This is a genomic window from Cupriavidus sp. C3SS-1, assembly GCF_057073755.1.
Genome location: NZ_CP172700.1, coordinates 168,978 through 281,343, shown reverse-complemented (window position 1 = coordinate 281,343; position 112,366 = coordinate 168,978). Strand labels below are relative to the sequence as shown.

Here is a 112,366-nt window from a genome sequence, read left to right as displayed (position 1 = left end):
CAAGCGCACACTGGCCACGGCAGCGCCGGACGGCACGCGGTACTGCGCCACGCAGCCGGCCGCCATGACGGCGCCGGCCAGCATGGCCAGGATCGGTACTGCCGTCGGCCCGTGGTGTCGCATGGTGTCTCGAAGAAAGGGGGATGGCATGCCGGGGCGCCGAACGGCAAGCGGCAGGCCGGGGCGGATCGCTCAGCATACCCGCTGGCCGGGAGGCGCGTCGATGGTAGAAACCCATGTTGAAATCCGGCGAGGATATCCACAGAATCTGTGGATATCCTCGCGCGTCTCCCCCGAAACGCCCAGTCTGTGCGCCAACGCACCGGACCGCCCAATTTTTAGGCATTCGGTTGCACCGTAGCGTAACCCGTCATGCCGGGCGCTCCCAAGGCGGGTTTTCGCCGAAGTGTTCGGCCAGGAAATCCACAAACGCCCGCACCCTTGGCGGCACCAGCCGGCGCTGCGGCATGACTGCGTAGATCCCGGATTCCGCCACCGGATAGTCGGCCAGCACCGGCACCAGCTGTCCGGTGCGCAGGGCGGCGCTGACATGCCAAGTCGAATGCAAGGCAATGCCGAGCCCGGCCAGCGCGGCATCTGACAGTAATTCGCCGGAGTTGGCGTCGATTGGCCCGCGTACCCGCACGGCAATCTCCCCGCCCGCCCCGTCACCGAGGCGCCAGACATCCTGCCGACCCTGGCTGCCCACGAGCAGCAGGCAATCATGGCTGGCCAGGTCCTGCGGCGTGCGCGGCGTGCCGCGGCGGCGCAGGTATTCCGGCGATGCGCACAGCAGCCGCCGGTTGGTCGCCAGCTTGCGCGCGACCATCGCCGAATCGTCGAGCGCGCCGATACGGATCGCCAGGTCGAAGCCGGCGCTGACCAGGTCCAGCACGTTGTCCGTCATGGTGAAGCTGAGCTTCAAGCCAGGATGCCGCGCCATGAATTCCGGCAGCAGCGGCGAGATATAGAGGCGACCGAACGACGAGGAAGCGGTCACGCGCAGCGTTCCCGAAATACCGGTGCCCGCCTGTCGCAGAGAACTGCCCAGCGCATCGAGATCGTCAACCAGCGCACGTCCTTGCTCGGCAAGGATCACGCCCTCAGGCGTCGCATGCAGGCGTCGCGTAGTGCGATGCAACAGACGAACGCCGAGTTCGCGTTCCAGCCGCTGCAGGCGCTGGCTGGCCACCGCCACCGACAAATCCAGGCTGCGCGCGCCGGCACTGATCGAGCCCAGGTCCAGCACGCGCAGAAACAAGCCGATATCGCCAATGCGGTCCATGATTTTCAATATTTTCTTGAAACTGATTATGAATAATGCCCATTTATGAAGAAGATGAAAACACCGACACTTCAGCCTTCCTGCCATCCCTCCCGCCATCCGCAAGCGCTCACCATGTCGAACCCAGCCTCACGTACCCGCCGCATGCCGGCTGCCCTCTACGCGCTGACCGCCGGCTCCTTCGGCATTGGCTGCGCCGAATTCGTCATCATGGGCCTGCTGCTGCAAGTGGCCACTGACTTGCATGTCAGCATTGCCGCCGCCGGCATGCTGGTTTCCGGCTATGCGCTCGGCGTGTTCGCCGGCGCGCCGGTGCTGACGCTGCTGACCCGGCGCATGCCGCGCAAGGCCGTACTGCTCGCGCTGATGGGGATCTACACCGTCGGCAACGCGGCCTGCGCGCTGGCGCCCGACTACACCACGCTGATGATCGCGCGCGTCCTCACCTCGCTGACGCACGGCACTTTCTTTGGCGTGGGCGCCGTGGTGGCGACCGGCCTGGTGCCGGCCGAGCGCCGTGCCTCGGCGATTTCGGTCATGTTCTCGGGCCTGACGCTGGCCACGCTGCTCGGCATGCCCGCCGGCGCCTGGCTGGGCCTGCACCTTGGCTGGCGCTCGACGTTCTGGGCCATGGCGCTGATCGGCCTGGTCTCGATCGTCGTGATTGCCGCGCTGGTGCAAAAGAGCCGCGACGACAGCGCGCCGGTCGCGCTGCGCGAGGAACTCGCCACCATCGTGCGGCCGCAGGTGCTGCTCGGCCTGCTGATGACCGTGCTGCAGTCTGCCGGCACCTTCGCGGTGATCACCTATGTACAGCCGCTGCTGACGCGCGTGACCGGCTTCAGCGAGGGGGCGGTGTCGCCGATCCTGCTGCTGTTCGGCGGCGGCATGATCGTCGGCAACATCCTGGGCGGCCGCTTCGCCGACCGCCAGCCCACGGCCGCGCTGCTGGGCTCGCTGAGCGCGCTCATCGCCGTGCTCGCGGCCATGACCTTGGCCGTCCACAGCCAGATCGCCATGGCCGGGTTCGTCGGCATCCTGGGCGTCGCCGCGTTCGCGACCGTGTCGCCACTGCAGCTGCGCGTGCTGCACCACGCCAGCGGTGCGGGCCGGAACCTGGCATCGAGCTTCAACATCGCCGCGTTCAATCTCGGCAACGGCATCGGCGCGTGGCTGGGCGGCATGGTGGTCGCCCATGGCCCGGGCCTGGATGCCCTGCCCTGGGTGGCCGCCCTGGCGCCATTGGCCGCACTGCTTGTGGCATGGGCCAGTGTGCGGAAGGAGCGCGGCAACGATCGCTTGGCCGTGGTGGCCGGGATGGGCTGATACAGGGCCTGCGCCAGCCGCCGGCAGGGCGGAATTCCCAACGCCGTTTAGTGAATTGGCCCGGCTCGGGTCCGAAGGGCGCGAGCCAGAGGGGCCTTGGGCAGGCCTCAGCCAGCCTTTCCGTCGATCCGGGGCCGCGCCAGCCGCGGCGCGTAGACCACCGCGTAGACCGCGAATGCTGCTACCCAGCAAGCGGCGGCGCCGTAGACCCAATGCAGGTATCCCGCCGGCCAAAGCAACGGCCCGATGACACGCAGCACCGCGGCCGCCGCCACCAGCCAGTAGGCAGCGGTCTCCGCGCGCCCGGCAGCCAGCGTCCGGCCCGTGTGCCCGAGCGCCGTGCGCGTGACCATGGCGATGATGGCGCCACCGAGCACGCCAACCGTGAACGCATGCGTGGCAATGCCCGGCATCACCAGCCCGAGCACCGCGGCGGCCTGCAGCAGCAAGGCCAGCGGCAGCCACCCATAGGCCAGGTGCAGCGACCACAGCAGCGGGCGGTTGCCCACCGCATAGCCGCGCCAGCCGACCACGCGGATGCCGAGCACCACGGCCGCCAGCAGCGACAACAGGGCCGCCAGCCACCCGGGCAGCGGAACCAGCCCGGCCAGCAGGCCCAGGACTGCCGCAGGCACGGCCACGCGGTCGACCTTCGGATACTGGCGCAGGCGAAAACCTGGAACGGCATTGGTCGTGAACATCGGAATCACGCGTCCGCCGATCACGATGACGAACAGCGTGATCAGCGCCACGCCGGCCTGGCAGGCGCGCAGCGCCGCATCGGCGTAGCCACCGGCATGCAGCGCAAGGCTAGACACATTGGCCAGGGCCAGCAGCCAGAGCGCAAACGCCAGCGGATAGTTGCGGCGACTGCCGCCTTTGACCAACGTGCGCGTGAACGCTAGCGCGGCCAGCGGCAGGAACGCGCCGTCGATCCACGCGGCCGGCACGCCAGGGCCGAACCACATGGCGCCACGCCCGGCCAGCCACAGCACGAACAGGCAAGCAAGCGGCGCGCCGGTCGGCGTGGGTTGCCCGGTCCACGCGCGCCCGGCCGTAAACAGGAAGCCGACCACGATCGCGGCGGCAAAGCCGAACACCATCTCATGGGCGTGCCACAGCATCGGCGGCAAGGTGCTTGCAGGCGCCATGCCCCCCGCACCGCCGAACACAGCCGCCCATGCGGCCACGGCGATCGCTGCAAAGAGCGCGCCGCCCAGGTAGAAAGGGCGGAAGCCGAGCGCGAACAGCGCAAAGCCACGGGGCGGCGGACCCGCCTCCGGCGACTTGCGCGGACCGCGTGCAGGCAGGATTGGGATGGTTTCCATGATGGGCGCGTGCGAGAAATTTGATCCGTGTCACGGGTTGATACCGTGTCCAGACGGGGTGCAACCACGATAGCACCCTGATGCCGCCGTCGTCCTCCGCCGATGGAACTAGCTCCACCAGCAGGTTCCGGGACGTGGCGGCTTGTGCTCCCGGCGAATGGTCAGCCGTAACCCGCGTGCCTACTCTGGCGTCATCCCGTCATAGTTGACACAGGAGTATGGCCATGGCCACCCCAACACACGCGGCGCGAATGCCGGAGCCCGTCCCTTCCGGGGCATGGACGACGCTGGCATCCAGCACCTTTGCCTTCACCATCTGCTTCGCCGTCTGGATGCTGTTCGCCGTCCTCGGCATCCCGCTCAAGAAGGAACTCGGGCTCAATGAGACCGAGTTCGGCCTGCTGGCCGCCACGCCGGTGCTGAGCGGCTCGCTGATCCGAGTGCCGCTCGGCATCTGGACCGACCGCTACGGCGGCCGCGTCGTGTTCTTCGTGCTGATGCTGGCCACGGTCATCCCGATCTGGCTGATCTCGTATGCGCATACGCTGTGGCAACTGCTCGTGCTGGGCCTGTTCGTCGGCCTGGCCGGCGGCTCGTTCTCGGTCGGCACCCCATACGTCGCGCGCTGGTTCCCGCGTTCGCGCCAGGGGCTGGCCATGGGTATCTTCGGCGCCGGCAACTCGGGCGCCGCGCTGACCAAGTTTGTCGCGCCGGCGCTCATCCTGGCCGCTGGCACCTGGGAAGTCGTGCCCCGGGTGTACTCGGTCGCGATGCTGGTGACGGCCGTCGTGTTCTGGCTCGGCTCGCGCAGCAACCCCGCGCACCGGGTGACGTCCAGCACCGGCTTTCGCGAGCAGCTGGCCATGTTGCGCGACCCGCGCGTGTGGCGCTACTCGCAGTACTACTCGGTGGTGTTCGGCGGCTACGTCGGCCTGTCGCTGTGGATGACCAAGTACTACATCGGCGAATACGGCTTCGACATGAAGGTGGCCGCGTTCCTCGCCGCATGCTTCTCGCTGCCGGGCGGCGTGCTGCGCGCGATCGGCGGCTGGATCTCCGACCGCTACGGCGCGCAGCGCACCACGTGGTGGGTGATGTGGGTGAGCTGGGTCGGCTTCTTCCTGCTGAGCTACCCGCAGACCGACTTCGTGATCCACACCACCACGGGTCCGCAGAGCTTCCGCATTGCGCTGACGCCGGCGGTATTCACGTTCCTGCTGTTCGTGGTCGGCATCGCCTTCGCCATCGGCAAGGCCTCGGTCTTCAAGTTCATCTCGAACGATTTCACGCACAACATCGGCGCCGTTTCCGGCGTGGTGGGCCTGGCGGGGGGCCTCGGCGGCTTTGTGCTGCCGATCCTGTTCGGCGCACTGGCCGACCTGACCGGCGTGCGCAGCAGCTGCTTCATGCTGATGTACGGCACCGTGTGCGTGAGCCTGGTCTGGATGCACTACAGCCACCGCGCCGAACGCCGGCGCAAGGAACAGGCCGTCGGCCTCACCCAGACGGCGTGACGCCGCCCCTGATCCCTCTTTCCACTCAAGCACACTGTCATGTCCACCTCTGTACTAACGCGCTGGGAGCCCGAGAACGCGGCGTTCTGGCAAAACACGGGCGAACGCATCGCCTACCGCAACCTGTGGATCTCGATTCCCGCGCTGATGCTGGCCTTCGTGATCTGGATGCTGTGGAGCGTGGTTGCCGTCAACCTCGACCGCGCCGGCTTCCAGTTCACCAAGAACCAGCTGTTCTGGCTGACCGCGCTGCCCGCGCTGTCCGGCGCCACGCTGCGCATCTTCTATTCGTTCCTGGTGCCGGTGTTCGGCGGGCGCCGCTTCACCGCCATCTCCACCGCGCTGCTGCTGATCCCGGCGCTCGGCATGGGCTTCGCGCTGCGCGACCCGACCACCAGCTACCCGACGCTGCTGGCGCTCGCGCTGCTGTGCGGCTTCGGCGGCGCCAACTTCAGCTCGTCGATGGCCAACATCAGCTTCTTCTTCCCGAAGGCGAAGAAGGGCCTGGCCACCGGACTGAACGCCGGCATCGGCAACCTCGGCGTGTCGGTGGTGCAGTTCGTCACCCCGCTGGTGGTATCGCTGGCGGTGTTCGGCACGCTCGGCGGCGATGCCCAGCAATACCAGGCCGGCGACGTCACCAGGAGCCTGTGGCTGCAGAACGCGGGCTTTATCTGGGTACCGTTCATCGTGGTGTCGTCGCTGGCGGCGTGGTTCGGCATGCATGACATCGCCGACGCCAAGGCTTCGTTCGCCGACCAGGCCATCATCTTCAAGCGCAAGCACAACTGGCTGATGTGCTGGCTGTACGTGGGCACGTTCGGTTCGTTCATCGGCTTCTCCGCCGGCCTGGCGCTGCTGACCAAGTCGCAGTTCCCGGGCGTGAATCCCACAGCTTATGCCTTCCTGGGGCCGCTGGTCGGCGCACTCACGCGTCCTGTGGGCGGCTGGATCTCCGACAAGCTAGGCGGCGCGCGCGTGACGCTGTGGACCTTCATCGGCATGATCATCGCCGTGTTCGGCGTGCTGGCCGCGTTGCCGCATGACGGCGCTGCGGGCAGCTTCCCGGCCTTCCTGGCAGCCTTCGTCGCGCTGTTCGCGCTGACCGGCATCGGCAACGGCTCGACCTTCCGCATGATTCCGGTCATCTTCCTCACGGAGCGCCAGCGCGCCGCTGCCGGCAAGGGCGACGTCGCGCAACGCCAGGCGCTGCAGGAAGCCGGCAAGGAATCGGCTGCCGTGCTCGGCTTCTCCGGCGCGATCGGCGCCTATGGCGGCTTCTTCATCCCCAAGAGCTTCGGCACCTCGCTGGAGCTGACCGGCTCGGCCGACGCCGCACTGTATTGCTTCATCGCCTTCTACGTGAGCTGCGTGCTCGTGACGTGGTGGTGCTACGCGCGCCGCAACGCCGACATGCCCTGCTGAGGCTGCCGGCCGGCCTAGTTCGACCGAACTAGGCCGGCCCCTGCCGACTAGCCCGAACGCACCGCGCGGCCTGTTCCACCAGCGAATTGGCGCGCACATTCCCTCCCAATAAGCTACGAGTGTCCCTGCAACGGCCGCGTGCCGCCAGCAGCTAGCATTCGCGGAGAACAAGAGATGAGTCACTTTCTGGATCGACTGAAGTTCATGTCGCGCGTCAAGTCCACCTATGCGGACGGGCACGGCGCGGTGGTGAACGAAGACCGCAAGTGGGAAGACGGCTACCGCAGCCGCTGGCAGCACGACAAGATCGTGCGCTCCACACACGGCGTGAACTGCACGGGCTCCTGCTCGTGGAAGGTGTATGTGAAGAACGGCCTGATCACCTGGGAAACCCAGCAGACCGATTACCCGCGCACCCGTCCCGACCTGCCCAACCATGAGCCGCGCGGCTGCCCTCGCGGCGCCTCCTACAGCTGGTACGTCTATTCCGCCCAGCGCGTGAAGTACCCGATGATCCGTGGCCGCCTGATGGAGATGTGGCGGGAGGCCCGCAAGACCATGGACCCGATCTCCGCGTGGGAATCGATCAGCCAGAACCCCGACAAGGCCGCGCGCTACAAGAGCGTGCGTGGCCTGGGCGGCTTCGTACGCGCCGACTGGAACACCGCGACCGAGATCATCGCGGCCGCCAATGCCTTCACCGTCAAGAAGTTCGGCCCCGACCGCGTGGTCGGCTTCTCGCCGATTCCCGCCATGTCGATGGTGTCCTACGCCGCGGGCGCGCGCTACCTGAGCCTGATCGGGGGCGCCTGCCTGTCGTTCTACGACTGGTACTGCGACCTGCCGCCGGCCAGCCCGCAGATCTGGGGCGAGCAGACCGACGTGCCCGAGTCCGCCGACTGGTACAACTCCACCTACCTGATGGTCTGGGGTTCCAACGTGCCGCAGACGCGCACGCCGGACGCCCACTTCTACACCGAGGTGCGCTACAAGGGCACCAAGACCGTGGCCGTGTCCTCGGACTTCGGCGAGATGGTCAAGTTCGGCGACATCTGGCTGGCCCCGAAGCAAGGCACCGATGCCGCGCTGGCCATGGCGATGGGCCACGTCGTGCTCAAGGAATTCCACGTCAGCCGCAAGTCCGCGTACTTCCGCGACTACATCAAACAGTACACCGACATGCCGATGCTGGTGCTGCTGCGCGACAACGACGGCACGCTGGTCCCCGACCACTTCCTGCGCGCCTCGCACCTGGCCGACAACCTCGGCGAAGCCAACCATCCGGACTGGAAGACCCTGGTGGTCGACGACATGACCGGCGACATCGTCGCGCCCAACGGCTCCATCGGCTTCCGCTGGGGCGAGGGCGCGCACAACGGCGGCGAGAAGGTCGGCCGCTGGAACCTGGAAATGAAGGACGGCGGCAGCAGCCGCAATATCGATCCGCGCCTGTCGCTGCTGGGCAGCCACGATGAAGTGGCCGAAGTCGGCTTCGCCTATTTCGGCGGCGAGCATGACGCGCTGCTGCGCCGCCGCGTGCCGGCCCGCCGCGTGACGCTGGCCGACGGCACCACCGCGCTGGTCGCCACGGTGTATGACCTGCAGCTCGCCAACTACGGCGTCGACCAGGGCCTGGGCGGACCGAACGTGGCCACGTCCTATGACGACGACGTGCCCTACACCCCGGCCTGGCAGGAGAAGCACACCTCGGTGCCGCCGAAGCTCGTGATCCAGGTGGCGCGCGAGTTCGCCGACAACGCGGACCGCACCCAGGGCAAGAGCATGGTCATCGTCGGCGCGGCGCTGAACCACTGGTACCACAACGACATGATCTATCGCGGCATCATCAACCTGCTGATGATGTGCGGCTGTATCGGCAAGAGCGGCGGCGGCTGGGCCCACTACGTCGGCCAGGAAAAGCTGCGCCCGCAGTTCGGCTGGGCGCCGCTGGCCTTCGGCCTGGACTGGTCGCGCCCGCCGCGCCAGATGAACGGCACCTCGTTCTTCTACAACCACACCAGCCAGTGGCGCCATGAAAAGCTTGGCGTCGACGAGATCCTGTCGCCGACCGCCGACAAGAACAAGTACGGCAAGATGACGCTGCTGGACCTGAACGCCAAGTCCGAGCGCATGGGCTGGCTGCCCTCCGCACCGCAACTCGGCTCCAACCCGCTCGACGTCGTCGACGCGGCCGAGCGCGCCGGCAAGGATCCAGTCGCCTACACCGTCGAGCAACTGAAGTCGGGCAACCTGGAGTTCGCCTGCGACGACCCTGACAACCCCGCCAACTTCCCGCGCAATATGTTCGTCTGGCGATCGAACATCCTGGGCAGCTCGGGCAAGGGACACGAGTACTTCCTGAAGTACCTGCTCGGCACGCAGAACGCCGTGTTCGGCGACGAGGACGATGCAATCAAGCCAAGCGAGGTCAAGGTGCGCCCGGCCGCCGAAGGCAAGCTCGACCTGCTGACCGTGCTCGATTTCCGCATGAGCACCACCTGCCTGTACGGCGACATCGTGCTGCCCACGGCCACGTGGTACGAGAAGGACGACCTCAACACGTCCGACATGCACCCGTTCATCCACCCGCTGTCCGAAGCCGTGCAGCCGCTGTGGGAAAGCAAGACCGACTGGGAAATCTACAAGGCCATCGCGAAGACATTCAGCGAGATCGCCGGCCCGTATCTGGGCACCCGAAAGGATCTCGTCTGCACGCCGCTGCTGCATGACACCCCGGGAGAACTCGGCCAGCCCTTCGAGCCGAAGGACTGGAAGCATGGCGAGTGCGACCTGATCCCGGGCAAGACCGCGCCGTCGATGGTCGTGGTCGAGCGCAACTACGCCGACATCTACAAGAAGTTCACTTCGATCGGCCCGCTGCTCGACAAGATGGGCAACGGCGGCAAGGGCATCAACTGGGATACGAAGCACGAGGTCAAGGAGATTGGCGAACTCAGCAAGACCGTGGCCGACCATGGCGTGAGCCACGGCCGCCCGAAGCTGGAAAGCGCGATCGACGCGGCCGAGATGATCCTGACCTTCGCGCCCGAGACCAACGGCCATGTTGCCGTGAAGGCCTGGGACGCGCTTTCCAAGATCACCGGCCGCGACCACACCCACCTGGCCGAAGGCCGCGAGCACGACAAGATCCGTTTCCGGGATGTGCAAGCACAGCCGCGCAAGATCATCTCCGCGCCCACGTGGTCGGGGCTGGAGTCCGAGGAAGTCAGCTACAACGCCGGCTACACCAACGTGCATGAACTGATTCCCTGGCGCACGCTGACCGGCCGCCAGCAGTTCTGGCAGGACCACCGCTGGATGCTCGACTTTGGCGAAGGCTCGGCCGTGTACAAGCCGGCCATCGACACCAAGACGGTCGGCCCGATGCTCGGCAAGAAGCCGAACGGCAATCCCGAGCTGGTGCTGAACTGGATCACGCCGCACCAGAAGTGGGGCATCCACTCCACCTACTCGGACAACCTGCGCATGCTGACGCTGTCGCGCGGCGGCCCGCACGTGTGGATCTCGGAAGCCGAGGCCAAGGCCAACGGCATCCGCGACAACGACTGGGTCGAAGTGTTCAACGTCAACGGCACGCTGACCGCGCGCGTGGTGGTGTCGCAGCGCGTGCCGCAAGGCATGTGTTTGATGTACCACGCCCAGGAAAAGATCGTGAACGTGCCGGGTGCCGAAACCAGCCGCATGCGCGGCGGCATCCATAACTCGGTGACGCGTGCGGTTACCAAGCCCACGCACATGATCGGCGGCTACGCGCAGCTCGCCTACGGCTTCAACTACTACGGCACCGTGGGCAGCAACCGCGACGAGTTCGTGATCCTGCGCAAGATGAAGAAGGTCGACTGGCTGGAAGGGCCGCTCGTGGAAAAGAACGTGAAGGAAGGAGCCTGAGAATGAAGATCCGTGCCCAGGTAGCCATGGTACTGAACCTCGACAAGTGCATCGGCTGCCATACCTGCTCCGTCACCTGCAAGAACGTGTGGACCAGCCGTGACGGCATCGAGTACGCGTGGTTCAACAATGTCGAAACCAAGCCCGGCATCGGCTACCCGAAAGAATGGGAGAACCAGGACAAATGGCAAGGCGGCTGGAAGCGCAATGCCAACGGCAACCTGGAGCCGCGCCAGGGCGGCAAGCTCAAGATCCTGGCGAACCTGTTCGCCAACCCGAACCTGCCGCAGATCGACGACTACTACGAGCCGTTCACCTACGACTACGAGCACCTGCAGAAGGCACCGCTCGTGCAGACCGCGCCGACCGCGCGCCCGGTGTCCGTGCTGACCGGCCGCAAGATGGAAAAGATCGAATGGGGTCCGAACTGGGAAGACGACCTCGGCGGCGAATTCGCCTCGCGTGGCCGCGACAAGCTGTTCGACGACGTGCAGAAGGAGATGTACTCGACCTTCGAGAACACCTTCATGATGTACCTGCCGCGCCTGTGCGAGCACTGCCTGAACCCGACCTGCGTGGCGTCTTGCCCGTCGGGCTCGATCTACAAGCGCGAGGACGACGGCATCGTGCTGGTCGACCAGGACAAGTGCCGCGGCTGGCGCATGTGCATCTCGGGCTGCCCGTACAAGAAGATCTACTTCAACTGGCAGAGCGGCAAGGCCGAGAAGTGCCTGTTCTGCTATCCGCGCATCGAGGCCGGCCAGCCCACGGTGTGCTCGGAAACCTGCGTCGGCCGCATCCGCTATCTGGGCGTGATGCTCTATGACGCGGACCGTATCGAACAAGCGGCGTCGGTGGCGGACGAGCGCGACCTGTACCAGTCGCAGCTAGACGTGTTTCTGGACCCGCACGACCCGACCGTGCAGGCCGAGGCGCGCCGCCAGGGCATTCCGCAGAGCTGGCTCGATGCCGCGCGCAAGTCGCCGGTCTACAAGATGGCGTGCGAATGGAAGGTCGCCTTCCCGCTGCACCCCGAGTACCGCACGCTGCCGATGGTCTGGTACATCCCGCCGCTGTCGCCGATCCAGTCCGCCGCCGAGGCGGGCCACATGGGCATGAACGGCGTGATCCCGGACGTGAAGAGCCTGCGCATCCCGGTGAAGTACCTGGCCAACCTGCTGACCGCGGGCGACGTCATGCCGGTGCTGTCCGCACTCGACCGCATGCTGGCGATGCGCGCCTACAAGCGCTCGCAGGTCGTCGACGGCGAACAGGACCTGGCCGTGCTGGAGCAGGTCGGACTGACGCCGGCGCAGGTCGAGGACATGTACCAGACCATGGCCATCGCGAACTATGAAGACCGCTTCGTCATCCCGTCGTCGCACAAGGAAATGGTCGAGGACAGCTTCAGCGACAAGGCCAGCTGCGGCTTTACCTTCGGCAACGGCTGCTCCGGCGGCACCTCGGAAGGCACGCTGTTCGGCAAGAAGCCGAAGCCGGCCATCGCCTACGCCGCCCTGCCGCGTTCGCGCAAGGCCTTCGCCGGCTGAACCGGCAGAACAGACAGGAGAACCCACATGCCCCTCTACCCGATCCTTAGCGCACTGCTCTGCTACCCGGAGGAGGCCTTGCTCGAAAGCCTGCCCGAGATCGACCAGGCCCTGGCGGAATGGCCGCAGGCGCACGAGATGCTTGCGCCGCTGATGCACATGCTGCGCGGCGAAACACTGATCGCGCTGCAGGAAAACTATGTCGCCACGTTCGACCGCAATCCGGCGCATTCGCTGCACCTGTTCGAGCACGTCCACGGCGAAAGCCGCGACCGCGGCCAGGCCATGGTCGACCTGATCGAGGAATACCGGCGCGACGGCTTCGAGCCGACCGCGTCGGAACTGCCGGACTACGTGCCGCTGTTCCTCGAGTACCTGGGCGCGCTCGTCGCGGACAACAAGGAAGCACGCGCCGAGCAACTGCTTGGCGATGCCATCCATGTGCTGGCCGCCGTGGGCGACCGGCTCGCACGCAACGAAAGCCCGTATGGCGGCGTCTTCACCGTGCTGCGCACGCTGACCGACGTGCAGCCCGAGCCGCAGCAGGAGCCGCCTGTGCGCGACATGGATGAAGCGCTCGAAACCTTCGGCCCCGGCGCCGACGGCGTCGAGCCGCTGCTCGGGCCCGCTACCGGCGCGCACGCCGTGAAGTTCTACCCGCGTGGCACCGCGCAGCGCGCGCCGGTGGCATCCGTCTGCTGAGAACGCCAAGGTGACCACCATGAACCTGATCCATCAATTCCTTTTCGGCATCTACCCCTACATCGCGCTGGCCATCTTCCTGTTCGGCAGCCTGGCGCGCTTCGAGCGCGAGCAGTACACCTGGAAGACCGACAGCTCCCAGGTGCTCTACCGCGGCAACCTGCGCACGGGCAACATCCTGTTCCACGTCGGCATCCTGGGGCTGTTCTTCGGCCACCTGGTCGGGCTGCTCACGCCGGTCGCGGTGTGGGACACGCTGGGCGTCTCGCACGGCCTCAAGCAGGCCGTGGCCATGACCGCCGGCGGCGTGATGGGCACCATGTGCCTGGCCGGCCTGCTGATCCTGCTGCATCGCCGCCTGACCAATGCCCGCGTCTCGGCCGTGACCCGCGCCGGCGACAAGGTGCTGCTGCTGTGGCTGCTGGTCACGCTGCTGCTGGGCCTGTCCACCATCTTCGAATCCGCCAGCCATATGGACGGGCACATGATGGTGCTGCTGATGACCTGGGCCCAGCACATCGTCACGCTGCGCGGCGATGCCGCGAGCTTCGTGGCCGATGCTCCGCTGCTGTTCAAGGTGCACCTGTTCATGGGGATGTCGCTGTTCGTGATCTTCCCGTTCACGCGGCTGGTTCACGTCTGGAGCGGCTTCGCCTCGGTGGGCTATCTCGGCCGCGCCTGGCAACTCGTGCGCAGCCGCTGAGCCGCGCGCATCGAAACCGGAGAACACCATGCCAGTTACCGTCAACGGCGTAGAACTGACCGACGCCGACATCGAACGCGAATTGGACCACCACCACGACGCGGGCAATCCGGCGCACATGGCAACGGTATCCGCCATCCTGCGCCGCCTGATGCGCACCGAGGCCGAACGCCTCGGTATCGCCCGCGGCGACATGGACGACGACGCCGTGGCGCAAGCCCTTCTCATGCAGGAGGCACCCGTGCCCGATCCTGACGAGAGCAGCTGCCGCCGCCATTACGACAGCCGTCCCGACCGCTTCCGCGAAGGCGAGTGGGTCGACCTCGAGCACATCCTGTTCCAGGTCACGCCGCGCGTGCCGCTCGACGCGCTGCGCGAGATCGCGCAGCAGACGCTCGCGCTGATCAAGGGCGACCCGTCGACCTTTGCCAGCCACGCCAGCGCCTTGTCCAACTGCCCGAGCGGCGCCGGCGGCGGCCGCCTCGGCCGTGTGTTCCGCGGCGAGACGGCACCGGAGGTCGAACGCGCGGTCTTCGCCGCGCAGGCGCAGGGCTTGATGCCGCAGCTCGTCGAATCGCGGTTCGGCCTGCACATCGTTCGCGTGCTGGACCGCTGCGACGGCACGCGCCTGCCCTTCGACATGGTGCGCGCGGACATCGCCCGTGCGCTGTCGGATGCCGCCCGCGACCGCGCCTGGAAGCAGTACGCCAGCCTGCTGATCGGCCGCGCCAGCATCACCGGCATCGAACTCGACGGCGCCGACAGTCCGTTGGTCCAATAGCGCCATCTGGCGCCATCATTTCCGGGAGCCCGCTGGCATGCACGAGATTGAACGTCTGCTGAAAGGCTTCGAACGCTTCCAGCAGCATTACTTCGAGGACAAGCCCGAGCTGTTCGACACGCTGCGCGACGGGCAGCGTCCGCCGACACTGCTGATCGGCTGCAGCGATTCACGCGTCGACCCGGCCCTGCTGCTGGGATGCGACCCCGGCGAACTGTTCACCGTGCGCAATATCGGCAACCTGGTGCCACCGTGCACCGGTAGCCAGGAAGGCAGCCTTCACGGGGTATCCGCCGCGATCCAGTTTGCTGTCGAGCAACTGCGCGTTGCCCGCATCATCGTGATGGGCCATGCCGGCTGCGGCGGTATCCGCGCCTTGCTGGCGCAGCCGGCCGATGCCGGCCACGATGAGGCACCAGCCGGCAAGGACTTCATCGGCCCGTGGGTGCGAATTGCCAGCCCCGCGCGCCGGCACGTCGATGAGACCCTCGCCAGCGCCGGCGCCGCGCAACGCCAGCGCGCCTGCGAGCAGGCCGCCATCCTGGTGTCGCTGCGCAACCTTGAAACCTTTCCATTCGTGCGGCGCGAGCTGGAACGCGGCCAGCTCACGCTGCATGGCTGGTACTTCGACCTGGAAGCTGGCGCGCTGCTCGCGTACTCGCAGCGCGCCGACGGCTTCCTGCCACTCGTCTGCCCGCTCGGGCGCGAAAACTCACCTGCGAAGAACTAAGGATCATGCAAGGATTCGTTATCGGCATTGCCGGCTCATCGGGCAGCGGCAAGACCACGCTCATCACCGCCATGCTGCCCTGGTTCCGTTCTCACGGCCTGAGCGTCAACGTGGTCAAGCACAGCCACCATCCGCTCGAACTGGAGCCGCCCACCAAGGACAGCGCGCGCTTTCGCGCGGCGGGCGCGAACGAGGTCATGGTGGCCTCGCCCTACCGCTACGCCATCGTGCGCGAACTGCATGGAGAACAAGAGCCCACGCTGGCGGAACAGCTCGCGCGGCTGTCGCCAGCCGACCTGACGCTGGTCGAGGGCTTCCGCGGCGACGCCATACCACGCATCGAAGTCTTCCGTCCCGCCCACGGGCGCGAACCTTACTACCCGCGCGACCCGTCCATCATCGCGCTGGCCACCGATGCACCCACCGATGCCACGCTGCCCTGCCTGCCGCTGAATGATCCGACGGCGGTAGTGCTGTACATCCTCGCGCTGCGCGCAAGCCGCGGCGTCCGTCGCGAACCGCGCCAGACAGCTCAGCTTGTCAGCGTCGCAGCGTGACTGCGTAAACCGTCCTGCCCCACCATGTCCCACTCCACACCGGCCAGCCTGCCGCTGGTCTATGCCTGCTCGGGCTGCTCCAGCGTCGCGCAGCTCGCCAATGCCTTCGCCATCCGCCTGGACCGCAGTGGCCGCGCGGAGATGTCCTGCATCAGCGGCGTGGGCGGCGGTGTCCCTGCGCTGACGCGGGTGGCGCGCTCTGGCCGACCGATCCTCGCATTGGACGGCTGCCCGCTCGCATGCGTGAAGGCTTGCCTTGCCAGCGTCGATGTCGTGCCCGCAAGGCATCTCGTACTGAACCGGCTCGGTGCCACCAAGCGGCAGCATGGCGAATGCACCGCAGCCGAAGAGAGCGCCACGTGGGAGGTTGTCGAGCAAGCGCTCGCAGAAATTTCTGCCGCCATTTAGCGAATGCATGGCTGCATGAAGCGCCGATAGCGACGACGCGCACGACAGCAACCCCAAGGACAGTATGGCTATAGGCCGCAGCGCTCTTCCTCGTTGACGACAGTCAACCCGGTACTGCGCAATCTTCACGATGATCTCCCTGACAGCCGGTGCAGCAAGCCTCACAACAAGCCGGCATAACAGCTTTCCCCAACCGCTGAAGAGCAGCACTATGAAAGCGAAATCCTGGAGGTTCACCGCGCTCGCGGCCTTGCCGTTATCCCTCTGGCTGAGCCAGGCCAGCGCGGATACAACGGCAGCGGCGCCTGCCACGCCGCCGACCGCGTCGGCACCCAACCTGACTCCTGCCGAATTCGACCATGCCCGGCAGATCTACTTCGAACGCTGCGCGGGCTGCCACGGCGTGCTGCGCAAGGGCGCTACCGGCAAGCCGCTCACACCGGACATCACACGCGCACGTGGCAGCGAATACCTGAAGACCTTCATCAAGTACGGCAGCCCTGCCGGCATGCCGAACTGGGGCACGTCGGGCGACCTGTCCGATACCGAGGTCGACCTGATGGCCCGCTACATCCAGCTTGATCCCCCGACGCCGCCGGAGTTCTCGCTGGCGGACATGGAGAAAAGCCGCAAGGACATCATGCCCGTGGCCAAGCGTCCGACGCGCAAGATGAACCAGTACAACCTGGACAACCTGTTCTCGGTGACGCTGCGCGATGCCGGCGAGGTGGCGCTGATCGATGGCGACAGCAAGAAGATCATCAACATCGTGAAGACGGGCTATGCGGTGCACATCTCGCGCATGTCCGCTTCGGGCCGCTACCTGTACGTGATCGGCCGCGATGCACGCCTGGACCTGATCGACCTGTGGCTGCCCAAGCCCGACATCGTCGCCGAGGTCAAGATCGGCCTGGAAGCCCGTTCGGTGGAGACGTCGAAGTACAAGGGCTACGAGGACAAGTACGCCGTGGCGGGCTCCTACTGGCCGCCGCAGTACGTGATCATGGAAGGCGACACGCTCAAGCCGCTCAAGGTCGTGTCGACGCGCGGCATGACGGTGGACAACGAGTACCACCCCGAGCCGCGCGTGGCGTCGATCGTCGCCAGCCACTTCCATCCCGAGTTCGTTGTCAGCGCCAAGGAGACCGGCAAGATCCTGATGGTCAACTACGCCGACCTGAACAACCTGAAGACCACCACCATCGACTCCGCCAAGTTCCTGCATGACGGCGGCTTCGATGCCACGGGCCGGTACTTCATGGTGGCGGCCAACGCGTCGAACAAGATCGCGGTGGTCGACACCAGGGACGACAAGCTCGCCGCGCTGATCGACGTGGGCAAGACACCTCACCCGGGCCGCGGTGCCAACTTCGTGCATCCGAAGTTCGGGCCGGTCTGGGCCACGAGCCATCTCGGCGACGAGACCATCAGCCTGATCGGTACCGACCCCGTCGCCCACAAGGCGCAGGCGTGGAAGGTGGTGCAGACGGTCAAGGGCCAGGGCGGGGGTTCGCTCTTCATCAAGACGCATCCGAAGTCGTCCAACCTGTGGGTCGATACGCCGCTGAACCCCGATGCCAAGCTCAACCAGTCGGTGGCCGTGTTCGACACGCGCAATCTCGACGCGGGCTTCCAGGTGCTGCCGGTGGCCGAGTGGGCCAACCTGAAGGGCGAAGGCGCCAAGCGCGTGGTGCAAGCCGAGTACAACAAGGCCGGCGATGAGGTGTGGTTCTCCATCTGGGGCACCAAGGACGGCGAGTCGGCACTCGTGGTGGTCGACGACAAGACGCGCAAGCTGAAGACCGTCATCAAGGACCCGCGCCTGGTCACGCCGACCGGCAAGTTCAACGCGTACAACACCCAGCACGACATCTACTGATCGTGCGTGCGGCGCGCAAGGCAAAGCCCTTGCGCGCGGCCTCCGGAGCCAGACAATGCAATCCATCCGAATCCTCATCGCGGCGGCCGCGTGCGTGCTGCTGCCCGCGGTGGCCCTCAGCGCCGAACTTGCCGCCAGCAAAGCCTGCATGGCGTGCCACAGCGTAGACAAGAAGCTCGTCGGTCCGGCCTTCAAGGACGTGGCGGCAAAGCACAAGGGCGGCAAGGACGCTGCCGCGCAGCTTGCCGGCTCGATCCTCAAAGGCAGCAGCGGCAAATGGGGACCAGTGCCCATGCCCGCCAATCAGGTGACCGACGCCGAAGCAGACAAGCTCGCCAAATGGGTGCTGACGCTTTAGCCGCCCTCGCGCGCAGCGTCGCACTCGGCATGCTGGTGGCCGCCACGGTGGCCGTCGCAGCGGAGCCGGCGCCGGCGCGGCGCGCTGAACTCGCGCGACTGCTGCGCGACGACTGCGGCGCCTGCCATGGCATGACGCTGCAAGGGGGGCTCGGCTCGCCGCTGACCGCCGATGCGCTCGCAGGCAAGCCGCGCGACGGCCTGGTGGCCACCGTACTGCAGGGCCGGCCCGGCACCGCCATGCCGCCCTGGCAACCCTTCATGACGCAAGACGAAGCCTTATGGCTGATCGAACGATTGCAGGCCGGACAAGCGCCGGCCGTTTCAGGCAGGTAGCCCGCACTGCCAGGCAGGCACTGAAGCGCCTGTTGCCAGGTTTCCTGGCCGCCGTGCTCGTCGCGGGCTGCGCGACGCCGCTGCGCGGCACCGGCGATCTCGGCGTCATCATCGAACGCGCCGCCGGCCGCATGCAGGTCGTGGAAACCACTGGCATGACGCAACTCGCCACTGTGGGTGGCCTGGGCGACCTGTCGCACGCCAGCGTGGCGTTCTCACGCGACGGCCGTTTCGCCTATGTCTTCGGGCGCGATGGCGGGTTGTCGCGCGTGGACCTGCTGCAGGCACGCGTGACAAGCCGCGTCATGCAGGCGGGCAACAGCATCGGCGGCGCCATCACGCAGGACGGCCGCGTTGTCGCCGCCCAGAACTATGCGCCGGGCGGCATCCGCCTGTTCGACGCGGCAACCCTGGAGCCGCTTGCGGACATTCCTGCCATTGGCGAAGACGGCAAGCGCTCCAAGGTCGTGGGCCTGGCCGACCTGCCGGGGCGACGGCTGGCAGCCAGCCTGTTCGAATCGGGCGAGATCTGGATCATCGACGTCAACGACCCGCGCCAGCCGCAGGTCACGCGCCTGCGCGCGGGCCGCGAGCCGTACGACGGCCTGGTCACGCCGGATGGCCGCTGGTACCTGGCTGGCCTGTTCGGAGAAGACGGGCTGTCCCTGGTGGACCTGTGGCAGTCCCCGCCCACGGCACAGCGCATTCTCTCCGGCTATGGACGCGGCACCGCGCCGCTGCCGGTCTACAAGATGCCGCACCTGCGCGGCTGGGCCATGGCGCAAGGCATGGCATGGCTGCCGGCGATAGGACGGCACGAGGTCCTGGTCGCCGACCCGGCACGCGGCTGGAGCGAAGCGGCGCGGGTCGCGCTGGCCGGCCAGCCGGTCTTTGTCATGGCGCGGCCCGATGGCCGCCAGGTCTGGGTCAACTTTGCGTTCCCGAACAACGACACCGTGCAGATCATCGACACGGCGACGCGGCAGGTTGTGCGCACCATGCGCCCGTGCCGCGGCGTGCTGCACATGGAATTCACGCCCAAGGGAGAAGCCGTGTGGCTGTCTTGCCGCGACGACAACCGCGTGGAGGTCTACGACACCACCACCTTCGCGCGCCTGGCCACGCTGCCTGCCGACAACCCGAGCGGCATCTTCTTTACCGTGCGCGCCCAGCGCTTCGGCATGTAACCCGCACCAGGATCGCCATGTACGACGAAGCCCTGCTCTATGACCGGCTCCAGCGCGACCTGCCGCTGCACCCGCGCCCGTACCGCAAGCTGGCTGGTGAACTCGGATTGTGCGAACACGACCTGCTGAGCCTGCTCGCGCGGGACCTCGGCGCCGGGCGCATCAGCCGCATCGGCGCGGTGTTCGCGCCCAACGTCATCGGCGTCAGCACGCTTGGCGCGCTGGCGGTGGAACCGGCGCAGCTCGACCGCGTCGCTGCATGCGTCAGCACCTGCAGCGCGGTCAGCCACAACTACGCGCGAAGAGGACATCGCCACAACCTGTGGTTCGTGGCGGGCGCGCGAGACCGCTATGCGCTCGATGGCGTGCTGGCGGACATCGCCAAGAAAACCGGCCTGACGCCGCTCGATCTGCCGATGGAGCGCGAGTACCACATCGACCTCGGCTTTTCGCTGCGAGAAGGCGGTGTCCGCCGTCCGCGCCGCGCCGTGAAGGCGCCTGCGCCGGTCCAGCCGGATGCCGACGACTGGCGCCTGATCGCTGAACTGGAAGCCGGGCTGCCGCTCGCGCCGCAGCCGTTCCACACGCTGTCCCTGCGTTCGCGCATTCCGCTCGACCGCATCCTCGAACGCCTGGCGCAGTGGAGCGAAAGCGGCGTGATCCGCAGGCTCGGCGTGGTCCTGCATCATGGGCGCTTCGGCTACCGGCACAACGCCATGTGCGTCTGGGACGTGCCGGAAAGCCGTGCCGATGCGCTCGGTATCAGGCTGGCGCGCATGCCCGGCGTAACGCTGTGCTACCGCCGCGCACGCAGCCTGCCGGAGTGGCCCTACAACCTGTTCGCCATGATCCACGCACGCGACGCGCAGACCATGCGGGCCACGCTCGGGCATGTCGAAGAGCAGGTCGGCCTGGCGCAGATGCGCAGCGCGGTACTGGTCGGCACGCACTGCTACAAGCAGCGCAACACGCGCTATGCGCTGCAGCAGGAGTCCTCATGAGCTTCGTCCCGGATGCGCTCGACCGCCGCATCATCAACAGGCTGCAGCGCGGCCTTGCCTTGACGCCCCGGCCTTATGCCGATGCGGCGCTGGCGCTGGACATCGACGAGACCACCCTGCTCGCACGCCTGCGGGCCCTGCTGGACGCCGGCATCCTGACGCGCTTCGGCCCGCTGTTCCAGATCGAACGTGCCGGCGGCCGCTTCGTGCTATGCGCGTGCCACGCACCGGAAGACCGGCTCGAAGCCGTGATCGCCGCCATCAACGCCCATCCGGAGGTCGCGCACAACTACGCGCGCACGCATCACCTGAACCTGTGGTTCGTGCTGGCGGTGCCGCGCCCGGAAGACGTGGGGCCCGCGCTGCAACGCATCAGCCACGATGCGGACGTGGAGATCCTGCCGTTCCCGAAAGAGCGCGAGTACTTCGTCAACCTCTACCTGCCGGCCTGAACCGCCATGACGCTGCCTGCCCACGATGCCATCGATCGCGCGCTGATCCGCGCCACGCAGGACGGCCTGCCACTCGTCAACGCGCCCTATGCCGCTGTAGCTGGCCAACTTGGCATCACTGAGGACGAAGTCATTGCGCGCCTTGGCGCCATGCATGCGAGCGGCGCGCTGCGCCGCATCGCTGCCGTGCCCAACCACTATGCGCTGGGCTGGCGTGCCAACGGCATGACGGTCTGGGACGTGGATGACGCATGCATCGACGTGCTCGGCGAACGGATCGGCACGCTGCCTTTCGTCAGCCATTGCTACCGCCGCCCGCGTCGGCTGCCGCTATGGCCATACAACTTGTTCGCCATGGTGCATGCCCACACGCGCGAGGAAGCCATGCCGCTGGTGGCCCGGATTGGCGCCGTGCTCGGCACATCCTGCCGCGCCCACGACGTGCTGTGGTCCACGCGCATTCTCAAGAAAACCGGCCTGCGGCTGCCGCCGGCCAATACAGAGTCATAGGGAGTCAGCATGTTCCGCCTGTCCCGATTCATGGAAGCGCTGCGCGATGGCGGCCCCGTGCCCGCGCCGCGCAAGCCGGCCGGCCCGGTCGTCATCTGGAACCTGATCCGGCGCTGCAACCTCAACTGCAAGCACTGCTATTCGACCTCGGCAGACACCGACTTCAAGGGCGAACTGAGCACGGCCGAAGCGCTGGATGTACTGGATCAACTCAAGGCCGCACGCGTGCCGTCCCTGATCCTGTCCGGCGGCGAGCCACTGCTGCGCGCGGATCTGTACACCATCGCGGCGCGGGCGCGCGAGCTGGGCTTCCACCTGTCCCTGTCATCCAACGGAACGCTGCTCGATGCCGGCCACGCCGCGCGGCTGGCCGCCTGCGGCTTCGACTATGTCGGCGTCAGCCTCGACGGCCTGCCGGCCACGCATGACCGCTTCCGCCGCAGCGACGATGCCTTCCAGCAGGCGCTCGGCGGCCTGCGCACGGCGCGCAATGCAGGGCTGCGCGTGGGCGTGCGCATGACGCTGATGGAGCAGAATGCGAGCGAATTGCCAGCCCTGGTGGCGCTGGCCGAGAGCGAGGGCATCGACAAGTTCTACCTGTCCCACTTCAACTACGCGGGGCGCGGCCGCAGCCACCGCGCCGACGATGCGCGGCACGCCGCCACGCGTACCGCGCTCGACTGGCTCTTCGACCACGTGTGGGAGCGCGCGCGGCAAGGCCACGCGGGTGACTTCGTCACTGGCAACAACGATGCCGACGGCGTCTACCTGCTGCACTGGATCGCGCGCCGCGAGCCGCGCCGGCTGGCCGACATGCGTGCGCGCCTGCTTAACTGGGGCGGCAATGCGACGGGCGTCGGCGTTGCCAACATCGACAATCTCGGCAACGTCCATCCCGACACGATGTGGTGGCACATCACGCTTGGCAATGTGCGCGAGCGCGCGTTCGGCGACATCTGGGCCGATCGCAGTGACCCGCTCATGGCGGGCCTGGCCGCGTCGCCGCGACCGCTGGAGGGACGCTGCGCGGCCTGCGCGCAGGTCGGGATCTGCAACGGCAATACGCGCGTGCGTGCGGCGGCGATCACCGGCAACCCGTGGGCAGCGGACCCGGGTTGCTACCTGACGGACGAGGAGCTTGCCTGTCCGCTTGGCGCGGAGGCGGCCGCATGAACCAGCTATTGCGATGGCTTGCGGCGGCCTTGCTGGCTGTCCCGTTCCAGACACCGGCTTTCGGGGCCGAGGACGTGGCCGGCCCGGCCGCGCTGTATCGGCAGCATTGCGCCGCCTGCCATGGCGCTGACCGCCTTGGCGCGATGGGGCCCGCGCTGTTGCCCCAGAGCCTTGAACGGCTGCGTCCGGCCGAGCTGGCCGCCGTGCTGCGCGAAGGCCGGCCGGCAACGCAGATGCAAGGCTTCGCAGGCGAACTCGCCGACGTCCAGCTGGCTGGCCTGGCGGACTGGCTGCGCACCGCTCCGGCAACCTTGCCGAGGTGGACCGACGCGGAGATTCGCGGCAGCCATATCGTGACTCACGCATCGGGCAGTCTCCCCGCCAGGCCCGTGTTTCGCGCCGATCCCGCCAACCTGTTCCTGGTCGTCGAGGCAGGCAGCCACCATATCAGCGTGCTCGACGGCGACCGCCTGGAGCCGATCCACACCTTCCGCACGCGCTTTGCGCTGCATGGCGGCCCCAAGTTCAGCCAGGATGGCCGCTATGTCTTCATGGCCAGCCGCGACGGCTGGGTCAGCAAGTACGACCTCTGGAACCTGACGTTCACGGCGGAGATCCGCGTCGGCCTGAACACGCGCAACGTGGCAGTGAGCGACGACGGCAAGTGGGTGCTGGCCGGCAACACCCTGCCGCGGACGCTGGTGCTGCTGCGCGCCGATGACCTGTCGCTGGCAAAGGTGATCGACGTGCGGGGGCGCGACGGCCAGGGCTCGCGCGTATCCGCCGTCTACGATGCGGCACCGCGGCACAGCTTCATCGTGGCGCTCAAGGACATTCCGGAAGTCTGGGAGATCCCGTATGCCGGCACGGCAAACAGCACGACTCCGGAGGCCAGGAGGATCGCGCTGGAAGATGTGCTCGACGATTTCTACTTCGACCGGTCATACCAGCACATCCTGGGCGCATCGCGCGATGGCGGCGGACAGGTGGTCGATCTCACGCTCGGCCGCAAGGTCGCGGACCTGGCCTTGTCCGGCATGCCGCATCTGGGCAGCGGCATCACGTGGATGCGCGACGGCCATGAGGTCATGGCGTCGCCCAACCTCAAGCAGGGCCGCATCAGCGTGATCGACATGCGCAGCTGGCAGACCATCGCCACGGTGCCGACCAACGGCCCGGGCTTCTTCCTGCGCAGCCACGAGAACACGCCCTACGCGTGGGCCGATGCGATGATGAGCCCGAAGCGCGACACGCTGCAGCTGATCGACAAGCAGACGCTGGCCGTGGTGGGCAGCGTCACGCCGAGCCCCGGCCGCACGGCCGCGCATGTGGAGTTCACGCGCGATGGCCGCTATGCGCTCGTCAGCCTGATGGAGCGCGATGGCGCCATCGTGGTGTACGACGCGCGCACGCTGCGCGAGGTCAAGCGCCTGCCCATGGACAAGCCCATCGGCAAGTACAACGTATTCAACAAGACCACGCGCTCGTCCGGCACCAGCCATTGAGGCGGTAGCCCTGCGCAAAGAAAGGACTCGTAATGAACCCCCTCAAGCCCGGCAAGGTATGGCTGGTCGGCGTCGGCCCCGGCAACCCGGACCTGATTACCGTGCGCGCGGCGCGCGTGCTCGCGCAGGCGCAGGTCTGGCTGGTCGATGACCTGGTGTCGCCGGAAATGGCGTGCCACGCCAGTCCCGGCACGCATGTCGAATGGGTCGGCAAGCGCGGCGGGCGCTGCTCGGTCAGCCAGGATCGCATCCAGCAGCTCACGCTGATGCACGCGCTGGCAGGCAAGAAAGTCGCGCGCATCAAGGGCGGCGATCCGCTGATGTTCGGGCGCGGCGGCGAGGAATCGGCATTCCTGCGCGCGCATGGCGTGCCGGTCGAGGTCGTGAACGGTATCAGCAGCGGACAGGCGGCTGCACAGGCACTGGGCGTGGCGCTGACGCATCGCGCGCATTGCCACGGCGTGAGCTTCGTCACCGCGCATACCAGCGACCACGGCAGCCCTGACTGGCGCGCCCTGGCGGGCAGCGGCACCACGCTGGTGATCTACATGGGCATGAGCCGGCTGGCGGCGATCCGCGACGCGCTGCTTGCTGCGGACATGCACCCTGACATGCCCGCCGCTGTCGTGATGCATGCCGGCGGCAGCGGGCAACAGTGCTGGACCGGCACGCTTGCCACGCTCGGCCAGGCGCTCGATGCGGGGTTGGCCAGCCCCGCGGTGATCATGATCGGCGCGGTGCTGGCCGATGCGCCGGGCCTCGCGCCCCTACGCGGCGCGCCAGCGCCTCAGTACGGCAATCCGACGTAGTTCTCGGCCAGCGCCTTGCGCGCTGCTTCGGAACTGATCAGGAAATCGAGTTCGGCCTGCTGGATGCGCGACGAGAATGCGTCGGCATCCGGAAAGCGGTGCAGCAGCGACGTCATCCACCACGAGAAGCGCTCCGCCTTCCAGATGCGGCGCAGGCACTTCTCCGAATAGCCGTCAAGCTCACGCGGGTCGTCCCGCTGATAGCGCGCGGCCAGCGCATCGGCCAGGTACAGCACATCGCTCGCGGCAAGGTTCAGGCCCTTGGCGCCGGTCGGCGGCACGATATGCGCGGCGTCGCCGGCCAGGAACAGCCGGCCAAAGCGCAGCGGCTCGCACACAAAGCTGCGCAGCGGCGCAATGCTCTTCTCGATCGAAGGGCCGGTCACCAGCGACTCGGCGGCTTGCGGGTCCAGCCGGCAGCGCAGTTCATCCCAGAAGCGCGCGTCGGACCAGGCTTCGGCCCGCTCTGTCGACGGCACCTGCACGTAGTAGCGGCTGCGCGCCTTCGAACGCATGCTGCACAGCGCAAAGCCACGCTCGTGGCTGGCGTAGATCAGTTCGTCGGCGACCGGCGGCGTGTCCGACAGGATGCCGAGCCAGCCAAACGGATAGACCCGCTCGAACAGCTTCGTCGACGCGGCCGGCACGCTCTGCCGGCTGACGCCGTGGAAGCCGTCGCAGCCCGCGATGTAGTCGCACTCGATCTCGTGCGTGGCGCCGTCCTTGCGATAGCGCACCAGCGGCCGCGACCCATCGAAGCCGTGCAGGCTCACGTCGGATGCCTCATAGATCGTCGTCGTGCCCTCTGCCTGCCGCGCGGCCATGAGGTCGCGCGTGACTTCGGTCTGGCCGTACACCGTGACCCGGCGTCCGGTCAGCGCGTGCAGGTCGATGCGATGGCGCTCGCCGTTGAACGACAGCTCGATGCCGTCGTGCGGCAACCCTTCTTCATGCAGCCGCGCCGCCACGCCCGCTCGCTCCAGTGCATCGACCGTCACGCTTTCCAGGATGCCGGCGCGGATGCGACCCAGCACGTAGGCCGGACTGCGCTGCTCCACGATGACGTTGTCGATGCCCGAGCGCGCAAGCAACTGCCCGAGTAAAAGACCGGCGGGGCCGGCGCCGATGATGGCAACCTGGGTGCGCATGGCTTGTCTCCGTATGCGTTGTTCTGATGGGAGGAAAGATAGCGGCCGGGCAGGCATTCCGGAATGGACAGATCGAACCAAGAACAGGACAATCCGAACATTGCTGGTAAACACGGATCCCGTCGTGAAGCCCGTTCCCTCCTATTCGCTGTACGGCACCAGTTCGTCGGAGCCGCTGCTGGACCAGCTGCATTTCGAGTCGATTGCGCAGCGCAGCAAGCTGCACGGCTGGGAGATCCAACCGCACCGGCATGAGCGCTTCCTGCAAATTCTGTACATCCATGCCGGTGGCGGGGAAGCCTTGCTGGAGGAGCGGCGTGAGGCGCTGCGCAGCGGCTCGCTGGTCATGGTGCCGCCGCAGCACATTCACGGCTTCGTGTTCCGGCCCGATACCGATGGCATCGTCGTGACCATGACGGACAGCCACCTGCACACGCTGCTGGCCGGCGTGCCCGATACCCTGGCGCTGTTCGAGCGGCCGCTCCATGAACCGGTGCGGCGCGACGGCGCACTGGCCGATGCGCTGGGGCTGTTCCGGGGCGAGATGGAAAGCGTGTCTGCGTGGCGTGGGGCCGCACTGTCAGCGCTGCTGACCGTGGTGCTGATCAGCATTGCGCGGCTGGCCGATGCCTCGGCGCCGGCCGCCGCGCGCAGCAACAGCCGGCCGGCGCGGCATTTCCAGCAGTTCCAGCAATTGCTGGAGTCCGGCTATCGCGAACAAAGGGAGATTGGCGACTACGCTGACGACATCGGCATTACGGCCACGCAGCTCAACCGCATCTGCAGGCAGATGGCGGGCCAGTCGGCGCTGCAGATGATCCACGCCCGGGTGCTGGCGCAGGCGCAGCGCGACCTGCTGTTCAGCGACCTGGAGGTCAAGCACATTGCGTTGTCGCTGGGCTTTGCCGATGCGGCTTACTTCTCGCGCTTCTTCGCGAAGCAGGTCGGGCAGACGCCGACCGGGTTCCGGCAGTCGGGGCGCGCCCGGCTGCCGGCGTTCGCCACGCGATAGCTCAGGCCTGCGGCCTGCGGTTGGCCTCGTCGATCGCGGCGAAGACTTCCTCGGCCATGTGGAATGCCGAGTTGGCGGCCGGCACGCCGCAGTAAATCGCGGCCTGCAGCAGCACTTCCTTAATCTCGTCGCGCGTCACGCCGTTATTGGCCGCGGCGCGCAGGTGCAGCTTGAGTTCTTCCGAGCGGTTCAGCGCCACCATCATCGCGATGGTCAGCAGGCTGCGCGTGTGCCTCGGCAGGCCTTCGCGGGTCCAGATCTCGCCCCACGCGTAGCGCGTGATCAGGTTCTGGAACTCCTCGTTCACCGGCGTCAGGCGCGCGAGCGAGCGGTCGACGTGGACGCTGCCCAGCACGTCGCGCCGCACCGAAAGACCGGCTTCGTAGCGGGCGTGATCGTCGGTGACCGGCAGACGGCCAACGATGAAATCGAGCAATGCGGCGGTGAAGCGGCCCGGCTGTTCGAAGTTGGAGATATGCGCGGCCGGCAGTGCAACGAAGTGCGCATCGGGAATCGCGGCGGTCAGGTCGCGGCCCTCCTGCACCGTGGTGGAAGGGTCATGGCTGCCCGCGATCACCAGCACCGGCACGCTGATCGTGCGCACGGCCTCGCGGAAATCGGCATCGCGCACCGCGGCGCAGTTGGCCGCATAGCCACGTGGATCGAGTGCGGCCAGCACGGCACGCAGCGGGTCCAGTGCGCGACTGGCGGCCGCGGCAAACTCCGGGGTGAACCAGCGCTCGATCGACGGCTCCACCATGATGCCCATGCCGTCGCGCAGCACGCTGTCGATGCGCGTGTTCCAGCCCTCGGCATTGCCGATCTTCGCGGCAGTGTTGGCCAGCACGATCTTTGGAAAGCGTTCGGGCGCATGCACGCCCAGCCACATGCCGGTCAGGCCGCCCATCGACACACCGCAGAACGCAGCCTGCGCGATACCGAGGGCATCCAGAATGGCAAGCACATCGCCGCCAAGCTGATCCATGGTGAAGGCATCGCCGGGCGCGGTTGAGCGTCCGTGGCCGCGCGTGTCATAGCGCACGACGCGGAAGCGTCCGGCCAGCGCCTCGGCCTGCGGCTGCCACATGGTGTGGTCCGTGCCGAGCGAGTTCGAGAAGACGATGGCCGGCGCATTGTCGGGGCCATCCACCGTGTAGAAAAGCCGGGCGCCGGCGTGGTCGAGATAGGGCAATGCGATCTCCTGGAATCCTGTGTGAGATTGTGCCGGTCAACTGGCGCGGCGCCTGGCAAGCGCCGCATGCCAGGCCTGCACGGCGGCATCGGCAAAGGCCGCCGACTGGCCGGCGTAGTTGGCCGGGTCGGCGAGGCGGTCGAGGGTAGCCTCATCGAGCAGGCCCGCATGGGCGGGATGTTCGCTGAGCGTCCGTGCCAGTGCTTCGCGCAGCGTGGTGCCTTGCGCCACCGCGAGACGCGACGCCTGCTCCACCACATGGTGCGCTTCGAGCCGGCCGATTCGACCGCCGAGTTCGAGCATAGCCGCTTCGCCGAGGATCAGGCCATGCGTCATGTCGAGATTGGCGCGCATGCGCGCAGTATCCACCTGCAGGCCTGACACCACCTCCCCCATCTGGCGCAGCGCGCCGGCTGCAAGCGTGACGATCTGCGGCAGCGTATCCCACTCGGCCTGCCAGCCTCCCAGTGCGCGCTCGTGTTCCTGCACCATGCCCGACAGCATGGTAGCCACCAGCGGCGGCACGCGCACGGCCGCGGTGAGCACGGCGGCACAGCCAACCGGGTTGCGCTTGTGCGGCATGGTGCTGGAGCCGCCACGGCCCGGGCCGGCTGGCTCGGCCACTTCGGCGACCTCGGTCTGCATCAGCAGCGAGATATCCCGCGCCATCTTGCCGAGCGTGCCGGTCAGCAAGCCGAGCGCGGTAGCCACCTCGACCAGGCGGTCACGGTGCGCGTGCCATGGCAGCGAGGGCACTTCGAGCTTCAGTTCGCCGGCGAGCGCACGGGCGACGGCCGGCGCGGATCGGCCAAGGCTCGCGAGCGTGCCGGCCGCGCCGCCAAATTGCAGCGCGCTGGCATGGACTCGGGCGGCATCGACACGGCGCAGGTCGCGACGCAGCGCATCGAGCCAGCCCGCGGCCTTCAGGCCAAACGTCGCGGGCAAGGCGTGCTGCAGCCAGGTGCGGCCGACCATGGGCGTGTCGCGATGCGACGCGGCCAGCGCCGCGCAGCCATTGCCCAGCGCCAGCAGGTCCGCCCGCAGGTGCGGCATCGCTTCGCCAAGCTGAAGCACGAGTGCGGTATCGATGATGTCCTGGCTGGTGGCGCCCCAGTGGACGAAACGCGCGGCCTCGGCATCGCGCGCGGCGACAGCGGCAGTAAGTTGCCTGACGAAGGGAATGGCGAGGTTGCCGGCGGCAACGGCCGCTTGCGCAAGTGCATCGAAGTCGATGACCGAGACGTCGGTGCAGACTTCGGAGATGACCGTCGCGGCGGAAACGGGAATGACATTGCAGCGCGACTCGGCGCGGGCCAGCGCGGCTTCAACGGCAAGCATGCCGCGCACGGTGCCGGTATCGGAGAATATCTCCAGCACGGCCGGGCTGCCGAACATGGGATCGGTAAGGCGGGACGAGCTTGGCATGGGGGCGTAGTGGATGTGCCGTCACGACGTTGGCGACGGCACGATTATGCGCGAAGCGTCAGATGTCGAAAAACACCGTCTCGCCCGGCCCCTGCAGCACCACATCCCAACGCAGCGCGCCATTGCCCTGCGCAGCGGCAATCAGCGTGCCGCGCCGCTCGGCCGGCACCATTGCCAGCACGCCGTCGGCAGCATTGGCGGCAGCCTCATCCGGAAAGTAGACCCGTGTGGCCACGTGCTTGACCAGGCCGCGCATGAACACCGACACCATGATGTGCGGCGCCTGCGGCTTGCCGTCGGCGCCGGGCACCACGCCCGGCTTCACGGTGACGAAGCGGAACGAGCCATCCTCGGCGGTCGGCACGCGGCCGAAGCCGGTGAAGCCCGCGACCAGCGGCAGTTCGCGCGTGTCTTCGGCATGGCGGTAGCGGCCGGCCGGGTTGGCCTGCCAGATCTCGACCATGCCGTCGGGCACGGGCGCGCCGGTGCCGTCGATGACGCGGCCTTCGATGACGATGCGCTGGCCGGCCAGTTCCGGCGCGTCGGCGGTGAGGTCGGCGCAATTCAGGCCGGTCAGGCCGATATGCAGATAAGGGCCGACAGTCTGCGAAGCGGTGGCGTACAGCATGCTTTTACTCCATCGGCGTGGCATCGCGGCCACGCAGCACGATATCGAAACGGTAGCCCAGCGCGTACTCGGGCTGCGTGGTCTCCCAGTCAAAGGTGGCGATCAGGCGTTCGCGCGCCTTCTCGTCGGGAACGCAGTTGTAGATCGGGTCGTACGGCAGCAGTGGGTCGCCGGGGAAGTACATCTGCGTGACCAGCCGCGTCGCGTAGGCGTTGCCGAACAGGGAGAAGTGGATATGCTGCGGCCGCCAGGCGTTGTGGTGGTTGCGCCATGGGTAGGCACCGGGCTTGATGGTCTTGAACTGGTAGCGGCCGTTGGCGTCGGTCACCATGCGGCCTTCGCCGGAGAAGTGCGGATCGAGCGGGGCATCGTGCTGGTCGCGCTTGTGCGTGTAGCGGCCCGCAGCGTTGGCTTGCCAGACCTCGATCAGCGCGTTCGGCACCGGGCGGCCGTTCTCGTCCAGCACGCGGCCAGTGACCAGAATGCGCTCGCCGAGGGGCTCGCCGCCATTGCCGATGGTCAGGTCGTTGTCGCCGGCACGCACGAACTCTGCGCCGAAGGTGGGACCCGTGACTTCCGAGAGAGACTGCGGAATCCGCACCAACGGCTGCGTGGGTGAGCGCAGCACGGTCGATGCATAAGGGTCAAAACGGTATTCAGGCTGGGTGTCCCAATAGGGGCGACGGTACTGGGCGAGGCGGGGCATGCTTCGTCTCCGTGTTTTAGCGGTGGAATGACTTTAGGTGACACACAAAGTCATGTAAATTGAGTTATTACCGGATTAGGATGAATTTTCGATATGGAACGACAGGAGCAGGCCGCGCAGGATGTCTTCCGCAACCGCGTGCGGCTGCGGCATCTCTATTGCTTCGTGGCGGTATCGCAAACCCAGCACCTCGGGCGCGCGGCGGACCGGCTTGGCCTGACCCAGCCGGCCGTTTCCAAGACGCTGAGCGAGCTGGAGGAACTGGCCGGCACGCGGCTGCTGGTGCGGCAGCGCGCGGGCACCGAACTGACCGCGGCGGGCACGCGCTTCCTGCAGCATGCACTGCGCATCCTGGCCGATATCGATGCCGCCGCCGGCAGCGTCACGGGGGAAACCGCGCTGACGCATGAACGGATACGGCTCGGTGCACTGCCGAGCGTGGTGCCGGCGGTATTGACCGATGCCTTGCTGCGCTTTCGCGCCACGTATCCCGAGGTCGGCCTGGACGTGCGGACCGGCATGAACCGCAACCTGATCGACCAGCTCAAGGCCGACGTGCTCGACCTGGTGATCGGCCGCATGGATGATCCGGTCGCGATGGAAAGCTTGTGGTTCGAGTCGCTGGGGCCCGATTCCCTGGTGCTGGCGGTGCGTCCCGGGCATGCGCTGGCCAGGACCACGCGCCCCACATTGCTCGATTGCCTGGCGTGGCCGCTGGTGATTGCCGCCACGGGCTCGATTCCGCGGCACAACACCGAAAGCCTGCTGGCGCGCCACGGCCTGCGGCTGCCGGATGGCTGCGTGGAGACTTCCGACGCCTATCTGGGGCGCCTGCTGGCCGAACAGAGCGATTGCGTCTGGGCGGCTCCGATGTCGGCCACGCGCCGCGCCATGGACGCGGGCGGGCTGGTGGCACTGCCGATCGATACCCTCGGCACCGAGGAGCCGGTCGGCCTGCTGCGGCACAAGGACCGCACCCTGACGCCGATGGCCGAGGCACTGGCCGACTGCATCCGGGCGGCGGCGCATCCCGATGCTCCCCGGCGCGGCCAGCCGGCTCAGTGAGCGGCCATGGGCCGGCCGCCCTGCTCGCCTGCCGGCGCGGGGCTGCCGCCGAAGTGCTTCACCATCAGCGCCACGGCGGCCAGGAAGGCCGGCACGGCCAGCAGCGTGAAGATCGTGTCGAAGCCAAGCTGCAGGCGCAGCAGTTCGGCGCCGAGCAGCGCGCCGGTAATGCCGCCGAAGCGGCCGATGCCGAGCATCCATGCCACGCCGGTGGCACGGCCCTGCGTCGGGTAGAAGGCCGCCGCCAGCGACGGCATTGACGACTGCGCGCCGTTCATCGCGGTACCCGCCAGGAAGATCAGCACGCCCAGCAGCACCTGGCTGCCGGTGCCCTGCCCGACGGCGTAGATCAGCGCGCCGGTGATGGCATAGGTCAGCGCAATCACCTTGTTCGGGTTGAAGCGATCCATGAACCAGCCCGCGGCGATGGTGCCGATGCCGCCGCCCAGCGGGAACAGCGCGGTCAGGAACGAGGCGCGCTGGATCGAGAAGCCCGCGTCCTTCATCAGCGTGGGCATCCAGCTGGTCAGCAGGTAGAAGATCACCAGGCCCATGAAGTACGTGGCCCACATCATGGCCGAGCCCAGGCGGTAGCCCGGCGACAGCACCGTGCCGATGGCCGAGCGCGTCGCGGGCGCCTGCTCGCCGATGACATAGCTTGCGGCCGCCGCGCCGGCACCGGTCACGCGCTGCAACACCTTGCCGATCTGTCCGGCCGGGTAGTTGCGCAGCACCATGTAGCGCACCGACTCCGGCAGCAGCAGCACCAGCAGCACGGCCAGCACGACCGGCAGCACGCCGCCCAGCACAAGCACGCTGTGCCAGCCATAGTTCGGGATCATGGCCGCCGCGACGAAGCCGCCCACCGCCGAGCCGAGCGGAAAGCCGCAGAACATGGTGTTCACCAGTACGGCACGGCGGCGCTGCGGCGCGAACTCGGACGTCAGCGTCACCGCGTTGGGCATGGCGGCGCCCAGGCCCAGGCCGGTCAGGAAACGCAGCGTGGTCAGCCAGCCCAGGCTTGGCGCAAAGGCCGTGGCCAGGCTACACACGCCGAAAAAGAAGACGGACAGCACCAGCACGCGCTTGCGGCCGACGCGATCGGCCAGCGGGCCGGCAAAGATGGCGCCAAAGGCCAGGCCGAACAGCGCCGCGCTCATGACAGGGCCCAGCTCGGATTTCTGGATGCCCCAGTCCTGCACCAGTGCCGGGGCGATATAGCCGATGGCCGCTGTATCAAAGCCGTCGACGGCAACGATCAGGAAGCACAGGATCAGGATCAGCCATTGGTAGCCGGTGAATGGCCGCTCGTCGATCAGGGCCTGGACGTCGATGACGCCGCCCTTCGCAGGGTTGGACTGGGGCACGGGTTGTCTCCGTTTGACTTTGGAAATCGGCAAGGGGTGCTGATCTGGCAAATCGGCAAACCCGCCATTTGTTCTGATAGCGAACCATGGTTCTCTATTGGAACCGATCTTAGGCGCCGGGGATCAGCGACAAGTATCCGGGTTAACCCGTCGCGACAGGTCATCGGGAACGGCATCGGACGAGGCGAATTACGCCAGGGGACAGACTATCCTGGCGGTAAACTTGCGCCATTGACACGAGAGTCAGTTGCCGGCGGAGAAGATCGGCGTAATGACGCAATCTTTCGCTGCCGGCTACCGGAAGCGACTTGGATACATGCCTGAATTTCATGGAAATAACACGAGATGTCATTTTCCATGCCGTGACGTATTGCTTAGGATGCGCTAAGCACCGATCAATGTGATCGCCGTCCGGAAAGAGCCGCGTAAGGCTAAATCAACGCTTTGGCGCAGGCACGGACCAAGCCCGAGCGCCCGCAGTGAGGCTTTTCACCTCGGCTGCCCGACACCGATTCCAGCTCCGACAGGTTTTCCCGAAACCATAGTCCCTCCTGCTGCCAATGCGGTCTGAAGCCACGCTGGTGAAAATACCCATAACGCTCGTTTTGCCGCCCGGACAGCACCATGTCATACGACATTTAAGTAATTCATTACAAATGATATTTCACGCGATTATATTTAATATAAAAAAACTGTATAAGACCGCCATTTCAAGCTGCAGCGCACAAACCTATAGTGAATGTAATTTTTTCCGGGGAGGAACCCGTAACCACCGACAAGGAGGTGGAAGAATGCTAAAAACAGCTTTGTTGCTTGCGGCGGCAAGTGCAGCGTTGGGCGCGGGTGCTGCGTATGCCGGCACCGGGACTCGGGACGTTTACACGGATGGCTCGAGCGTAATGGGGTCGCGGGACCCATTCACGGATGGAAGTAGAGCAATCACTGACAGGAGGGATGTGTTCACCGACGGTGCCAAAGTCACGGACAAACGGGATATGTTCACGGATGGTTCGTAATTCGCCAACCCGAGATCAAGGTCGCGCCTCTCCAAGCCCCCCTCTGCGGGGGCTTGGTTTTTATTGGGGGCAAGCCAGTATTCAGGCGCGATACTCAGGCGCCACAACCGCGCAATATTCGATTGGCGATGCCAGCGGGCATCGTGATTTCCTTATGCGCCCCCCAACGTGGAAAAAAGTAGCCCCCACTTGTATTCTGCCTCGCGGCTGCGACGGCCATGCTTTCGGCGCTACGCCTGCATCAGCATCGCTCGCAGTTGCGCCTTGGCGACTTTCTCAAGCGTGGCGCGCGGCAGGCTATCCACCAGCCTCACCTCGTGCGGCCGTTTGAAGTCGGCAAGCTGTGCCGTGCACGCGGCCAGGATGCGCGACGGCAGGTCTGCGCCGGCTCCCCGGGCTGGAATGACGAAGGCCACCGGCACTTGATCGAGCATCGGGTGCTTCTTTGCCACCACGGCAACTTCGGCCACGCCGGGCACCAGGGCGATCACGCGCTCGATCTCCGACGCCGCTACGTTCTCGCCACCGACCTTCAGCATGTCCTTGGCGCGGTCGGCGAAGTAAAGCGCGCCGTCCTCGCCGAGCCGGACGCGGTCGCCGGTGATAAACAGGCCATCGGCGCGAAACGCCGCTGCCGTGGCGGCGGCATCATTGAAGTACTCGAGGAACAGCGATACGCCGCGCTGGCCGCGCACGTAGAGGTCTCCGGTTTCGCCCGGCGCGACCGGCTGGCCGTGCTCATCGAGCACATGAATCTCATAGCCCGGCGACGGCCGTCCCATCGACATCGGCGTATTGGCGCGATGCGGCGAGCCGACGGTGCCGTGCGAGATGGTTTCGGTCATGCCCCACCAGCCGATGGTCTTTACGCCGAAGTGGGCGTCGGTGGGCGGCTCGCACACGCCGCTGCCCCAGTGGCGGTAGCTGTGCCGCTCGGGCCGGGGCTGGCCCATCAGCGCGCGGACGCAGAACGGGACCATCGAGGTCCAGGTGCAGCCATGCCGCAGCGACACCGGCCAGAAGCGCGATACCGAGAACTTCGGCAGCAGCACCACGGTGGCGCCCACCCACAGCGACGCTGCCACCGAATACACTTGCGCGTTCGTATGGAACAGCGGCAGGTGCACGAGATGGACATCGTCCGCGCGCAGATCTTCATGCCGCGCGCACAGCTGCGCGCCCCACAGCGCGTTGGCATGGCTCCACAGCACGGCTTTGGGTCGCGACGTGGTGCCCGAGGTGTACTGGATGCCGAACGGCGCCATCGGATCATGCGGGCGCTGGGCCAGCGTATCGGGATCGGCGTCGATGGTGGTGAATGGCATGAAGCCGGCCACATTGGCTTCCGGCGCCGCGCCGTTGTCGGTCGCGGTGACCGCCACCCACGCCAATGCAGGGGCCGCCTGGCGAACCATTGCCGCAAACCGCGGTTGGGTGATGCCGGCCACGGCGCCGCTGTGGCTGGCGAAGAAGGCCAGCTCGTCCGCGCTGGAACGCGTGTTGGTGGTCACGGGCACGGCGCCGGCATACGCGCAGCCGAGCCAGGCGATGACCGATTCCGGGCAATTGTCCAAGTGCACCAGCACGCGCGCGCCGGGTTGCACGCCGCGCGCCTGCAAGCCGGCGGCGAAGCGCCGGACCGTGTTGCCGAACCGCGCGTAGGACCACGTCGCGCCTTCGCCATCGAAGGGCTCCCACACCAGGAACGGGTGATTGCCGCGCCTGACGGCCTGTTCATCGATCAGGGTGCGGATATCGGTGGCTTCGAATGGCGTCAGGGCGGCAGGCGTCATGGGGCATCGGAACAGGAGCAAAGGGTGCCGACGAGTATCGCGAAGCGGTTCAGGCGGGTGATTCGTCTAAAGCGACGAATCTGCGGCGCTCATTTCGGTAGGACGCTTACGGCGGCGCTGCGCGCACTCAGTAAAAACCGAAAGGAGGGAAGCAGCGGCGCCCGCGCCGTTGACGCCGCTGACTACCCGATTTGAGCGACGCGTAGCAGCCGAAGGCGATGATGCGATAGCGCTGGCAGTGTCGGGCCACGGAGATATCCGCCCGTTAGGGCAAGCGACGCGTTTCTTTGCTTACCTTCTTGTCGCTCGGACAAGAACGTGAGTCGCCGGCTACGCCGGAAAAACAGCAGCGTCAGCCAAGCACGAGAACCGATTCAAATCCCCAAAATCATCCCTGCAAAAACGCCAACACACGCTCCAACAGCAACTCCGGCGCCTCCTCAGCAATGTAATGCCCGCACGGCAAGCCATGTCCATTGACGCGCCGCGCCACCTTGCGCCATTCCTCAAGCGGGCGGAAGCATTGGCCCACGGCGCCCTGCTCCCCCCACAACGCCAGCATTTCGCACTCCACCACGCGTCCAGCGGCCAAGTCGGCACGATCATGCTCCAGATCGATACCCGCACTCGCACGATAGTCCTCGCACAGCCCATGCGCGGCACCGGGCATTTGCAGGCAGCGCAGGTACTCGGCCATCGCAGCGTCAGTAAAAGGCGCCAACCCAGCACTGCGCGCCCCCATGGTGCTGCGCAGGTAGAGCGCCGGGTCCGCCTCGATCAGCGTTTCCGGAAACGGCGCAGGCCGGATCAGGAAGAACCAGTGCCAGTACGCCGTGGCAAAGGCGAGGCTGGTCTGCTCGTACATCGCCAGCGTGGGCGCAATATCGAGCGTGACAAGACGTTCGACGCGTTCGCCGTGATCCAGCGCCATGCGGTGCGCCACGCGCGCGCCGCGATCATGCGCCATGACGCGAAAACGCTCGAAGCCGAGTGCGGACATCAGTTCGACCTGATCGCGCGCCATCGCGCGCTTGCTGTAGTTCACGTGGTCGGGCAGACCGGCAGGCTTGTCGCTGTCCCCGTAGCCACGCAGGTCCGCCGCCACCACCGTGAAATGGCGCGCCAGCGACGCCGCGACCTTATGCCAGATCACATAGGTCTGCGGATGGCCATGCAATAGCAGCAGCGCCGGGCCCTGCCCGCCAACGACGGCATGGATGCCAACGTCCCCGCATTGCACGTGGCGATGTTCGAACCCCTTGAATCCTTCCAGCACGGCCTGCCTCCTTTCCTATTCAAGGACCTGCGCGGTCCATTGAGAGCCAAGGCAGTGTAATCAGGAAATTAGGCGCCAGCATTTCCGACCAAGACCTTCATTAGTTCCTGCTGCTCACGAATGGGGACTCCCATCCATGGATCCAGCGCGGCGGCACGGGGGGCCGGCCCCAGCGCCGCCGCCCCGCTTCAGGCGACGTTGAAAAAGTGCGTGCCGTCACGGTCCAACTGGGCGATCAGGCCGTACTCCCAGTCGAGGTAGGCCTGCATCGCGGCGGCCGCATTGTCGGTGCCCTCATACGGACGACGATAGCGGTCCGTGCGCGGCACGGCCAGATGGGTTTCGCCGCTTTCCACCGGCAAGCCGGCAGCCAGCCAGGCGAGCGTGCCGCCTTCGAGCACATAGACCTCGGCCTCGGTCAGCGCGCGCAGGTCCTCGGCGGCGAAGCGCGCCAGCTGGCTGGTGCCGCAGGTCAGCACGTAGCGGCGTGCCACGGGAATGCCCGTCAACGCCAGGGCAAGCTGTGCGCGAATGACGAACCATGCACCGGGGATGTGGCGCTTCACATAGTTGGCACTGCTGGTGAAGTCCAGCACGACCGTCTGTCCATCCTGCGCTTGCAGCCACGCGCCCAGCGTTGCCGGCGACACGGCTTCGACCGGCGCGGCGTCGGGCGCGGGCAGGCGCGGCACGCCGGTCTCGCTGCGCAGCGCCGCGTCGACAGGCCCCACCACCGATACGTCCCAGCCCATCTGCGCGAGCCATGACGCGCTCATGTCCGCGCGCACGCCGTCATCGTCGGCCAGCACGATGCGCGCGCCGCGTACCGGCGCGCTGTGGTCGGTCTCCTGCACGAGCTGCCCGCCTGGTGCGTTGATAAAGCCGGGCAGGTGGCCACCGGCGTATTCCTCGGGTGTCCTCACATCGAACCGGTAGAGCGTGCGTCCCGGCGCCTCCAGCGATGCCAGTGCCGCGTGGGCGACGCGCCGCACCCCGGCGCGCGCTGCGATATCGCGTGCGCCCTGGCGAGCCTTCTCGCGATTGGCCTCGCCGATGTCCAGCGGCGCACGCCGGCTGGCACCGTGGTCAAGCGTTTGCCCGGCAAGCGTCCAGCCGATGGTGCCGTTGCGCAGCGCTGCCACCGGGTTCGGCAGGCCGGCATTGATCAGCGACTGCGTGCCGATGATGCTGCGCGTGCGGCCCGCGCAGTTGACGATGACTTGCGTCGACGGGTTCGGCGCCAGTTCGCGCACGCGCAACACCAATTCGGCACCCGGCACGCTCGTGGCCGTGGGGATGCTCATGGTCTGGTACTCGTCGAAGCGGCGTGCGTCGACCACGACCACGTCGGCGCCGCTGTCGATCAGTGCCTTGACCTCCGGCGCGCCCAGCGACGGCGTGTGGCGCCTGGCCTCGACCACTTCCCCGAACGACTTGCTCGGCACGTTGACGTCGCGGAACACTTCGCCGCCGGCGGCAATCCACGCACCGAGACCGCCGTCGAGCAGGTTCACGTCCGTGTAGCCGAGCTTGCGCAGCACGCTTGCGGCGCGCGGCGCGAGGTCGTTGCCATCGTGCTCGCCATAGACCACGATGTGCGTGTCGCGCCGCGGAATGCGCGGCCATGCTTCCAGTTCCAGCTTCGATAGCGGGAAATTTGCGGCCCACAGCGGATGCGACTGGGCAAACGGGTCTTCCTCGCGCACATCGAGCAGCGCGATTTCCTTGCGGTCGAGCAGCGCCTGGCGCACGGCCTGCGGGGTGATCAGCGGAAATTGTTCAGCGGAAGCGGTCATGATGCGGCGGAATCCTTCGAGCGGTCCCACGGATTGGGCAGGCAGGGGTTGGAGTAGCCGGAGATGAACGGCTTGCGCTCACCGGCCTCGGGATAAACGCTGCGACACACGCCGCCGATGTTGGCACCGTACACGTGGATGCTGATCGAGACGCGGTCGTCATAGGCGTTGTGCACGCGATGGATATCACCCACTGTCGGCGATACCGCTTCCACCTGTCCCGGCTCCAGCCGCGTCGGCTCGCCATGCGCCACGGGTCGCCCGGCGGCATCGATCACGAACGGCTGCGAATATTCGGCGCCGCGCAGCATGCCGATCAGGCCCCACACCGTGTGGTCGTGGATCGGCGTGCGCTGGCCCGGTCCCCAGACAAAGCTGACGATGGAAAAGCGCTCGGCCGAATCGCAGTGCAGCAGCATCTGCTGGTAGTACTCGGGGTGCGGCTGCGCGAAGGCATCGGGCAGCCAGTCGTCGCGCGCGACCAGCGCGGCCAGCAACGCGCCGCCTTCACGCAGGATGCGCGGCTCGTCGGGCTGCTGGTCCAGCAGTGCCGCCAGGCCGGTGATGAACTCGCGCAGCGGCGCGAGCGAAGCGCGGCTGGCGGTGGGGGATTCGCTCACAACTGTCTCCTGTATCTGAGAACGCCTTCAAGGTTGCCTGACGGGCTCCTTTACCATTTTGCTTTTCATTGCATCAGCGCCACGCGCCCCGCCGCCACCAGGATCGAGTCGTTCTGCGGCGTATGGATGCGGCTGCACAGCACGTCGCGGTAATGGCGTTCCAGCGGGTTGTTGCGGCTCAGGCCGTGGTTGCCTGAAAGCTGCAGCGCCAGTTCCACCGCGCGGATCGCCTGGCTCGTGACCGTGAACTTTATCAGCCCGCTGTCGGTCGGTGTCGGCGGCGTGCCGGCGTCGGTGCGCGCGGCGGCATCGTCGAGCAGCGCCTGGTTGGCGTGCAGCAGCGCCGCGATCTCGCCGATTGCCTCCTGCACGCGTGGCAGCGTCGCCAACGGTGCGCCAAGGCTGCCGGGTGCGCGCTCCCGCACAAAGCCGCGAACCCAGTCGAAGCCCGCGCGCGCCACGGCGTCATAGAGGCTGCCGAGCAGCACCACCATCCAGGCTTGCTGGTCGGCGTTGGCGTCCACGTCGGCCTGGCTGGCACCCGCAGGCGCCCACGCGGATGGCTCACGGATATCGACGGCGTTCTCCGGCGGAATCCAGACATTATCGAGTACGGTCTCGTGGCTGCCCGACGCGCGCAAGCCCATGTGGTTCCAGTTTTCCACGACACGGATACCCGCAGCGCCGGCCACGGGCCGCGGCACCACGAACACGCCCACGCGCGGCCGCGGCTCGTCGGTGCGAGCCCAGACCGAGAGCCAGCGCAAGGCGGGAATGCCGGTGCTGTAGAGCTTGCGTCCGCTCAGTCGCCAGCCATTGGCCACGCGCGTGGCGACCGTCGCGGGCAAGCCGCCGCGTGCGGGCGAACCCAGGTCCGGCTCCACGCGCAGCGAATTGATCAGTGCACCGTCCTCGACGGCACTCGCAAACACCTGCTTGCGCAGCGGCTCGGACCAGTGCGCCTCTGCGCGGCCGATGGCGCGGTGCTGCAGGTAAGTCATGGTCAGCACAAGCGCCGTCGCGGGATCGCCGCCGGCGACCGCAGCGATGATGCGGCGCGCTTCGGCCAGGCCGGCACCGCCGCCACCGTGACTGAGCGGCACGACCTGTGCGATCAGGCCGTACTGGTGCAGCAGCGCGAAGTTCTCGTGCGGGAAGCTCGCATCGGCATCGTGCTGCGCTGCGGTGGCCGCAAGGCGCGGCGTCAGCTGGGCGAGCACATCGGCGAGTAGCGGTTCGCGGCTCGGCAGCCGGCGCAGGGAAGACAGGGACATGGTGGATTCCTGGCAAGGCGCGGCGCGCGAACGCACGCCGCTGGCGAATGCCGCATAGCGTACCGGCGCCTGGCGGCGGCGAGAACGACGCATCCTGCATATGGTCCGTCGTTTTTATTCGTTCGGTCTCGCGGGGATCGGGCGTACCTTGTGGCTCAGTTCCTTTGCCATTTCTCGTTTCCCGCTTCCTCTTCCGCATCTCGCCTTGCGTCTTCCGCGCAAGCGCACCGTTGCGCCCTTCCAGTCAGGAGAACCACGCATGAGCGTCGATATCATCGGCATGATCCAGAGCCAGAAACAGTCGGAGATCCACCGCCCCACGGGACCGGTGATCGATCGCGACTACGTCCGCGCCTTTGCGCAGGCCCACGAGCAGGCCGGCTTCGACCGCATCCTGGTGCCGCACCACTCCACCGGTCCTTCCGCCACGCTGACGATCTCCTATGCGGCCACGGTGACCGAGCGCATCCACTTCATGCTGGCCCACCGCCCCGGCTTCACCGCGCCGACGCTGGCTGCGCGCCAGATCGCCACGCTCGACCAGTTCAGCGGCGGCCGGCTCGGCGTGCATTTCATCTCGGGCGGCTCCGACGACGAGCAGAAGCGCGATGGCGATTACCTGAACCACGACGACCGCTACGCGCGCACCGACGAGTACCTGGACATCCTGCGACGCATCTGGACCGAGGACAAGCCGTTCGACCACGAAGGCAAGTACTACCGCTTCAGCAATGGTTTCTCCGAAGTCAAGCCGGCGCAGAAGCCGCATGTGCCGATCTACTTCGGCGGTGCGTCCGAAGCCGCGCTGCAGGTCGCGGGCAAGCACGCCGACGTGTACGCGCTGTGGGGTGAATCGCTCGACCAGGTGCGCGATCTGACCCAGCGCGTGCGCGCCGAGGCCGCGCAGCATGGCCGCGAGGTGCGCTTCTCGGTGTCGTTCCGCCCGGTGCTTGCCGAGACCGAGGAGAAGGCATGGGCCCGCGCCGACAGCATCCTGGAACGCACCCGCGCGTTGCGCGTGCAGCAGGGCTACAGCCGCGGCGGCCCGCAGCAGAGCGAAGGCGCGCGCCGCCTGCTCGCCGCAGCCGGACAGGGCGACCGTGTCGACCAGCGCCTGTGGACCGCGATTGCGCGCGAGACCGGCGGCCGCTCCAACTCCACGGGCCTTGTCGGTACGCCGGGACAGGTGGCCGATGCACTGCTGCAGTACTACGACCTGGGCGTGACCACCTTCCTGCTGCGCGGCTTCGATCCGCTCGAAGACGTGGCCGACTACGGTCGCGAACTGATTCCGCGTGTGCGCGAACTGGTTGCGCAGCGCGATGCGGCACAACAGGCGACGCGCAAGGCCGCCTGACATCCGATCTCAACAGGAACGGGGAGAACCCATGAGCCATACTGAACCGGCCGACGCGCTTGCCAGCGCGACCGATCACAACGCGCGCCGGCGTAGCGTGCTGCGCGCAGCAGGCGCCGCCGCTATCGCCGCGCCGGCATTGATCCTTGGCCGTCAGGCCTGGTCCGCGCCGCGCAAGCTGACCTTTGCCTGGAACCAGAACTCGTTCTGCCTGACGCCGGTCGTGGTGGCGCAGGAGCGCGGCTTCTTCGAGAAGAACGGGCTGCAGGTGGAGCTGGTGAACTACAGCGGCTCCACCGACCAGCTGCTCGAATCGATTGCGACAGGCAAGGCCGATGCCGCGATCGGCATGATCCATCGCTGGCTCAAGCCGCTGGAAGCCGGCTTCGACGTCAAGATCATCGGCAGTTCGCACGGCGGCTGCGTGCGGCTGGTCGGATCGAAGGCGGCGGGCGTGAACAGCCTGCAGCAACTCAAGGGCAAGACCGTCGGCGTGAGCGACCTGGCCGCGCCGGGCAAGCACTTCTTCACCATCCTGCTGGCCAAGCACGGCATTGACCCGGACAAGGACATCACCTGGCGCCAGTACCCGGCCGACCTGCTCGGCGTGGCGGTGGACAAGGGCGAGATCCAGGCCATTGCCGACGGCGATCCCAACCTCTACCTGCTGGAGAAGCGCACCAACGGCGCCTACGTCGAGCTGGCCACCAACCTGACCGGCGAGTACGCGCGCAAGGTCTGCTGCGTGGTCGGCGCGCGCGGCGAGCTGGTGCGCAATGATCGCCCCGCGGCGGCGTCGCTGGCGCGCGCGATGGTGCAGGCAACCGAGTTCGTCAACGAGAACCCGAACGAGGCCGCCAGGGTCTTTGCGAAGTATTCGCCGAAGATCAACCTTGATGACCTGCGCAAGCTCTACGCCACGCTGACCTATACGCACCATCCGACTGGCGTGGACCTGCAGGAAGAGATCGCCTTCTACGCCGACGATTTCCGCCGCATCGGCGTACTCAAGAAGAACACCGATGCCAGACGCCTGGCGCAGCATGTCTACGCCAATGTCCTGGGGTAATGCGATGACCACAAGCCAATCCGCACTCGATCCGGCACTGGCGCGCGGCGCCGGCACCCACGCGACACCGGCACCGGATGCCTGGCGCCCCTGGCCGGCAGGCGTCGCCGCAGCCGCTGCGTGGGCGGCGTTCGGCGCCATCACATGGCGCTGGCCCAACAAGGTGGCGGGCTTCTCCGACTGGGCCTATACCGAGGAACTGGGCATCGCCGGCATCGCGGCGGCAACCGTGCTGGCCGCGTTCGCGCTCGCCGGCACGCGCGCACCGCTGCCACGCGGCACGTTGGGCAAACTGCACGCTGGCGGACCGTGGCTGGTCGCACTGGCCCTGGTGCTGTCCGCGTGGGAGATCCTGACGGCGAAGACCGCGACCCTGCCGACGCCGTTTTTCGCGCCGCCGCAGGCGCTGATCGAAGTCTTTGCCGATGACTGGCCCCGGCTTGGCGACAGCGCGTTCAACACGCTCAGGCTGCTCGGTCTCGGCGTGGCCTATGGCGGCATCGCCGGATTCCTGGTCGGCGTGTCGATCGGCTGGTCGCGGCGCATCGGCTACTGGGTACATCCGGTGCTGCGCGTGCTGGGCCCGCTGCCCTCCACCGCCCTGCTGCCGCTGACGTTCTACTTCTTCCCGTCGAGCTATTCCGCCGCGGTGTTCCTGATCGCCCTGGCCACGGCTTTTCCGGTCGCTGTGCTGACCTGGTCGGGCGTGGCCAGCGTCAACAAGAGCTACTATGACGTCGCGCGCACGATGGGGGCGTCGGGCTGGTTCCTGGTGCTGCGCGTGGCGATTCCGGCGGCGTTGCCGCAGGTGTTCGTCGGCCTGTTCATGGGCCTGGGGGCTTCGTTCTCCGTGCTCGTGACCGCCGAGATGATGGGCGTGAAATCGGGCCTCGGCTGGTACCTGACCTGGGCACAGGGCTGGGCCTCGTACGTCAACATGTATGCGGCGCTGATCGTGATGGCGCTACTCTTCTCCGGCGTCATCACGCTGCTGTTCACCGTGCGCGATCGCGCGCTGTCGTGGCAGAAAGGAACCGTCAAATGGTAGCCATCGCGGAACGTCCTCCCTCCGCAAGGGGGCACTCCCAAGCTTCAGCCGCTGGCGCACACATCGATATCCGCCAGGTCAGCCACTGGTTCGGCAGCGGCGACAGCCGCCTGCAAGTGCTGGATGGCGTCGACCTGACTGTCGCCCCCGGGGAGTTCGTCGCGCTGCTTGGCCCCAGCGGTTGCGGCAAGTCCACGCTGCTGCGCCTGGTCGCCGGACTGGACACGCCGGTCTCCGGCGAACTGCTCCAGGACGGCGCGCCGATCACCGAGCCCGACCCGTCGCGCATCGTCGTGTTCCAGGATCCGACCCTGTACCCGTGGCGGCGCGTGTGGGACAACGTCGCACTGGGGCTGCAGGCGCGCGGCATCGTCCGGCAGGAGCGGCATCGCGTCGATGCGGCGCTCAAGCGCGTGGGCCTGGAATCGTTCGAGCGCGCTTTTCCGCACCAGCTTTCGGGCGGCATGGCGCAGCGCGTGGCGCTGGCGCGCGCGCTGGTCAACGACCCGCGTCTGCTCGTGCTGGACGAACCGCTTGGCAAGCTCGACTCGCTCACGCGCCTGGCCATGCAGAGCGATCTCGTCGAGCTGTGGCAACGCTCGGGCTTTTCGGCGCTGCTAGTCACGCACGACGTGGAGGAGGCCTTGTTCCTGGCGCAGCGGGTGATCATCTTCAGTGACCGGCCAGCGAAGATCCGCGCCGAACTGACCGTGGACCTGCCCTATCCGCGGCATCGCGGGGATCCGCGCCTGACAGAGCTGCGTCACGAAGCGTTGCGCCACCTTGGACTGGAAGCGAGCTGGTGAGAATGTCCCGGGTTGATGGGGCGATGCGCCCATGAACGGCCTGCCTGTGCAGGCGTGGCTCAATACCCTGCTTGTCCTGTTCCAGGATGCCCAGCTTGCGCTGCTGCGACTCTGGCATGCGCTCGGCCTGACCGGTGATGCCCACGGCCAGCCCGCCTGGCCGTGGGCGCGGCGCATTGCCGGGGAAACGCTGCTGATCGACCTTGGCCTGGCACGGCATCTCGCCTGGTCGGTCGGTGCGGTGGTCGTGGCACTGGTGTTGGTCGCCATGGCCATGGCGTGGCGCCGTTGCCGCGGTGTCTTGCTTGCTATCGCCGGCCTGGCGCTCGTCCTTGCGCCCTGGCCATCGCCGTCGCTGCTGTTCAGGGCTGCGGTGCCGACAAGTTTCCACGCCAGCCCCACAGGGTTCTCCGTCGATGCCGTCGCACGCGGTGCGAAGGTTTATGCGCAGCACTGCGCGTCCTGCCATGGCGAGGATGGCCGCGGGGAAGGACCGCTGGCGGCTTCACTGCAGCGCTGGCCGCCTACGCTGGTCAGCCCGCTGCTCGCGCGACGTGCGGATGGCGAGTTGTTCTGGCATGTCGTGGATGGCATGCGCAATGCGCAGGGCGAGGTCACCATGCCCGCGTTTGGCCATGCGCTGAACGATGCAGACACATGGGCGGTACTGGACTACATGAAGGCGCTGGCCGCAGGCAGCGGCGTCGTCGCCAACGGCAGTTGGCCGATCGCCCTGCGATTGCCGGATACGCCCGTGCGATGCGGTGATGACTTGTCGCCACGTTCGCTTGCGCAGTGGTCTGTTAGGCAGCGCGTGCGTGTGGTCGCGTTTGATGGAGATATCGGTTCGCTGCCGATGCTGGATCCACGGTTCCAGACCTTGCTGCTGACGCGCGATGGCACCTTGCCTGCCGGCGTCCCGCGCTTTCGGGCCAACTGCGTCGCGGCATCTGCGCATGCGTGGGAGGTGTTTGCGCGGATTGCCGGCGTGCCGGTCGATGGGCTGGGTGGGACGGAGTTGCTGGCCGACCGCGATGGGTGGCTGCGGGCGCGTGGTGCGCCGGGGGTAAGAGGGTGGTCGGATGCGGATATGGTTTGCCGGACCGGGCGCTCCATCGAGGCACCCCGTGGCGCGCCGGCCGCCAACGGTCTCACGGGGTTGGTACTGCGAATGGATGAGGAACCAGTCAGGTTCGTAAAGGGCGGATTTGTTCATTGAGGACGAGGGGTGCGTCCTGCCAGAGAACGACAACCCCAATCATCCTCCCAGAGCCCCTTTTTTCTACATAGCCGTCTTCCCGCCATTCACCGCCAGGATCTGTCCCGAGATGTAGCGGGAGCGGTCCGATGCCAAAAACACGATCGCGTCAGCCACTTCCTCGGGCGTGCCAATACGTCCCGCCGGAATGCCCGCCGCGACTGCCGCGACCTTCGCTGCGCCGCCTGCAATGCGATCCAGCATGCCGGTGTCGATCGGCCCCGGTGCGACGGCATTCACGCGAACATTGGCTCGCGCCGCGTCAAGCGCTGCCGACTTGGTGAGGCCTTCGATCGCGTGCTTACTCGCTACATAGATCGGATTCTGCGGATTGCCGCGGCTTCCCATCGTGGACGAGAGATTGACGATGACGCCATGTTCCTGCGCGAGCATGACGCGCAGTTCGTGCTTCATGCTCAGGAACGTTCCCAGCACGTTCGCATCGAACGTCGCGGAATAGGATTCAACGGTCTGGTGGACGATCGATCCTGGCGTCCCCTCCGTACCCGCGCTGTTCACCGCCACATCGAGCCGCCCGAAACGGGCCACCGTTTGGTCGACAAGATGGCGGACCTGGTCTTCGCTGCTGACCTCGGCACGCACGAACTCGGCCTCCGCGCCCAGTTCGCGCAATTCGGCAACCAGCCGGGCGCCAGCAGCCTCGTTGCGGCCGGAACAGACCAGTCGCGCCCCCTCGCGGCCGAATGCAAGTGCTGCGGCATAGCCGATTCCGGACGTGGCACCGGTCACCAGCACGACGGCATTTTTCATGTCTCTCTCCAAGGATCAATCCAATGTGGAATAGTCCGCAGGCATCGCGGTCACTGCGTGTACCGGCACGGGTCCGGCGGAAACTGGCCCGATGGCAGGCGCGTGCTGCCTGCGCCAGTCGGTCGCGCTGCAGCCAAAGGCAGCGCGAAACCAGTGGCTGAAACTGCTTAGCGTCGAGAAGCCCAGCAAGCCGGCCACTTCGCCGATCGGCTGGTCGCTTTCCTGCAGGTGGCGTACCACCAGTTCCAGGCGCACCTGCTCGAGCAGGGTCGAGAACGTCAGCCCTTCGGCGCTGAGATAGCGATGCAGCGTGCGGCGGTCGACGCGCAGACGATGGGCGAGCTGCTCGGCCGTGCAGCGGCCGGCGGGCAGCAGCACCAGCATCAGCGCGCGGCACGATTCGCGCACACCCTCATCGCGACGCCGCAGCGCCGCTTCCAGATAGTCCCGCGCAAAGCGCGCGGCGCCGGGGTCGCCCGGCGTGCGCGGTATCTGCAGGTCGGCCGCCATGCAGACCATGCCGTTGAAGGACTGGTTGAACTTCGGCAGGCAACCAAAGAAGGTGCGGTGCGCGGTCGCATCGGCCGGCGCCCGGTGCGTGAAGCAAACTTCGACCGGCTGCCAGCGCGGACCGATCAGTTCGCGCAGAATGCGAAACTTCACGCCCACGGCAAGCTCCATCGCCTGGCGCGTGGACAAGCCTGGGCTCGGCAGCAGGTCTTCGCGAACGACGACGGCGTGCCCGTTGTCCTCGATGTGCGTGACCAGCGTGGCGCTGAGCAGCTTCAGGTAGCGGCACAAGGTATCGAGCGCCTGCCGCGGCGTCGGCTCTTCCTTGAGGACCAGGCTGATGGGCCCCAGGTTCGAGAACGTCCGCTGTCCGGCCAGCTGCAGCGCAAAGTCTTCCATGCCGGTAGCCTGCGCGGTCAGTTCGAGCAGTTCGCGCACGGCATGGCTGGGAATCAGTTGCTCGGGGTTCTCCAGCAGCGCGGCCGACAACCCGACCGCGCGCAGATACGCGTGCGGGTCGCGTCCCAGCGACGTCACCAGCGCGATATAGCCGTTCAGGCTCGCACTGCGGATCAGCTTGCCGACGGACTGCATGGCATTCCCGCTGTGCGACGGGTCGCCTGCGTCAGAACCCGACGGCATGCTTGCCCTTCAGCTGCAGCATGTCCCGTGTTTCGGCCGGGGTGGCGACTTCCAGGTTCAGCGACTTCAGGATCGACACCATGCGCTGCACCTGCCCGGCGTTGCTCTTCGCGAGTTGGCCCGGGCCGTCCCACAGCGAGTCTTCCAGCCCGACGCGAACGTTGCCGCCCATCGACGCGCCCATGGTGGCCAGCGGGAACTGGCTGCGGCCCGCGCCGAGCACGGACCAGTAGTAGTCCTTGCCGAACAGCCGCTCCGCCGTCCTGCGCATGTGCATCACGTCTTCGGGATGCGAGCCGATGCCGCCCAGCAGGCCGAACACCGACTGGATGAAGAACGGCGCCTTGAGAATGCCCCGGTCCACGAAATGCGCCGCCGTGTAGAGATGGCTGGTGTCGTAGCATTCGATCTCGAAGCGCGTGCCGTTGTCCGCGCACGATTCAAGGATGTAGCGGATCTCCTTGAAGGTATTGCGGAACACGCGGTCCTCGGAGCCCTCCAGGTAGGGACGCTCCCAGTCATGCTTGAATTCCTTGTGCCGCTCGAGCATCGGGTAGAGGCCAAAGTTCATCGAGCCCATGTTCAGCGACGCCACTTCCGGCTTGAGCTGCAAGGCAGGCTGCAGGCGCTCCTCCACGAGCATGTTCGGCGCGCCGCCCGTGGTCAGGTTGATCACGACATCCGAGCGCTCGGCGATGACTGGCAGGAACTCGCGGAACAGCGCCGGGTCCTGCGACGGCTGGCCGTTGTCGGGCTTGCGTGCGTGCAGGTGGACAATCGAAGCACCGGCTTCGGCCGCCGCGATGGCTTCACTGGCGATCTCGGCCGGCGTAATCGGCAGATAAGGCGACATGGTCGGCGTGTGGATGCCGCCGGTCACGGCGCAGGTCACGATGACCTTGCTTTGGGGGGCTGCCATGGAAGGTGTCTCCGTTCGTTTTCTTGCAGACGCTGAAATGAACCGTCAATCCGGGGTGAAGTTGATCGAGCGCAGCAGCTTGCCCTGGCGTTCGTACGATTCACGCGCGTCCCTGGAAAGCTCTTCGCTGGTCGCCGCCGAGCCGATCTCCATGCCGAGGTCTTCGATCTTCTTCTGGACATCGCGCGATTGCATGACCTTGAGCGTCGCTTCGCGCATCCTGGCAATCACGTCGGGCGGCACGCCCGGCGCGGACCACAGGCCCATCCAGCTCACTTCCTTCAGGTCCGGGAAACCGAGCTCGGCAAACGTGGGAACGTCCGGGAGTGCCGGGATCCGCTTCGGGTAGGCAATGGCGAATGCCTTCAGTTGCCCCGACTTGATGAACGGCAGAGAAGTGGCCGGGCCGTCGAACATGAGCGGGACATGCCCGCCCATCACGTCCTGCAGCGCGGGGGGCGACCCCTTGTAGCTCACGGTGCCCGTGTTCAGGCCGGCCAGCCGGTTGAACTGCACGCCGATGGTCTGGCCGCGCATGCCGGCACCGAAGTTCGCGTAATCGATCTTGCCCGGGTTCGCCTTGATGTAGGTAATCAGCTCCGCAAGGTTCTTCGCGGGCAGGCCGGGCTTGCCGACCAGCACAAGCCCCTGCCGGGTCAGCTGCGTCACGGGCACGAGGTCCTTGAACGGATCGAAAGTGACCTTCATGACGTGGGGTACTTCCGCGACGATACCCTTCTGGATCAGCAGGAAGGTATAGCCGTCCCGCGGTGCCGAGAGCATGCCATGCACGCCGATGGTTCCCGCCGCGCCGGCCTTGTTGTCGACGATCACCGGCTGTCCGAGCGGGCGCTGCAATTCATGCGCAAACAAGCGCGCCAGGATATCGGCGGTTCCGCCCGGCGGCGCCCCCACGATGATCCGCACGGGCTTGGCTGGCCATTCGGCCGCATTCGCGGTTTGCGCCACTGGCGCCAGGGCAATCGAGGCAATCATCGGCGCCAGCGCCTGGCGTGCAAACTTCGGGAAGGACTTCATCGCGGTTCCTTAGGGGGTCTCTTGGTCCGGGTCCATGCCATCCCTGGATGCCTTGGCCCGGCTTTGATATGGCCGTCAGGAGCATTCTGTGGGCGCGTGCGGCCGGCCGCTTTGCATCGCGCGACAGAAATGTGCAGATCGTGACAGCAGGCGCTCCAACCGTGCCGATGCCACATGGGGCGACTCCAATGCCGCGCCGGTTGCGCAGATCCGCGACACCTGCCCCAGACCTGTCCCAACTCGACAAACGGATGTCCCGGATAAACAAGCGTGCGCGGCGGGCGAGAAAGATACTCGTTGAACCGGATCCAAGCCGGAAACACGGAGACCAGAACACCCGCCCGACACGGCTGTCTCCTGAACCGAATACAGCATCCCCTGGAGACACACCATGAACTTTCTCGACGGCCACCTGTTCCCTGAAAACCAGCAACCGCTGATCATCACCGCCGCCCCGTACGCGCCGGGCTGGCTGCCCTCGGACTTCCCCGAAGACATCCCCGTGACCATGGCGGAGCAGATCCAGAAGGCCGTGGATTGCTACAACGCCGGCGCCACGGTGCTGCACCTGCATGTGCGCGAGCTGGACGGCAAGGGCAGCAAGCGGCTGTCGATGTTCAATGAACTGATCGCCGGCGTGCGCAAAGCGGTGCCCGAGATGATCATCCAGGTGGGCGGTTCGATCTCGTTCGCGCCCGAGGACGAGGGCCAGGCCGCCAAATGGCTGTCGGACGACACGCGCCACATGCTGGCCGATCTTGAACCTACGCCCGACCAGGTCACGGTGACGGTCAACACGTCGCAGATGAACGTGACCGACCACGCGGAAGACGCCGATTTCCGCGGCACCTCGCGCGAGAACCCGGCCATCTTCGCGGCCTACAAGGAAATGACGGTGCCCGCGCAACCGGGCTGGGTCGAGGAACACGTGCGCCGCCTGACGGCCAAGGGCATCCAGAGCGCCTTCCAGTGCTACAACACCAACAGCTTCGAGTCGGTGGAACGCCTGATGCGCCGCGGCTTCTACAAGGGCCCGCTGGTGATGAACTGGGTGGCCATCGGCGGCGGCATGGACACGCCGAACATCTACAGCCTGGGCAACTTCATGCGCGGCGTGCCCGACGGCGCGGTGGTGACGGTGGAGAGCAATGTGCGCAATGTGCTGCCGGTCAACATGATGGGCATCGCCATGGGGCTGCATGTGCGTTGCGGCATCGAGGACGGCATCTGGAACCAGAAGCGCACGGCGAAGCAGAGCACGGTAAAGCAGATCGAGCAGCTGGTGCGCATCTCGCACGAGTTCGGCCGCGAGATCGCGACGGCGAAGGAAGCGCGCGAGATCAGCAAGATCGGCGTGTTCTACGACACCGTGGAGGAGTCGCTGCAGGCCAACGGCTTCGCGCCCAACCGCAACGGCGGCACGCAGGGCTTCCTGCGCAAGACGCAGTGACGGGACCGCGCTGACGCCACGGTCCGGTCACACAGGGGTCCTTGCGCTGGTGTGCCAGCGCAGGGTTCATTCGTAGCCGGGGGAGCACACGTTTCCACCAGGCGTGTGCGGCGGCAAAGACTCGGCGGCTTCTCCCCGCTAGGTGTTTACGAGAGATCCTATGTAGGAGTCTTGACACGGCACGGGTGGGTGCATACCTTCAGGGCCGGTGACATGGCGCCAGAGCGCGGCACCGGAAGTCCACGGATTCGCCCCCAATCCCTATGAGTACCCTGATTCGCAGCGCCCTTCTGGTCAAGTATTCCGAGATCGCCCGGACCATTGGCGTCGATCCGGAGCGCATGATCCACCACGTGGGTGCCGATCGCTCGTGCATCGTTTCCCCCGACCTCCATGTGCCGGAGCCCTGGCTCGCAAAGGTGCTGGATTCCACCGAACAATCGTCCAGCTGCGCCGCGGTGGGCCTGTTGATGGCCGAATCCTGGCGGCTGTCGGACTTCGGCCCGATCAGCCTGGTATTGCAGCACCAGCCGACGCTGCGCCATGCGCTGGGCCAGCTTGATACCTATCGCCACCTGCTGAGCGAGTCCGTATTCGTGCATGTCGAGGAAGCGGGCGACACCGCCATTGTCCGGCAGCAACTGATCACGGAGAGGTCGATTCCCGGACGGCAGCCTGTCGAGCTTTCCGTGGGCGCACTGCTCAGCCTGATGAAGTCCATGCTTGGCGGCAGCTGGAAGCCGCGCAGCGTGCATTTCTCGCATGCCGCGCCGGCAAGCCTCCACGTCCATCACCGGCTGTTCGGGACACGCGTCGAGTTTGGCTGCGACTTTGACGGCATCGTCATGGACCGGCGCGACCTGGACCGGCCCAATCCGCTGGGCGACGTCAACCTCGCGCGCTACGCCCGCGAGTTCCTTGACCAGCATCCTCACGGCCGCCAGGTTTCCACGGCTTCCAATGTCCGGCGCGCGGTCCACATGCTTCTGCCCCGCGGACAGGGCAGCATCGATCAGGTCGGCCAGCAGCTCGGCATGAGCGCGCGAACGCTGCAGCGCCGGCTCGAACAGGAGGGCCTGGAGTTTTCATCGCTGGTGAATGAGGTCCGACGCGGGCTGGCCACCCGTTATCTCGGGGATATCCGCTACCCCGTGTCCCAGGTGGCCTTGCTGGTCGGATTCGCCGAGGTCAGTACGTTCTCGCGCTGGTTCAGCGCGCAGTTCGGCACGCCCCCCACGCGCTGGCGCGCTGAAATGAACCGTTGAGACCGGCTGCGCCCTGAGCGCCGGCGTGTCGATAGGCCTCGCGATCCCGGCCCCGGTGCCGGCTACTGGCGCAATCCGTCAAGTTGTGGCGCCGCCCGACAAGCACCGCCCCCTGGAAATGCCGAGAATCGCTGCCATCCAGTGATAGGAAAGGAGGCAGCATGAAAGCGGCACAAGTCATTGCCGGCGTCGACGGCGGTCGCATCGAGGTACGGGATATTCCCGTTCCGCGGCCGGGCCCCGAAGAGGTCCTGGTCCGGGTTCGTGCGTCGGGCCTGAACTACGGCGAACTCAAGTACATGCGGGAACATCGGGCCGGCAACCCGATGACCGCCGGCGTCGAATTCGCCGGCGAAGTCGTCAGCGTCGGCGAGAAGGTCAGGGACTGGCGCGAGGGCGACCGCGTCATGGGCCACGGCCGTGGCTGTCACGCGCAGTTCGTGATTGCGGCGCCGCTGGCACTGATGCCGGTGCCCGATGATGTCTCTTGGGTCGATGCGGCGGCCTTCCCCAACGTGTTCATTACCGCCCACGACGCTCTGGTGAGCAACGGTGAACTGAAGTCCGGCGAATCGGTGTTCATCAACGGTGCGTCGGGCGGCGTGGGCATGGCGGCGATCATGATCGCGTCGGCCCTCGGTGCCCGGCCGGTGATCGCGTCGTCGCGGTCGGCGCAGAAGCTCGAGCGCCTCGGGAAATTCGGCGTGGACGTCGGCGTCAATGCGTCGCGCGATTCGCAGGTGGAGGCGATCATGGCGGCCACCGACAAGCGTGGCGTGGACGTCATCATCGACACCGTCGGCGGGACGGTCTTCGAGGACCATATCAAGAGCCTCGCGGTGAAGGGCCGCCTCGTCAATATCGCCCGGCTGGGCGGCGGCGCCACTGCACAGGTCGATATCAACCTGCTATGGCTGAATCGCCTGAAGATCATCGGCGTCACGTTCCGCACGCGCACGGAGCAGGAGCGCATCGCGTGCATCCAGGCATGCGCGCGCGACCTGTTGCCGTCGTTCCGCGGCGGCAAGCTGCGCCTGCCGATCGACAAGACCTTCCCCCTGGATGCGATCGGCGATGCCTACGCGTATATCGCGGACAGCCAGCACCTGGGCAAGATCGTCCTCACCGCTGACTGACGAAGGGCACCATGAAAATCAATCAACTTACCTGCTCGATCGGCGCCGAACTGACTGGCGTGAGCCTGGCCGATGTCGCGCGCGACGATACGCTGTCCGCGGAAATCAAGGCGTTGCTGCTCAGGCACCGGGTGCTGTTCTTCCGCGACCAGGACATCACGCGCGAAGACCATGTCGCGTTTGCCCGGCGTTTCGGCGATCTGGAAGACCATCCTGTCAACAACACGGTGCCCGGCTATCCTGGCCTGATCGAGATCTACAAGAGCGAAAAGCGCGACCACTTCGAGAACACCTACCACAGCGATGCCTCGTGGCGCCCGAGCCCGCCCAAGGGGGCGGTGCTGCGCTGCCTTTCGTGTCCGGAGGTCGGTGGCGACACCATCTGGGTGAACATGGTGGAGGCTTACAAGAACCTGCCTGAAGAGATCAAGCAGAAAATTTCGCCGCTGCGCGCGAAGCACGGCATCGAGCATTCGTTTGGCGCGATCATGTCGACGGAGGAACGAGAGGAACTGGTGCGCAAGCATCCGCTCGTCGATCATCCGGTGGTCAGGACGCATCCGGAGACGGGGGAGAAGATCCTGTATGTCACGCCGTTCTCGACCCACTTCATCAACTACCATACGCCGGAGAACGTGCGCTTCGGGCAGGACAAGACGCCGGGTGCCAGCCTGCTGCTGAACTACCTGCTCAGCCAGGCCGCGATTCCGGAGTACCAGGTGCGCTTCCGCTGGCGGCCCAACAGCGTGGCGATCTGGGACAACGCCGCCACGCAGCACTATGCGGTCAGTGATTACTGGCCCGCGCCGCGACGCATGGAGCGCGCTACGATCATGGGGGATAAGCCGTTCTGATTTTTTTGGGGGTATGACTCGCCGACAGAACAAAGCGGGCCCGCACTTCAGCGGGCCCGGCAACTACATCAACCAATCAGCAACTCAGCGCCGTGCGGGCTCCATCCCCACCGGTTGCGGATCCGCGGAGACCGTCCGATTGGCCAGACCCAGCACCACTTGCAGCGCGAACGACACGGCACCGACGATAAACACCACGTCACCGAACGTCCGCACCCAGCGCAGCGTCTGCAGGATCGGTTGCTGCATGAACGCCTCGCTGCGCGAAAACCAGGTTCCGTATTCAACGCTGGCCAGGAACTGGATGATGCCGATCGGCAGCAGGCTGGTGCTGATCATCAGCACGAGACCGACATTCAAACCCCAAAACGCGGTCTTCATCAGCGCCGGGCTCAGGCGGTAGGCCGGACGCACATAGCGCAGCACCAGCAGCGTGAAGCCGAGCGCAAGGAAGCCATAGACCCCGAACAGCGCGGCATGCGCATGCACCGGCGTGGTGTTCTGGCCCTGGATGTAGTACAGCGAGATCGGCGGGTTGATCATGAAACCGAAGACACCCGCGCCAAGCATGTTCCAGAACGCCACCGCGACGAAGCACATCAGCGGCCACTTCAGGTCGGCCATCCATGGCGCGCGGTCCTTCAGGCGCCAGTTGTCCCACGCTTCATGACCCAGCACGATCAGCGGCACCACTTCCAGCGCGCTGAACGCCGCACCGACCGCCATCACCGGCGTGGTGGTGCCCGCAAAGTACAGGTGGTGGAACGTGCCCGGAATACCACCAAGCATGAACAGCGATGCCGAGGCCAGACTCGCTGCCGTCGCCATCGGGCGCGACACTAGGCCAAGCGTGCAGAACACAAAGGCTAGCGCCGTGGTGGCGAACACTTCGAAGAAGCCCTCCACCCACAGGTGGACCACCCACCAGCGCCAGTACTCCATCACCGTCAGGCTGGTGCGCTCGCCGTAGGCCAGGCCCGCGCCATAGAACAGGCCGATCGCGACGACCGACGAGGTCAGCAGTGCGAGCAGGTTCTTGTCGCCGCCGCGCGAACGCAGCGCCGGCCAGATGCCACGCATCATCAGCACGAGCCAGATCACGATGCCAGCGAACTTGCCGATCTGCCACAGGCGGCCCAGGTCCACATACTCATAGCCCTGGTGGCCCAGCCAGAAATTCAGGTTAGCCGGCAGGATCTGCGCGATGGCCAGGTAGTTGCCCGTGAACGAGCCAACCACCACGATCACCAGCGCCCAGAACAGCACGTCCACGCCCAGGCGCTGGAACTTCGGGTCCTTGCCGCCATTGATCAGCGGCGCGAGGAACAGGCCAGCGGCCAGGAAGCCCGTGGCGATCCAGAACAGCGCGCTCTGGATGTGCCAGGTGCGCACCAGCGAATACGGGAACCACTGCGAGACATCGATGCCGTAGAACTTCTGTCCTTCCACGGTGTAGTGCGCGGTAAAGCCGCCCAGGAACACCTGGAACACGAACAGCGCGACCACGAGGAACAGGTACTTGCCCAGCGCGCGCTGCGACGGCGTGAGCGCCACGGCCAGCAGCGGATCGCGCGTCGGCGCATGCGGCAGGTTCTCTTCCTTGCCGCGCAGGAACGCCCAGGCCCACACCAGCAGCCCCACGCCCGCCAGCAGCACCACCACGCTGACGACCGACCAGACCACGTTTTCGCTGGTCGGCTGGTTGCCGATCAGCGGCTCATGCGGCCAGTTGTTGGTGTAGGTGGCTTCGTGTCCCGGACGCGCGGTCGAGGCGGCCCAAGCCGTCCAGAAGAAGAAATGCGTGAGTTCCGCGCGGCGCTCGGCGCTCGGCAGGGTGTTCTCCTTCATCGCGAAGTGCTCACGGCTCGTGTGCAGGTCTGGCGAGTCGGAGAACAGGCGGTCGTAGTAGTCCGCGGTCTGTGCAATGGCCTGCGCGCGGCGCGGCGACACGGTCAGCACGGTCGTCTGCGGATCGGCGCTGTTGCCGCGGTATTCGGCACGCAACTGTTCGCGCAGCGCGGCTTGCGCCGGGCCGTCGAGCTTCGCGTACGGCCGGCTGTACTGCTGCTGCGCGGCCAGGTCCAGCCAGGCGGTCAGCTCGCGGTGCAGCCAGTCGGCGGTCCAGTCCGGCGCCTGGTAGGCACCGTGGCCCCAGATGGAACCAAGCTGCATGCCGCCGACCGATTGCCACGCGGTCTGGCCGTCGAGGATGTCCTCGCCGGTGAACAGCGTGCGGCCATCACTGACCACCACCTTGGCCGGCATGGGCGGCGCTTGCCGATAGACCTCGACACCGTAGTAGCCGAGCAGGGAGAACGTGACCACCAGCACGGCGATCAGCAGGAACCAGAGTCTGCGATAGGGACCCATGATAAGGCTCGCTTTATTGGGGATATGTTGGCGTTGGCTCAGTCGTTGGCGGCTTGCGTGGCAGCCGGCTCGAACAGGATGTTGTTTTCCAGGTGGATGTGTTCCATCAGGTCTTCGCGCAAGGTGCGCAGGCCGAGGTACAGCGCGCGCCAGGTATTGCAGGCCGCGCGCGGCAGCGTGATGTCGTTGGTCAGCGCGGCCAGGCGCTGCAGCGCTTCGCCGTGGTCGTCATGCTCCATGCGCATCACCGAGATCGGTGCGGCTGCGGCGGCCTGCATCCCTCGCGCCAGGATCGGGAACAGCACCAGCTCTTCCTTCTGCATATGCCCTTCCAGTTCGTCGCGCATGACTACCAGGTGGTCGGCCAGGCCCAGCGGACAATCCGGCCGGTCGCCGTGCACGTGCTCCACCCGGCGGGCCAGGCGGATCAGTTCCGGCAGCTGCTCGCGATGGCGCTCATGGAATCGCGTGAGGATGTGGGCGATCAGCGAGGCCGGCGGAACGGTGCCCCAGTCGGTCTGCACCGGTTCACTGTCGCGCTGCAGGGTCCCCAGGCGGGTTTCGATGGCTTCGGCATCCAGGCCCTTGGCGGCCGCGGCATCGCGCAGCGTCTGCTTGCCCCCGCAGCAGAAGTCGAGGTCATAGTCGTGGAAGATGCCGGTGGCACCCGGAATACGGCGGGCCAGCTGGCCCAGGGGCTGGTCTTGCAAGCGCATGATGTGCTCCTTCTCGAATGGATCGCACATCACTACGCTAGTACCGTGCCAGCTTTTTACTCCATATAAATCATTGACTTACCAAGGTAACGGTATAATTAACCCGTTTTGAATCGCGGTTTTTTTTACCGTTTAAGGTATTTATGACCCTGAATCGGCGGGATATTTATACCGAGCTGCTGGCCGATGTGCTGGCGGAACTGCCGCATGCCGTGCGCCTGCAGCGGCTGGTCAGCGCACTGCGCGCGTATTTCGGCTGCGGCGCCGTGGCCTTGCTGCGGCTCGAAGAAGAACACCTGCGACCGGTGGCCGTGGACGGGCTGGTGCGCGACGCGCTCGGACGCCGCTTTGCGGTCGGCCTGCATCCGCGCCTCGGCGCCATCCTGGCGCGGCGCGGCGTCACGTGTTTCCATCACGACAGCGTGCTGCCCGACCCTTATGACGGCCTCATCGACGAGCACGTGGGCGAGCCCCTGCCGGTGCATGACTGCATGGGCATCCGGCTGGAACTCGATAGCCGCGCATGGGGCGTGCTCACGCTCGACGCGCTGCAGGTCGGCACCTTCGACGATGCCGCGCAGGCCGAGCTGGACGGGCTGACGCTGCTGGTCGAGACCGCCATCCGCACCACGCGGCTGGAGGCCGATATCCGCGCGCTGCAACTGTCGCGCGGCAAGACTCCCGACAACGAGCTACCGGCCGACGACAGCGAGATCGTCGGGCAGAGCGAGGCCATCACGGGGCTGCTGCACGAGCTGGACGTGGTGGCGGATTCAGAGTTGCCGGTGCTGCTGCTCGGCGAAACCGGCGTCGGCAAGGAGCTGTTCGCGCACCGGCTGCACCGCCTGTCGCGCCGAAGCGAACGTCCGCTGGTCCATGTGAATTGCGCCGCGCTACCGGAATCGCTCGCGGAAAGCGAACTGTTCGGCCATGTCAAGGGCGCGTTCTCGGGCGCCACGGGCGAACGGCCCGGCCGCTTCGAAGCGGCCGATGGCGGCACGTTGTTCCTGGATGAAGTCGGCGAGCTGCCGCTGGCCATCCAGGCCAAACTGCTGCGCACGCTGCAGAACGGCGAGATCCAGCGCCTGGGCTCCGACAAACCGCGCCGCGTCGATGTGCGCGTGATCGCCGCCACCAACCGCAACCTGCGCGACCATGTGCGCGACGGCTCGTTCCGCGCGGACCTGTACCACCGGCTGTCGGTCTATCCGATCCCGATTCCGCCGCTGCGCGAGCGCGGCAACGACGTGCTGCTGCTGGCCGGGCGCTTCCTGGAACTGAACCGCGCGCGGCTCGGCATGCGCAGCCTGCGGCTGTCGCCGGCCGCGCAGGATGCGCTGCGCCGCTACCGCTGGCCCGGCAATGTGCGCGAACTGGAGCATGTGGTCAGCCGCGCGGCGCTGCGCTCCGTGAGCCGCGGGGCCAACCGCAATGACATCGTGACGCTGGAGCCCGACCTGCTCGACCTGGACAGCCTGGCGCCCCCGCCGGATGCGTCCACGCCGGTTGCTCATGGCACGGAAGCCGTACGCCCCCACGTGGCGCTGGCCGCCGGCGCCACGCTGCGCGACGCCGTCGAGCAGACCCAGCGCGACTGCATCGAACAGGCGCTGCACGCGCAGCAGGGCAACTGGGCCCAGGCCGCGCGCCAGCTCGGCATCGACGCCAGCAATCTGCACAAGCTGGCGAAGCGGCTGGGGTGCAAATAGGCGGCTCGGCCATGACGGTGCGCAAGCCGCCTGCGCGCTCAGCGATGTCCCGTCTCCGGCGCCGCCACGCCCAGCCCCGCGGCGAGCCGCGACACCAGCGGTTCCAGCCAGGGCGGCCGCGGTGCCGCATCCAGCCAGTACTTCACTTCGAGCCCGAGCGCGGTATCGCCGCTGATCACCAGCTTGCGCTGGAAAAACAGCGTATCGGTATCGCACTGTCCCGCCAGCAGGCGCAGGTAGTCGGGCACGCGGGCGCGCAACGTCAGTTCGGGCTCCTCGGTGCCGCGGCCAGCCGAGCGGAAGCGTCCCTGTTCGCAGCGGAAAGGCACATCCAGGCCGAGATCCTCGACCGTCAGCAGGAAGGTGTGCCCGTTCAGCGCGGCGGGCGGCTCCAGCCATCCGGCGCGGCGCGCGAGTTCCAGCGCCGAGACCAGCGGCAAGGCGCGCGCCCTGGCCGGCATGCGGCGATGCACGCGGGCAAGCAGGCTTTGCAGTACGCTCACGGCCGGTCCTCCCACATGATGCCAGGGCGTCCATGCCAATAGCCGTTGCACGGTTGCGCGCCGGCCGGCATGACGCCGCTCGGCGCGGGCGCACGTTCTCCGGCGCGAATCGCCGCCAGCGCGGCCACCGCTTCCAGCGTCCCGCTCGAATGCGGGCTCACGCGCAGCATGTCGACACCCATATGGGCCATGGCCTGCGCCTGGTCACAAAGGTCCAGGCACGTCGCCGACTGGGTCTGGATGCCATTGAGCGTGAAGAAGTCCTGGCCCTCGCCCGTCGCGGCAACCAGGCCGTCCGGATAGTCGAGACAGCGGAACTCGCAGGCGTCCTTGCGCAGCCGGTGATGGCGCGCGGTGAAGCAGCGCGCCGAGAAGGCCAGCGGCATGCGGCCCCAGGCCAGCACTTCGAGCGCCACGCCCGCGCAACGCCCCGCCGACAGCGCGGCCAGCGTGGCGCCGTCCATCTCGACCGGCACTACGCAGCCGCGGGCGCCAAGGCTGGCAAGCCAGGCGAGCGTATCGGCGTGATAGACGTTCAGGTGCGGGCCGCCGATAAACGGGCGCCCGCCCATGCAGCGCACCGCGCCGACGTCGTTGGCCTCGACCAGGTAGTCGTCCTGTTCGCAGACGCGGCGCATGCAGGTGATATCGGTGTCGGACTCGATCAGCACCGGCGTGGACAGCACCACCTCCTTGCCGGCTTCGCGCAGCATCTGCGCGATTTCCAGCCAGTGCGCATGGCGCAGCTCGTGGCGGCGCGTGCAGACGGTCTCGCCCAGGTAGACCCGATCGACGGCCGAATCGGCGACGTCGGCATAGAACTGCATCACCGTCGCGCGCGGCCAGTAGTACAGCAGCGGTCCCAGCGCAATGCCGAACCGGGCCGCGCCGGGTGTGGATGAATCCCGCATCAATGACTCCGTGGTTGGATTTGCCGCGCTCATCGCCACGGCCGGTCGTAGGCGCCCTGCGTCACCTGGTCGCCTTCGGCATGGCGGCCCAGCGTGCCCTGCCATTCCTGGCGCGGCGCGAAGCGCTTCGGCTCGGCACAGGCGGCGTCGATGGCGGCGCGCAGCACGCCGACGACATCGGCCACGTAGCGCGGGCTGCGCTGGCGGCCTTCGATCTTGATCGCGGCGATGCCGATGTCGAGCAGCGCCGGCAGCAGTGACAGCGCGTTGAGGCTGGTGGGCTCTTCCAGCACGTAGCCGCGCTCGCCCTCGACCTCGAATCGCCCTTTGCACAGCGTGGGATATCCGGCCGGCTCGCCGGGCGCGTAGCTGTCGATCAGGATGCCGGACAGGCGCGCGTGCATGGTGCCGTCCTGTTCGGTCCAGCGCACCGCGTGCGCGGGCGAGCAAACGCCCTTGTTGTTGGGAGAATCCCCGGTGGCATACGAGGACAGCAGGCAGCGGCCCTCGGCCATCACGCACAGGCTGCCGAAGCCGAACACCTCCAGCTCGACGCTGGTCTGCCGCGCCAGCTTGCCGATCTGCGCGAGCGACAGCACGCGCGGCAGCACCACGCGCTTGATGTTGAAGCGCTCGCGCATCAGTTCGATGGCGTCGGCGTGGGTGGCGGAGCCCTGCACCGACAGGTGCAGCCGCAGTTGCGGATGGCGCTGGCTCGCATAAGCCATCAGCCCCGCGTCGGCCATGATGACCGCGTCGGCGCCCAGGTCCGCGGCCGCGTCGACGGCGCGGTGCCACCTGGCCACTTCGCCCATCTGCGGGAACGTGTTGATGGCGAACAGGACCTCGCGGCGACGCGCATGCGCCTCGGCCACGCCGGTGCGGATATCCGCCTCGGTGAAATTGAGCCCGCCGAAATTGCGGGCGTTGGTGGCGTCGCGCAGGCCCAGGTAGACGGCATCGGCGCCGTGCTCCAGCGCCGCGCGCAACGCGGTCAGCGAGCCCGCCGGCGCGACCAGCTGCGGAACGCGCGCCCGCACGGAAGATGAGGTTGTCATGTCGGAAGCGCCGCTTGCGGCGCGGGAATTCGGCCAGCGCAGATGCTAGCGACGCACTTCGCGTGTGGACTTGACCACGCGCAAACCGCACCGCAACGCCTTGCGGCATAGACCGGTCGGCCTACGCCATTGGTGCAGGGGCGGCCGTCGATTGACCTTGGGCAAACGCGCGCGCCGGTCGCTGTGCCACCCTTGGCCGTTCGTGCGCGGTCCCATATCGCGGTCCGCACGCAGTTCCAAACAAGCGAGACCAACATGACAGAACACTGGCTGAAGCTGGCTGGGCGCCGGCTGCTGCCGATCGTCCAGGGCGGCATGGGCATCGGCATTTCCGCGCACCGCCTGGCGGGTACCGTGGCCGCGCACAACGGCGTGGGCACCATTGCCAGCATCGACTTGCGCCACCACCACCCCGACCTGCTCGCGCAAACCCGCGGCACGCGCGACAAGGCGCGCATCGAGGCTGCGAACCTCGTCGCGCTGGACCGCGAGATCCAGGCCGCACGCGAACTGTCGGGCGGGCGCGGCCTGGTTGCCGTCAACGTGATGAAAGCGGTGGGCTCGCACGCGCAACTGGTGCGCCAGGCCTGCGAAAGCGGCGCCGATGCCATCGTCATGGGCGCGGGCCTGCCGCTGGACCTGCCGGAGATGACCGCCAACTACCCGAAGATGGCGTTGATCCCGATCCTGTCGGAAGCGCGCGGCATCGGCCTGGTGCTGCGCAAGTGGATGAAGAAGGGACGGCTGCCCGATGCCATCGTGGTCGAACACCCGGCCCATGCCGGCGGCCATCTTGGCGCGTCGACCATCCAGGATCTCGGCGAAGACCGGTTTTCGTTCGCGCGTGTGCTGGCGGAATGCCGCGAGTTGTTCCATACGCTCGGGCTCGCGTGGGACAGTGTCCCGCTGATCCTGGCGGGCGGCATCAACAGCCATGCGAAGGTGCGCCACTGGCTCGGCGAAGGCGCCGCCGCGGTGCAGTTGGGCACCGCCTTTGCCGTGACCGAGGAAGGCGACGCCCACCCGGCCTTCAAGCAGGTCCTGGCCACCGCCGGCCCCGAAGACCTGCGCGAGTTCACCAGCGTGGCGGGCCTGCCGGCGCGCGCGGTGCTCACGCCGTGGCTGTCGCGCTACCTGTCGGGCGAAAGCCGCCTGCAGCGCCGCGCCAAGGCCCGCGACTGCCTGGAAGGCTTTGACTGCCTGCAGGCCTGTGGCCTGCGCGATGGCGTATCGCGCATCGGCCAGTTCTGCATCGACCTGAAGCTGGCACAGGCCGTGCGCGGCGACGTGGAGCGCGGGCTGTTCTTCCGCGGCAAGGGCACGCTGCCGTTCGGCGAAGCGATCCGCCCGGTGGCGGACCTGCTCCACTATCTGCTGACCGGCGAGAAGCCCACTGCCATCGCCGAACCGGCGACGCAAGCCACCGTCGCGGCATGAGCGACGTCCGGGACGTCCGCGCGTGACCCGTCGTCCGCCAGGCGTCCCAGCCCTTCGGCATCGAGCAGGAAGATCTTGCCGCGCTCGAGCCGCACCAGGTTTTCTGCACAGAAGCGGCTGACCACGCGTGACAGGGTTTCGGGCGTGATGGCCAGCTTCGAGGCCATCACGCGCTGCGTACACGCCAGCCACGTGCGGCGCCCCGCGCGCGCTTCATCCCGCAGGAATCCGGCCACGCGCTGCAAGGCGTTGTGCAGGCTGGTGGCCTCGATATCGCGCATCAGCGCATGCAGCCGGCCCGACAGGTTGCGCAGCAGGCGCGCGGACAGCAGCGGATCCCGGGCCATCGCCTGCCGTAGTGCGGCACTGTCGATGCAAAGCACCGTGGTACGCGCCATCGACTGACAGTCGGCTGGCTGCGGGGCATCCACGAACACCACGTCTTCCCCAAACACGGCACCAGGGCCAAAGGCCTCGATCGCACGTTCCGCGCCTTTTGCGCTGCCAGCGGCGGCGGGCAGCGAGAGCTTCACCAGCCCGTCCATCACGACAAACAGCCCGCGGCAGGGCTCACCGCGGCGGAACAGGAATTCGCCTTTCTGCAGGCGCCGCTGCGTGGCCGCGGCAACGATTGCGTCGAGCACGCGGCCATCGACGCCACGGAACAGCGGCAACCGGTCGAGCATCACGATCTCAGCCATGGTGAACTCCTTGCGCAAGTGGCTTGCGCGGCGGCAAGCCGCCCCGCGCGCGCATGGCGCGCATGCATCGCATTGCCTTAAGCAACTGCAACCCGAGCCAGGCATTGGCCAGCGCGAACGCCAGGCCGCCGGCGCGCGCCAGCCACGCGGGCGCGAGCGGCAGCGCCAGCAGCAGCGCGAAAGCCGCCAGCAACGACCACGCCTGGCGCCGTTGCGTGGCGGGCGTGATGATGGCCTGCATGGCCGGCACGCGCGCACGCGGCGGCAACAGCCGGCGCAGGTGCAGCCAAACCAGGAATGGAACGATCTTGCCGAGCATGGCGGTCACCGGCAACACGCCACCGCCGACCAGCGCCAGCGTGCCGACCCACCACGACAGCGTCGCCTGCCAGGGCTCGGGCACCACGGGCAGCACCGCCGCCAACAGCGCGGCGGCCAGCAGGCTGGTGGCCGCGACCGGCCAAAGCAGCCAGACGGGATCGTGGCGGCGCCGCGCCCCCAGCGTGGCCGCCAGCGCGAAGCCGGCCACCAGCGCCGCGAACAGCAGCCAGGGCAACAGGGCCCAGCGCGCAAGCGCACCATCGGGCCGGGATATCACTACAGCGCTGAATCCCAGCAGCGGCAACCAGTGCCCGAACGGCAGGCAGCGCTCCAGCCAGCGCGGCAGGCGTGGCGCCTGCCAGAACATCGGCAGCACCGTGGTGGCGATGCCCGTCACCAGCGCAGCAAGCCAGCCGCCCAGGCCCCAGGCCATGTGCAGTGCCAGCCATTGCGACGGCGGCACTGTCCACAACCCGCCGAACATGCCTGCCAGGGCCGCGCCGAGCAGGCCGGTCAACACCAGCGGTGCGCCGATGCCGGCGAGCGTGCGCGTGGTGGCATCCACCGCGGCGACGCGTCGCCCGGCCAGCAGCAGCAAGCTCCCCGCAAGCGGCAACAAGAGGCCGCCCGCCACGGCGGCAAGGCGAAAAGGTGCGCTGCCGCCCCCGAGAAAGCCCGCGGCCAGTGCGCCGGCTGTGGTGCCGGCGGCCAGTGCCACCAGCGGCGCGAGCGCACCCGAGCCCGGCACCGCCACGCCCGCCACCACGGGCATCATCTGGAACAGGGCGCCAAGCATGACGGGCAGCAGCATGCCAAGCGCCAGCACGTGCACGGCGGCAAGCGCCAGCGGTGCGAACCTGTCCGGCAGACCGGCCGCCGGGCCGAGCGCGAGCAGCAGGCCCGCGGCGGCGCCGAGCCAGGGCGCCGGCATCAGGCAGCCGAACACCACGCCGGGACGCGGCGCGCGTTCATAGTCGAGGCTGGCGACTTTCAAGGCGGATATCCTTTCGCTTGCGATCAGCCGGCGTTCGCCAGCAAGGCGTCAAGGCCGGGCACGCGCGCGCGACACATCGGGAACAGCACGTTTTCTTCCTTGAGGTTGTGTTGCTGCAGCAGCACGACCAGCGTGTCGACTTCGGCGGCCAGTGCGTTGGCGTCGCGCAGCTCCAGCCATTCGCGTGCGTTGTCGAGCAAGCCGCGGACTTCGTCGTGTTCGTGCCGCATCATGGCCGTGGGGCCGCAGGCGGAGCCAGCCACCTGCTCGAACGCGGGAAACAGCCGGTCCTCCTCGGCCGAGAAATTGCCCTGCAGCGCCGCGTCGAGGCGCGCGAACGAACCAGCGGCCGCTTCCCAGTCGGAATTACGCAGGCAGGCTTCAAGGTCCTCAAGCGCTTGGTCGCAATCGCGGTGCTGGCGCACCAGGGTTTCAATGCCGCTGGACATGGTGGTTCTCCGGGTTCATTCCGGATGGATGCTAGGACCCGTCTCGCGGCCCGGACTTGATCGCGAATAAGTCGGCGCGAGATTCGCGGACAAGACCCGGACACCCGCATGGTCTATGTGGCTCCGGCAGAAAAAGCCGTCGTTTTTATATCACGCCGTGATATTTAAAAACGCAGAACCGCAGACCGAAGCGAGGCCCGGCGTCTGCGCAACAAGCGCAGCACACCGCACAAAACTGTATCACGGAATGACGTTTTCTTGATCTGGCGCATGCTGAGCCAACGCGTCGGCGCGGACAATCGCCCGTAAGGTTGACCGCCCCCAGTCCCCAGACCTTGTTCCCCCATGCCTGATCCTGACACCCAAGCCGTCCCCCATGCGGACACCGACACTGCGCCGTTCGCGGACGGCAGCCCGCTTCCCGATGCCGCTGGCCTGACGCCGCCCCGTCACCGCCTGTCCACGCGCATCATCCTGCTGTCGCTGGCGTCGCTGCTGGTGGTGCTCACCATGATCGCCGGTACGCTGTGGCTGTCGTGGAAGCTCGAGGGCGCGGGCGCGGCCATCAATGACGCGGGCAGCCTGCGCATGCGCGCCAACCGCGTGGCGATCGAACTGGGGCTCGCCGCCACCGGCCACCCCAGCGCGCGCAATGACCAGATCCAGGCACTGGACGACACGCTGGCCCAGTTGCGCAAGGGCAATCCGGTACGGCCCCTGTTCCTGCCCGACGAACCCGCCATCCATGCACAGCTCGACCGCGTCCTGCATGATTGGCAACAGCGCCTGCGGCCGCTGGCGCAGGCGGGCAACGGTCCCGCCTACGTGCGCGCGCTGCCGGATTTCGTCGCCGAGGCCGACCGGCTGGTCGTATTGATCGAGCACGACAGCGCGCGCAAGACCGACCTGCTGCGGCTGTCGCAAGCCGGGCTGGCAGCCATTGCGTGCGTGGGCACGGTGGCGGTCATCTACCTGCTCTACCTGTGGATCATCCTGCCGGTGCTGCGCCTGCAGGACGGCCTGCGCCGCATGGCCGCGCGCGAATTCACGCTGCGCCTGCCGGTGGAGACGCGCGATGAGTTCGGCACCCTGAACGCGGGCTTCAACCGCATGGCGGACGAGCTGCAGGACCTGTACCAGGACCTGGCTTCACGCGTGGCCAGCAAGACCGCCGAACTGGAGCGCCAGAACCGCGACCTCGAAACGCTCTACGACATGGCGGCCTTCTTCAACCGGGCGCGCGATGCCGAAGCCATGTCGCGCGGCTTCCTGCAGCGCGTGATGCGGCTGTTCGATGCCGATGGCGGCTCCGTGCGCGTCATGGATGCCCAGCACGGCAAACTGCATCTGCTCGCGTCGTCGGGGCTGCCCGCGGCGCTGGCGCAAGCGGACCACTGCATGGCCGTGGACGCCTGCCACTGCGGCGACGCCACGCACGAAGGCGTGGTCGCCATTGCCGACTTGCGCAAGACGGCGCGCAGGCCGCTGCTGGCGCAGCCTTCGCCCTGCACGCGCGAAGGTTTCTCGGCCATGGCGGCCTTCCGCATCGAAAGCCAGCGCGGCGCCATCGGCACGTTCGCGCTGCACTTCCGCGCGCCGCGCGAGCTGCCCGCGTCGGACCGCCAGTTGCTCGAAACGCTGGCGCAGCACCTCGGCATCGCCCTGGAACACCTGCGCCTGTCGGCCAGCGCGCGCCAGCTGGCGGTGGTCGAAGAGCGCAACCTGGTCGCGCAGGGCCTGCACGACAGCATTGCGCAGGGCCTGAATTTCCTGAACCTGCAGGTGCAGCTTCTCAGCGACGCGGTGGACCGCGACGACCTGGCGGAAACCCGGGAACTGGTGCCGATGCTGCGCCACGGCGTCGAAGAGAGCTACCAGGACGTGCGCGAACTGCTGAACAACTTCCGCTCGCGCCTGAAGCCCGGCGAGCTGCGGCCCGCCGTCGAGGAGACCGTCGAGCGCTTCCGCCGCCAGTGCCGCACCGAAGCCGAGCTGGTCATCGATGACCGTGGCAACAACCTGCCGTTGCAGCCCGAGCAGCAGCTGCAGGTGCTGTTCATCCTGCAGGAAGCGCTGTCCAACGTGCGCAAGCATGCCATGGCCGCGCACGTCACTGTCTCGCTGAGCCACGGGCACGATTTCCGGCTCGTGGTCGAAGACGATGGCGAGGGCTTTGATCCGGCCGACCTCGGGCATGGCAACGAGGTGCACGTCGGCCTGAACATCATGCGCGAGCGCGCCGCCCGCCTCGGCGCGCGGCTGGCCATCGAGGCCCGCCCGTCGCATGGCACGCGCATCGAGCTGGTGCTGCCGCGCGGGGGCGGGGCCGCGCGCGCCGAATCCCATTCCACCGCGGGGCAAGCGTTGCCGCGCCCAACCCAGGAGTCCCTGTCATGACCATCCGCATCCTGTTGATCGACGACCACACGCTGTTTCGCTCGGGCATCCGTGCACTGCTGCAGCGGCAGTCCGACTTCGAGATCGTCGATGAAGCGCCCGACGGCGTGGAAGGCATCAAGCGCGCCAAGCAGCACCGTCCGGACGTCATCCTGCTGGACCTGAACATGCCAGGCCTGTCGGGGCTCGAAGCGCTGCAGTTGCTGGTCGAGGACCTGCCCGACTCCGCGGTCATCGTGCTCACCGTTTCCGAAGAGGCCGAGGAGCTGGCCACCGCACTGCGCAGTGGAGCGCGCGGCTACCTGCTGAAGAACATCGAGACCGAGGCCCTGACCAGTGCCATTCGCCGTGCCGCCGCCGGCGAGCCGGTGATCTCCGACGCCATGACCGCCAAGCTCGTGCAGCAGTTCCGCGCCCCGGCACCGGCCCCCGCGCGCCTGGACGACACCGCGCGGCTGACCGCACGCGAGCGCGAGATCGTGCAGGGGCTGGCGCGTGGCGAAAGCAACAAGGAAATCGCCCGCGACCTGGGCGTCGCCGAAAGCACAGTGAAGATCCACGTGCAGAACATCCTCAAGAAGCTCAACCTCGCCAGCCGCGTGCAGGTTGCGGTCTATGCGGTGGAACATGGCCTGACCGAGGCAGGCTAGGCGCCACCTGCGCGCGGGCGTCGTCCGATTCCTACACCGTTTTCAGTCGCGTTCCGGAAGGACCGGGCTGGCCGCTCGGCTACGCTGAAATTACGTGGCGAAGCCTGTCCACGGACCCGCTGCAGCAATGAGGCCCGGACAGCGACAAGCCCAGATGACAAGCGTGGCCTATCGGCCCAAAACCTGGAGCACGCTATGGGAATCGGCACCATTCTTCTGATCCTCCTCGTCCTGTTGCTGATCGGCGCCTTGCCGGCCTGGCCCTACAGCACCGGATGGGGCTACTGGCCAAGCGGCGGACTGGGACTGATCCTCCTGATCGTCGTGCTGTTGGTGGTTCTGGGCCGCATATAGAGGCGCGGCACCAGGAACGCACTGCCCTGCGGGCACCGTCCGGTGACCGTGGGGCAGCGCTTCAGTTCAAGAAGGAGACAGTCATGCCAGCAAAATCGAAGGCGCAGCAACAGGCCGCAGGTGCGGCGCTCTCCGCCAAGCGCGGCGAGAAGAAAGCCAGTTCGCTCAAGGGCGCGTCCAGGTCGATGGCCAAATCCATGAGCAAGAAGGAACTCAAGGAGATGGCGTCGACCAAGACCAAGGGCAAACCCAAGCACGTATCCGATCGCTGAGCACCAGCGCATCGGGATACCTCGTGGAACGCCCGTCCCGCCATGCGGGACGGGCGTTCCGGCCGTCTGGGGGTCACGGGGACGTGCCGGAACCCTCCAGCGGCTGCCGCTCGCTGTTCGCGGTGGGCGCATTCGCCGCCGCGGGCCGCTGCGCCGCAACCGGTCCGGCGCGCGCGCCGGTGACCATCTCGCGCAGCCAGTTCACCAGCAGGCTGGAATAGGAACGCTGGTGCTCCTCGTCAGTCAGGCCGTGATCGGCGCCCTTGATCACGCGGTAGGTCAGGGAGCTGACATGCGTGCAGGCGTCCACGTAGCTCGTAACCACGGCATGGGGAACGATCTGGTCGTTCTCCGATTCGATGATGAGCACATCGCCCTCGAAGCCGGCGCAGGCACGTAGCGCGCGATTCGAATCGGGCGCCACCACCGAGCGCCGGTAGGTGACCAGGTCCTGGTCGCGGTGGAGCTGGCGCTTGGGCAGCTCCCAACCTTCGTCCATGTAGAGCGCCGGTGCGCGCAGCGCAATCCAGCGCACCGGACGCAACGTCGTCAGCACCGCCGCCAGGTAGCCGCCATAGCTGCTGCCGACCACGGCAATGGCCTTGCGGTCGACTTCCGGATGCCGCGCGAGCACATCGTAGGCCGCCACCAGGTCGGCCAGGTTGCGCATGCGGCTGACCGTCTCGTACTGCGTGCGCGTGCCGGCGTGGCCGGTCAGGTCGAAAGTCAGGCACACGCAGCCGAGGCCCGCTATCTTGCGCGCGCGGGCAAGGTACTGCTCCTGGCTGCCACCCCAGCCATGCACGAACAGCACGCCGGAAAGCTTGGTGGCCGGTGCGATCAACGTGCCGGCAATGCTGCCGCCTTCGGTCTGGATCGCGATCGTATCTTCATGGGTTGCCATCGTTTTCCCGCTCCAGCCATGCGTACTTGGTCAGCGGGCCGACGTCGCGGTCCTCGCCCTGGAAATACACTTCGGCGCCGGCCGGGACCGGCGCGCCCGCACCGTAGACTTCACGCGTCGCGGCCACCACGCGGTGGCGCTGCGGGTCGGCTTGCAGCGCCTGCAGCGCGGCCAGTTCGGCACCGGTCGCACCGCCGACGCGCCAGGACTGTTCGAGCACGCCGCCCAGCGGCTGGCCGCTGGCGTCGCCCGATGGCGCGCCGAACGCCACGTCGTAGTTGCAGCGCGACAGCACCATCTCCGGATAGCAGTCGAGCGCGGCGTCGTGATAGGCCGTTGCCGCCCGCACCGCCGCCAGCTTGCATGGCGCGAGCGGCTGCGCCAGCAGCGCGTCGAAGCCGCCGCGCACGACCGTCAGTGTCGAGCCGCCATAGACCTGTTTCCCGCTGTTGTTTTCGGTGAGATCCTGGGTACCGCAATAGCTGGCCAGCAGGCCATCCAGCAGCACCTGCCCGACGCTGTAGGTGCGCGGCGATGCCAGGTCGCGTTCGAGCACGAGACCATTGGCTTCGATATCCGCCGCCGCCATGGCGGCCAGCGCCGCGTCGAGGGCTGCTTCGCTGTCGACGGTCTGCTGGCCGAGTCCGCCGATGCCGCACGGGTCCTTCAGGCGCACGACGCCTGCTGCCAGCAAGCGCGCGCCCGCACTGCGGGCATCTTCCAGCGAAAACGCGGTATAGCCCGGCAGCACCGCCGCACGGGCGCGCCGCACGAAGTCCGGATCCCAGCCTTGCGGGGCCGCCGCATCGGGCGCGACCAGTCCGTGCGTGATCGCCTTGGTGGCAACGAAGGCAAACGGCACCACGCCGCCAAACAGGTCGTCGACCCCATGAACGCCGAGCGCACGCGCGTGCGCGACCCCGACCAGCGTGTCCAGCGGCACCAGGTACAAGGCCTCCGCCGGTGCTCTGCCGCGACGCTCGTAGGCGCCGCGGAAGCCGTAGCCCGCGAGCTGGGCGACCTTCCTGCCGATGCGCTCCAGCGTCATGGCCTGGTGGCTGTCCTGCTGCCCATACTCGGCGCAGCCATACACCATCACCTGCCTTGCCTTGTCGACGTCCGGCGGCATGTCACGCCTCCTGTCGGAGTACGGCGGGTTCCTGCGACCCGGCTGGGCCTGCATCGGCAGCCTTCAGACCCAGGCGCCTGCTGGTGCGGGCCTCGTGCTTGGCGGCCTGGTTCAGGCAGGCCTCATCCAGCGAATGGCTGGCCTTGAGACCGCCCTCCTTGTCGGCCAGCTCCGCGAGATGGCGATAGAACGCAGCAAGCTGGTGCAGTTCTTCTTCGTCGAGGTCTTCGATCGAGACCAGCATATTGCTGGCCTCGCGATGCGAAGCCAGCAATTCGTTGAGCTTGAGGTGTACGGCCACGGCGTCCTTGTTCTGGCTTTGCTGAATCAGGAACACCATGAGAAAGGTCACGATGGTGGTGCCGGTGTTGATCACCAGTTGCCAGGTTTCCGAGTAGTCGAACATGGGACCTGTAATCGCCCATGCGATCACCACGGCTACGGCCAGGACAAACGCCGCCGGCGAGCCCGCGCGGCGCGTGGCCGCCCCGGCGAAGCGGTCGAACCGATGCATCAGCCATGACCGCGGCCGCGCGCCGATGGCCGATGCCGCGCCCCGTGCATCGCTCAAGTCCGGGCCCTTTCTGCTCATCGCTGTTCTCCTGTTCGCGGCGCACAGTCGCCGCCGACACGCTGCTTCCATTGTATGGAGCGCGCCGCCAATGTTCAGCGGGCGCCGTCCTACAACGCGCACGGCACTTTGCGATACAGCCCGCTGTCCGCGGGAACATTTCTTGCGCCGCGGTGGAGTCCCCCACGCACCAGCCGGAGATCTCCATGCCGCAATCCAGCGAACTCGCCGACCAGGTCCGCGCCCGCATTGCCGAGGCGTTCGCAGGCAACCTGCCCGGAGGGCTTGTCATCGAAGTCGAGGACAGCCGCGTCGTGCTGACCGGCTGTGTCGACAGTCCTGCCGTAGCGCAGGAAATCGAAAAGGCCGCGGCCATCAGTCCCGGCGTGCTCGGCGTGCAAAACGCGCTGCGCACGCGGCATGACGATCCGCCGTCCCCGCCCGGCCAGCCGGTTGCGAGCGACATGAACGCCGAGCCAGTGGCCCCGCCTTACGGCCAGATCAACCACAAGGTCTGACGCAACGTGGTCGTGGCGGCACGCAAGAAGCAAGGGCCGGCGCAAACTGCCGCCGGCCCTCGCCCCTCTCTCCCACCCTGAATCCGGTCCCTGCGAAAATCAGCGCCACGGGTCGTAGCGGTCCGACTCCCAGTACGGCGAAATGCCGTAGTACTCGTGAATGCTGGTGGCCCACTGCGAATCCGCCATGCCAGGCCAGTGGTCCTTGTCAAAGCCTGGCGCGGCCTTCAGGCGGTCCTTCTCCACGCCCAGCACGAAGCATTTGCGGCGCGTGTCCAGCGTGAGCGCCGACCACGGCAACGCAAACAACTTTTCGCCGATGCCCAAGAAGCCGCCGACGGCCAGCACGGCGTAGGCGACGCGTCCGCCTGGCACGTCGATCATGATGTGGTCGATGGTGCCGAGATCATCGCCGGCAGGGTCGACCACCTTGTTGCCTTCCAGCGTATCGGCCGCCATCACGAACGGGCCCGGGCCCGGTGAATCGCGATCGATGCTGCCGACGATCGCCGCACCGCGCGGCTGCGATTCCTGTTCACGAGTCGGGGGTTGGTCTGGTCTCATGGACACCTCCTGAATTGATGCAAGCGGATGGACGAGGGAAGTCGCCCGTTATTTCGATGGCCCCTCACGCGCGGCGCGGCTCGCCTTCGCGCCCGGCCGGCACCGGCGGTGCCAGCGGATCGAAATCGGCCCAGCGGCCCTCGCGCCAGCGGCCCTGCGCACGCTCGATGTCGCGGGCGCCGCCCTTGCGCAACAGGTCGCAGACCAGGCCCGCGTTGGCCGGTTCGACATGCGCGGCCAGCAACACCCCGGCATTGCGCACCGGAGCACGGCCCCAGCGGCCTTCGGCGCGCCCTTCACGCGTGAGCGACAGCGCGCCCACCAGCGATCCGACATAGGCGCACAGCCCCGTGGCGAACACCAGGACGAACAGAGAAACCGGCGGCGACAAGCCCATCAAGGTAATGACCGCCGCGCCCAGCGCGGCACCCGCGGTAGCGCCCAGCAGTACGCCCGTCATGGCGCCCATGCCTGAGCGCCGCGCGCCCGGATCGGCCGCGGTATCGCCGCCGATGGGGTAGGTGGCGTGCTGGCCTGGCGGGTTCACGTAGAAGACGCTCACGTCGTCCTCCGCGACGCCCTGGGCGCGCAGGCGGCTGGCGGTGGTTTCCGCCTTGGCGAAGCTGTCGAAACGACCGGCGATGATGGCATCAGACATGGTGGCTCTCCTCTGTGTCATGCGCTGGCATCGTGCGCTTGCAATGGGGCGGTCACGGGTCTGGGCAATGGCTGGCCGTGACCGTTACCCGCGGCCCGTGGCGCCTTTGCGATGTCCGGCGGGCTTGGCGCCGGCAGGCTGGTGTTCACTGCCGCGCTTGAGCTTCCAGTCGACATCGTCGCGATGGGTCTGGGTCTTCTTTTCGGCGTGCATCGCCGCGCTCGGCGAAATGGGATCGCTCGCGGGGAACGTCATTTCCAGGGAATCGTCAACCGCACCCTGATAGGTCTTGCGTTTGTCTTCAGTGGCCTTGCGCTTGTCCGCAGCGGACGTCTTGCGCTTGTCGTCCGCTGACGCGGAGGACCTGGCATCGGGCTTGGCGGCCGTGCCCTTTTTGGCAGCAACCTTTCGGGCGCCGGCCGTCTTCTTGGCGGCGGCGGGCTTGCGGGCCGGGCTGGCCTTGGCGGGAGCGTGGGCTTTTTGCATGGCTGGGCCTCCGTAAGGAACATCCCTTCCCATGCAATCGCCGGGCCAGCCACGGTGGGGGCGCATTTGTGCGCATGGCGCCGCAACTGGTTACCCTCTGGCGCCAGCGCACTGACGTGCGACGGCTTGAGACCGGCACTTTGTGCCGATGCGATGTAAAAGCTACAGTCCCGAGGCGCGCTGCGGATGGCGCGGAAACTTCACCGCGATGCAGACCGACACCTTGTCGGGATCGCAGGTCTCGCTCTCGGTACTGAGCATGGCACCGTGCAGTTCGACCATGCGGCGCGTCAGCAGCAAGGCGCTGGACTGCCGGGAGGACTGACCCGCCTGCGGCGGTCGGCGCCCGAAGAAATCGGACAGCACCGACAAGCGCGTGGCGCTGCGCGTCTGGTCCAAAGGCGGGCTTTCCGTGATGCGCAGCTTGACGTGGTCGGGTTCCGCGTACAGGTGGACCGCCACGGAACCGCCCGCCTGGGCGCGCCAGATGCAATGCACCAGCAGATGACGCAACACGGGCCCGAGCCGCACCGGATCCGCGTCGATCATCCACGCCGAGGCGTCGCCGTCGGCCTGCACCGGTTTCAGTTCGACGCCGCGTGCCGTCGCGGCCGGGCGGCGGTCCGTCACGGCCTGCATGGTGGCGGCGAGCACGTCGGTCTGGCGCCATTGCGGCGGGCTTTCGTCGGCAAGCAGCCGCACGGCCTCTTCCATTTCCTCGACCAGCGCGATCTGCTGCTGGATGCCGGCGCGTACGCCGTCGAGCGCGCGCCGGGCGGGCGCCGCGGCCTGGTCGATGGCCCGTTCGAGGACATAGGCCCAGCTCTGGATGGCGTTGAGCGAGGAACGCAGGTCGTGCGCGGTCTGGTCGATCAGGGCGCCCACCTCCGTGACGGTCCGTACGTCCTGTTCCACCTGGGGCGATGGCACGCCTTCACTGTCGCGATGTTCCGGCTCGCTGGCTGGCGATTGCTGCGTCATGTTCGTGTTGACCCGGTTTTCCAGGCAGTTGCCATGCAAGAAGCATGCAACCTCAGACTGGGCCAGCCGAACTGCCTTGGCACGCCCGTGAGGATCATCCGGCTGCGGAGACCCCGACCTGACTGCTGCGCGACGCCCGCAGCCATTCCGGCAACTCGCCGCGCGCGGCATAGTCTTCCAGCCGGTTGTACAGCGTCTTCAGGCTGATGCCAAGGATTTCCGCTGCGTGCTTCTTCACGCCCGCGCACTGTTCCAGGGTCGCGAAAATCAGTTGCCGATCGGCGTCGGCCAGCGACATCCCCACCGGCACCGACACCATCGCCGCCGCTGGCGCCTGCGCGGCCGCCACTTGCAGCGGCACCTGCACCTCGGTGATGAGATCGTCGTCGGCCATGATGTAGGCGCGCTGCACGAAATTGCGCAGCTCGCGCACGTTGCCCGGCCAGGCATGCAGGCGCAGGCTGTCGAGCACGCCAGGCGCGAAGCGCCGCGCCGTGCCCTGTTCGGCGTTGAGCTGCTCCAGCATCGTGTTGGCGATCTGGATCACGTCGTCGCCGCGCGCGCGCAGTGGCGGCAGCTCGACCGGAAACACATTGAGCCGGTGGAAGAGGTCCGCGCGCAGCTTGCCTTCCGCCACGGCGTCTTCAGGATTCCGGTTGGTCGCCGCCAGCACGCGCACATCGGCATGCTGCTCGCGGTTGGTACCCACGCGCATGAAGGTGCCGGTTTCGAGCACGCGCAGCAGCTTGACCTGCAGCTCGGCCGGCATCTCGGTGATCTCGTCGAGGAACAGCGTGCCGCCATCGGCACGCTCGAAGTAGCCCTTGTGCTGGCGATCGGCGCCCGTGAAGCTGCCGCGCTCGTGGCCGAACATCTCGGTCTCGATCAGCGTCGGCGAGATCGCGCCGCAGTTGACGGCCAGGAAAGGCTGGCGCCGCCGCGCCGACAGTTCATGGACCGTCTGCATCGCCAGTTCCTTGCCGGTTCCGCTTTCGCCGATCAGCAGGACAGTGGCCTCGGTCGGGGCCACGCGCGCAAGCTGGTCATAGACGGCCTGCATGACATCGGAACTGCCCAGGAGCCGCCCGAAGCGGCCGTAGCGCCGCAGTTCCCCGCGCAGCGAATGGATCTCGGCGCGCAATGCGCCGGTATTGGCCAGCCGCTTCAGCACGGTTTGCAGACGCGCCACGTTGATCGGCTTGACCAGGTAATCGGTCGCGCCCGAGCGCAAGGCTTCCACCGCGCTGTCGACGCTGGCATAGCCCGTGGTGAGGATGACCTCCACCCCGGACGAGCCCACTTCGGCAAACAGTTCCATGCCGCTGCCATCGGGCAGGCGCAGGTCGGTCAGGATCACGTCGGGCATGCGCCAGCCGATCTGCAGCCTGGCTTCACGCAGCGTGCCCGCGGTGGCGGCAGTGAACCCTTCCAGTGCCACGATCTCGGCCAGCGCGGCGCAGGCGTTTTCGTCGTCGTCGACAATCAGGATGTGAGGCATGGATCGCGCGGCCCGAAGGCCGGAAGTTTGCCCGGGATCGGCGGCGGGCGCCGACAGGCAAAAACGGCATTCCCGCCTGCTGCGACGCAACACAACGCATCGTGTCGGAGCGCGGACATGCGGGGACAACGCAAGGTGCGTATCCGAAGTCTACCCATCCCGGCGCCCGAATGTTGCCAGTGTCTCTCTGACACGGCTGTCGGATGTTTCCGCGCGCCGCGCCTGACGTCTGGTAGCGCCCCGCCGCACGGGCTAGCATAGGAACGTCCCGCGCCCCAGAACCAAGCCAACGTGTCGACCACCGCCAGTCCATCCCGACGCGGCGCGCCCCCCCCGCAACCGGAGGGCTTGCGAAGCCGCGCCATTCCGTCGCAGGTCTCCCTGTTATGGGAGAGCACCGCGCCCGCGATGCGCCGCCTGCTGGCGCAGGTCGAGCGCGTCGCGGCCACGGATGTGACCATGCTGGCCGTGGGGGAAAGCGGCACGGGCAAGGAAGTCGTGGCGCGCGCCGTGCATGCGCGCAGCAGCCGGTCCGACGGGCCCTTCGTGGCCGTCAATTGCGGCGCGATCCAGCCCACGCTGATCGAGTCGGAACTGTTCGGCCACGAAAAGGGCGGCTTCACCGGCGCCATCGACCAGAAGGCCGGCTACTTCGAGCAGGCGCAGGGCGGGACCCTGTTCCTGGACGAAGTCACCGAAATGCCGCTGGCCATGCAGGTGAAACTGTTGCGCGTGCTGGAAAGCCGCACCTTCCACCGCGTCGGCGGCGATACGCTGATCGCCAGCGACGTGCGCATCCTCGCCGCCACCAACCGCGATCCGCTCGACGCCGTGCGGGCCGGCCAGTTGCGTGAAGACCTGCTGTACCGGCTGGCCGTGTTCCCATTGCATATTCCGCCGCTGCGCGAGCGCGTGGAGGACATCATCCCGCTGGCCCGCCACTTCCTGGACGAGTACAACGCGATGGAGCGCACCGACAAGATGTTTTCCGCCGGCACGCTGGAGCGGCTGACGCGCTACGACTGGCCCGGCAATGTGCGCGAACTGAAGAACGCGGTCTACCGCGCCTTTATCCTGGCCGATACGGTGGTGGAGATCGGCAACCCGAACCTGGGTACGCAACCGCAGCGCCCGAGCACGGTCGACGGCGTGGTCAGCGTGCGCGTGGGCACCACGCTGGCCGATACCCAGCGCGAGATCATCATGGCCACGCTCGCGCATTACAACGGCGACAAGCGCCTGGCCGCGCGCGCGCTCGGCATCAGCCTCAAGACCCTTTACAACCGCCTGGAAGCGTACCGGGCCGGCTAAGGGCCGGCCCGTTCCACCCGCCGGGCGCCAGCTAGGCATCGCGGCCGCGCCGGGCCCGCATCACGGCGGCAACCGCCGCCGAAGCGCCGACCACCAGCGCCGTGGTCAGCACCGGATGGCGCGCGCTGGTGGTGTAGGGGCACGACTGCAGCGCGGCGCGGTTGCCGGTGCGCTCCTGCAGGCCGTTGCCGCCGCCGTACAGGGTGTTGTCCTCCAGCGGACCGGCCGGGTCGCGGCTCTGCTGCGCACGGCCCATGAAGCGGCGCATGAAGTGGTCGAAGGTGCGCGGCGCATAGTAGGCCGCCGCGGAGAACGCCTTGGCGGCACCGCCGACAAACAGGTCGCGGCGCGGATGCTCGGCGGCAAAGAGAATGGCATCGGCCGCCAGCGACGGGTCATACAGCGGCGGCGGCAACCGCGGCTCCACGCCGAGGAAGTTCTTGGCATGCGTGGCCAGCGGGGTTTCGAGCCCGGCCGGCTTGATCAGCGTGACGCTGATCGGCGCCATCTCCTGCTCCAGTTCCAGCCGCAGCGAATCCGTGAAGCCCTTGATCGCGTGCTGCGATGCCGCATAGGCGCTTTGCAGCGGCAATGGACCGTCCGACGCTTCGCTGCCGATATTGATGATGGTGCCGCCATGCTCGCGCAGGTGCGCGGCCGCCGCGAGCGAGCCATGCACCGTGCCCCAGTAGTTGGTGTCGAACAGGCGCCGCTGGTCTTCCAGCGGCACATCGGCATGGCGGCCAAAGATGGTCACGCCGGCATTGTTGACCCACGTGTCGAACCCGCCGAAGCGTTCGATAGCGGTATGCGCCACGCGCGCCACGTCCTCGTGCCGGCCGACGTCGGCCGTGACGGTGATCGCTTCGGCACCCTTCTCCCGCAGTTCCTCGGCCAGCTTGTGCAGCGACTCTTCGCTGCGGGCCACCAGCACCAGGCGGGCGCCCTTGCCTGCCGCCTTGCGCGCGGTGACCAGGCCGACGCCACTGGTGGCGCCGGTCAGCACGATGACCTGCGATCCGATCGTCTTCTGAGAGAGTTTCATCTGCTTGTTTCCTGATGCCCCGGGCACGAGACGACGATCGCCGGCGTCCGGGACGCACCGCAGGCGACACTTGACCGTATGCAGGGGCAAACTCCGCAAGGAGTGTTCCCGCGCCGCCGTCACCGCGCACCGCTGGCATGCCGGCCGGCAGGCCGCATCGGACCGCGCGGATTTACAACGTCCGGTAAGAAGCACACGCGCGCGACGTTGGCCGACCCGAGTGTAGGACTGCCGCCGATTTCGGTCGCAGTGGACGGTGCCTAAGCTGAAGCCACCGAGGTTTCGCCTCGCCCTTTCCTCGTGATGCCAGTCCACCATGGCCAAGACCACGCGCCAGGCCCCTGGCGATGCGCGTACTGCCGGCAAAGGTCCGGCCGCGCGCAAGCATGTCGAAGACGCTTTGGGCAAGTACCGCCAGATGCGGGACTTTGCCGCTACGCCCGAACCGGGCGGCGTCCGTTCGCGCGCCGATGCATCGAAGCGCAGCACGGCCCGTGCCGCGGCCCGGACCGGTGCGTTGTCCTTCGTGATCCAGAAGCATGCCGCGCGCCGCCTGCACTATGACTTCAGGCTCGAGCTGGACGGCACGCTGAAGAGCTGGGCCGTGCCCAAGGGTCCAAGCCTGGACCCCGCGGACAAGCGCATGGCCGTGCATGTGGAGGACCACCCGCTCGACTACGCAGGCTTCGAAGGGGTGATCCCGCCCGGCCACTACGGCGCGGGCACGGTGATCGTCTGGGATCGCGGGGTGTGGGTGCCCGATGGCGATGCCGATGCCGCGTATCGCGCCGGCAAGCTGAAATTCGAACTGCGCGGCGAGAAGCTGCACGGCCACTGGACCCTGGTACGCATGCATGGCAGCCGCCAGAAGGATCAGGATGCGTGGCTGCTGATCAAGGAGCGCGATGACGCGGCGGTGCCGGCCTCGGAACTCGACGTGACCGAGGCCATGCCGGACAGCGTGCTGGCCGGCACTTCGCCGGCACGCGCGCCGCGCAAAGCCGGCAAGGCCGCGAAGTCAAAAGCGTCTACAAAGGAGAAGGACAAGGACAGCGATACAGCGAAGGCGCCGGCCTTGCCGCGCCGCGCCGTCGCCGCCGCGCTGCCCCTGGCGCTGTCGCCGCAGCTCGCCACGCTGGTCGAGCGCCCGCCGGCCGATGCCGAGGCCTGGCGCTACGAAATCAAGTTCGATGGCTATCGCGTGCTGGCCCGCATCGACGGCGACGACGTGCGCCTGTTCACGCGCCAGGGTCACGACTGGACCTCGCGCCTGAAGACGCTGGCGCGCGAAGTGCGCGCGCTGGGCTTGCCGGACGGCTGGCTCGACGGCGAGATCGTGGTGCTCGGCAAGCACGGGGAAACCGACTTCCAGGCCTTGCAGAACGCGTTCGAGACGGCACACGTCGAGTCGATCGAATACTACGTGTTCGACCTGCCCTTCTATGCCGGCCACGACCTGCGCAAGGTGCCGCTGTCCGAACGGCGGGCGCTGCTGCGGCGTTTGTTCGAAGCCAGCACCGCGACGCGCGTGCGCTTCAGCGAAGACTTCGAAGCCGCCCCGGACGAGATGCTGGATGCGGCCTGCCGCATGAAGCTGGAGGGCGTGATCGGCAAGCGCGTGGACGCGCCCTATGTCAGCACGCGCAGCAATACCTGGATCAAGCTCAAGTGCACGCAGCGGCAGGAGTTCGTGATCGGCGGCTATACCGAACCGAAAGGCAGCCGCGAAGGGCTTGGCGCGCTGATGCTCGGCGTGCACGACAGCGCGGGCCGACTGCGCTATGCCGGCAATGTGGGCACGGGTTTCGACACCCGCACCCTCGCGAAGCTGCGCGAGCAGCTCGATGCGCTGCGTGCGGACGAGACGCCGTTCGATGCGCTGCCCCGATCGGTCAAGGGCTTGTGGGTACGGCCGCGGCTGGTGGCGGAGGTGTCGTTCGGCTCCTGGACGCGCGAAGGGCGCGTGCGGCACGCCGTGTTCCATGGCCTGCGCAGCGACAAGCCGGCCAATGCGGTGTCGGTGGAGCAGCCGGCAGCGCCGGCCAGCGGCAAGCCCGTGACCGGGGCCGCGTCGGGCACGACGGCCGCCGCCGCGCGCAAGGGCAAACCCACCGCGGCGAAGGGCAAGGTGGCCATCAGCCACGCCACGCGCGTCATCGACGCCGCGAGCGGACTGACCAAGTGCGACCTGGTGCGCTACTACGAACGCGTGGCGCCGCTGATGCTGCCGCACCTGCAGGGCCGCCCGATCGCCATGGTGCGCGCGCCCGACGGCGTGGCCGGCCAGCTGTTTTTCCAGCGGCATGGCGACACGCTCAGGGTGGACGGCATCAACGTGCTGGACCCCGATCTCTGGCCTGGCCATCCGGCGCTGCTGGAAATCGTCTCCGCGCATGCGCTGGTGGCGGCGGCCCAGCTCAATGTCGTGGAGTTCCACACCTGGAACGCCAGCAAGCGCAGCCTCGACCGGCCCAACCGCATCATCTTCGACCTGGACCCCGGCGAAGGCGTGCCCTGGCCCCCCATGCGCGCAGCCGCCGCGCTGATGAAGGCATGGCTCGATGAACTGGGGCTCGACAGCTTTGTGAAAACCAGCGGCGGCAAGGGCCTGCACGTGGTGGTGCCGCTGACGCCGCGCGCGGACTGGGACGCGGTCAAGGCGTTCGCCCATGGCGTAGTGCTTCACATGGCCCGCACGCTCCCGGACCGATTCGTCGCGAAGAGCGGCGCACGCAACCGCGTTGGCAAGATTTTCATCGACTACCTGCGCAACGGAGTAGGCGCCACAACGGTGGCGGCATTCTCGGCGCGCGCGCGCAGCGGCCTGGGGGTGTCGATCCCGCTCGCCTGGGACGAGCTTGACAGCGTCACGGGCGCCGACCAGTGGACCGTGGCCAATGTGGCGCCACGACTCGACGAGATCGCGCGCCACGACCCGTGGGCGGCCTATGCGGGCACCCGCCAAACCATTACGCGCGCGGCCGCCCGGCTGGCGCGCGCAGGAAGGAGCTAGCCATGACCCGGTCCTTTATCCACTATATCCGCCACGTTCGCCAGCGCGCGCCGCGTCCTCCGCGGCGCGCGCTGCTCGCGGCGATGCTGATGGCGATGGCCCTGCCGGCGAGCGCGCGCCTGCCGGCCCCCACGCTGGAGCAGCAACAAGCCGCCGACGCGCGCAAGGCCAAGGAAGCCGAAGAGGCCAAGCACCAGGCCGAGCTGCTGGCGCAGGTGCAAGACCGCCTGGCCGCGCAGTTCGGCAGGAAGGGCGCCGCCGGCGCGGCCGCGGCGACCACGGAGCCGGGCAACGTGTCGCAGAAGGCCGCGGAAGCCCCGCAGTCCGCGGGCCCGCACGGCGGCACCTCGCCCAGTGCCGAGGCGCATAGCGGGGAAGCTGAGCGGCGCTAGCACGGAGCGCGCTTCCGGCACGCCTTTTGCGCGTGTTCTCCTGCGGTCCCATTCATAAGGGACCGGCCATCTGCGCAAGACGCAGCCACGCAAGGGGGAACGACGCCGTGAGCATCCATCGCCATGTAATCGCTACAAAAAGCCTGCAACCGTACAAGGTAAGTTTTACAACGCCATGCGCCGCGGTGCCGCGATGCGAGGGGTTCAGGCCATGAACGCGAGCGCTGCCCGACAAGGCCGCCTGATCCTGAATGTGGAAGACGGCGAAGGCCCGCGCTATGTGAAAAGCAGCATCCTGCAGCGCGCCGGCTTCTCGGTGATCGAGGCGTCGACCGGCCAGGCGGCCCTCTCGCTGGCGCGCCAGCATGCGCCCGCGCTGGTGTTGCTGGCGCTCCAGCTGCCCGATATCAGCGGACTCGACGTCTGCCGCCTGCTGAAGGCCGATCCCAACCTGGCTCATATGCCGATCCTGCTGACCTCCCCCGCGCTCGCCTCTTCGTCGCAACGCGTGCAGGCGCTCGAATGTGGCGCGGACAGCTTTATCGCCGAGCCGGCCGAGCCCGAGGAGCTGGTGGCCAGCATCGACTCGCTGCTGCGCCTGCGCCGGGCCGAAGATGCCTTCCATCGCACCAGGCAGGCGCTGCACGACAACGAGGACATGTTCCGCCAGGTCGCCGAATCACTGGTCGACGTGGTCTGGCTGCTCGACGCGCGCGACCGGCGCCTGCTGTTCATCAGCCCGCGTTTTGCGGACCTGTGTGGCCAGCCGACCGAGAAGATACTCGAAGATCCGCAGTGTTGCCTGACGCGCGTGGCGCCGGCCGATCGGGCCCGCGTGGCGCAGGCGTTCGCCAGCATGCTGGAGGACGGCCAGCTCGATATCGAATTCCAGCTCGTGCGCACCGACGGCAGCATCCGCGAGATCCGCGCCCGCGCCTTGCCGATGCGCGGCAGCGACGCCACCGTCCTGCGCGTGGCCGGCACCTGCCAGGACGTGACCACGCAGAACCGTGCGCGCCGGGCGCTGCGCGGCGAAGAGCGTCGCAAGGAACAGTTCCTGGCCATGCTCGCCCACGAGCTGCGCAACCCGCTCGCGCCGATGCGCAGCGCCGTGGACTTGCTGCAGCAGCCCACGCCCACCCCTGCGGACACGTTCCGCGCACGCGACGTGATCGGGCGCCAGCTCAGGCACCTGTCGCAACTGGTGGACGATCTGCTCGACATCTCCCGCTTCAACCGCGGAACGATCACATTGCGACAGGACCTCGTGGAACTGCGCGGAGCGCTCAACACCGCGGTCGAAGCCGTGAGGCCGCTCTTGGAAGCGCAGCAGCACACGCTGCGGCTGGCCCTGCCGGAACAGCCGCTGCCGGTGCGCGGCGACATGGTCCGGCTCACCCAGATCTTCAGCAACCTGCTGCATAACGCGGCCGCCTATACGCCGGCCGGCGGCCAGATCCGCATCGACGCCACGACGATGGACGGACGCGTCGCCGTCCGCGTCCACGACAACGGCATGGGCCTGACCCAGACTTTGCAGCGCTTGCTGTTCGACCCGCTGGCGCCGGGGGAACCCGGAACCGTGGCCAGCGATACCGATCCATTCGACGGCGAACCCGATGCCGACGGCGCGCAGCTTGCCGTGCCCGAAGGTCCGGGTATCGGCCTGACGCTGGTACAGCAGCTCGTGCGGCTGCATGGCGGGCGCGTTCGCGCCGAGAGCCCGGGGCCGGGCGAAGGCAGCACCTTTATCGTCGAGCTTCCGATCGAGCCGTGGCAGAACTGGCATCCGGCCGACACCGTGGCACAGCGGCCATCCGGACCGCCGCGCGTGATCATGGTGGTCGATGACAACACCGATGCGCTCGAAGCCATGAGCATGACCCTGCGGGCGCTGGGACACACCGTGGTCACCGCGACCGATGGCGAGAGCGCGGTCGCGCAGGCGCCCGAAGTCAAGCCCGAGGTGGTGCTGCTTGACCTGGGCATGCCGACCATGGACGGCTTTGAAACCGCTCGCCGGCTGCGTGCGCTGCCCGAGATGCGCGGCGCCACGCTGGTGGCGCTGACCGGCTACGGCCGGCCGGAGGACCGCCACCGCGCGCTGGAAGCGGGCTTCGACCGCCATCTGGTCAAGCCGGCCAGCCTGGAGTCCCTGACCCGGCTGTTCGAAGAGCCTGGCGACTGACGCGGGCTCAACGGGTGCGACGCGACCCGGCGCGACCCGACGCGCTTCACCCATTTACCGGAGTTCCGAACCATGCATACCACCCCCGACCCCGACACCCCCTCGCACAAGCCGGAAGTCCCGCCACCGGAACCGCCGCCGGGCGCGCCCGAGCCGGTCGTCGATCCGCCGCCGGGCGACCAGCCGCCTCCGCCGCCGCAGCGGGCCAGCCCATGACGCAAGGAGACGCATCGTGTCACGCATCATCTGGAAGGGCGCCATCACCTTCGGCCTGGTCAATATCCCGGTCGTGCTGCGGCCCGCATCGCGCAGCCAGTCGCTCGACCTGGACCTGCTGGACGTGCGCGACATGGCACCGGTGGGCTACCAGCGCATCAACAAGAGCACGGGCAAGCCGGTCGACAAGGAACACATCGTCAAGGGCTATCAGTACGAGAATGACGAATACGTATTGCTGAGCGACGAGGACTTCCGGCAAGCCAATGTCGAAGCCACGCAGACCGTGGATATCGTCAGCTTTGTGCAGGCCGACGAGATTCCGCCTTACTACTTCGACACGCCTTATTACCTGGAGCCCGACAAGCGCGGGGAACGCGGCTATGCGCTGCTGCTGGAAACCATGCGGCGCACCGGGCGCGCCGCGCTCGCGCTGGTGGTGCTGCGCAACCGGCAGCACCTGGCCGCCATGCTGGTCCAGGAGGGCGCGCTGGTGCTCAACACCATGCGCTTCGCCGACGAGGTGCTGCCGATCTCGGATCTCAAGCTCCCCAAAACCTCCGGCGCAAAGGGAAGCGGTGCCCACGCGCGCGAGATCGAGATGGCCGTCAAGCTGGTCGAGGACATGAGCGAGGCGTGGTCGCCGCAGCAATATCGCGACACCTATCGCGACGATCTCATGGCCCGCATCGACGAGAAAATCGAATCAGGCAAGACCCATCAGCTCACGCCCGCCGCCGAAGAAGAGGAAGCCCCACGCCAGGGTGCCAAGGTCATCGACATGGTGGCGCTGCTCAAGAAAAGCCTGGATCACCACGGCAAGCGCGGCGCTGACAAGAGCGAGTTGGAAGAAGACGAGGCGCCGCGCAAGACCAGGGGCAAAAGCAGCCGTGCGCCCGCAAAGAAACATGCAGCGCCCGCCAAGCGGGCAGCCGGCAGCCGGGCATCGGCCAAGCGGTCCGCTCATGCCGCTGCGGGCAAAACGTCATCCGCCCGGAGCACGGCGCGACGCAAGCAAGCGTAGCCGCCCTGCTGCCCGTGCGGCGGCAAGACCCGATAGCGCCTGGCGTCAGCTGGCGTGGAAGAACCCGGGCCCTGCGTCATGCGTCAGGGCCCGGCAGTCATGCACCGGGGCACGAGCCATTCAGCGCGACGACACCTTCAGGGTGTCGTTGACGGACATCACGCCATCCACCCCGCGGATGGTCTGCAACGCCATGTCGTGCTGTTCCTGGCTCGGTACCGTGCCGCTCACGTTGACCGTGCCATCCTTGGTCTTCACGTGAATGCCGGTCGACTTCAGGTCCTTGGTCGACAGCAGCTTGGTCTTGATCTTGGTGGTGATGGTGCTGTCGGAGACGGCCTGCTTGGCCGTGGCGGCGCCCGCGTCATGGCTCGGCGGGGGTGCCGTATCGCGGTTGATCTCGGCGCGGCCCGGCATGCCAGGCGCGGAATTGGCGGGCGCAGTCGTCGTGCCCGTGTCGACGGCCGTGCGCATGAAGCCGCCGGCATCCAGCGCGAAAACGCTGCCTGCGGCGGCGGCCAGTGCTGCCGCCAGACAAGCCTTGCGCAGGATCGAAGCAGTAGGTCGGCTGGGTCGCATGGTTTCCTCCTTGGCGGGTTATGGGGCCCGAATCCTTGCCGTGCGCGCACGGCAGCGTTCGGTCTTCGATCTGGTTCCCCGCAATCCCCGTACCCGGCGGGGCCGGAGGGCCGGCCGGGGCATTGTGCGGTGTTCGCGGCGCAACCGGCCCGCGGCTGTGTAAATCGCGACAACGCTTTGTAAATCCGAAGCGAAACCGTCACCGTCGACCACCGGAATCCCGCCATGGGGCGTGCGGGGCGGCCCTGGCACATGGCTTGCGACAAGGACCACGCGGCAGTTCGCCGCGTCCATGGAGAGAGTGATGGGACAGCAACAGCAGCCGGGGCAATCCCAACAGGGCCAACAAGGCCAGGGCCAGCGACAGCAAGAACAGTCGCAAGGCGGCCAGCACAGTGGCCAGCAGGGTTCCAACCAGAGCGGCCAGCGCTCGGGCGGCGGACAGTCTGGCGGCGGACAAATGGGAAACCAGGACCGGGGTATGGGCCAGCAGCAACAGGAAAGCGGCAAGGGCTCGCAGCAAGGTCATCAGCAGGGACAAGGCGGATCGGGTAGTGGATCGTCGGGTGGTCGCCAGCAATGACGGCTGACCGGCGCCATTGATGCGCCGAAACAGCGGGGCCGGAATTCTTCGGAATTCCGGCCCCTTTTTGTTGCCATGCCTAAGGCCGTGGCGCCGCCAGGGCCGGCATCTGCGCACCTTCCCGTGTATCCTGACCGGGACTCGCCACGTATTCATCCACCTTTGCCAGCTTCCACCGATCCGGCGGCCGCTCGCCGCCAGGGCCAGTTTCTCGACCGCATTGCCAGCCGCGTACGCACCACGGCCGGCGCGCAGGTGCGCGCGCTCACGCGCAGCAACTCGGGCCTGACACTGGACTACGACAATCCACCCGGCGACCCGGGGCTGTTTGGCCCGGACGCGGTCTGCTGGCGCGTGCATGCCGATTTCCCGGCCATGCTGGCCGGCGGCGTCAGTGCCTTGCTGTTGCAGACGCTGCACCCGCTCGCACTGGCCGGCGTCTGGGACCATTCGACGTTTCGCGCCGATATGCAGGGCCGGCTGGGGCGTACCGCGCAGTTCATCGCGGGCACCACCTACGGTAGCCGCGCGGACGCCATGTCGCTGATCGACCGCGTGCGGCGCATCCACGCGCACATCCGCGGCAGCGCGCCGGACGGACGGCCCTATGCCGCTGACGACCCGGCCCTGCTGACATGGGTGCACGTGGCGGAAGTGTCCAGCTTCCTGGCCGCGTACCTGCGCTACGTGGGGCCGCTCGGTGAAGCCGAACAGGACCGCTACTACGACGAAGTCGCACAGGTCGCCGAGTTGCTGGGCGCCACGGGCGTCCCGCGCTCGCGCGCGGCGGTGGCCGCCTATCTGGAAGCCATGCGCCCGCAACTCGAAGCCGGCGCGCGCACGCGCGAAGTGGCACGGCTGGTGATGAAGCTGCCCGTGGCCAACCCGATTCTGGTCCCGGCGGTGCGCGTGATGGCCCATGCGGGCATTGCGCTGTTGCCGGACTGGGCCCGCCAGATGCTGGAACTCGATGGCCCGTCGATCCGCCGTCCCGTGTCGCTGGCCGGAATGCGCGTGCTGGCGCCGACGCTGCGCTGGGCGCTCGGGGCCGGACTGGCAGCCCGAGCGCGGCGGCGCGTGGCGCGCGCCGCCTGATCCGGCCTCAGGCTATTCGGCCGCGGCCGGGGCCGCGGCAGGACTGCCGCGCAGCGTGGCTTCGCGCAGGCGCGCGACCAGGAACGGCGACAGCAGCGACACCGCCGCACTCATCAGGAACAGCAGGCGGAACGCGCGCTCGGCGGCTGCGCGCACGGCCGCCGCGTCGGCCGCCGGCGTATCGGGCGCCAGCGCCCGGTGGAACATGCTCATCAGCACGTCTTCGCCGCCCGACAGGTCGCTCACCGCCATGCCGCCGTGGCGCAGCAGCGCGATCAGCACCGTGGTCAGCACCGCCACGCCGACGGCGCCACCGAGCATGCGCGAAAACGACGTCAGTGCCGTGGCAATCCCCACCTGCTGCGGCGGCACGGCGTTCTGCGTGGCAACCAGGCCGCTCGGCAACTGCAGGCCGATCGCGAACCCCAGGACCACCATCACCGGCACGCACAGCCACACCGAGGCCGGATCGACAAAGGCCAGGGCCACGATGGCCAGCGGCGCCACCGAGGCGCCCGCCATCTGCAGCGGCTTGTAGCGGCCGGTCCACGACATGACCCGCCCTGCCGCGTAGGCGCCGAACGGGATCGCCAGCGTCAGCGGTACCAGCCGCAGGGCCGCGGCGTCGGCCTGCGCGCCGCCCACGACCTGAAAGCGCAACGGCAGCAGCACCGACATGGCGATCAGCTGGAAGAAGCAGAAGAACAGCGTGGCGCAGCAGATGGCCACGGTCGGCACGCGCAGCATGGCAAGCGGGATCACCGGATCGGCCGCGCGGCGCTCCTGCCAGATGAACAGTGCCAGCGCGACCACGCCCGCGACCAGCAGCGCCAGCGAGTCGGCACGCAGCGGCGAATGGCCCTGCCCGAGCCGCGTCAGGAACACCAGCACGCCACTGAGCCCGCCGCCGAACAGCAGCGCGCCGAGGTAATCGATGCGGTGTCGCCGGCCGCTGACCGGCAGGAAGCGCAACGCGCGCCGCACCACGACCAGAGCCAGCAAGGCCAGCGGCAGGTTGATCCAGAAGATCCAGCGCCAGGACAGGTAGTGTGCGAGGTAGCCGCCGATCACCGGCCCGGCCATGCTGGCCACCGCCCACACGCCGCTCACATAGCCCTGGTAGCGGCCGCGATCGCGCAGCGGCACCACGTCGGCAATGGCGGCCTGCGATACCGAGATCAGCCCGCCCCCGCCCAGGCCTTGAAGGATTCGCGCCACGATCAGCTGCGGCATGGTCTGCGCCAGCGCGCAGACGACCGAGGCCAGCAGGAACAGCACGATCGAGAAGGACAGGACCGAGCGCCGGCCCAGCACGTCGGACAGCTTGCCGTAGATCGGCGTGGCCACTGTCGAGGCCACCAGATAGGCCGAAATGACCCACGCCATGTCTTCGAAGCCGCGCAGCTGCAGGGCGATCTCGGGCAGCACCACGGCGACGATCGACTGTTCGAGCGCGCCAAGCAGGATGGCGAGCATCAGGCCGAACAGGATCTGCATGACCGGCGGCTGCGGCGCGGCGGCCGAAGACGACGAAGGGGAGGAAGAGGATGCATCTGCCGCGTGGGGCGGCTGGGAGGGAACGGCGGTCATCGGCACCAGCGGCGGCAGGCATGGCGGCCGCGCGGGGCGCCGCATGCGCCAGGTGGACCCGCCTGCTCTTGCTTCGAGGATCAGGAAGAGCGGCTATTGTAGGCGCTTTGAGACATCCGCGCCGACGCCGGCCCGCAAGGGACGGGCGCCGGCGCGGCGTGTGGTGCGGTGCTGCGGATCAGAAGGTTTCCCAGTCGCCGCTCTCCGCCATCGCCGGCTGGCTGGCCGCCGTGATCCGGCGCGCGCCGGACTTGAGCACCGGTTCCTGGCGTTGCCGCCTGACGGGCGGACGCCCGGTCGCCGGCGGCGAAGCCGGGCGCCTGGCCAGCACCGGCTGGGGCTGCGCCTTGCGCTGCACCGGCGGACGCGTCGCGGCCGGCACGGCCGGAGCGCGGGGGCGTGCCGATTCGACGCGCACGACCGGCGCCGGCTGCGGCGGCACCGGTGCGGGCTCCATCGGGCGAGCCGGAACCGCCACGGCCGGCCTGCGTACTGCCACCGAGCCTTGGGCCACCTCGAAGCGGCCCACCTCTGTCACCAGCCCGCCGGCCTGCTGCATCAGGCTCTCCGCGGCGGCGGCGGCTTGCTCGACCAGCGCGGCGTTCTGCTGCGTCATGCTTTCCATTTGCGTCACGGCCAGGCTGACTTGCTCGATGCCCGACGTCTGCTCCGAGCTGGCCGCGGAAATCTCGCCCATGATGTCGGTCACGCGCCGCACGGCGCCGACGATGTCGTCCATCGTCCTGCCGGCCTGTTCGGCCTGGCGCGCGCCATCCTGCACCTGCCGCACCGAGCCGCCGATCAGCCCGGCGATCTCCTTGGCCGCAGCCGACGAGCGCTGCGCAAGGTTGCGGACCTCGGTGGCCACGACCGCGAACCCCCGGCCCTGCTCACCCGCGCGCGCGGCCTCCACTGCGGCATTGAGCGCCAGGATATTGGTCTGGAAGGCGATGCTTTCGATGACGCCGGTAATCTCAGCCACCTGCGTGGACGATTTGGAGATGCTGTCCATGGTCTGCACCACGTCGCGCACGACGCGGCCGCCTTCGCTAGCCACCTCGGAGGCGCTGACCGCAAGCTGGTTGGCTTGCCGGGCGTTATCGGCGTTCTGGCGCACGGTGGAGGTGAGCTGTTCCATCGACGCGGCGGTCTGTTCCAGCGAAGCGGCCTGCTGCTCCGTACGCTGGGACAGGTCGGTGTTGCCGCGCGCGATCTCGCGCGTGGCCCCGTCAATCGAGCCGGAGGCCTGCTGGATGCCATGCACCAGTGCCGCCAAGTGCCGGAACGCACGCTCCAGCGCCGTCAGCATGCGGCCCATTTCGTCGCTGCTGCGCACGGTGAACGCATGGCGCAGGTTGCCCGTGGCCAGGGCCTCGGCGGCTTCCAGCGCGTCTCGCGCGGGGCCGGTGATCGAGCGTGTGATCGCCGTCCCCATCACCACCGCCAGCAGCACCGCCAGTGCGGTCAGGCCGAGCAGCACATTGCGGGTCCAGGCAAAGCCTTCGTCGGCCTGCTTGACGGCGGCCAGGGCGAGGTTGCGCCCGCCGGCCATGATCTCATCGAGCTTCTCGAAATACGGCGCTTGCGCGGCAGGAAGGGTCGCTACCAGCGCCGAGCGCGCGCCGGCGAATTCGCCCGAGCCCAGCTGGCGCAGGACCATGTTGAGCTGGCCGTTATATGCGTCGCGCGCGGTATTGAGATCGGAGAAGGTTTTCTGCAGGTCGGGTCGGCCGGAAGCCGCGATCAGCTTGCCCAGCGCGTCAAGCGTGCCGCCCATGTCCTTGCGCATGCCTTCGATACGCTGCGTATTGCGCTGGACCAGCGCAGCATCTTCGGTGAGAGCGGCATCACGCACCATCACGCCGATTTCCAGCGCGTTCTCCTTGACGTGGCCAAGGTCGATGACCTTCAGCAGGCGTCCCTCCACGGTCATGTGCATGGAGGCATTCATGCCCGCCAGCGATGTCACGCCATAGACAGCGACGCCGATCAGGAGCACCACCACCAGCGTAAAGGCCAGGGACAGGCGGGTCCCTATGCCGAGATTTCGCAACCAGGCCATCTCACTCCCTCCGGACATTCCTAGATCAATGTTCTTGTCGAGCGCGCACGGGATCGTTGCCGCTGGCAACCGGCGCACGGCTGCCTATCGGCGATGACCGAACACTTCTTGAAGGGAATTTGGAATTGGCAGGAAAAGTCCCCGCATTTCTTCCGATGGCGAGGCCGGCGTGTGCCTTTTAATCCTGCCAGGCATCCCGATGGCCACATGGCTGCGGTGCGCCGAGAGGCGCAGCCAGTTCGACGCGGGCCAAAAAAAGAAGCCCACGCGCGGGGTGCTCGTAGGCTTTCCAGGACTGCTCAGAGCCAGTTAGCTCTGGCATGAATATAAACGTGCTTACATGAGGTGTAAATCCTGCTTCTATCAGTGAAGCCGGGGCTGGATGAGCCTGATGCTGCGCTTTACCCGCGCCGCATTGCGTGCATCCGCCAGACCACAGGATTGACATGTCAGCATTCACTTATTCCTGCCTTCCGAGCCCATCAGCATTTCTGGAATGCCGGGGCGGCCTGTCGACCTGTGGTCGACAGGCCCCTACCCAAAGATCGGCGCACCGACAACTTACTGTTTAGAGTAAAACCTCTAACTTCTCGACAACGCCCGTTTCGTCGGTCTTTGTAAAAATTTGTTACCCTCATCCCTGAAGTATTCCCCTTCTCACCTGGCTGCACCGGCGCAGGCAAGCGCGCGGAAGACAACGATCTCTTGCCGGATCCTGTCTACGCGGCCCGTCCCCGCACCGGTATCGAGATCGAATGTTTCGCCCATCTCGCTGACCGGACCATACTTCTCGAGGGTACCGGTCGGCGGACCGCCATCAGCCGCCAGAACCCATGCGGGCTCTTCCGGAGTCGTCGTGAAGAAGGAAACCAGGCCCCCGCGAAACGGCCAGAAACTGCAGGACCAGCAACTGTCGCTCCATGCCGTCAGCCGGGCGCCGCTTGTCGTGCACCTGTGCAACGGGACCCGGCTGCAAGGCATCGCAATCGCCGTGGACGAATATGTGCTGGTGCTGGGCAAGGACCTGGACGACCGCAAGCCGATCGCGGTGTACAAGCATGCGATTGCCATGGTCGCGCCTGCCAGCGCTGGCGGCGAAGCCCTGCCTGCGCCGCAACCGGATCCGTCACCGGATTTCGTGCCTATCTATATGCCGCGCAAGCGGCGGCGGCGTTGAGGCCACAGCGGTACGAAAGCTCTCTTTCCCGTATCTCACGCAGAGGTGGCCGCCGGCAACGCCTTGCCGATAGCGGCTCATGGCACCGCCCCTTCCCCGCGCAGAGTGGCTGCAAAGATCACTCTAAACCTTTCCAAAGCCCGGTCGATAACCTTTGCAACGGAGGCACTACAGCACTGCAACGCAGTCGGCCAACGTTACGGCACCCGCCGGACTGTGTAAATCACTGCAAATAGGAGTCGCAACCATGGCGTCCATCATCAATACGAACTCGTTGTCTCTGATGACTCAGAACAACCTGAACGCTTCGCAATCGTCGCTGAACACCGCGATCCAGCGCCTGTCGTCGGGCCTGCGCATCAACAGCGCCAAGGACGATGCAGCCGGCCTGGCCATTGCCAACCGTTTCACCTCGAACATCAACGGCCTGACGCAAGCCCAGCGCAACGCCAACGACGGTATCTCGCTGGCTCAGACGACTGAAGGCGCCCTGACCGAAGTGACCAACAACCTGCAACGTATCCGTACGCTGTCGGTGCAGGCCGCCAACGGCTCGAACTCGGCTTCCGACCTGAAGTCGATCCAGGACGAAATCGGCCAGCGTATGTCGGAAATCGACCGCCTGTCGGCACAGACCGACTTCAACGGCGTGAAGGTGCTGTCGTCGACCGCCAAGGCCGTGAACATCCAGGTCGGCGCCAACGATGGCCAGACCATCTCGGTGAATCTGCAGGAAATCAGCACCAAGACCCTCGGCCTGCAGAGCTTCAACGTGAATGGCCCGCAAGCCAATGGTGCTGCCACGTTCGACGGCACCACCAACATGGTCGGCGTGGCTGACGCCGCCGCTGCCGACTTCCAGGCCGCCTACGGCGCAACGACCAACGTCTCGGCCAGCACCGTTTCGGAAAAGACCGCCGGCACCCTGGCTACCACGCTGGGTATCGCTTCGGGCAGCGTCGCCATCGGCGCCAACGCAGTGGTCGACAAGAACGGCAATATGTTCGCCCAGGTCGCCATCACCCCGGCAAGCAATGCAGAAGCCCAGGCCCTGAAGAACCAAGGCATGACGAGCGCGACCAACGGCACGACGATGTACACCTACGTTGCCCTGGACCCGGCCTCCGCCGACACCACCACCACCTCGGGCACCGCAGCCTTCAGCCTCGACACCAGCAAGCTGACTGCCGCCAACCTGACGGCTGGCGCTTCGGCCAACCCGTTGGCCACGGTGGACGCCGCCCTGCAGAAGGTGGACAACCTGAAGAGCTCGCTGGGTTCGATCCAGAACCGCCTGGATTCCAGCATCGCCAACCTGGGCACGACGATCACCAACCTGTCGTCGTCGCGTTCGCGCATCCAGGATGCCGACTACGCAACGGAAGTGTCGAACATGACCCGCGCCAACATCCTGCAGCAAGCAGGTACCTCGGTCCTGGCCCAGGCCAACCAGACCACGCAAGGCGTGCTGTCGCTGCTGCGTTAATCGACTGACGCGTAGCACCGGTGCCGGGCCTCGTGCCCGGCACTGTCGTGGAATGTTTCCCCAGGGCTCCGGTCCTGGGAAAGCATTTCAAGCAACCACTGAGTCGAGACGATCATGGCAACTGCCGCTACCACTTCGTCCGCGCAAGCTCCTGCGCTGGCCGCCAAAATGACCGAGTGGCCGGAACGTCGCGTGACCAGTCCCGACACAGCCGCGCCGGGCATGCCCGGCGATGCCAAGCCAGACAGCAAGCCGCCATCGCCTTCGCTCGATGCCGCGCTCGAGCGCCTGACCGACGCACTGCGTACCGCCTCGGTCAGCGTGCAGTTTGAAATCGACAGCACCAGCCACCGCGTCATAACCAAGGTCATGGACAAGCGCAGCGGCGAAGTGATCCGGCAGATTCCCACTGAAGAGTTGGTGCGCATCTCCGACGCGATGATGCAGCTGCAGGGACTGTTCGTGCGCCAGACGGCATGAGCCGCCCGGCAGGTCAGGAATTGAAGTAGCACACTGGAGTAGTAGACATGGCAACAATCTCTAATCTCGGCGTTGGCTCGGGACTCGACCTGGGCTCGCTGCTGGATCAGCTCACTACCGCCGAGCAGGCGCCGCTGACGGTCATCCAGCAGAAGCAGACCAGCTACCAGACCAAGCTGTCGGCCTATGGCCAACTGCAGAGCATGCTCGCCGCATTCCAGGGGACGGCCAACCAGCTGTCCAAGCCTAGCTTCTTCAACACCTCGACCGCCACCTCCAGCAACACCGGCGTGCTCGGCGCCACGGGCAGCACCACCGCCGCCTCCGGCAGCTATGCCATCAACGTTACCGCCCTGGCTCAGGCCCAGTCGCTGGTGGGCGCGGGGCAGGCCAAGCAGGATGCCGCCATCGGCACGGGCACGATCCATATCGACTTCGGCGCCATCACCGGCGGCACGCTCGACACCAATACGGCCAGCGCCACCTACGGCAAGTACAGCGGAGCCAGCTTCACGGCCAACACAGGCTCGACCGGCTTCGACATCAAGATCGACAGCAGCAACAACACCCTGCAAGGGATCCGCGATGCCATCAACAAGGCCAACGCGGGCGTCACCGCCAGCATCATCAACGACGGCTCCGGCATGCCTTATCGCCTGGTCCTGAACTCAAACAACACCGGCGCCACCAACAGCATGCGCATCTCGGTGGCATCGAGCGACGGTACCAGCGCGCTGTCCGACCTGGTCGCCAACGACCCGGCCGGCACGCAGAACCTGCAGCAGACCGTGACCGCCCAGAACGCGGCGCTGACCGTCAATAACATCGCGATCCAGAGTCCCAGCAACCAGGTCACCGACGCCGTGCAGGGCGTGACGCTGTCGCTCGCGCAGACCGGCACCAGCAACGTCACGGTCCAGCGCGACACCGCATCGATCCAGAATGGCGTGCAGGCTTTCGTCACGGCCTACAACAACCTGCAAAAGGCGGCTACCAGCCTGTCAGCCTACGATCCAACCACCAAGACGGGCTCGCCGCTCACGGGCGACGGCGTGCTGCGCACCATCCAGACCCAGATCCGCAGCGTGCTCAACACGCAGCAGCCTGGCAGCGGCTCGAACGCCATCACGGCACTGGCACAGGTTGGCGTGACGTTCCAGATCGACGGCACGATGGCGCTCGACACCACCAAGCTGACCAAAGCCTTGAACGACAATCCGACGGGCGTTGCCGCGCTGTTCGGCAATACCGACGGCACCAGTGGCTACGGCAACCAGCTGAGTACGACCATCACCGCGCTGACCAGCAGCAAGGGGGCCCTGACTGCAGCCACCGACGGCATCAACCGGAGCATGAAGGACCTGCAAGATCAGTACAGCTCGACTCAGGACCGCGTCAATGCCACCATTGCCAACTACCGCGCGCAGTTCACCCAGCTGGACGTGATCATGTCCCAGATGAAGAACACCAGCAGCTACCTGACGCAGCAATTCAATGCCTTGAACAACTCGTCGAGCAGCAAGTAATCCAGCAAGCCATCACGGGAGCCGAACGCCATGTACGCGCGTAACGCCATCAACGCCTATTCCCAGGTCGGCGTCCAGACCGGGGCCATGAACGCCAGCCCTCACCGGCTGATCGTCATGCTGTTTGACGGCGCGCGCGCCGCCATCGCCAGCGCGCGCTTCCACCTGGAAGCCGGCGATATCCCGGCCAAGGGCAATGCCATTTCGAAGGCGATCGACATCATCGTCAATGGCCTGAATGCCGCGCTCGACCACGAGGCGGGCGGCGAGATCGCAGCGGATCTCGAAGCGTTGTATGACTACATGTCGCGCCGCCTGCTGCAGGCCAACCTGCGCAACGACGCCACGCTGCTGACCGAGGTCGACGGCCTGCTCGCCAACCTCGCGTCCGCGTGGGCGCAGATCGGCGAGCAACCGCCCGCCGCCGCGCTGGCACAGGCACCAACGCCCTCGCTGGCCGTGGAGAACTGAGATGCGCCCGCTTGAACATGAAGCCTCAAGCCCGGTCACCCGCGGCTACAAAGAACTGCTGCTGCTTTCCGAGCAGATGCTGGACGCGGCCCGCGCCGGCAACTGGGATGCGATGAGCGAGCTGCAACAGGTCTATGTCGCCGAAGTCGACCAGCTGCGTACGCTCGGCCCCCAACCGGCGCCATCGGCAGAGGAGCGCACCCGCCGCTATCGCCTGCTCGAAGGCATTCTTGCGCACGACGCCGCCATCCGCCAGATCGTCATGCCGCAGCTGTCGCAGCTCGAGGCACTGCTGGGCAATTCCCGCCGCAAGCAGGAACTCGGCCAAGCCTACGGCTTGGCCATCTGATCCTGCGGGCGGCCGCGAAGCCTGCCCGCATGCCACGCCCCTGCGTCAGCATCCTACCGCCCCCCCGGTCCCTGACAGCCGACCACGCCACCGCAACCGCGGCCCTACGTCCTACTGGCTTGCACCATGACCGGCCTGCTCCTGCCCCCCGACGCCTCACTGACTTCGCGTCCCGATACGCAGACGCCGCGGCCGACCCTGTCGGTCAACAAGCTTGCCGCGCTGCTGCCGACTCCCGACGTCACCCAGACCCATTCACGCAATGCGGGCCAGGCTGGCAATACGGCGATCCAGGCCGGCCAGGCGCAGGATGCCAGCGGTGCGGTTCAAGGCGGCGGCATAACGGCCACCACCTCGACGCGTGAAACCCTGAGCTTTGCCGCACGCACGATCCTCGACCTTCTCGGCAACGCCGCGGCGAGCGCCCCACGCGCAACCGCCATGCTGATGCCCTCGCCGCCATCGTCGACAACGGCCGCCGCGCTGCCCGCCGCGCTCGCCAATCTCGTGGAACATAGCGGCCTGTTCTATGAGTCGCACCTGGCGGCATGGGTCAATGGAACCCGCACCGAGACGGCAATCCGGCAGGAGCCACAAGCCTCGCTGGGCATGCCCGCGCAGGAAGGGGAGCCGGATCAGGCGCCGGCACGACCGATCGCACTGCTTCCCGCCCCCACTGCCAGGCCAGACGCTGCGGCAAGGTCCGCCGCAGGCGATGCCGCCGCCAGCCCGGCCGACACGCTTGCGCAAGCGCTTGCCGGCCGAATGGCACCGCGCGATGCACTGGGCGATCCGGCATCCGGCCGCGTGCCGGGCAGCCGCGTCACGTCACCACTGACGGATGCGGAGCAGGCCGACCATGCCTTGCCGGTATCACGTAGCCTGGTGCCGGGCCCACATACCGGCACCGGCCCTGCGGCCACGCCGCAGCAGGGCGCCTTGCTTTACGAAGCCATGGCCCGCGCGGGCGACGCGCCCCAACTGGCCGCCCGCGCCCCGCAGCACGCGTATGACAGCGTGAACATTCCGCAGGCCGGCGCGACACCTGCCAGCCCCGCCGTGCATCCCGGTGCCGAGGGCCTGGTTCGTCAGCAACTCGAGCTTCTCGCCACTCAACAGTTCCGTTGGACTGGCGAGGCGTGGCCAGGCACCCGCATGGCATGGGAGATCGCCCGCGACCACGTTGAAACGGACGACGACGCCGCCCGCGCAATACAAGGGGTTCAGTCCTGGTCGACCCGGCTGTTGCTGGAATTACCCGAACTGGGGACGGTCGAGGCCCGGCTTTCCCTCTCGCCCGGCGGGCTCGGGGCCAAGCTGGTTGCCGGCACATCCGAGGTGGCCAGCCGCTTTGAAGACACCCGCAACGAACTGCGGCAACGTCTCGCGGCCAATGGCATCGAGTTGTTGCAGTTCACCGCTCGCACCGGTACGCCAAAGAGGTCGCCATGAGTCGAACCGGGCATTCCCGTGGCGCCGCGGTGGCGCTGACCTATGACAAGAAGGACAGCGCACCGCGTGTGGTCGCCAAGGGCTACGGGGTCGTCGCGGATTCCATCATCGCGCGAGCGAACGAATCGGGCATCTATGTGCACGGCTCCCCGGCTCTGGTCAACCTGCTGATGCAGGTTGATATGGATGATCATATTCCACCGCAGCTGTATGTTGCGGTGGCAGAATTGCTGGCTTGGCTCTACCAGCTGGAGCAGGAAAAGGCCGGCGACCCGCATTTCGGCCCGGCGTAATTCACTGGCGACCGCCGGTGCACAGACAGCGCATCCACATGACTACCATCCCTGCCGCGACACGAAAGAAGTCCCTGCTCGAAGCCCTGACCTGGAAAGTCTTCGACTTCGAGGACTATCTGTTCGAGAGGCGTCATGGACTCGATCTGGGCGGCATCATTGCCGCCAACGATCTGATGGATAGCGATTGCCTTCCTGTCGCGCATGCATCGGCCTATCACGCGGTCTGGTGCCGGAATCTGCGCGAGTTGCTTGCCGAGGCCGGGCGCACGGGCGAGACCTTCGACAATTTCATCGATCTCGGCTCTGGAAAGGGCAAGGCCTGCTTCTACGCCCACACCCGCCGGCCGTTCAGGAAGATTGTCGGCGTGGAGCTGTCCGACAAATTGAACGCCATCGCCAATGGCAACCTTGAAAAGTTCCGCTCGGGAAGCGTTACCAATATCTCGTTCACCAACGCCGACGCCACTGAGTTCGAAGTGCCCGATGCAGGTAACCTGATCTTCATGTTCAACCCGTTCGATGATGTGGTCCTGCGCAAGTTCATCTCGCGCAACCTGGAGCACTTCAGGAAAGGCAGGTCCATGATCGCCTATGCGAATGACGTGCACCGGACCACCCTGGAAGAGTTCGGCTTTACCGCCGTGTTCCGGAACGCGCAGCGCAAGCTCTCGCTCCATCGCTGCCAGTAACGTGGGCGGTCCGTCCGTCAAGCCGGCGGACCGCACCCCTCACACCAGCCTGGCTTGAGGGGGCACGGCCGCCGGTACACGTTTGCCCAGCATCTCCCGCACGGCAGCGCCTACGCGCGCGACGTCTGCGCGTTGCAGGTTCAGGCCCGAAGGCAGATTCACCCCATGCGCGCCCACAGCGTAGGAAACGGTGTTTCGCGCACGCGCCGCGCACGCCATCGGGGACGCGCAATACGCATCGAGACTGCTAAGCGGACTGAAGAATGGCCGGGAATCGATTCCCTGCTCGCTTAGTGCCTGGATCACTGCGGCCTTGCCTCCCAGCCATTCGGGCAGGATAGCCGTGACCATCCAATAGGAGCTGTGCACAGCGTGGGCTTCATGGTTCAGAACGATGCCTTCGCAGCGACCAAACTCTTCCCGATACCATCCAAAGATCTCGCGCTTGCGCTCGACGAGTTCGTCGATACGTTCAATCTGAGCCAGCCCGAGTGCGGCCTGTAGACTGCTCATCTTGTACTTGTAGCCCACCTCGGCATTCTGGAACATGGTGTCGCCCGGGCGTCGACCGTGGTCTCGCAGGACCATCACACGGCGGTAGATCGCATCATCATCGGTAATCAGCATGCCGCCTTCGCCCGTGGTCAGCGTCTTGGACCCGTGGAAACTGAACGTGCCGGTGATGCCGAAAGTCCCGGCAGCGCGACCGCCATAGCGCGACCCGGCAGCTTCGGCCGCGTCCTCGATGATGGCGATTCCGTGCCTGCCGGCGATCTCGGCCAGCGCCGCGTAGTCGGGCATGTTGCCGTACAGGTCGACGGCAATCACGGCCCTGGTGCGAGGCGTGATGCAGGCGGCAAGGGACTGCGGCGATAGGCACCAGTTGTCGGGATCGATGTCGGCAAAGACCGGCGTGGCGCCCACGTAGCTGACTGGCGCCGCGCTGGCGATCCAGGTGCAGTCGGGAACGATCACCTCATCGCCCGGACCGATGCCCAGCGCAAGCAACGACAGGTGCAGCGCCGAAGTGCACGACGGTAGCGATACTGCGTGGCGTACGCCATGGTACTCAGCGAACGCCCGCTCGAAGCGGTCGTTATAGACGTTAGCGTTGGCGTACCAGGCATTGGTCACGGCGTCCGTGACATAGGCAATCTCCTTCTCCGTGATCGAAGGACCAGAGACCGGAATGCGCTTCATGATGTAACTTTCCGAGAATGCCCGGCCCGGATGGCCGGCAGGTTGGGTCAGGCCGCCTCACCGCTTGCGCATACGCTGCGCCACGATACGGTGCCGGAGCAGATATGGAGCACGCCGTCGCGGCCGCAGTTGGCCACCAGGTCAAGCCCGGTGACATAGGGAGTAAATTCGCCGTGGCGCTGTGAATAGGGGCTCAGTCGGTAGTCCATGTATTCCACCGCGACGCCGGCTCGCTCGAACAGCTCGTGATCCAGATATTGCTTCGCGCCATGCCCGGTCACGTAGCGTGTGGCCCCCAGCCGCTGGCATAGCGCCAAGACGCGTTGGCTGCTGTGCCCGGCCACGCCCAGCGCAGACGAATCCAGGAAGGTCCTGCCGGCATCGAGCCCGAAGTAACGCGCCAGCGTCATGGTGGATGCGCGCGAGAGTTCCGACAGGTATCGCGCCGGCGCGGAGAACACTTCATCAACCAGCGCCAGCATGTCCTGCACATACGGCGCACCCGCATAGGCATGGCGCAACAGGTCGCGGCCTTTGCCTCGCCAGTCGGTGCGATCGTCCAGCTCCAGCCCGCCGATCAGGCTGCCCAGGTGCCGCCCGCGCAACGGCACCGTCAACCAGCGTATGCCGTCGCGGGTCTTGACCTGCACACGGCTGACACGGTTCGCCGGCCCGGTCGAGAACTGGACGTCATCGTAGAAGACGTAGGTATCGCTCAGCCGGATCTGCTCCAGCATGCCGACCCACGGGAAGAGCATGGGTTGGGAGATAACCAGCTTATGGTCCGCCTTGGGCGCGTCAGGCAACCGCATGTTCCAGCATCCTGATCTCCGGCACGGCCACCGCGAAGCGCCCGCCCCACTCGTACACATAGCCGTGCTGGTCCCGCACCTCATCAGCGATATTCCATGGCAGGATCAGCACGATGTCCGGGCGCGAGGCGCGCAGCTGCGCCGGTGCGACCACCGGAATGCGGCTGCCCGGAAGATAGCGGCCCTGCTTGGACGGCGCCGCATCGCAGACGAACGGCAGCAGGTCTGGGCGCACGCCAGCATAGTTGAGCAGCGTATTGCCCTTGGCTGCCGCGCCGTAGGCCGCCACGCGGCGCCCTGCGCGCTTCTGCGCGATCAGGAACGTGAGAAGCGCATCCTTGAGGGCATCCGCGCGTGCCTGGAAGTCCAGGTAGGTCGACATCCGGCGCAAGCCGAATTCCTCCTCGGCCCGAAGCAGGGCCTTCACCGCGGCGCTCGGCGCGCGCGCGTCATCGGCGTGGCCGCCATAGACGCGCAAGCTGCCGCCGTGGGTCGACAGCGTCTCGACATCCAGCACCCGCAGGCCGGCGGCAGCAAAGATCCGTTGCACGGTATGGAGCGACAGGTAGGAGAAATGCTCGTGGTAAACGGTGTCGAACTGGGTCTGCGCGATCAGCTGCATCAGGTGTGGGAATTCCAGCGTGATCGTCCCGCCCGGCTTCAGGGCAGCCTTGAGCCCACGCGTGAAGTCATTGATGTCCGGCACATGCGCAAAGACGTTGTTGCCGGCGATAAGATCCGCTTGCCGACCTTCTGACGCCAGCCGTTCTCCCAGCGCCTGCCCGAAAAACTCGCGCAGCGTCTGCACACCAATGGCTTCCGCCGCCTGCGCAGTACTGGCCGTCGGCTCGATCCCCAGGCACGGAATGCCCGCGGCGACGAAGTTCTTCAGCAGGTAGCCGTCGTTGGAGGCCACCTCGATGACGAAGCTCTTCGACCCCAGATCCAGGCGGCGCGTAATCTGGCTCGCGTAGGCGGCCGCATGCGCGAGCCAGGTCTGCGACGTCGAGGAGAAATACGCATAGTCGCGACTGAACAGGGCGTCGGCGCGTGCATAGTCTTCGGTCTGCACCAGCCAGCAGTGCGGGCAGACATGCAGCCTGAGCGGGAAGCAGGTTTCCGGCGCCCGGAGGTCGGATTCGGTCAGATAGGCATTGGAAGGCGGCGCGGACCCGAGGTCGAGGAAGACGTGGTCGAGCGCTTCATTGCAGTGGCGGCAATTCATGGCTGGAGACCGGCAAAGCCGGCGCTAAGAAGCGGATGGGAACGGTCGCGTGCCGAAATATCGGTCACAGGCAGCGGCCAGCGAATACCGAGCATCGGATCGTCGTGGCGTACCCCGCCCTCGGCCTGTGGCGTATAGGGTGCGGTATGCAGGTACAGCAGTTCGCTGTCGGCCTCGAGCACCTGGAATCCGTGCGCGCAGCCCTCCGGAATCACAACCATGCGGGCCTTGCCGGGGCTCAGTTCTTCGGCATGCCACTGCAGGAATGTCGGCGATCCTGCGCGCAGATCCACCATCACGTCCCAGACGTGGCCGCGCAGGCAACGTACCAGTTTCATCTCGGCATGCGGCGCATGCTGGAAGTGCAGCCCGCGAACCGCTCCGGCTTTACGCGTGCGCGAATGGTTGGCCTGCATCACGCGGCGCGGGCCCAGCACCTCGGCAAGTGCATCCACGCAGAAGAGCCGCGCAAAGGCTCCGCGATGGTCTGCAAAGAGCTCTCCCTGGGCCAGCGCCGCACCCGGGATGGCAAGCGGAGTCAGCTTCATGTGGCCGCCCACTTCACGCCGGCCGCGGCTGCGTCCGCGATGTATGCATCCAGCTGCCTGCGCGTCGGCGCGCCACCGTCAGCCTGTTCGCGATACCACGCCGCCGTCGCGGCGAGCGCCTGCTCGAGGTTCCAGGCCGGTTGCCAGCCGAGCCTTGACCTGGCCAGCGAGCTGTCGAGATACAGCAGGTTGGATTCGTGTGGTTGCGGCGCGCCGGACACACGCCATGCCAACGCGGGCCAGTGCCTTTGCATCAGGGCGAGCACAGACTCGACGCTGCGGTTGTCCTGCGCGTCCGGACCGAAGTTCCAGGAGGTAGCGCTGCCACGGTCACCTTCCAGCAGCCGCTGGCCCAGCAACAGGTAGCCGGCCAGGCAATCGAGCACGTGCTGCCACGGCCGCGTGGCATGGGGCGAGCGGATTTCCAGCGTCTCGCCGCCGCTGGTAGCGCGAACCAGGTCCGGGATCAGGCGGTCTTCCGACCAGTCGCCGCCGCCGATCACGTTGCCGGCGCGGGCGGTCGCCAGCAGTGGCGCATCGTGCTGCGAGAAAAAGCCGTGGCGATAGCTGGCCGTGACCAACTCTGCGGCGGCCTTGGACGCGCTGTAGGGATCGTGCCCGCCCAGGCGGTCGTTCTCGCGATAGCCCCAGGCCCACTCCTGGTTCGCATAGACCTTGTCGGTGGTGACCACCACCACGGCCCGCACGCAGCGATGCCGCCGGCAGGCCTCCAGGACGTTGGCCGTGCCCATGACGTTGGTCGACCAGCTTTCCAGCGGATCGCGGTACGAGCGGCGCACCAGCGGCTGCGCCGCAAGGTGGAAGACGATCTCGGGCTGGCTCCGGGCCAGCGCGGCGTCCAACGCGGGCAGGTCGCGCACATCGCCACGCACGTCGGTGGCCGGCAGGTCCAGCAGTTGCCAGTGGCTGGGGCTCGTGGCCGGTGCCAGGGCAAAGCCCGTCAGCGTCGCGCCGAGTTGCGCCAGCCACTGAGCCATCCAGCTGCCCTTGAAGCCGGTATGGCCGGTCAGCAGGACGCGCCGGCCATGGTAGATATTGCCGAACTGCCTCACGCCCAGACTTTCCACGGCGGATTGCCACCAGCCCAAAGTTGCTCCAGGTGGTTCTTGTCGCGCAGGGTATCCATTGCCTGCCAGAATCCGTTGTGCATGAAAGCCTGCAGGCTGCCCTGCGAGGCGAGCCGGCTCATCGGCTCGTCCTCCCAGATGGTCGTGTCGTCGCTCACCAGATCGATCACGGATGGCTCCAGCACGAAGAATCCGGCATTGATCCAGTTGCCGTCCCCGGCCGGCTTTTCCTGGAAGCGATCGACCGAGGTGCCCTCGATTTTTAGCGACCCATAGCGCCCCGGCGGCTGGATCGCGGTCACCGTGGCCTGCTTGCCATGCGACAGGTGGAAGTCGAGCAGGGCGCGGATATTGATGTCCGATACGCCGTCGCCATACGTGAAGCAGAACGGCTCGTTGTCCAGGTACTCGCGCACGCGCTTCATGCGGCCGCCCGTCATGGTGTGTTCGCCGGTATCGACCAGCGTGACCCGCCAGGGCTCGGCGTGGCGCTGGTGGACTTCCATCCGGTTGTGCTTCAGGTCGAAGGTCACATCCGACATGTGCAGGAAGTAGTTGGCGAAGTACTCCTTGACGACATAGCCCTTGTAGCCCAGGCAGATCACGAAGTCATTGATCCCGTAGTGGGAGTAGGTCTTCATGATGTGCCACAGGACCGGCTTGCCGCCGATCTCGATCATGGGCTTGGGCCGCAGGTGGGACTCCTCCGAGATGCGCGTTCCGAGCCCACCGGCCAGGATCACCGCCTTCATGCCGCCACCTCTTCCCGCTGCATCTGGATGCCGGCGATTTCATGGATCGACGGCACCGGCTGTGCTTCCAGGTAGGCAAGATCCAACCCGAATGCCTCATGCAGGAAGTTGCCGAGCACAGCCTTGTCGTGGCCGCATTCGTCGAGCCGGGCCAGCAGCAGCCTGTACAGCGGCAGCGAATACTTGCGCAACGTTGCGCTCTCGATCAGCAGTTCGAGTGCGCCGGACTGGTCGCCCTGGCGATAGAGCAATTCAGAGAGCGCATAGGCCACCAGCCAATGTCTGCTCCATTTTGCAGAGATGTTTTCCAGTATGTTTTCCAGGGCGGAATGGTCACCGCATTCGAGCGCGGCAACCACCCCATGGACGATCTCCTGCAGACTGTGCCAGCGACCGCCGAAGAAGACGCCCTCTCCCGCTGGCAGGTCGATCTGGCCGGGCTGGCGATAGGTACCCACCCACCGCGCCATCTGCTCCTCCAGCCAGCGGCAGTACCCGGCTGCATTGAACAGCGGGCTGGATTCGAACATCGGCCGGATCGACTGGCGTAGCGCATCGAGTTCGCCGATGTCGGAGGCCAGCGCAACCGCGGTGTCGACGTACTGCGCTTCGGTCTCGCACGCGAGCCCGTGCAGGCCCACGGCGCGCACGAAAGCCGTCGCCACGCGCTCGTGGCAGGCGTTCCCCGTCAGCGTGACGATGGGCGTCCCCATCCACAGCGCGTCGCAGGCGTTGGCGCCCCCGGTCAGCGGCGCGGTATCGAGCACGACATCGATGTCGTGGTACAGCACGTACTGGTTGGCGGCGCGGCGAGGTACGCAGATGACGCGGTCACCGTCGATGCCGGCCGCAGCCATTCGCTCGAGCAGCGGCATCCGCACGGCATCGTTGTCCAGTCCCGCGCATTCCAGGAGCAGGCGGCTGCCCGTGCAACGGGCAAGCACCGCAGCCCACAGGCGCAGCGTGCGCGAACTGATCTTGCCCAGGTTGATGCAGCAGCCGAACGTGATGTATCCATTGGCCAGCGCCGGCGTGGCACGGGGCCGATAAGCCGGCGCATAGGCATCCAGCGGCCGTCCCACCAGCGGGTGGTAAGCCACGCTGATCACCGGTGCGCGCAACAGTTGCTCGCTATAGTTGGCTTCGTAGCCATCGGGATCGAGGATGGGGTCGGTGATGCGATAGTCGATCTGCGGCATGCCGGTCGATCCCGGATACCCGATCCAGGTCACTTGGTTCACCGCGAGCCGATGCACCATGTAGTACAGCGGCGTGTTGCGCGTATAGCCACCCAGGTCGAAGAGCACGTCGAGCCCGGCCGCGCGGACGGTGTCGACCACCTGCTCGGGGGACCGGCCCGCGAGCTCGATGAAGTGGTCCGCGTGATGGCGGATCTTTGCCGTGATGTTGTCCTGGTGGCCGTTGAGACTGAATACAAACAGCTCGAAGCGGCTGTGGTCGATATTCGCCACGAACGGCACGATAAAGTAGGCGCATGCATGGGCATGCAGGTCGTTGGACAGCAAGCCCACGCGAATACGGCTGTTGTCGGCCGGCCGCGGCACCGGCCGGTCGCCCACGCCAGGGGGCGTCATCAGCGCGGCGCACTGCCGGGCCTCGGCCAGCAGCCCCGATGCCGTGGTCGATTCATCGAACAGCATCGTGAACATCAGGTTGAAGCGAACCAGTTCGGAGCGCGGTGCCTGGGCCACCGCCTGGCGCAGCGCGGCCACTGCGCCAGGCACATCGCCAGTCTCCTTGAGCGCGTTAGCATAGTTCGACAGGACGCGCGCATCGCCCGGCTTCAGCTCGAACGCCCTGAGCGCAGCTCGCTTTGCGGCATGGTAGTCCTGCAGGCTGTACAGGATTGCGGAATAGTTGGACCATGCCGCCCATTGCGAGGGATCACGCTCGAGCACAGGTTCGATGATCGCCTTTGCCCGCGCGAAATCTCCAAGGTCCAGCAAGATCTCGGCGGCTAGGATGCGCGAGCGGGCATCGTCCGGGAATCTCGCCATTGCCGCTTCCGCGGTCTCGCGAGCCGCGGCGGCATCGCCCAGGCTCAACTCGCCCAGTGCGAGCCAATGCCACGCTTCGGGATTCATGCCATCGATTTCCCGCGCGCGCGCGGCCTGGCGAATACAGTCACCGAAGCGCTGCGCGGCAAAGCTCTCCCCAGCCTGGGTCAGATAGCGCGACGCCCGGGACGCGTGTTTGTTCTTCTGCATTGCGTAGCAGCGATATGTTTGGCCGCAAGGGCGCGGTGCCCCCTGCACCGCCGCACTCCCCGCGATTGATGCCGTCAGACTAAAGGCATGCCGGGGGACGTCATCAGCCAAGCTTGACCGAAAATCCGGCTCTGTTCCCTGAATGGCGGGCGGCCGCGAGCGCCGATCATCGTGCCATGCCGGCAATGCGGCAGCCCGCCGCACGAGCGCAACCAATGGAGCCCCGAACGCCGTGGAGTTGATCAACCACACGCGCGCAAGCCTGATCGAGTACGTTTGCGCGCAGATCGCCACCTTCTTCCCCGACCGGGCCGACACCAGGCCCGCGATCACGCGCAATTTCGCCGAAACGATGGGCAGGGTCCAGCGGTGCTTTGACGCCAACCGCATTTGGCCGCAGGGGAAATTCAACTATCTGCATTCGGCCCAGTACTGCCTGTTCCTGTACTACCTGGCCAATACAATCTGGCGCAACGAAGAGGATGCTGGCACGGCCACGCGCCTCTTCCTCCTGAACAAGGCGCTCAACGGCATCGACATGTTCTACGAGATCCAGATGCCGGACATCTTCGTGCTCGGGCATTCGAGCGGAATCGTGCTCGCCAAGGCCACCTATGGCAACTACCTGGTGCTTCACCAGCACTGCACGGTCGGGCGCAACCATGACGTAGCGCCGGTACTGGGCGAAGGCGTGGTCATGTACCCCGGCAGCAGCGTGATCGGGCGCAGCCACGTGGGAGACCGTTCCGTGATCTCGATCGGGACGCAAGTGGTCAACTGCGACACCCCCGGACATTGCATCGTCTTCGCGGGCGAGGGCGGCAACCTGACGTTCAGGCCGCCGACCGTCAACCTGATCGAAGACGTGTTTCGCGTCTGAGGCAAAGCACGCCGCCGGAAGCAACGGAGCGTGCGGCGGCTTTGTCGGCTTCGAAATGGGGCGTGCCGCCCTACACCGGCATATTCATCATTTCCTGATACGCCTGCACCAGCCGATTCCTGACCTGCACCCCCGTCTGGAACGACACATTGGCCTTCTGCAATTCAATCATCACGTCATTGAGCGCCACCCCTGGCTTGCCCAGTTCAAACGCCTCGGACAGTCCGTAGGCGCGTTCTTGCGATGCATTGATGCGGCTCAGGCTGCGTTGCAGCTCGCCGGCAAAGCCGCCGGCCGCCGCGGGCGCGGCGGTTTGCGCGCTGTTGCCGGTGGCGGTCTGGGCCAGGCCGCGCAGTTGCTGCAGCATGCCCTCGATGGGAGATAGCGTGGTCATGAGACGGGTTTCCTGCCGGCCAGGCTGGCGCGCCGGTACCGGTTCCTGTTGTTTGACGATAAGCCCGGCGCGCGAATATCGCCGAAACATGCCGCAGGATTCACATTGCGGCCAGCTCGCGTGCATTCGTCGCCCAATTTCAGCGGGGCCAAGCGTACCTGCCGCCGCCAGAGCTCCATCAACCGAAATCGGGAGGAAAACCCGGCCTATTCACCGGATTGTGGCTGCCCGCGTTGCCCGATCATCGCTACCGTGCCGGAAAGGCGCGGGCTTCGCCTTGCGTCTCCCGTCCGGTGCGATGTTCCAGACAACCATCCCGGGAGTACGCGTGTTTTCTCAGCAGCCTGAAATGAGCCGTGCGGAAGTGAGGCGTGCCGACGTCCATGGCGATCTCCATCGCCAGAGCGATCGGGGCCACGGCCCGGCCCTGACCGGAGCGCGCGCATGACCGCGGCGGTGTCCTTGCCCGGCCGCTCGGGTGAAATGATCGAGCGCCTCAAGGCCAATCCGAAGCTGCCAATGATGCTGGCTGGCGCGGCGCTGGCCGCAGCCATCGCCGTCGGGGTGCTGTGGTCGCGCGCGCCGGACTACAAGGTCCTGTACAGCAACCTGTCGGAGCGCGACGGCGGCGCGGTGCTGCAGTCGCTGCAGCAGATGAACGTGCCGTACAAGTTCGCCGAAGGCGGCGGCGCGGTGATGGTGCCGGCCGAGCGGGTCCACGAGACGCGCCTGCGCCTGGCCTCGCAAGGCCTGCCCAAGAGCGGCAACACGGGTCTGGAACTGATGGACAACCAGAAGTTCGGCATCAGCCAGTTCGCCGAACAGGTCAACTACCAGCGCGGGCTCGAAGGCGAGCTGGCGCGCTCGATCGAATCGATCGCGGCCGTGCAGTCGGCCCGCGTGCACCTGGCCATTCCCAAGCCGACGCTGTTCGTGCGCGAGCGCCAGAAGCCCACGGCGTCGATCGTGCTGCAGCTCTACCCGGGCCGCGCCATCGATGAAGGCCAGGTCGCGGCGATCAGCCACCTGGTGTCGTCCAGCGTGCCCGAACTGACGCCCAAGGCGATCTCCATCGTCGACCAGCACGGCAACCTGCTGTCGAACAGCGGCAACGAGCGCATGCTCGACGCCACCCAGCTCAAGTACGTCCAGGCGCTGGAGCAGAACTACCTGAAGCGCATCGAATCGATCCTGACGCCGATCGTCGGCAAGGACAATGTGCGCGCCCAGGTGACGGCCGACGTGGATTTCTCCATCGTCGAGCACACCGACGAGAGCTACAAGCCGAACCAGGACCCGACCCACGCGGCCATCCGCAGCCAGCAGACCAGCGAGTCGAACCAACAGGGCGCCACGCCCCCGGGCGGCGTGCCGGGCGCGCTGTCCAACCAGCCGCCGGCACCCGCCGCGGCACCGATCACCACCGCGCAGACGCCGCGTGCCGGCCAGGCACCGGGCCAGGCCGGCGCACCCGCCCAGCCGCAAGGTGCGCAAGGCGCCCAGGCACAGGGCGCCACGAGCACCGCATCGGGCCCGAGCAGCAGCCGCAAAGATTCCACCGTCAACTACGAACTGGACCGCACCGTGCGCCACGTGCAGCAGGCGCCGGGCGGCGTGCGCCGGCTGTCGGTGGCGGTGGTGGTCAACTACCGGCCGCAGCCGGACGCCAAGGGCAAGATGGTCGCCCAGCCGCTGCCGCCCGCACTGCTGGCCCAGATCCAGAACCTCACCAAGGAAGCCATGGGCTTCTCGACCGAGCGCGGCGACTCGATCAACGTGGTGAATAGCCCTTTCACCGTCGACCGTGAAGTGACGCCTGAAGTGCCGTTGTGGAAGCAACCTGAAATGATCGACCTGGCCAAGACCGGCGCGGGCTACCTGCTGCTGGCACTGCTGGCACTGTTCGCGTGGTTCAAGGTGGCGCGCCCGCTGCTGCGCCGCTACACCGCCCCGCCGCTGCCGGCGCCCGTGGCGGCAGAAGAAGCCGCCGCCGAACTGCTGCCGCCCGAAGAGCCGTCCAATCCGGAAGTCCTGCGGCTGGCCGCGAAGTATGAAAGTGACCTGGCACTGGTGCGCGATGCCGCGCAACGCGACCCGCGCCTGGTTGCCAGCGTAATCAAGAACTGGATTGGCAATGACCTCCGCTAAAGCCGCCTCCCCCGCCACCGGCCTGCAGAAGAGCGCCATCCTGATGAT

Annotated in this window: 104 protein-coding genes (2 of these 104 only partly in view); 58 read left to right on the top strand and 46 right to left on the bottom strand. The window is 67.0% G+C overall.

All coding sequences use genetic code 11. From position 1 onward, the window contains the following. Positions 1-123: the 5' portion of a hypothetical protein gene (locus ACIGJC_RS17295; RefSeq protein ID WP_483713254.1), read on the bottom strand. 450 nt of this gene lie to the left of the window's left edge; 123 of the gene's 573 nt are visible here — the first part of the coding sequence; its start codon is at positions 121-123; the stop codon falls past the left edge of the window. 247 nt (positions 124-370) lie between these two features. Next, positions 371-1,285, bottom strand: coding sequence for a LysR family transcriptional regulator (locus ACIGJC_RS17290; RefSeq protein ID WP_483714448.1), 915 nt, complete (start codon positions 1,283-1,285; stop codon positions 371-373). 114 nt (positions 1,286-1,399) lie between these two features. On the opposite strand from ACIGJC_RS17290, the gene ACIGJC_RS17285 reads away from it, so the two are divergent. Beyond that, positions 1,400-2,611 carry an MFS transporter gene (locus ACIGJC_RS17285; RefSeq protein WP_483713253.1) on the top strand — a complete coding sequence of 404 codons (1,212 nt, stop codon included), beginning with the start codon at positions 1,400-1,402 and terminating at the stop codon, positions 2,609-2,611. A 107-nt stretch (positions 2,612-2,718) separates the two neighbouring features. Here ACIGJC_RS17285 and ACIGJC_RS17280 read toward each other — a convergent pair whose 3' ends face one another. Continuing rightward, positions 2,719-3,939 (bottom strand): NnrS family protein, encoded by a 1,221-nt coding sequence (locus ACIGJC_RS17280; RefSeq protein WP_483713252.1) that lies wholly within the window; start codon positions 3,937-3,939, stop codon positions 2,719-2,721. Positions 3,940-4,163: 224 nt separating this feature from the next. Between ACIGJC_RS17280 and ACIGJC_RS17275 the strand changes: the two genes are divergently transcribed. The 20 genes from ACIGJC_RS17275 (at position 4,164) to cobA (ending at position 25,427) form a co-directional block, all read left to right on the top strand. Continuing rightward, complete coding sequence (locus ACIGJC_RS17275) at positions 4,164-5,453, top strand: MFS transporter (RefSeq protein ID WP_483713251.1); 1,290 nt, start codon at positions 4,164-4,166, stop codon at positions 5,451-5,453. A gap of 39 nt (positions 5,454-5,492) precedes the next feature. Beyond that, a complete protein-coding gene (locus tag ACIGJC_RS17270) occupies positions 5,493-6,878 on the top strand; it encodes a NarK family nitrate/nitrite MFS transporter (protein WP_483713250.1) in 1,386 nt (461 codons plus the stop codon). A gap of 174 nt (positions 6,879-7,052) precedes the next feature. After that, positions 7,053-10,787: a nitrate reductase subunit alpha gene (locus ACIGJC_RS17265; protein ID WP_483713249.1), complete on the top strand. Its 3,735-nt coding sequence runs from the start codon at positions 7,053-7,055 to the stop codon at positions 10,785-10,787. A 2-nt stretch (positions 10,788-10,789) separates the two neighbouring features. Then, positions 10,790-12,337, top strand: a complete 1,548-nt coding sequence (gene narH, locus ACIGJC_RS17260; RefSeq protein WP_483713248.1) for a nitrate reductase subunit beta — start codon at positions 10,790-10,792, stop codon at positions 12,335-12,337. Between the two features lie 27 nt (positions 12,338-12,364). Then, positions 12,365-13,039, top strand: coding sequence for a nitrate reductase molybdenum cofactor assembly chaperone (gene narJ, locus ACIGJC_RS17255; RefSeq protein WP_483713247.1), 675 nt, complete (start codon positions 12,365-12,367; stop codon positions 13,037-13,039). Between the two features lie 19 nt (positions 13,040-13,058). Beyond that, a complete protein-coding gene (gene narI, locus ACIGJC_RS17250; RefSeq protein WP_483713246.1) occupies positions 13,059-13,742 on the top strand; it encodes a respiratory nitrate reductase subunit gamma in 684 nt (227 codons plus the stop codon). Between the two features lie 28 nt (positions 13,743-13,770). After that, entirely contained in the window at positions 13,771-14,523 is a 753-nt protein-coding gene (locus ACIGJC_RS17245) for a peptidylprolyl isomerase (RefSeq protein ID WP_483713244.1), read from the top strand. Between the two features lie 37 nt (positions 14,524-14,560). Beyond that, positions 14,561-15,253, top strand: coding sequence for a carbonic anhydrase (locus tag ACIGJC_RS17240; RefSeq protein WP_483713243.1), 693 nt, complete (start codon positions 14,561-14,563; stop codon positions 15,251-15,253). A 5-nt stretch (positions 15,254-15,258) separates the two neighbouring features. Next, positions 15,259-15,810: a molybdopterin-guanine dinucleotide biosynthesis protein B gene (gene mobB / locus ACIGJC_RS17235; RefSeq protein WP_483713241.1), complete on the top strand. Its 552-nt coding sequence runs from the start codon at positions 15,259-15,261 to the stop codon at positions 15,808-15,810. A 24-nt stretch (positions 15,811-15,834) separates the two neighbouring features. After that, the gene (locus ACIGJC_RS17230) at positions 15,835-16,218 is read left to right on the top strand and encodes a putative zinc-binding protein (RefSeq protein ID WP_483713240.1); all 384 of its coding nucleotides are present in this window, start codon (positions 15,835-15,837) and stop codon (positions 16,216-16,218) included. A gap of 211 nt (positions 16,219-16,429) precedes the next feature. Continuing rightward, a complete protein-coding gene (locus ACIGJC_RS17225) occupies positions 16,430-18,097 on the top strand; it encodes a cytochrome D1 domain-containing protein (protein ID WP_483713239.1) in 1,668 nt (555 codons plus the stop codon). A 55-nt stretch (positions 18,098-18,152) separates the two neighbouring features. After that, a complete protein-coding gene (locus ACIGJC_RS17220) occupies positions 18,153-18,455 on the top strand; it encodes a c-type cytochrome (protein ID WP_483713238.1) in 303 nt (100 codons plus the stop codon). Between the two features lie 29 nt (positions 18,456-18,484). Next, positions 18,485-18,790, top strand: a complete 306-nt coding sequence (locus ACIGJC_RS17215) for a c-type cytochrome (RefSeq protein WP_483714447.1) — start codon at positions 18,485-18,487, stop codon at positions 18,788-18,790. Beyond that, on the top strand, positions 18,736-19,977 hold the full coding sequence (locus ACIGJC_RS17210; protein WP_483713236.1) for a cytochrome D1 domain-containing protein: 1,242 nt from the start codon (positions 18,736-18,738) through the stop codon (positions 19,975-19,977). The genes ACIGJC_RS17215 and ACIGJC_RS17210 overlap by 55 nt, the downstream gene beginning before the upstream one ends. Positions 19,978-19,994: 17 nt before the next feature. Continuing rightward, on the top strand, positions 19,995-20,978 hold the full coding sequence (ahbB, locus tag ACIGJC_RS17205; protein WP_483713235.1) for a siroheme decarboxylase subunit beta: 984 nt from the start codon (positions 19,995-19,997) through the stop codon (positions 20,976-20,978). Next, positions 20,975-21,430 (top strand): Lrp/AsnC family transcriptional regulator, encoded by a 456-nt coding sequence (locus tag ACIGJC_RS17200; RefSeq protein ID WP_483713234.1) that lies wholly within the window; start codon positions 20,975-20,977, stop codon positions 21,428-21,430. The genes ahbB (ACIGJC_RS17205) and ACIGJC_RS17200 overlap by 4 nt, the downstream gene beginning before the upstream one ends. A 6-nt stretch (positions 21,431-21,436) precedes the next feature. After that, entirely contained in the window at positions 21,437-21,940 is a 504-nt protein-coding gene (ahbB, locus tag ACIGJC_RS17195; protein ID WP_483713233.1) for a siroheme decarboxylase subunit beta, read from the top strand. A gap of 9 nt (positions 21,941-21,949) precedes the next feature. After that, entirely contained in the window at positions 21,950-23,113 is a 1,164-nt protein-coding gene (nirJ, locus tag ACIGJC_RS17190) for a heme d1 biosynthesis radical SAM protein NirJ (protein ID WP_483713232.1), read from the top strand. After that, positions 23,110-24,618, top strand: a complete 1,509-nt coding sequence (locus tag ACIGJC_RS17185; protein WP_483713230.1) for a cytochrome D1 domain-containing protein — start codon at positions 23,110-23,112, stop codon at positions 24,616-24,618. The genes nirJ and ACIGJC_RS17185 overlap by 4 nt, the downstream gene beginning before the upstream one ends. Before the next feature lie 32 nt (positions 24,619-24,650). Continuing rightward, the gene (cobA, locus tag ACIGJC_RS17180) at positions 24,651-25,427 is read left to right on the top strand and encodes a uroporphyrinogen-III C-methyltransferase (protein WP_483713229.1); all 777 of its coding nucleotides are present in this window, start codon (positions 24,651-24,653) and stop codon (positions 25,425-25,427) included. Here cobA and pobA read toward each other — a convergent pair. After that, a complete protein-coding gene (gene pobA / locus ACIGJC_RS17175) occupies positions 25,406-26,575 on the bottom strand; it encodes a 4-hydroxybenzoate 3-monooxygenase (RefSeq protein WP_483713228.1) in 1,170 nt (389 codons plus the stop codon). The two genes, cobA and pobA, sit on opposite strands and share 22 nt — an antisense overlap. Before the next feature lie 124 nt (positions 26,576-26,699). Here pobA and ACIGJC_RS17170 point away from each other — a divergent pair, with 124 nt between their 5' ends. Then, the gene (locus tag ACIGJC_RS17170) at positions 26,700-27,587 is read left to right on the top strand and encodes a helix-turn-helix domain-containing protein (protein ID WP_483713227.1); all 888 of its coding nucleotides are present in this window, start codon (positions 26,700-26,702) and stop codon (positions 27,585-27,587) included. A gap of 1 nt (position 27,588) precedes the next feature. Here ACIGJC_RS17170 and pcaDC read toward each other — a convergent pair whose 3' ends face one another. The 4 genes from pcaDC to pcaH all read right to left on the bottom strand — a co-directional run bounded on the left by pcaDC (position 27,589) and on the right by pcaH (position 31,538). Then, complete coding sequence (gene pcaDC, locus ACIGJC_RS17165; protein ID WP_483713226.1) at positions 27,589-28,779, bottom strand: bifunctional 3-oxoadipate enol-lactonase/4-carboxymuconolactone decarboxylase PcaDC; 1,191 nt, start codon at positions 28,777-28,779, stop codon at positions 27,589-27,591. Positions 28,780-28,815: 36 nt separating this feature from the next. Beyond that, positions 28,816-30,174, bottom strand: coding sequence for a 3-carboxy-cis,cis-muconate cycloisomerase (locus ACIGJC_RS17160; RefSeq protein WP_483714446.1), 1,359 nt, complete (start codon positions 30,172-30,174; stop codon positions 28,816-28,818). An 88-nt stretch (positions 30,175-30,262) separates the two neighbouring features. Continuing rightward, the gene (gene pcaG, locus ACIGJC_RS17155) at positions 30,263-30,832 is read right to left on the bottom strand and encodes a protocatechuate 3,4-dioxygenase subunit alpha (protein WP_483713224.1); all 570 of its coding nucleotides are present in this window, start codon (positions 30,830-30,832) and stop codon (positions 30,263-30,265) included. Positions 30,833-30,836: 4 nt separating this feature from the next. Beyond that, a complete protein-coding gene (gene pcaH / locus ACIGJC_RS17150; RefSeq protein ID WP_483713223.1) occupies positions 30,837-31,538 on the bottom strand; it encodes a protocatechuate 3,4-dioxygenase subunit beta in 702 nt (233 codons plus the stop codon). Between the two features lie 93 nt (positions 31,539-31,631). On the opposite strand from pcaH, the gene ACIGJC_RS17145 reads away from it, so the two are divergent. Continuing rightward, on the top strand, positions 31,632-32,603 hold the full coding sequence (locus ACIGJC_RS17145; protein WP_483713222.1) for a LysR substrate-binding domain-containing protein: 972 nt from the start codon (positions 31,632-31,634) through the stop codon (positions 32,601-32,603). Here the strand turns inward: ACIGJC_RS17145 and ACIGJC_RS17140 are convergent. The 6 genes from ACIGJC_RS17140 to ACIGJC_RS17115 all read right to left on the bottom strand — a co-directional run bounded on the left by ACIGJC_RS17140 (position 32,597) and on the right by ACIGJC_RS17115 (position 41,745). Further along, positions 32,597-33,970, bottom strand: coding sequence for an MFS transporter (locus ACIGJC_RS17140; protein ID WP_483713221.1), 1,374 nt, complete (start codon positions 33,968-33,970; stop codon positions 32,597-32,599). The genes ACIGJC_RS17145 and ACIGJC_RS17140 overlap by 7 nt on opposite strands. A 1,246-nt stretch (positions 33,971-35,216) precedes the next feature. Then, on the bottom strand, positions 35,217-36,779 hold the full coding sequence (locus tag ACIGJC_RS17135; protein ID WP_483713220.1) for an AMP-binding protein: 1,563 nt from the start codon (positions 36,777-36,779) through the stop codon (positions 35,217-35,219). Between the two features lie 388 nt (positions 36,780-37,167). Further along, positions 37,168-38,052 (bottom strand): alpha/beta fold hydrolase, encoded by an 885-nt coding sequence (locus ACIGJC_RS17130; protein WP_483714445.1) that lies wholly within the window; start codon positions 38,050-38,052, stop codon positions 37,168-37,170. 191 nt (positions 38,053-38,243) lie between these two features. Then, positions 38,244-39,851, bottom strand: coding sequence for a rhodanese-related sulfurtransferase (locus tag ACIGJC_RS17125; protein WP_483713219.1), 1,608 nt, complete (start codon positions 39,849-39,851; stop codon positions 38,244-38,246). Further along, positions 39,848-40,471 carry a cysteine dioxygenase family protein gene (locus tag ACIGJC_RS17120; protein WP_483713218.1) on the bottom strand — a complete coding sequence of 208 codons (624 nt, stop codon included), beginning with the start codon at positions 40,469-40,471 and terminating at the stop codon, positions 39,848-39,850. Before ACIGJC_RS17120 ends, ACIGJC_RS17125 begins: the two co-directional genes overlap by 4 nt. 65 nt (positions 40,472-40,536) lie before the next feature. Beyond that, a complete protein-coding gene (locus tag ACIGJC_RS17115; RefSeq protein ID WP_483713216.1) occupies positions 40,537-41,745 on the bottom strand; it encodes an acyl-CoA dehydrogenase family protein in 1,209 nt (402 codons plus the stop codon). A 259-nt stretch (positions 41,746-42,004) separates the two neighbouring features. Here ACIGJC_RS17115 and ACIGJC_RS17110 point away from each other — a divergent pair, with 259 nt between their 5' ends. The 5 genes from ACIGJC_RS17110 to ACIGJC_RS17090 are packed head-to-tail and all read left to right on the top strand — an operon-like array spanning position 42,005 to position 47,244. Further along, positions 42,005-43,102: an LLM class flavin-dependent oxidoreductase gene (locus ACIGJC_RS17110; RefSeq protein WP_483713214.1), complete on the top strand. Its 1,098-nt coding sequence runs from the start codon at positions 42,005-42,007 to the stop codon at positions 43,100-43,102. A 31-nt stretch (positions 43,103-43,133) separates the two neighbouring features. Further along, positions 43,134-44,171, top strand: a complete 1,038-nt coding sequence (locus ACIGJC_RS17105) for an ABC transporter substrate-binding protein (RefSeq protein ID WP_483713213.1) — start codon at positions 43,134-43,136, stop codon at positions 44,169-44,171. A gap of 4 nt (positions 44,172-44,175) precedes the next feature. After that, on the top strand, positions 44,176-45,219 hold the full coding sequence (locus tag ACIGJC_RS17100; protein ID WP_483713211.1) for an ABC transporter permease: 1,044 nt from the start codon (positions 44,176-44,178) through the stop codon (positions 45,217-45,219). Beyond that, entirely contained in the window at positions 45,213-46,025 is an 813-nt protein-coding gene (locus tag ACIGJC_RS17095) for an ABC transporter ATP-binding protein (RefSeq protein WP_483713209.1), read from the top strand. Before ACIGJC_RS17100 ends, ACIGJC_RS17095 begins: the two co-directional genes overlap by 7 nt. 31 nt (positions 46,026-46,056) lie before the next feature. Beyond that, positions 46,057-47,244, top strand: coding sequence for a c-type cytochrome (locus ACIGJC_RS17090; protein ID WP_483713208.1), 1,188 nt, complete (start codon positions 46,057-46,059; stop codon positions 47,242-47,244). A 63-nt stretch (positions 47,245-47,307) separates the two neighbouring features. On the opposite strand, the gene ACIGJC_RS17085 is transcribed toward ACIGJC_RS17090, so the two are convergent. Genes ACIGJC_RS17085 through ACIGJC_RS17070 form a run of 4 tightly spaced genes read right to left on the bottom strand, consistent with a single transcriptional unit; the run spans position 47,308 to position 51,163 of the window. After that, the gene (locus ACIGJC_RS17085; RefSeq protein ID WP_483713206.1) at positions 47,308-48,054 is read right to left on the bottom strand and encodes an SDR family NAD(P)-dependent oxidoreductase; all 747 of its coding nucleotides are present in this window, start codon (positions 48,052-48,054) and stop codon (positions 47,308-47,310) included. Positions 48,055-48,069: 15 nt separating this feature from the next. Beyond that, a complete protein-coding gene (locus ACIGJC_RS17080; protein ID WP_483714444.1) occupies positions 48,070-49,158 on the bottom strand; it encodes an AraC family transcriptional regulator in 1,089 nt (362 codons plus the stop codon). Between the two features lie 31 nt (positions 49,159-49,189). After that, complete coding sequence (kce, locus tag ACIGJC_RS17075; RefSeq protein ID WP_483713204.1) at positions 49,190-50,125, bottom strand: 3,5-dioxohexanoate:acetyl-CoA acetone transferase; 936 nt, start codon at positions 50,123-50,125, stop codon at positions 49,190-49,192. A 45-nt stretch (positions 50,126-50,170) separates the two neighbouring features. Further along, positions 50,171-51,163: a Bug family tripartite tricarboxylate transporter substrate binding protein gene (locus ACIGJC_RS17070; RefSeq protein WP_483713202.1), complete on the bottom strand. Its 993-nt coding sequence runs from the start codon at positions 51,161-51,163 to the stop codon at positions 50,171-50,173. 391 nt (positions 51,164-51,554) lie between these two features. Between ACIGJC_RS17070 and ACIGJC_RS17065 the strand changes: the two genes are divergently transcribed. The 4 genes from ACIGJC_RS17065 to ACIGJC_RS17050 all read left to right on the top strand — a co-directional run bounded on the left by ACIGJC_RS17065 (position 51,555) and on the right by ACIGJC_RS17050 (position 55,868). Beyond that, the gene (locus tag ACIGJC_RS17065; RefSeq protein WP_483713200.1) at positions 51,555-52,613 is read left to right on the top strand and encodes a beta-keto acid cleavage family enzyme; all 1,059 of its coding nucleotides are present in this window, start codon (positions 51,555-51,557) and stop codon (positions 52,611-52,613) included. A 263-nt stretch (positions 52,614-52,876) separates the two neighbouring features. Next, positions 52,877-53,878, top strand: coding sequence for an AraC family transcriptional regulator (locus ACIGJC_RS17060; RefSeq protein WP_483713199.1), 1,002 nt, complete (start codon positions 52,877-52,879; stop codon positions 53,876-53,878). 161 nt (positions 53,879-54,039) lie between these two features. Further along, entirely contained in the window at positions 54,040-55,014 is a 975-nt protein-coding gene (locus ACIGJC_RS17055) for a quinone oxidoreductase family protein (protein WP_483713197.1), read from the top strand. 11 nt (positions 55,015-55,025) lie between these two features. Further along, on the top strand, positions 55,026-55,868 hold the full coding sequence (locus ACIGJC_RS17050) for a TauD/TfdA dioxygenase family protein (protein WP_483713195.1): 843 nt from the start codon (positions 55,026-55,028) through the stop codon (positions 55,866-55,868). Positions 55,869-55,952: 84 nt separating this feature from the next. Here ACIGJC_RS17050 and ACIGJC_RS17045 read toward each other — a convergent pair whose 3' ends face one another. Both ACIGJC_RS17045 and ytfE read right to left on the bottom strand, forming a co-directional pair. Further along, the gene (locus ACIGJC_RS17045; protein ID WP_483713193.1) at positions 55,953-58,238 is read right to left on the bottom strand and encodes a nitric-oxide reductase large subunit; all 2,286 of its coding nucleotides are present in this window, start codon (positions 58,236-58,238) and stop codon (positions 55,953-55,955) included. A gap of 38 nt (positions 58,239-58,276) precedes the next feature. Beyond that, positions 58,277-58,954 (bottom strand): iron-sulfur cluster repair protein YtfE, encoded by a 678-nt coding sequence (gene ytfE, locus ACIGJC_RS17040; protein WP_483713192.1) that lies wholly within the window; start codon positions 58,952-58,954, stop codon positions 58,277-58,279. A 143-nt stretch (positions 58,955-59,097) separates the two neighbouring features. Here ytfE and norR point away from each other — a divergent pair, with 143 nt between their 5' ends. Then, positions 59,098-60,663, top strand: coding sequence for a nitric oxide reductase transcriptional regulator NorR (gene norR, locus ACIGJC_RS17035; RefSeq protein WP_483713190.1), 1,566 nt, complete (start codon positions 59,098-59,100; stop codon positions 60,661-60,663). A gap of 38 nt (positions 60,664-60,701) precedes the next feature. Here the strand turns inward: norR and ubiT are convergent, their stop codons facing one another. The 3 genes from ubiT to ubiU are packed head-to-tail and all read right to left on the bottom strand — an operon-like array spanning position 60,702 to position 63,135. Next, positions 60,702-61,166 carry a ubiquinone anaerobic biosynthesis accessory factor UbiT gene (ubiT, locus tag ACIGJC_RS17030; protein WP_483713188.1) on the bottom strand — a complete coding sequence of 155 codons (465 nt, stop codon included), beginning with the start codon at positions 61,164-61,166 and terminating at the stop codon, positions 60,702-60,704. Then, positions 61,163-62,077: a U32 family peptidase gene (locus ACIGJC_RS17025; RefSeq protein WP_483713186.1), complete on the bottom strand. Its 915-nt coding sequence runs from the start codon at positions 62,075-62,077 to the stop codon at positions 61,163-61,165. Before ACIGJC_RS17025 ends, ubiT begins: the two co-directional genes overlap by 4 nt. Positions 62,078-62,106: 29 nt before the next feature. Next, the gene (gene ubiU, locus ACIGJC_RS17020; protein WP_483713184.1) at positions 62,107-63,135 is read right to left on the bottom strand and encodes a ubiquinone anaerobic biosynthesis protein UbiU; all 1,029 of its coding nucleotides are present in this window, start codon (positions 63,133-63,135) and stop codon (positions 62,107-62,109) included. A 255-nt stretch (positions 63,136-63,390) separates the two neighbouring features. Between ubiU and ACIGJC_RS17015 the strand changes: the two genes are divergently transcribed. Next, positions 63,391-64,572: an NAD(P)H-dependent flavin oxidoreductase gene (locus ACIGJC_RS17015; protein WP_483713183.1), complete on the top strand. Its 1,182-nt coding sequence runs from the start codon at positions 63,391-63,393 to the stop codon at positions 64,570-64,572. Here ACIGJC_RS17015 and ACIGJC_RS17010 read toward each other — a convergent pair. Genes ACIGJC_RS17010 through ACIGJC_RS17000 form a run of 3 tightly spaced genes read right to left on the bottom strand, consistent with a single transcriptional unit; the run spans position 64,503 to position 67,037 of the window. Then, the gene (locus ACIGJC_RS17010; RefSeq protein ID WP_483713182.1) at positions 64,503-65,273 is read right to left on the bottom strand and encodes a Crp/Fnr family transcriptional regulator; all 771 of its coding nucleotides are present in this window, start codon (positions 65,271-65,273) and stop codon (positions 64,503-64,505) included. The two genes, ACIGJC_RS17015 and ACIGJC_RS17010, sit on opposite strands and share 70 nt — an antisense overlap. Next, the gene (locus ACIGJC_RS17005) at positions 65,266-66,588 is read right to left on the bottom strand and encodes a hypothetical protein (protein WP_483713180.1); all 1,323 of its coding nucleotides are present in this window, start codon (positions 66,586-66,588) and stop codon (positions 65,266-65,268) included. Before ACIGJC_RS17005 ends, ACIGJC_RS17010 begins: the two co-directional genes overlap by 8 nt. 23 nt (positions 66,589-66,611) lie before the next feature. After that, positions 66,612-67,037, bottom strand: a complete 426-nt coding sequence (locus tag ACIGJC_RS17000; RefSeq protein WP_483713178.1) for a hemerythrin domain-containing protein — start codon at positions 67,035-67,037, stop codon at positions 66,612-66,614. A gap of 345 nt (positions 67,038-67,382) precedes the next feature. Between ACIGJC_RS17000 and ACIGJC_RS16995 the strand changes: the two genes are divergently transcribed. The 4 genes from ACIGJC_RS16995 (at position 67,383) to ACIGJC_RS16980 (ending at position 70,710) form a co-directional block, all read left to right on the top strand. Then, positions 67,383-69,434, top strand: coding sequence for a type IV pili methyl-accepting chemotaxis transducer N-terminal domain-containing protein (locus ACIGJC_RS16995; RefSeq protein WP_483713176.1), 2,052 nt, complete (start codon positions 67,383-67,385; stop codon positions 69,432-69,434). Further along, positions 69,431-70,084, top strand: coding sequence for a response regulator (locus tag ACIGJC_RS16990; protein WP_483713175.1), 654 nt, complete (start codon positions 69,431-69,433; stop codon positions 70,082-70,084). Before ACIGJC_RS16995 ends, ACIGJC_RS16990 begins: the two co-directional genes overlap by 4 nt. 195 nt (positions 70,085-70,279) lie before the next feature. Beyond that, positions 70,280-70,438 carry a DUF3309 family protein gene (locus ACIGJC_RS16985; RefSeq protein ID WP_483713174.1) on the top strand — a complete coding sequence of 53 codons (159 nt, stop codon included), beginning with the start codon at positions 70,280-70,282 and terminating at the stop codon, positions 70,436-70,438. A gap of 83 nt (positions 70,439-70,521) precedes the next feature. After that, positions 70,522-70,710: a DUF3008 family protein gene (locus ACIGJC_RS16980; RefSeq protein WP_483713173.1), complete on the top strand. Its 189-nt coding sequence runs from the start codon at positions 70,522-70,524 to the stop codon at positions 70,708-70,710. Between the two features lie 73 nt (positions 70,711-70,783). Here ACIGJC_RS16980 and ACIGJC_RS16975 read toward each other — a convergent pair whose 3' ends face one another. Genes ACIGJC_RS16975 through ACIGJC_RS16965 form a run of 3 tightly spaced genes read right to left on the bottom strand, consistent with a single transcriptional unit; the run spans position 70,784 to position 73,257 of the window. Then, positions 70,784-71,614, bottom strand: coding sequence for an alpha/beta hydrolase family protein (locus ACIGJC_RS16975; RefSeq protein WP_483713171.1), 831 nt, complete (start codon positions 71,612-71,614; stop codon positions 70,784-70,786). Then, positions 71,601-72,743, bottom strand: coding sequence for a DUF3182 family protein (locus ACIGJC_RS16970; protein ID WP_483713170.1), 1,143 nt, complete (start codon positions 72,741-72,743; stop codon positions 71,601-71,603). The genes ACIGJC_RS16975 and ACIGJC_RS16970 overlap by 14 nt, the downstream gene beginning before the upstream one ends. A 1-nt stretch (position 72,744) precedes the next feature. Further along, positions 72,745-73,257 carry a low affinity iron permease family protein gene (locus ACIGJC_RS16965; protein ID WP_483714443.1) on the bottom strand — a complete coding sequence of 171 codons (513 nt, stop codon included), beginning with the start codon at positions 73,255-73,257 and terminating at the stop codon, positions 72,745-72,747. 263 nt (positions 73,258-73,520) lie between these two features. Here ACIGJC_RS16965 and ACIGJC_RS16960 point away from each other — a divergent pair, with 263 nt between their 5' ends. Then, entirely contained in the window at positions 73,521-73,832 is a 312-nt protein-coding gene (locus ACIGJC_RS16960) for a BON domain-containing protein (RefSeq protein ID WP_483713168.1), read from the top strand. Positions 73,833-73,931: 99 nt separating this feature from the next. On the opposite strand, the gene ACIGJC_RS16955 is transcribed toward ACIGJC_RS16960, so the two are convergent. The 5 genes from ACIGJC_RS16955 to ACIGJC_RS16935 form a co-directional block, all read right to left on the bottom strand. After that, positions 73,932-74,396: a PRC-barrel domain-containing protein gene (locus ACIGJC_RS16955; RefSeq protein WP_483713167.1), complete on the bottom strand. Its 465-nt coding sequence runs from the start codon at positions 74,394-74,396 to the stop codon at positions 73,932-73,934. Between the two features lie 64 nt (positions 74,397-74,460). Further along, positions 74,461-75,054, bottom strand: a complete 594-nt coding sequence (locus tag ACIGJC_RS16950) for a hypothetical protein (RefSeq protein WP_483713165.1) — start codon at positions 75,052-75,054, stop codon at positions 74,461-74,463. 84 nt (positions 75,055-75,138) lie between these two features. Next, positions 75,139-75,540 (bottom strand): hypothetical protein, encoded by a 402-nt coding sequence (locus ACIGJC_RS16945; RefSeq protein ID WP_483713164.1) that lies wholly within the window; start codon positions 75,538-75,540, stop codon positions 75,139-75,141. A gap of 162 nt (positions 75,541-75,702) precedes the next feature. Continuing rightward, the gene (locus ACIGJC_RS16940) at positions 75,703-76,521 is read right to left on the bottom strand and encodes a sensor histidine kinase (protein WP_483713162.1); all 819 of its coding nucleotides are present in this window, start codon (positions 76,519-76,521) and stop codon (positions 75,703-75,705) included. Between the two features lie 94 nt (positions 76,522-76,615). Further along, positions 76,616-78,019 (bottom strand): sigma-54-dependent transcriptional regulator, encoded by a 1,404-nt coding sequence (locus tag ACIGJC_RS16935; protein WP_483713161.1) that lies wholly within the window; start codon positions 78,017-78,019, stop codon positions 76,616-76,618. A 291-nt stretch (positions 78,020-78,310) separates the two neighbouring features. On the opposite strand from ACIGJC_RS16935, the gene ACIGJC_RS16930 reads away from it, so the two are divergent. Further along, complete coding sequence (locus ACIGJC_RS16930) at positions 78,311-79,330, top strand: sigma-54 interaction domain-containing protein (protein WP_483713160.1); 1,020 nt, start codon at positions 78,311-78,313, stop codon at positions 79,328-79,330. 31 nt (positions 79,331-79,361) lie between these two features. On the opposite strand, the gene ACIGJC_RS16925 is transcribed toward ACIGJC_RS16930, so the two are convergent. After that, positions 79,362-80,375: an SDR family oxidoreductase gene (locus tag ACIGJC_RS16925; protein WP_483713158.1), complete on the bottom strand. Its 1,014-nt coding sequence runs from the start codon at positions 80,373-80,375 to the stop codon at positions 79,362-79,364. A gap of 316 nt (positions 80,376-80,691) precedes the next feature. On the opposite strand from ACIGJC_RS16925, the gene ligD reads away from it, so the two are divergent. From ligD to ku, 4 genes are all read left to right on the top strand, one after another. Continuing rightward, positions 80,692-83,388 (top strand): DNA ligase D, encoded by a 2,697-nt coding sequence (gene ligD / locus ACIGJC_RS16920; protein ID WP_483713157.1) that lies wholly within the window; start codon positions 80,692-80,694, stop codon positions 83,386-83,388. A gap of 2 nt (positions 83,389-83,390) precedes the next feature. After that, a complete protein-coding gene (locus ACIGJC_RS16915; RefSeq protein WP_483713156.1) occupies positions 83,391-83,780 on the top strand; it encodes a hypothetical protein in 390 nt (129 codons plus the stop codon). A gap of 211 nt (positions 83,781-83,991) precedes the next feature. Next, complete coding sequence (locus ACIGJC_RS16910) at positions 83,992-85,968, top strand: response regulator (RefSeq protein ID WP_483713155.1); 1,977 nt, start codon at positions 83,992-83,994, stop codon at positions 85,966-85,968. 232 nt (positions 85,969-86,200) lie between these two features. Continuing rightward, positions 86,201-87,208, top strand: a complete 1,008-nt coding sequence (gene ku, locus ACIGJC_RS16905; RefSeq protein ID WP_483713153.1) for a non-homologous end joining protein Ku — start codon at positions 86,201-86,203, stop codon at positions 87,206-87,208. Between the two features lie 120 nt (positions 87,209-87,328). On the opposite strand, the gene ACIGJC_RS16900 is transcribed toward ku, so the two are convergent. Next, positions 87,329-87,787, bottom strand: coding sequence for a BON domain-containing protein (locus tag ACIGJC_RS16900; protein WP_483713151.1), 459 nt, complete (start codon positions 87,785-87,787; stop codon positions 87,329-87,331). 304 nt (positions 87,788-88,091) lie between these two features. On the opposite strand from ACIGJC_RS16900, the gene ACIGJC_RS16895 reads away from it, so the two are divergent. Next, positions 88,092-88,370 carry a hypothetical protein gene (locus ACIGJC_RS16895; protein WP_483713150.1) on the top strand — a complete coding sequence of 93 codons (279 nt, stop codon included), beginning with the start codon at positions 88,092-88,094 and terminating at the stop codon, positions 88,368-88,370. 162 nt (positions 88,371-88,532) lie between these two features. Beyond that, positions 88,533-89,465 (top strand): oxygenase MpaB family protein, encoded by a 933-nt coding sequence (locus ACIGJC_RS16890; RefSeq protein WP_483713149.1) that lies wholly within the window; start codon positions 88,533-88,535, stop codon positions 89,463-89,465. Between the two features lie 12 nt (positions 89,466-89,477). Here ACIGJC_RS16890 and ACIGJC_RS16885 read toward each other — a convergent pair whose 3' ends face one another. Both ACIGJC_RS16885 and ACIGJC_RS16880 read right to left on the bottom strand, forming a co-directional pair. Continuing rightward, on the bottom strand, positions 89,478-90,962 hold the full coding sequence (locus ACIGJC_RS16885; protein ID WP_483713148.1) for an MDR family MFS transporter: 1,485 nt from the start codon (positions 90,960-90,962) through the stop codon (positions 89,478-89,480). Positions 90,963-91,233: 271 nt separating this feature from the next. Continuing rightward, on the bottom strand, positions 91,234-93,117 hold the full coding sequence (locus tag ACIGJC_RS16880; protein ID WP_483713147.1) for a methyl-accepting chemotaxis protein: 1,884 nt from the start codon (positions 93,115-93,117) through the stop codon (positions 91,234-91,236). 856 nt (positions 93,118-93,973) lie between these two features. Here ACIGJC_RS16880 and ACIGJC_RS16875 point away from each other — a divergent pair. From ACIGJC_RS16875 to ACIGJC_RS16835, 9 genes are all read left to right on the top strand, one after another. Then, on the top strand, positions 93,974-94,294 hold the full coding sequence (locus ACIGJC_RS16875) for an RNA chaperone Hfq (protein WP_483713146.1): 321 nt from the start codon (positions 93,974-93,976) through the stop codon (positions 94,292-94,294). 247 nt (positions 94,295-94,541) lie between these two features. After that, on the top strand, positions 94,542-95,780 hold the full coding sequence (locus ACIGJC_RS16870; RefSeq protein WP_483713145.1) for a FliC/FljB family flagellin: 1,239 nt from the start codon (positions 94,542-94,544) through the stop codon (positions 95,778-95,780). 114 nt (positions 95,781-95,894) lie between these two features. Continuing rightward, positions 95,895-96,260 carry a flagellar protein FlaG gene (locus ACIGJC_RS16865; protein WP_483713144.1) on the top strand — a complete coding sequence of 122 codons (366 nt, stop codon included), beginning with the start codon at positions 95,895-95,897 and terminating at the stop codon, positions 96,258-96,260. 47 nt (positions 96,261-96,307) lie between these two features. Further along, positions 96,308-97,786 (top strand): flagellar filament capping protein FliD, encoded by a 1,479-nt coding sequence (gene fliD / locus ACIGJC_RS16860; RefSeq protein ID WP_483713143.1) that lies wholly within the window; start codon positions 96,308-96,310, stop codon positions 97,784-97,786. 30 nt (positions 97,787-97,816) lie between these two features. Then, the gene (gene fliS, locus ACIGJC_RS16855; protein ID WP_483713141.1) at positions 97,817-98,257 is read left to right on the top strand and encodes a flagellar export chaperone FliS; all 441 of its coding nucleotides are present in this window, start codon (positions 97,817-97,819) and stop codon (positions 98,255-98,257) included. Between the two features lies 1 nt (position 98,258). Continuing rightward, positions 98,259-98,606 (top strand): flagellar protein FliT, encoded by a 348-nt coding sequence (locus ACIGJC_RS16850; protein ID WP_483713139.1) that lies wholly within the window; start codon positions 98,259-98,261, stop codon positions 98,604-98,606. A 126-nt stretch (positions 98,607-98,732) separates the two neighbouring features. Further along, on the top strand, positions 98,733-100,058 hold the full coding sequence (gene fliK, locus ACIGJC_RS16845; RefSeq protein ID WP_483713138.1) for a flagellar hook-length control protein FliK: 1,326 nt from the start codon (positions 98,733-98,735) through the stop codon (positions 100,056-100,058). Next, positions 100,055-100,351 carry an EscU/YscU/HrcU family type III secretion system export apparatus switch protein gene (locus tag ACIGJC_RS16840; protein ID WP_483713137.1) on the top strand — a complete coding sequence of 99 codons (297 nt, stop codon included), beginning with the start codon at positions 100,055-100,057 and terminating at the stop codon, positions 100,349-100,351. The genes fliK and ACIGJC_RS16840 overlap by 4 nt, the downstream gene beginning before the upstream one ends. 38 nt (positions 100,352-100,389) lie before the next feature. Further along, positions 100,390-101,043 (top strand): methyltransferase domain-containing protein, encoded by a 654-nt coding sequence (locus ACIGJC_RS16835; RefSeq protein WP_483713136.1) that lies wholly within the window; start codon positions 100,390-100,392, stop codon positions 101,041-101,043. Between the two features lie 39 nt (positions 101,044-101,082). Here ACIGJC_RS16835 and ACIGJC_RS16830 read toward each other — a convergent pair whose 3' ends face one another. The 7 genes from ACIGJC_RS16830 to ACIGJC_RS16800 are packed head-to-tail and all read right to left on the bottom strand — an operon-like array spanning position 101,083 to position 108,896. Then, a complete protein-coding gene (locus ACIGJC_RS16830) occupies positions 101,083-102,243 on the bottom strand; it encodes a DegT/DnrJ/EryC1/StrS family aminotransferase (RefSeq protein WP_483713134.1) in 1,161 nt (386 codons plus the stop codon). A 47-nt stretch (positions 102,244-102,290) separates the two neighbouring features. Then, the gene (locus ACIGJC_RS16825) at positions 102,291-103,055 is read right to left on the bottom strand and encodes a WbqC family protein (RefSeq protein WP_483713133.1); all 765 of its coding nucleotides are present in this window, start codon (positions 103,053-103,055) and stop codon (positions 102,291-102,293) included. Continuing rightward, positions 103,042-104,280, bottom strand: coding sequence for a methyltransferase domain-containing protein (locus ACIGJC_RS16820; protein ID WP_483713132.1), 1,239 nt, complete (start codon positions 104,278-104,280; stop codon positions 103,042-103,044). The genes ACIGJC_RS16825 and ACIGJC_RS16820 overlap by 14 nt, the downstream gene beginning before the upstream one ends. Beyond that, a complete protein-coding gene (locus ACIGJC_RS16815) occupies positions 104,277-104,828 on the bottom strand; it encodes a dTDP-4-dehydrorhamnose 3,5-epimerase family protein (RefSeq protein ID WP_483713130.1) in 552 nt (183 codons plus the stop codon). Before ACIGJC_RS16815 ends, ACIGJC_RS16820 begins: the two co-directional genes overlap by 4 nt. Continuing rightward, entirely contained in the window at positions 104,825-105,916 is a 1,092-nt protein-coding gene (rfbG, locus tag ACIGJC_RS16810; protein WP_483713129.1) for a CDP-glucose 4,6-dehydratase, read from the bottom strand. Before rfbG ends, ACIGJC_RS16815 begins: the two co-directional genes overlap by 4 nt. Continuing rightward, positions 105,898-106,668 carry a glucose-1-phosphate cytidylyltransferase gene (gene rfbF, locus ACIGJC_RS16805; RefSeq protein WP_483713127.1) on the bottom strand — a complete coding sequence of 257 codons (771 nt, stop codon included), beginning with the start codon at positions 106,666-106,668 and terminating at the stop codon, positions 105,898-105,900. The genes rfbG and rfbF overlap by 19 nt, the downstream gene beginning before the upstream one ends. After that, positions 106,665-108,896, bottom strand: a complete 2,232-nt coding sequence (locus ACIGJC_RS16800; RefSeq protein WP_483713125.1) for an O-linked N-acetylglucosamine transferase, SPINDLY family protein — start codon at positions 108,894-108,896, stop codon at positions 106,665-106,667. The genes rfbF and ACIGJC_RS16800 overlap by 4 nt, the downstream gene beginning before the upstream one ends. A gap of 232 nt (positions 108,897-109,128) precedes the next feature. On the opposite strand from ACIGJC_RS16800, the gene ACIGJC_RS16795 reads away from it, so the two are divergent. Then, positions 109,129-109,776, top strand: coding sequence for an LbetaH domain-containing protein (locus ACIGJC_RS16795; protein WP_483713124.1), 648 nt, complete (start codon positions 109,129-109,131; stop codon positions 109,774-109,776). A gap of 70 nt (positions 109,777-109,846) precedes the next feature. Here the strand turns inward: ACIGJC_RS16795 and fliE are convergent, their stop codons facing one another. Further along, a complete protein-coding gene (fliE, locus tag ACIGJC_RS16790; protein ID WP_483713122.1) occupies positions 109,847-110,170 on the bottom strand; it encodes a flagellar hook-basal body complex protein FliE in 324 nt (107 codons plus the stop codon). Positions 110,171-110,614: 444 nt separating this feature from the next. Here fliE and fliF point away from each other — a divergent pair, with 444 nt between their 5' ends. Both fliF and fliG read left to right on the top strand, forming a co-directional pair. Continuing rightward, on the top strand, positions 110,615-112,318 hold the full coding sequence (fliF, locus tag ACIGJC_RS16785; RefSeq protein WP_483713121.1) for a flagellar basal-body MS-ring/collar protein FliF: 1,704 nt from the start codon (positions 110,615-110,617) through the stop codon (positions 112,316-112,318). Then, positions 112,305-112,366, top strand: partial view of a flagellar motor switch protein FliG gene (gene fliG / locus ACIGJC_RS16780; RefSeq protein WP_483713119.1) — the 5' portion only. Its footprint extends 952 nt past the window's final position; only the first 62 of its 1,014 coding nucleotides appear in the window; it begins with the start codon at positions 112,305-112,307; the stop codon falls past the right edge of the window. The genes fliF and fliG overlap by 14 nt, the downstream gene beginning before the upstream one ends.

What these genes read in the sequence shown, in the direction of transcription:
- ACIGJC_RS17290 (WP_483714448.1), bottom strand. Translation starts at nt 1,285, where the DNA reads ATGGACCGCATTGGCGATATCGGCTTGTTTCTGCGCGTGCTGGACCTG.
- ACIGJC_RS17285 (WP_483713253.1), top strand. Translation starts at nt 1,400, where the DNA reads ATGTCGAACCCAGCCTCACGTACCCGCCGCATGCCGGCTGCCCTCTAC.
- ACIGJC_RS17280 (WP_483713252.1), bottom strand. Translation starts at nt 3,939, where the DNA reads ATGGAAACCATCCCAATCCTGCCTGCACGCGGTCCGCGCAAGTCGCCG.
- ACIGJC_RS17275 (WP_483713251.1), top strand. Translation starts at nt 4,164, where the DNA reads ATGGCCACCCCAACACACGCGGCGCGAATGCCGGAGCCCGTCCCTTCC.
- ACIGJC_RS17270 (WP_483713250.1), top strand. Translation starts at nt 5,493, where the DNA reads ATGTCCACCTCTGTACTAACGCGCTGGGAGCCCGAGAACGCGGCGTTC.
- ACIGJC_RS17265 (WP_483713249.1), top strand. Translation starts at nt 7,053, where the DNA reads ATGAGTCACTTTCTGGATCGACTGAAGTTCATGTCGCGCGTCAAGTCC.
- narH (WP_483713248.1), top strand. Translation starts at nt 10,790, where the DNA reads ATGAAGATCCGTGCCCAGGTAGCCATGGTACTGAACCTCGACAAGTGC.
- narJ (WP_483713247.1), top strand. Translation starts at nt 12,365, where the DNA reads ATGCCCCTCTACCCGATCCTTAGCGCACTGCTCTGCTACCCGGAGGAG.
- narI (WP_483713246.1), top strand. Translation starts at nt 13,059, where the DNA reads ATGAACCTGATCCATCAATTCCTTTTCGGCATCTACCCCTACATCGCG.
- ACIGJC_RS17245 (WP_483713244.1), top strand. Translation starts at nt 13,771, where the DNA reads ATGCCAGTTACCGTCAACGGCGTAGAACTGACCGACGCCGACATCGAA.
- ACIGJC_RS17240 (WP_483713243.1), top strand. Translation starts at nt 14,561, where the DNA reads ATGCACGAGATTGAACGTCTGCTGAAAGGCTTCGAACGCTTCCAGCAG.
- mobB (WP_483713241.1), top strand. Translation starts at nt 15,259, where the DNA reads ATGCAAGGATTCGTTATCGGCATTGCCGGCTCATCGGGCAGCGGCAAG.
- ACIGJC_RS17230 (WP_483713240.1), top strand. Translation starts at nt 15,835, where the DNA reads ATGTCCCACTCCACACCGGCCAGCCTGCCGCTGGTCTATGCCTGCTCG.
- ACIGJC_RS17225 (WP_483713239.1), top strand. Translation starts at nt 16,430, where the DNA reads ATGAAAGCGAAATCCTGGAGGTTCACCGCGCTCGCGGCCTTGCCGTTA.
- ACIGJC_RS17220 (WP_483713238.1), top strand. Translation starts at nt 18,153, where the DNA reads ATGCAATCCATCCGAATCCTCATCGCGGCGGCCGCGTGCGTGCTGCTG.
- ACIGJC_RS17215 (WP_483714447.1), top strand. Translation starts at nt 18,485, where the DNA reads ATGCTGGTGGCCGCCACGGTGGCCGTCGCAGCGGAGCCGGCGCCGGCG.
- ACIGJC_RS17210 (WP_483713236.1), top strand. Translation starts at nt 18,736, where the DNA reads ATGGCTGATCGAACGATTGCAGGCCGGACAAGCGCCGGCCGTTTCAGG.
- ahbB (WP_483713235.1), top strand. Translation starts at nt 19,995, where the DNA reads ATGTACGACGAAGCCCTGCTCTATGACCGGCTCCAGCGCGACCTGCCG.
- ACIGJC_RS17200 (WP_483713234.1), top strand. Translation starts at nt 20,975, where the DNA reads ATGAGCTTCGTCCCGGATGCGCTCGACCGCCGCATCATCAACAGGCTG.
- ahbB (WP_483713233.1), top strand. Translation starts at nt 21,437, where the DNA reads ATGACGCTGCCTGCCCACGATGCCATCGATCGCGCGCTGATCCGCGCC.
- nirJ (WP_483713232.1), top strand. Translation starts at nt 21,950, where the DNA reads ATGTTCCGCCTGTCCCGATTCATGGAAGCGCTGCGCGATGGCGGCCCC.
- ACIGJC_RS17185 (WP_483713230.1), top strand. Translation starts at nt 23,110, where the DNA reads ATGAACCAGCTATTGCGATGGCTTGCGGCGGCCTTGCTGGCTGTCCCG.
- cobA (WP_483713229.1), top strand. Translation starts at nt 24,651, where the DNA reads ATGAACCCCCTCAAGCCCGGCAAGGTATGGCTGGTCGGCGTCGGCCCC.
- pobA (WP_483713228.1), bottom strand. Translation starts at nt 26,575, where the DNA reads ATGCGCACCCAGGTTGCCATCATCGGCGCCGGCCCCGCCGGTCTTTTA.
- ACIGJC_RS17160 (WP_483714446.1), bottom strand. Translation starts at nt 30,174, where the DNA reads ATGTTCGGCAGCCCGGCCGTGCTGGAGATATTCTCCGATACCGGCACC.
- pcaG (WP_483713224.1), bottom strand. Translation starts at nt 30,832, where the DNA reads ATGCTGTACGCCACCGCTTCGCAGACTGTCGGCCCTTATCTGCATATC.
- pcaH (WP_483713223.1), bottom strand. Translation starts at nt 31,538, where the DNA reads ATGCCCCGCCTCGCCCAGTACCGTCGCCCCTATTGGGACACCCAGCCT.
- ACIGJC_RS17145 (WP_483713222.1), top strand. Translation starts at nt 31,632, where the DNA reads ATGGAACGACAGGAGCAGGCCGCGCAGGATGTCTTCCGCAACCGCGTG.
- ACIGJC_RS17135 (WP_483713220.1), bottom strand. Translation starts at nt 36,779, where the DNA reads ATGACGCCTGCCGCCCTGACGCCATTCGAAGCCACCGATATCCGCACC.
- ACIGJC_RS17125 (WP_483713219.1), bottom strand. Translation starts at nt 39,851, where the DNA reads ATGACCGCTTCCGCTGAACAATTTCCGCTGATCACCCCGCAGGCCGTG.
- ACIGJC_RS17115 (WP_483713216.1), bottom strand. Translation starts at nt 41,745, where the DNA reads ATGTCCCTGTCTTCCCTGCGCCGGCTGCCGAGCCGCGAACCGCTACTC.
- ACIGJC_RS17110 (WP_483713214.1), top strand. Translation starts at nt 42,005, where the DNA reads ATGAGCGTCGATATCATCGGCATGATCCAGAGCCAGAAACAGTCGGAG.
- ACIGJC_RS17105 (WP_483713213.1), top strand. Translation starts at nt 43,134, where the DNA reads ATGAGCCATACTGAACCGGCCGACGCGCTTGCCAGCGCGACCGATCAC.
- ACIGJC_RS17100 (WP_483713211.1), top strand. Translation starts at nt 44,176, where the DNA reads ATGACCACAAGCCAATCCGCACTCGATCCGGCACTGGCGCGCGGCGCC.
- ACIGJC_RS17095 (WP_483713209.1), top strand. Translation starts at nt 45,213, where the DNA reads ATGGTAGCCATCGCGGAACGTCCTCCCTCCGCAAGGGGGCACTCCCAA.
- ACIGJC_RS17090 (WP_483713208.1), top strand. Translation starts at nt 46,057, where the DNA reads ATGAACGGCCTGCCTGTGCAGGCGTGGCTCAATACCCTGCTTGTCCTG.
- ACIGJC_RS17085 (WP_483713206.1), bottom strand. Translation starts at nt 48,054, where the DNA reads ATGAAAAATGCCGTCGTGCTGGTGACCGGTGCCACGTCCGGAATCGGC.
- ACIGJC_RS17080 (WP_483714444.1), bottom strand. Translation starts at nt 49,158, where the DNA reads ATGCAGTCCGTCGGCAAGCTGATCCGCAGTGCGAGCCTGAACGGCTAT.
- kce (WP_483713204.1), bottom strand. Translation starts at nt 50,125, where the DNA reads ATGGCAGCCCCCCAAAGCAAGGTCATCGTGACCTGCGCCGTGACCGGC.
- ACIGJC_RS17070 (WP_483713202.1), bottom strand. Translation starts at nt 51,163, where the DNA reads ATGAAGTCCTTCCCGAAGTTTGCACGCCAGGCGCTGGCGCCGATGATT.
- ACIGJC_RS17065 (WP_483713200.1), top strand. Translation starts at nt 51,555, where the DNA reads ATGAACTTTCTCGACGGCCACCTGTTCCCTGAAAACCAGCAACCGCTG.
- ACIGJC_RS17060 (WP_483713199.1), top strand. Translation starts at nt 52,877, where the DNA reads ATGAGTACCCTGATTCGCAGCGCCCTTCTGGTCAAGTATTCCGAGATC.
- ACIGJC_RS17055 (WP_483713197.1), top strand. Translation starts at nt 54,040, where the DNA reads ATGAAAGCGGCACAAGTCATTGCCGGCGTCGACGGCGGTCGCATCGAG.
- ACIGJC_RS17050 (WP_483713195.1), top strand. Translation starts at nt 55,026, where the DNA reads ATGAAAATCAATCAACTTACCTGCTCGATCGGCGCCGAACTGACTGGC.
- ACIGJC_RS17045 (WP_483713193.1), bottom strand. Translation starts at nt 58,238, where the DNA reads ATGGGTCCCTATCGCAGACTCTGGTTCCTGCTGATCGCCGTGCTGGTG.
- ytfE (WP_483713192.1), bottom strand. Translation starts at nt 58,954, where the DNA reads ATGCGCTTGCAAGACCAGCCCCTGGGCCAGCTGGCCCGCCGTATTCCG.
- norR (WP_483713190.1), top strand. Translation starts at nt 59,098, where the DNA reads ATGACCCTGAATCGGCGGGATATTTATACCGAGCTGCTGGCCGATGTG.
- ACIGJC_RS17025 (WP_483713186.1), bottom strand. Translation starts at nt 62,077, where the DNA reads ATGCGGGATTCATCCACACCCGGCGCGGCCCGGTTCGGCATTGCGCTG.
- ubiU (WP_483713184.1), bottom strand. Translation starts at nt 63,135, where the DNA reads ATGACAACCTCATCTTCCGTGCGGGCGCGCGTTCCGCAGCTGGTCGCG.
- ACIGJC_RS17015 (WP_483713183.1), top strand. Translation starts at nt 63,391, where the DNA reads ATGACAGAACACTGGCTGAAGCTGGCTGGGCGCCGGCTGCTGCCGATC.
- ACIGJC_RS17010 (WP_483713182.1), bottom strand. Translation starts at nt 65,273, where the DNA reads ATGGCTGAGATCGTGATGCTCGACCGGTTGCCGCTGTTCCGTGGCGTC.
- ACIGJC_RS17000 (WP_483713178.1), bottom strand. Translation starts at nt 67,037, where the DNA reads ATGTCCAGCGGCATTGAAACCCTGGTGCGCCAGCACCGCGATTGCGAC.
- ACIGJC_RS16995 (WP_483713176.1), top strand. Translation starts at nt 67,383, where the DNA reads ATGCCTGATCCTGACACCCAAGCCGTCCCCCATGCGGACACCGACACT.
- ACIGJC_RS16990 (WP_483713175.1), top strand. Translation starts at nt 69,431, where the DNA reads ATGACCATCCGCATCCTGTTGATCGACGACCACACGCTGTTTCGCTCG.
- ACIGJC_RS16985 (WP_483713174.1), top strand. Translation starts at nt 70,280, where the DNA reads ATGGGAATCGGCACCATTCTTCTGATCCTCCTCGTCCTGTTGCTGATC.
- ACIGJC_RS16980 (WP_483713173.1), top strand. Translation starts at nt 70,522, where the DNA reads ATGCCAGCAAAATCGAAGGCGCAGCAACAGGCCGCAGGTGCGGCGCTC.
- ACIGJC_RS16975 (WP_483713171.1), bottom strand. Translation starts at nt 71,614, where the DNA reads ATGGCAACCCATGAAGATACGATCGCGATCCAGACCGAAGGCGGCAGC.
- ACIGJC_RS16970 (WP_483713170.1), bottom strand. Translation starts at nt 72,743, where the DNA reads ATGCCGCCGGACGTCGACAAGGCAAGGCAGGTGATGGTGTATGGCTGC.
- ACIGJC_RS16965 (WP_483714443.1), bottom strand. Translation starts at nt 73,257, where the DNA reads ATGCATCGGTTCGACCGCTTCGCCGGGGCGGCCACGCGCCGCGCGGGC.
- ACIGJC_RS16960 (WP_483713168.1), top strand. Translation starts at nt 73,521, where the DNA reads ATGCCGCAATCCAGCGAACTCGCCGACCAGGTCCGCGCCCGCATTGCC.
- ACIGJC_RS16955 (WP_483713167.1), bottom strand. Translation starts at nt 74,396, where the DNA reads ATGAGACCAGACCAACCCCCGACTCGTGAACAGGAATCGCAGCCGCGC.
- ACIGJC_RS16950 (WP_483713165.1), bottom strand. Translation starts at nt 75,054, where the DNA reads ATGTCTGATGCCATCATCGCCGGTCGTTTCGACAGCTTCGCCAAGGCG.
- ACIGJC_RS16945 (WP_483713164.1), bottom strand. Translation starts at nt 75,540, where the DNA reads ATGCAAAAAGCCCACGCTCCCGCCAAGGCCAGCCCGGCCCGCAAGCCC.
- ACIGJC_RS16940 (WP_483713162.1), bottom strand. Translation starts at nt 76,521, where the DNA reads ATGACGCAGCAATCGCCAGCCAGCGAGCCGGAACATCGCGACAGTGAA.
- ACIGJC_RS16935 (WP_483713161.1), bottom strand. Translation starts at nt 78,019, where the DNA reads ATGCCTCACATCCTGATTGTCGACGACGACGAAAACGCCTGCGCCGCG.
- ACIGJC_RS16925 (WP_483713158.1), bottom strand. Translation starts at nt 80,375, where the DNA reads ATGAAACTCTCTCAGAAGACGATCGGATCGCAGGTCATCGTGCTGACC.
- ligD (WP_483713157.1), top strand. Translation starts at nt 80,692, where the DNA reads ATGGCCAAGACCACGCGCCAGGCCCCTGGCGATGCGCGTACTGCCGGC.
- ACIGJC_RS16915 (WP_483713156.1), top strand. Translation starts at nt 83,391, where the DNA reads ATGACCCGGTCCTTTATCCACTATATCCGCCACGTTCGCCAGCGCGCG.
- ACIGJC_RS16910 (WP_483713155.1), top strand. Translation starts at nt 83,992, where the DNA reads ATGAACGCGAGCGCTGCCCGACAAGGCCGCCTGATCCTGAATGTGGAA.
- ACIGJC_RS16900 (WP_483713151.1), bottom strand. Translation starts at nt 87,787, where the DNA reads ATGCGACCCAGCCGACCTACTGCTTCGATCCTGCGCAAGGCTTGTCTG.
- ACIGJC_RS16895 (WP_483713150.1), top strand. Translation starts at nt 88,092, where the DNA reads ATGGGACAGCAACAGCAGCCGGGGCAATCCCAACAGGGCCAACAAGGC.
- ACIGJC_RS16885 (WP_483713148.1), bottom strand. Translation starts at nt 90,962, where the DNA reads ATGCAGATCCTGTTCGGCCTGATGCTCGCCATCCTGCTTGGCGCGCTC.
- ACIGJC_RS16880 (WP_483713147.1), bottom strand. Translation starts at nt 93,117, where the DNA reads ATGGCCTGGTTGCGAAATCTCGGCATAGGGACCCGCCTGTCCCTGGCC.
- ACIGJC_RS16870 (WP_483713145.1), top strand. Translation starts at nt 94,542, where the DNA reads ATGGCGTCCATCATCAATACGAACTCGTTGTCTCTGATGACTCAGAAC.
- ACIGJC_RS16865 (WP_483713144.1), top strand. Translation starts at nt 95,895, where the DNA reads ATGGCAACTGCCGCTACCACTTCGTCCGCGCAAGCTCCTGCGCTGGCC.
- fliD (WP_483713143.1), top strand. Translation starts at nt 96,308, where the DNA reads ATGGCAACAATCTCTAATCTCGGCGTTGGCTCGGGACTCGACCTGGGC.
- fliS (WP_483713141.1), top strand. Translation starts at nt 97,817, where the DNA reads ATGTACGCGCGTAACGCCATCAACGCCTATTCCCAGGTCGGCGTCCAG.
- ACIGJC_RS16850 (WP_483713139.1), top strand. Translation starts at nt 98,259, where the DNA reads ATGCGCCCGCTTGAACATGAAGCCTCAAGCCCGGTCACCCGCGGCTAC.
- fliK (WP_483713138.1), top strand. Translation starts at nt 98,733, where the DNA reads ATGACCGGCCTGCTCCTGCCCCCCGACGCCTCACTGACTTCGCGTCCC.
- ACIGJC_RS16840 (WP_483713137.1), top strand. Translation starts at nt 100,055, where the DNA reads ATGAGTCGAACCGGGCATTCCCGTGGCGCCGCGGTGGCGCTGACCTAT.
- ACIGJC_RS16835 (WP_483713136.1), top strand. Translation starts at nt 100,390, where the DNA reads ATGACTACCATCCCTGCCGCGACACGAAAGAAGTCCCTGCTCGAAGCC.
- ACIGJC_RS16830 (WP_483713134.1), bottom strand. Translation starts at nt 102,243, where the DNA reads ATGAAGCGCATTCCGGTCTCTGGTCCTTCGATCACGGAGAAGGAGATT.
- ACIGJC_RS16825 (WP_483713133.1), bottom strand. Translation starts at nt 103,055, where the DNA reads ATGCGGTTGCCTGACGCGCCCAAGGCGGACCATAAGCTGGTTATCTCC.
- ACIGJC_RS16820 (WP_483713132.1), bottom strand. Translation starts at nt 104,280, where the DNA reads ATGAATTGCCGCCACTGCAATGAAGCGCTCGACCACGTCTTCCTCGAC.
- ACIGJC_RS16815 (WP_483713130.1), bottom strand. Translation starts at nt 104,828, where the DNA reads ATGAAGCTGACTCCGCTTGCCATCCCGGGTGCGGCGCTGGCCCAGGGA.
- rfbF (WP_483713127.1), bottom strand. Translation starts at nt 106,668, where the DNA reads ATGAAGGCGGTGATCCTGGCCGGTGGGCTCGGAACGCGCATCTCGGAG.
- ACIGJC_RS16800 (WP_483713125.1), bottom strand. Translation starts at nt 108,896, where the DNA reads ATGCAGAAGAACAAACACGCGTCCCGGGCGTCGCGCTATCTGACCCAG.
- fliE (WP_483713122.1), bottom strand. Translation starts at nt 110,170, where the DNA reads ATGACCACGCTATCTCCCATCGAGGGCATGCTGCAGCAACTGCGCGGC.
- fliF (WP_483713121.1), top strand. Translation starts at nt 110,615, where the DNA reads ATGACCGCGGCGGTGTCCTTGCCCGGCCGCTCGGGTGAAATGATCGAG.